The organism is Priestia sp. ABM2_011, from assembly GCF_056158845.1.
The window spans coordinates 4,027,114-4,142,456 of the sequence record NZ_JBSWUB010000001.1 but is presented as its reverse complement, the minus strand read 5'-3'; the positions used below and the strand labels follow the sequence as shown (position 1 = coordinate 4,142,456).

Annotated in this window: 117 protein-coding genes and 5 riboswitches (2 of these 122 only partly in view); of the genes, 78 read left to right on the top strand and 39 right to left on the bottom strand. The window is 38.6% G+C overall.

Going from position 1 to position 115,343, the window contains the following annotated elements:
* A protein-coding gene (gene corA / locus ACXAE4_RS21995; protein ID WP_013055874.1) for a magnesium/cobalt transporter CorA crosses the window boundary here: on the top strand, positions 1-332 show its final stretch. 640 nt of this gene lie to the left of the window's left edge; only the last 332 of its 972 coding nucleotides appear in the window; the start codon falls outside the window, past its left edge; its stop codon occupies positions 330-332.
* 42 nt (positions 333-374) lie between these two features.
* Here the strand turns inward: corA and ACXAE4_RS21990 are convergent, their stop codons facing one another.
* Positions 375-3,566 (bottom strand): S8 family peptidase, encoded by a 3,192-nt coding sequence (locus tag ACXAE4_RS21990; RefSeq protein ID WP_289578802.1) that lies wholly within the window; start codon positions 3,564-3,566, stop codon positions 375-377.
* Positions 3,567-4,020: 454 nt separating this feature from the next.
* Here ACXAE4_RS21990 and ACXAE4_RS21985 point away from each other — a divergent pair, with 454 nt between their 5' ends.
* The 3 genes from ACXAE4_RS21985 to ACXAE4_RS21975 all read left to right on the top strand — a co-directional run bounded on the left by ACXAE4_RS21985 (position 4,021) and on the right by ACXAE4_RS21975 (position 5,413).
* Positions 4,021-4,530 carry an SUKH-4 family immunity protein gene (locus tag ACXAE4_RS21985; RefSeq protein WP_231503827.1) on the top strand — a complete coding sequence of 170 codons (510 nt, stop codon included), beginning with the start codon at positions 4,021-4,023 and terminating at the stop codon, positions 4,528-4,530.
* A 144-nt stretch (positions 4,531-4,674) separates the two neighbouring features.
* Entirely contained in the window at positions 4,675-4,953 is a 279-nt protein-coding gene (locus ACXAE4_RS21980; protein ID WP_014461152.1) for a YesK-like family protein, read from the top strand.
* Position 4,954: 1 nt separating this feature from the next.
* Positions 4,955-5,413, top strand: a complete 459-nt coding sequence (locus ACXAE4_RS21975) for a GNAT family N-acetyltransferase (protein WP_028414227.1) — start codon at positions 4,955-4,957, stop codon at positions 5,411-5,413.
* 729 nt (positions 5,414-6,142) lie between these two features.
* Here the strand turns inward: ACXAE4_RS21975 and ACXAE4_RS21970 are convergent.
* The 4 genes from ACXAE4_RS21970 to nagA are packed head-to-tail and all read right to left on the bottom strand — an operon-like array spanning position 6,143 to position 9,594.
* Positions 6,143-6,868 carry an SIS domain-containing protein gene (locus ACXAE4_RS21970; RefSeq protein WP_028414226.1) on the bottom strand — a complete coding sequence of 242 codons (726 nt, stop codon included), beginning with the start codon at positions 6,866-6,868 and terminating at the stop codon, positions 6,143-6,145.
* 18 nt (positions 6,869-6,886) lie between these two features.
* A complete protein-coding gene (locus ACXAE4_RS21965; RefSeq protein ID WP_028414225.1) occupies positions 6,887-7,612 on the bottom strand; it encodes a GntR family transcriptional regulator in 726 nt (241 codons plus the stop codon).
* Positions 7,613-7,669: 57 nt separating this feature from the next.
* Positions 7,670-8,407: a glucosamine-6-phosphate deaminase gene (gene nagB / locus ACXAE4_RS21960; protein WP_028414224.1), complete on the bottom strand. Its 738-nt coding sequence runs from the start codon at positions 8,405-8,407 to the stop codon at positions 7,670-7,672.
* A gap of 2 nt (positions 8,408-8,409) precedes the next feature.
* Positions 8,410-9,594 (bottom strand): N-acetylglucosamine-6-phosphate deacetylase, encoded by a 1,185-nt coding sequence (nagA, locus tag ACXAE4_RS21955; protein ID WP_028414223.1) that lies wholly within the window; start codon positions 9,592-9,594, stop codon positions 8,410-8,412.
* 328 nt (positions 9,595-9,922) lie between these two features.
* Here nagA and nagE point away from each other — a divergent pair, with 328 nt between their 5' ends.
* The 5 genes from nagE to ACXAE4_RS21930 all read left to right on the top strand — a co-directional run bounded on the left by nagE (position 9,923) and on the right by ACXAE4_RS21930 (position 13,871).
* Entirely contained in the window at positions 9,923-11,800 is a 1,878-nt protein-coding gene (gene nagE / locus ACXAE4_RS21950) for an N-acetylglucosamine-specific PTS transporter subunit IIBC (RefSeq protein WP_028414222.1), read from the top strand.
* Positions 11,801-11,917: 117 nt separating this feature from the next.
* Positions 11,918-12,100: a hypothetical protein gene (locus ACXAE4_RS21945; protein WP_080754389.1), complete on the top strand. Its 183-nt coding sequence runs from the start codon at positions 11,918-11,920 to the stop codon at positions 12,098-12,100.
* A gap of 150 nt (positions 12,101-12,250) precedes the next feature.
* The gene (locus ACXAE4_RS21940; protein WP_028414221.1) at positions 12,251-12,970 is read left to right on the top strand and encodes a DUF554 domain-containing protein; all 720 of its coding nucleotides are present in this window, start codon (positions 12,251-12,253) and stop codon (positions 12,968-12,970) included.
* Between the two features lie 129 nt (positions 12,971-13,099).
* Positions 13,100-13,474: a VOC family protein gene (locus tag ACXAE4_RS21935; protein WP_028414220.1), complete on the top strand. Its 375-nt coding sequence runs from the start codon at positions 13,100-13,102 to the stop codon at positions 13,472-13,474.
* A gap of 79 nt (positions 13,475-13,553) precedes the next feature.
* Positions 13,554-13,871, top strand: a complete 318-nt coding sequence (locus tag ACXAE4_RS21930; protein WP_013082157.1) for a hypothetical protein — start codon at positions 13,554-13,556, stop codon at positions 13,869-13,871.
* Between the two features lie 43 nt (positions 13,872-13,914).
* Here ACXAE4_RS21930 and ACXAE4_RS21925 read toward each other — a convergent pair whose 3' ends face one another.
* Positions 13,915-14,232 (bottom strand): iron-sulfur cluster biosynthesis family protein, encoded by a 318-nt coding sequence (locus tag ACXAE4_RS21925; RefSeq protein WP_028414219.1) that lies wholly within the window; start codon positions 14,230-14,232, stop codon positions 13,915-13,917.
* A gap of 506 nt (positions 14,233-14,738) precedes the next feature.
* On the opposite strand from ACXAE4_RS21925, the gene ACXAE4_RS21920 reads away from it, so the two are divergent.
* Genes ACXAE4_RS21920 through ACXAE4_RS21905 form a run of 4 tightly spaced genes read left to right on the top strand, consistent with a single transcriptional unit; the run spans position 14,739 to position 19,520 of the window.
* Positions 14,739-16,433: a DUF6583 family protein gene (locus tag ACXAE4_RS21920; protein WP_289578803.1), complete on the top strand. Its 1,695-nt coding sequence runs from the start codon at positions 14,739-14,741 to the stop codon at positions 16,431-16,433.
* Positions 16,434-16,447: 14 nt separating this feature from the next.
* Positions 16,448-17,671 (top strand): ABC transporter permease, encoded by a 1,224-nt coding sequence (locus ACXAE4_RS21915; protein WP_155010307.1) that lies wholly within the window; start codon positions 16,448-16,450, stop codon positions 17,669-17,671.
* Entirely contained in the window at positions 17,668-18,813 is a 1,146-nt protein-coding gene (locus tag ACXAE4_RS21910) for an ABC transporter permease (RefSeq protein WP_098112685.1), read from the top strand. Before ACXAE4_RS21915 ends, ACXAE4_RS21910 begins: the two co-directional genes overlap by 4 nt.
* Complete coding sequence (locus tag ACXAE4_RS21905) at positions 18,810-19,520, top strand: ABC transporter ATP-binding protein (RefSeq protein WP_033578337.1); 711 nt, start codon at positions 18,810-18,812, stop codon at positions 19,518-19,520. The genes ACXAE4_RS21910 and ACXAE4_RS21905 overlap by 4 nt, the downstream gene beginning before the upstream one ends.
* 52 nt (positions 19,521-19,572) lie before the next feature.
* On the opposite strand, the gene ACXAE4_RS21900 is transcribed toward ACXAE4_RS21905, so the two are convergent.
* The 3 genes from ACXAE4_RS21900 to ACXAE4_RS21890 all read right to left on the bottom strand — a co-directional run bounded on the left by ACXAE4_RS21900 (position 19,573) and on the right by ACXAE4_RS21890 (position 21,783).
* Positions 19,573-20,928, bottom strand: a complete 1,356-nt coding sequence (locus ACXAE4_RS21900; RefSeq protein ID WP_033578338.1) for a hemolysin family protein — start codon at positions 20,926-20,928, stop codon at positions 19,573-19,575.
* A gap of 59 nt (positions 20,929-20,987) precedes the next feature.
* Positions 20,988-21,353, bottom strand: coding sequence for a MerR family transcriptional regulator (locus ACXAE4_RS21895; RefSeq protein WP_033578339.1), 366 nt, complete (start codon positions 21,351-21,353; stop codon positions 20,988-20,990).
* Positions 21,354-21,582: 229 nt separating this feature from the next.
* Positions 21,583-21,783: a hypothetical protein gene (locus ACXAE4_RS21890; RefSeq protein WP_289578804.1), complete on the bottom strand. Its 201-nt coding sequence runs from the start codon at positions 21,781-21,783 to the stop codon at positions 21,583-21,585.
* A 147-nt stretch (positions 21,784-21,930) separates the two neighbouring features.
* Between ACXAE4_RS21890 and gloA2 the strand changes: the two genes are divergently transcribed.
* Positions 21,931-22,329, top strand: coding sequence for an SMU1112c/YaeR family gloxylase I-like metalloprotein (gene gloA2, locus ACXAE4_RS21885; RefSeq protein ID WP_013055896.1), 399 nt, complete (start codon positions 21,931-21,933; stop codon positions 22,327-22,329).
* Between the two features lie 5 nt (positions 22,330-22,334).
* A complete protein-coding gene (locus ACXAE4_RS21880) occupies positions 22,335-23,201 on the top strand; it encodes a gamma-glutamylcyclotransferase family protein (RefSeq protein WP_014461133.1) in 867 nt (288 codons plus the stop codon).
* 154 nt (positions 23,202-23,355) lie between these two features.
* Here ACXAE4_RS21880 and ACXAE4_RS21875 read toward each other — a convergent pair whose 3' ends face one another.
* Positions 23,356-24,231: an aldose 1-epimerase family protein gene (locus ACXAE4_RS21875; RefSeq protein WP_289578805.1), complete on the bottom strand. Its 876-nt coding sequence runs from the start codon at positions 24,229-24,231 to the stop codon at positions 23,356-23,358.
* 141 nt (positions 24,232-24,372) lie between these two features.
* Here ACXAE4_RS21875 and ACXAE4_RS21870 point away from each other — a divergent pair, with 141 nt between their 5' ends.
* Positions 24,373-24,819, top strand: coding sequence for a YndM family protein (locus ACXAE4_RS21870; protein ID WP_016763336.1), 447 nt, complete (start codon positions 24,373-24,375; stop codon positions 24,817-24,819).
* A 35-nt stretch (positions 24,820-24,854) separates the two neighbouring features.
* On the opposite strand, the gene lepB is transcribed toward ACXAE4_RS21870, so the two are convergent.
* The 3 genes from lepB to ACXAE4_RS21855 all read right to left on the bottom strand — a co-directional run bounded on the left by lepB (position 24,855) and on the right by ACXAE4_RS21855 (position 26,975).
* Positions 24,855-25,406, bottom strand: coding sequence for a signal peptidase I (gene lepB, locus ACXAE4_RS21865; protein ID WP_048020272.1), 552 nt, complete (start codon positions 25,404-25,406; stop codon positions 24,855-24,857).
* 190 nt (positions 25,407-25,596) lie between these two features.
* A complete protein-coding gene (locus ACXAE4_RS21860) occupies positions 25,597-25,932 on the bottom strand; it encodes a LapA family protein (RefSeq protein WP_033578342.1) in 336 nt (111 codons plus the stop codon).
* 290 nt (positions 25,933-26,222) lie between these two features.
* A complete protein-coding gene (locus tag ACXAE4_RS21855) occupies positions 26,223-26,975 on the bottom strand; it encodes a M48 family metallopeptidase (protein WP_028414208.1) in 753 nt (250 codons plus the stop codon).
* Between the two features lie 261 nt (positions 26,976-27,236).
* On the opposite strand from ACXAE4_RS21855, the gene ACXAE4_RS21850 reads away from it, so the two are divergent.
* The 5 genes from ACXAE4_RS21850 to ACXAE4_RS21830 all read left to right on the top strand — a co-directional run bounded on the left by ACXAE4_RS21850 (position 27,237) and on the right by ACXAE4_RS21830 (position 32,931).
* Positions 27,237-28,460 carry a methyl-accepting chemotaxis protein gene (locus ACXAE4_RS21850; protein WP_475236897.1) on the top strand — a complete coding sequence of 408 codons (1,224 nt, stop codon included), beginning with the start codon at positions 27,237-27,239 and terminating at the stop codon, positions 28,458-28,460.
* A gap of 206 nt (positions 28,461-28,666) precedes the next feature.
* Positions 28,667-29,173 (top strand): GNAT family N-acetyltransferase, encoded by a 507-nt coding sequence (locus ACXAE4_RS21845; protein ID WP_274863463.1) that lies wholly within the window; start codon positions 28,667-28,669, stop codon positions 29,171-29,173.
* Positions 29,174-29,220: 47 nt separating this feature from the next.
* Entirely contained in the window at positions 29,221-30,375 is a 1,155-nt protein-coding gene (locus ACXAE4_RS21840) for an amidohydrolase (RefSeq protein WP_289578807.1), read from the top strand.
* A 63-nt stretch (positions 30,376-30,438) separates the two neighbouring features.
* Positions 30,439-30,540, top strand: a riboswitch (SAM riboswitch).
* A 68-nt stretch (positions 30,541-30,608) separates the two neighbouring features.
* A complete protein-coding gene (locus tag ACXAE4_RS21835; RefSeq protein ID WP_028414204.1) occupies positions 30,609-30,851 on the top strand; it encodes a hypothetical protein in 243 nt (80 codons plus the stop codon).
* Between the two features lie 466 nt (positions 30,852-31,317).
* Positions 31,318-32,931, top strand: coding sequence for a M20/M25/M40 family metallo-hydrolase (locus ACXAE4_RS21830; protein ID WP_289578808.1), 1,614 nt, complete (start codon positions 31,318-31,320; stop codon positions 32,929-32,931).
* An 18-nt stretch (positions 32,932-32,949) separates the two neighbouring features.
* On the opposite strand, the gene ACXAE4_RS21825 is transcribed toward ACXAE4_RS21830, so the two are convergent.
* Together ACXAE4_RS21825 and ACXAE4_RS21820 are read right to left on the bottom strand one after the other, a co-directional pair.
* Positions 32,950-33,747: a VOC family protein gene (locus ACXAE4_RS21825; RefSeq protein WP_289578809.1), complete on the bottom strand. Its 798-nt coding sequence runs from the start codon at positions 33,745-33,747 to the stop codon at positions 32,950-32,952.
* Positions 33,748-33,907: 160 nt separating this feature from the next.
* Entirely contained in the window at positions 33,908-34,327 is a 420-nt protein-coding gene (locus tag ACXAE4_RS21820) for a CotG/ExsB N-terminal domain-containing protein (protein ID WP_475236893.1), read from the bottom strand.
* Between the two features lie 113 nt (positions 34,328-34,440).
* On the opposite strand from ACXAE4_RS21820, the gene ACXAE4_RS21815 reads away from it, so the two are divergent.
* A complete protein-coding gene (locus ACXAE4_RS21815; protein WP_033578349.1) occupies positions 34,441-34,887 on the top strand; it encodes a GNAT family N-acetyltransferase in 447 nt (148 codons plus the stop codon).
* A 256-nt stretch (positions 34,888-35,143) separates the two neighbouring features.
* Here ACXAE4_RS21815 and ACXAE4_RS21810 read toward each other — a convergent pair whose 3' ends face one another.
* Positions 35,144-36,313 (bottom strand): MFS transporter, encoded by a 1,170-nt coding sequence (locus ACXAE4_RS21810; RefSeq protein ID WP_475236891.1) that lies wholly within the window; start codon positions 36,311-36,313, stop codon positions 35,144-35,146.
* 175 nt (positions 36,314-36,488) lie between these two features.
* Here ACXAE4_RS21810 and ACXAE4_RS21805 point away from each other — a divergent pair, with 175 nt between their 5' ends.
* Positions 36,489-36,683 carry a hypothetical protein gene (locus ACXAE4_RS21805; protein ID WP_013082184.1) on the top strand — a complete coding sequence of 65 codons (195 nt, stop codon included), beginning with the start codon at positions 36,489-36,491 and terminating at the stop codon, positions 36,681-36,683.
* Positions 36,684-36,714: 31 nt separating this feature from the next.
* Here the strand turns inward: ACXAE4_RS21805 and ACXAE4_RS21800 are convergent, their stop codons facing one another.
* From ACXAE4_RS21800 to ACXAE4_RS21790, 3 genes are all read right to left on the bottom strand, one after another.
* Positions 36,715-38,016: an NCS2 family permease gene (locus ACXAE4_RS21800; RefSeq protein ID WP_098590977.1), complete on the bottom strand. Its 1,302-nt coding sequence runs from the start codon at positions 38,014-38,016 to the stop codon at positions 36,715-36,717.
* Positions 38,017-38,234: 218 nt separating this feature from the next.
* On the bottom strand, positions 38,235-39,185 hold the full coding sequence (locus ACXAE4_RS21795; RefSeq protein WP_205664458.1) for a sensor histidine kinase: 951 nt from the start codon (positions 39,183-39,185) through the stop codon (positions 38,235-38,237).
* A gap of 17 nt (positions 39,186-39,202) precedes the next feature.
* A complete protein-coding gene (locus ACXAE4_RS21790; RefSeq protein WP_289578812.1) occupies positions 39,203-39,901 on the bottom strand; it encodes a LytR/AlgR family response regulator transcription factor in 699 nt (232 codons plus the stop codon).
* Positions 39,902-40,076: 175 nt separating this feature from the next.
* Between ACXAE4_RS21790 and ACXAE4_RS21785 the strand changes: the two genes are divergently transcribed.
* The 6 genes from ACXAE4_RS21785 (at position 40,077) to msrA (ending at position 45,321) form a co-directional block, all read left to right on the top strand.
* Positions 40,077-40,814, top strand: coding sequence for an ABC transporter ATP-binding protein (locus tag ACXAE4_RS21785; RefSeq protein ID WP_289578813.1), 738 nt, complete (start codon positions 40,077-40,079; stop codon positions 40,812-40,814).
* Position 40,815: 1 nt separating this feature from the next.
* Positions 40,816-41,982, top strand: coding sequence for an ABC transporter permease (locus ACXAE4_RS21780; protein ID WP_289578814.1), 1,167 nt, complete (start codon positions 40,816-40,818; stop codon positions 41,980-41,982).
* 172 nt (positions 41,983-42,154) lie between these two features.
* On the top strand, positions 42,155-42,937 hold the full coding sequence (locus tag ACXAE4_RS21775) for a phosphotransferase family protein (protein WP_475236887.1): 783 nt from the start codon (positions 42,155-42,157) through the stop codon (positions 42,935-42,937).
* A 136-nt stretch (positions 42,938-43,073) separates the two neighbouring features.
* Positions 43,074-43,574 carry a MerR family transcriptional regulator gene (locus ACXAE4_RS21770; RefSeq protein ID WP_033578357.1) on the top strand — a complete coding sequence of 167 codons (501 nt, stop codon included), beginning with the start codon at positions 43,074-43,076 and terminating at the stop codon, positions 43,572-43,574.
* 202 nt (positions 43,575-43,776) lie between these two features.
* Positions 43,777-44,205, top strand: coding sequence for a MarR family winged helix-turn-helix transcriptional regulator (locus ACXAE4_RS21765; RefSeq protein ID WP_028414193.1), 429 nt, complete (start codon positions 43,777-43,779; stop codon positions 44,203-44,205).
* Between the two features lie 153 nt (positions 44,206-44,358).
* Positions 44,359-45,321: a peptide-methionine (S)-S-oxide reductase MsrA gene (msrA, locus tag ACXAE4_RS21760; protein WP_080754393.1), complete on the top strand. Its 963-nt coding sequence runs from the start codon at positions 44,359-44,361 to the stop codon at positions 45,319-45,321.
* 25 nt (positions 45,322-45,346) lie between these two features.
* Here msrA and ACXAE4_RS21755 read toward each other — a convergent pair whose 3' ends face one another.
* The 3 genes from ACXAE4_RS21755 to ACXAE4_RS21745 are packed head-to-tail and all read right to left on the bottom strand — an operon-like array spanning position 45,347 to position 49,092.
* A complete protein-coding gene (locus tag ACXAE4_RS21755) occupies positions 45,347-46,468 on the bottom strand; it encodes a GerAB/ArcD/ProY family transporter (RefSeq protein ID WP_475236883.1) in 1,122 nt (373 codons plus the stop codon).
* Between the two features lie 12 nt (positions 46,469-46,480).
* Positions 46,481-47,566 carry a Ger(x)C family spore germination protein gene (locus tag ACXAE4_RS21750; protein WP_099330742.1) on the bottom strand — a complete coding sequence of 362 codons (1,086 nt, stop codon included), beginning with the start codon at positions 47,564-47,566 and terminating at the stop codon, positions 46,481-46,483.
* Positions 47,567-47,580: 14 nt separating this feature from the next.
* A complete protein-coding gene (locus tag ACXAE4_RS21745) occupies positions 47,581-49,092 on the bottom strand; it encodes a spore germination protein (RefSeq protein ID WP_475236881.1) in 1,512 nt (503 codons plus the stop codon).
* A gap of 202 nt (positions 49,093-49,294) precedes the next feature.
* On the opposite strand from ACXAE4_RS21745, the gene ACXAE4_RS21740 reads away from it, so the two are divergent.
* From ACXAE4_RS21740 to sigI, 5 genes are all read left to right on the top strand, one after another.
* Positions 49,295-50,950: an alkaline phosphatase gene (locus ACXAE4_RS21740; protein WP_289578816.1), complete on the top strand. Its 1,656-nt coding sequence runs from the start codon at positions 49,295-49,297 to the stop codon at positions 50,948-50,950.
* A gap of 750 nt (positions 50,951-51,700) precedes the next feature.
* Positions 51,701-52,444, top strand: coding sequence for a LytR/AlgR family response regulator transcription factor (locus tag ACXAE4_RS21735; protein ID WP_289578817.1), 744 nt, complete (start codon positions 51,701-51,703; stop codon positions 52,442-52,444).
* 159 nt (positions 52,445-52,603) lie between these two features.
* The gene (locus ACXAE4_RS21730; RefSeq protein ID WP_289578818.1) at positions 52,604-55,627 is read left to right on the top strand and encodes a PAS domain S-box protein; all 3,024 of its coding nucleotides are present in this window, start codon (positions 52,604-52,606) and stop codon (positions 55,625-55,627) included.
* Between the two features lie 76 nt (positions 55,628-55,703).
* Positions 55,704-55,799: riboswitch (yybP-ykoY riboswitch) on the top strand.
* A 96-nt stretch (positions 55,800-55,895) separates the two neighbouring features.
* Complete coding sequence (locus tag ACXAE4_RS21725; protein ID WP_289578819.1) at positions 55,896-56,711, top strand: TerC family protein; 816 nt, start codon at positions 55,896-55,898, stop codon at positions 56,709-56,711.
* A 364-nt stretch (positions 56,712-57,075) separates the two neighbouring features.
* On the top strand, positions 57,076-57,786 hold the full coding sequence (gene sigI / locus ACXAE4_RS21720) for an RNA polymerase sigma factor SigI (RefSeq protein ID WP_033578364.1): 711 nt from the start codon (positions 57,076-57,078) through the stop codon (positions 57,784-57,786).
* A gap of 52 nt (positions 57,787-57,838) precedes the next feature.
* Here sigI and ACXAE4_RS21715 read toward each other — a convergent pair whose 3' ends face one another.
* From ACXAE4_RS21715 to phaQ, 3 genes are all read right to left on the bottom strand, one after another.
* Complete coding sequence (locus ACXAE4_RS21715) at positions 57,839-58,036, bottom strand: alpha/beta-type small acid-soluble spore protein (protein ID WP_013055933.1); 198 nt, start codon at positions 58,034-58,036, stop codon at positions 57,839-57,841.
* Between the two features lie 143 nt (positions 58,037-58,179).
* Complete coding sequence (gene phaP / locus ACXAE4_RS21710; RefSeq protein ID WP_475236879.1) at positions 58,180-58,692, bottom strand: polyhydroxyalkanoic acid inclusion protein PhaP; 513 nt, start codon at positions 58,690-58,692, stop codon at positions 58,180-58,182.
* 172 nt (positions 58,693-58,864) lie between these two features.
* The gene (gene phaQ, locus ACXAE4_RS21705; protein WP_013055935.1) at positions 58,865-59,305 is read right to left on the bottom strand and encodes a poly-beta-hydroxybutyrate-responsive repressor; all 441 of its coding nucleotides are present in this window, start codon (positions 59,303-59,305) and stop codon (positions 58,865-58,867) included.
* Between the two features lie 392 nt (positions 59,306-59,697).
* On the opposite strand from phaQ, the gene phaR reads away from it, so the two are divergent.
* The 7 genes from phaR (at position 59,698) to ACXAE4_RS21670 (ending at position 64,895) form a co-directional block, all read left to right on the top strand.
* A complete protein-coding gene (gene phaR, locus ACXAE4_RS21700; protein ID WP_028414183.1) occupies positions 59,698-60,297 on the top strand; it encodes a polyhydroxyalkanoic acid synthase subunit PhaR in 600 nt (199 codons plus the stop codon).
* An 81-nt stretch (positions 60,298-60,378) separates the two neighbouring features.
* Positions 60,379-61,122 carry an acetoacetyl-CoA reductase gene (gene phbB / locus ACXAE4_RS21695; protein ID WP_014461095.1) on the top strand — a complete coding sequence of 248 codons (744 nt, stop codon included), beginning with the start codon at positions 60,379-60,381 and terminating at the stop codon, positions 61,120-61,122.
* 76 nt (positions 61,123-61,198) lie between these two features.
* Entirely contained in the window at positions 61,199-62,287 is a 1,089-nt protein-coding gene (locus tag ACXAE4_RS21690; protein WP_013055939.1) for a class III poly(R)-hydroxyalkanoic acid synthase subunit PhaC, read from the top strand.
* A gap of 121 nt (positions 62,288-62,408) precedes the next feature.
* The gene (locus tag ACXAE4_RS21685) at positions 62,409-62,597 is read left to right on the top strand and encodes a hypothetical protein (protein ID WP_176344400.1); all 189 of its coding nucleotides are present in this window, start codon (positions 62,409-62,411) and stop codon (positions 62,595-62,597) included.
* A 244-nt stretch (positions 62,598-62,841) separates the two neighbouring features.
* Positions 62,842-64,197: a TrkH family potassium uptake protein gene (locus ACXAE4_RS21680; RefSeq protein WP_165635658.1), complete on the top strand. Its 1,356-nt coding sequence runs from the start codon at positions 62,842-62,844 to the stop codon at positions 64,195-64,197.
* A 363-nt stretch (positions 64,198-64,560) separates the two neighbouring features.
* On the top strand, positions 64,561-64,719 hold the full coding sequence (locus ACXAE4_RS21675; protein WP_025749458.1) for a hypothetical protein: 159 nt from the start codon (positions 64,561-64,563) through the stop codon (positions 64,717-64,719).
* Between the two features lie 2 nt (positions 64,720-64,721).
* Positions 64,722-64,895, top strand: a complete 174-nt coding sequence (locus ACXAE4_RS21670) for a thiamine pyrophosphate-dependent enzyme (RefSeq protein WP_014461091.1) — start codon at positions 64,722-64,724, stop codon at positions 64,893-64,895.
* A gap of 27 nt (positions 64,896-64,922) precedes the next feature.
* Here ACXAE4_RS21670 and ACXAE4_RS21665 read toward each other — a convergent pair whose 3' ends face one another.
* Positions 64,923-66,692, bottom strand: a complete 1,770-nt coding sequence (locus ACXAE4_RS21665) for a B12-binding domain-containing radical SAM protein (RefSeq protein WP_028414181.1) — start codon at positions 66,690-66,692, stop codon at positions 64,923-64,925.
* A 193-nt stretch (positions 66,693-66,885) separates the two neighbouring features.
* On the opposite strand from ACXAE4_RS21665, the gene ACXAE4_RS21660 reads away from it, so the two are divergent.
* The 8 genes from ACXAE4_RS21660 to ACXAE4_RS21625 all read left to right on the top strand — a co-directional run bounded on the left by ACXAE4_RS21660 (position 66,886) and on the right by ACXAE4_RS21625 (position 76,244).
* Positions 66,886-67,605 carry a FadR/GntR family transcriptional regulator gene (locus ACXAE4_RS21660; RefSeq protein ID WP_028414180.1) on the top strand — a complete coding sequence of 240 codons (720 nt, stop codon included), beginning with the start codon at positions 66,886-66,888 and terminating at the stop codon, positions 67,603-67,605.
* Positions 67,606-67,743: 138 nt separating this feature from the next.
* On the top strand, positions 67,744-69,264 hold the full coding sequence (locus ACXAE4_RS21655; RefSeq protein ID WP_154973303.1) for a nicotinate phosphoribosyltransferase: 1,521 nt from the start codon (positions 67,744-67,746) through the stop codon (positions 69,262-69,264).
* A 35-nt stretch (positions 69,265-69,299) separates the two neighbouring features.
* Positions 69,300-70,130 (top strand): ammonia-dependent NAD(+) synthetase, encoded by an 831-nt coding sequence (gene nadE / locus ACXAE4_RS21650; protein WP_028414178.1) that lies wholly within the window; start codon positions 69,300-69,302, stop codon positions 70,128-70,130.
* 281 nt (positions 70,131-70,411) lie between these two features.
* Complete coding sequence (locus ACXAE4_RS21645; protein WP_028414177.1) at positions 70,412-71,131, top strand: (Fe-S)-binding protein; 720 nt, start codon at positions 70,412-70,414, stop codon at positions 71,129-71,131.
* 17 nt (positions 71,132-71,148) lie between these two features.
* On the top strand, positions 71,149-72,588 hold the full coding sequence (locus ACXAE4_RS21640) for a LutB/LldF family L-lactate oxidation iron-sulfur protein (RefSeq protein ID WP_028414176.1): 1,440 nt from the start codon (positions 71,149-71,151) through the stop codon (positions 72,586-72,588).
* The gene (locus tag ACXAE4_RS21635; RefSeq protein ID WP_289578820.1) at positions 72,566-73,279 is read left to right on the top strand and encodes a LutC/YkgG family protein; all 714 of its coding nucleotides are present in this window, start codon (positions 72,566-72,568) and stop codon (positions 73,277-73,279) included. The genes ACXAE4_RS21640 and ACXAE4_RS21635 overlap by 23 nt, the downstream gene beginning before the upstream one ends.
* Positions 73,280-73,564: 285 nt before the next feature.
* Positions 73,565-75,721 carry a PAS domain S-box protein gene (locus ACXAE4_RS21630; protein WP_231099213.1) on the top strand — a complete coding sequence of 719 codons (2,157 nt, stop codon included), beginning with the start codon at positions 73,565-73,567 and terminating at the stop codon, positions 75,719-75,721.
* 19 nt (positions 75,722-75,740) lie between these two features.
* The gene (locus tag ACXAE4_RS21625; protein WP_028414173.1) at positions 75,741-76,244 is read left to right on the top strand and encodes a methylated-DNA--[protein]-cysteine S-methyltransferase; all 504 of its coding nucleotides are present in this window, start codon (positions 75,741-75,743) and stop codon (positions 76,242-76,244) included.
* Here ACXAE4_RS21625 and ACXAE4_RS21620 read toward each other — a convergent pair whose 3' ends face one another.
* From ACXAE4_RS21620 to ACXAE4_RS21600, 5 genes are all read right to left on the bottom strand, one after another.
* Positions 76,245-76,409, bottom strand: a complete 165-nt coding sequence (locus tag ACXAE4_RS21620; RefSeq protein ID WP_014461081.1) for a hypothetical protein — start codon at positions 76,407-76,409, stop codon at positions 76,245-76,247.
* A 74-nt stretch (positions 76,410-76,483) separates the two neighbouring features.
* A complete protein-coding gene (locus ACXAE4_RS21615) occupies positions 76,484-76,723 on the bottom strand; it encodes a hypothetical protein (RefSeq protein WP_289578821.1) in 240 nt (79 codons plus the stop codon).
* Between the two features lie 124 nt (positions 76,724-76,847).
* Complete coding sequence (gene mtnA, locus ACXAE4_RS21610) at positions 76,848-77,906, bottom strand: S-methyl-5-thioribose-1-phosphate isomerase (RefSeq protein WP_028414172.1); 1,059 nt, start codon at positions 77,904-77,906, stop codon at positions 76,848-76,850.
* A gap of 35 nt (positions 77,907-77,941) precedes the next feature.
* Positions 77,942-79,114: an S-methyl-5-thioribose kinase gene (mtnK, locus tag ACXAE4_RS21605; RefSeq protein ID WP_028414171.1), complete on the bottom strand. Its 1,173-nt coding sequence runs from the start codon at positions 79,112-79,114 to the stop codon at positions 77,942-77,944.
* A 135-nt stretch (positions 79,115-79,249) separates the two neighbouring features.
* Positions 79,250-79,401: riboswitch (SAM riboswitch) on the bottom strand.
* A 91-nt stretch (positions 79,402-79,492) separates the two neighbouring features.
* The gene (locus ACXAE4_RS21600; protein WP_028414170.1) at positions 79,493-80,275 is read right to left on the bottom strand and encodes a carbon-nitrogen family hydrolase; all 783 of its coding nucleotides are present in this window, start codon (positions 80,273-80,275) and stop codon (positions 79,493-79,495) included.
* 112 nt (positions 80,276-80,387) lie between these two features.
* Between ACXAE4_RS21600 and ACXAE4_RS21595 the strand changes: the two genes are divergently transcribed.
* The 10 genes from ACXAE4_RS21595 to ACXAE4_RS21550 all read left to right on the top strand — a co-directional run bounded on the left by ACXAE4_RS21595 (position 80,388) and on the right by ACXAE4_RS21550 (position 90,911).
* Complete coding sequence (locus tag ACXAE4_RS21595) at positions 80,388-81,560, top strand: pyridoxal phosphate-dependent aminotransferase (RefSeq protein WP_028414169.1); 1,173 nt, start codon at positions 80,388-80,390, stop codon at positions 81,558-81,560.
* Positions 81,561-81,690: 130 nt separating this feature from the next.
* Positions 81,691-81,797: riboswitch (SAM riboswitch) on the top strand.
* 80 nt (positions 81,798-81,877) lie between these two features.
* Positions 81,878-83,122 carry a 2,3-diketo-5-methylthiopentyl-1-phosphate enolase gene (mtnW, locus tag ACXAE4_RS21590; protein ID WP_289578822.1) on the top strand — a complete coding sequence of 415 codons (1,245 nt, stop codon included), beginning with the start codon at positions 81,878-81,880 and terminating at the stop codon, positions 83,120-83,122.
* Entirely contained in the window at positions 83,119-83,784 is a 666-nt protein-coding gene (locus ACXAE4_RS21585; RefSeq protein WP_048020344.1) for a 2-hydroxy-3-keto-5-methylthiopentenyl-1-phosphate phosphatase, read from the top strand. Before mtnW ends, ACXAE4_RS21585 begins: the two co-directional genes overlap by 4 nt.
* Positions 83,781-84,419: a methylthioribulose 1-phosphate dehydratase gene (locus tag ACXAE4_RS21580; protein WP_098112864.1), complete on the top strand. Its 639-nt coding sequence runs from the start codon at positions 83,781-83,783 to the stop codon at positions 84,417-84,419. The genes ACXAE4_RS21585 and ACXAE4_RS21580 overlap by 4 nt, the downstream gene beginning before the upstream one ends.
* A gap of 15 nt (positions 84,420-84,434) precedes the next feature.
* Positions 84,435-84,950, top strand: a complete 516-nt coding sequence (locus tag ACXAE4_RS21575) for a cupin domain-containing protein (RefSeq protein WP_098112865.1) — start codon at positions 84,435-84,437, stop codon at positions 84,948-84,950.
* Positions 84,951-85,072: 122 nt separating this feature from the next.
* Positions 85,073-86,149, top strand: a complete 1,077-nt coding sequence (locus ACXAE4_RS21570; RefSeq protein ID WP_028414165.1) for a sugar ABC transporter substrate-binding protein — start codon at positions 85,073-85,075, stop codon at positions 86,147-86,149.
* A gap of 16 nt (positions 86,150-86,165) precedes the next feature.
* On the top strand, positions 86,166-87,671 hold the full coding sequence (locus ACXAE4_RS21565) for a sugar ABC transporter ATP-binding protein (protein WP_028414164.1): 1,506 nt from the start codon (positions 86,166-86,168) through the stop codon (positions 87,669-87,671).
* The gene (locus ACXAE4_RS21560; RefSeq protein WP_028414163.1) at positions 87,668-88,702 is read left to right on the top strand and encodes an ABC transporter permease; all 1,035 of its coding nucleotides are present in this window, start codon (positions 87,668-87,670) and stop codon (positions 88,700-88,702) included. Before ACXAE4_RS21565 ends, ACXAE4_RS21560 begins: the two co-directional genes overlap by 4 nt.
* A gap of 86 nt (positions 88,703-88,788) precedes the next feature.
* Complete coding sequence (locus tag ACXAE4_RS21555; RefSeq protein ID WP_098112866.1) at positions 88,789-90,129, top strand: CoA-disulfide reductase; 1,341 nt, start codon at positions 88,789-88,791, stop codon at positions 90,127-90,129.
* 542 nt (positions 90,130-90,671) lie between these two features.
* Positions 90,672-90,911: an aspartyl-phosphate phosphatase Spo0E family protein gene (locus ACXAE4_RS21550; RefSeq protein ID WP_013082228.1), complete on the top strand. Its 240-nt coding sequence runs from the start codon at positions 90,672-90,674 to the stop codon at positions 90,909-90,911.
* A 64-nt stretch (positions 90,912-90,975) separates the two neighbouring features.
* Here the strand turns inward: ACXAE4_RS21550 and ACXAE4_RS21545 are convergent, their stop codons facing one another.
* Together ACXAE4_RS21545 and ACXAE4_RS21540 are read right to left on the bottom strand one after the other, a co-directional pair.
* On the bottom strand, positions 90,976-91,707 hold the full coding sequence (locus tag ACXAE4_RS21545) for a ZIP family metal transporter (protein WP_028414161.1): 732 nt from the start codon (positions 91,705-91,707) through the stop codon (positions 90,976-90,978).
* Positions 91,708-91,863: 156 nt separating this feature from the next.
* Entirely contained in the window at positions 91,864-92,631 is a 768-nt protein-coding gene (locus ACXAE4_RS21540) for a DUF4931 domain-containing protein (protein ID WP_028414160.1), read from the bottom strand.
* A gap of 199 nt (positions 92,632-92,830) precedes the next feature.
* On the opposite strand from ACXAE4_RS21540, the gene ACXAE4_RS21535 reads away from it, so the two are divergent.
* Together ACXAE4_RS21535 and ACXAE4_RS21530 are read left to right on the top strand one after the other, a co-directional pair.
* Positions 92,831-93,301 (top strand): MarR family winged helix-turn-helix transcriptional regulator, encoded by a 471-nt coding sequence (locus ACXAE4_RS21535; RefSeq protein WP_475236866.1) that lies wholly within the window; start codon positions 92,831-92,833, stop codon positions 93,299-93,301.
* A 171-nt stretch (positions 93,302-93,472) separates the two neighbouring features.
* Positions 93,473-95,167, top strand: coding sequence for a M3 family oligoendopeptidase (locus ACXAE4_RS21530; protein WP_034268228.1), 1,695 nt, complete (start codon positions 93,473-93,475; stop codon positions 95,165-95,167).
* 80 nt (positions 95,168-95,247) lie between these two features.
* On the opposite strand, the gene ACXAE4_RS21525 is transcribed toward ACXAE4_RS21530, so the two are convergent.
* Both ACXAE4_RS21525 and ACXAE4_RS21520 read right to left on the bottom strand, forming a co-directional pair.
* Complete coding sequence (locus ACXAE4_RS21525; protein WP_014461068.1) at positions 95,248-95,382, bottom strand: hypothetical protein; 135 nt, start codon at positions 95,380-95,382, stop codon at positions 95,248-95,250.
* 133 nt (positions 95,383-95,515) lie between these two features.
* The gene (locus ACXAE4_RS21520) at positions 95,516-97,099 is read right to left on the bottom strand and encodes a PAS domain S-box protein (protein WP_098112867.1); all 1,584 of its coding nucleotides are present in this window, start codon (positions 97,097-97,099) and stop codon (positions 95,516-95,518) included.
* Between the two features lie 340 nt (positions 97,100-97,439).
* On the opposite strand from ACXAE4_RS21520, the gene ACXAE4_RS21515 reads away from it, so the two are divergent.
* Positions 97,440-97,718: a hypothetical protein gene (locus tag ACXAE4_RS21515; protein ID WP_033578378.1), complete on the top strand. Its 279-nt coding sequence runs from the start codon at positions 97,440-97,442 to the stop codon at positions 97,716-97,718.
* A 50-nt stretch (positions 97,719-97,768) separates the two neighbouring features.
* On the opposite strand, the gene ACXAE4_RS21510 is transcribed toward ACXAE4_RS21515, so the two are convergent.
* Positions 97,769-99,883 carry an ATP-dependent Clp protease ATP-binding subunit gene (locus ACXAE4_RS21510; protein WP_098112868.1) on the bottom strand — a complete coding sequence of 705 codons (2,115 nt, stop codon included), beginning with the start codon at positions 99,881-99,883 and terminating at the stop codon, positions 97,769-97,771.
* A gap of 455 nt (positions 99,884-100,338) precedes the next feature.
* Between ACXAE4_RS21510 and nhaC the strand changes: the two genes are divergently transcribed.
* From nhaC to ACXAE4_RS21495, 3 genes are all read left to right on the top strand, one after another.
* A complete protein-coding gene (gene nhaC, locus ACXAE4_RS21505; protein WP_114894553.1) occupies positions 100,339-101,721 on the top strand; it encodes a Na+/H+ antiporter NhaC in 1,383 nt (460 codons plus the stop codon).
* A gap of 290 nt (positions 101,722-102,011) precedes the next feature.
* Complete coding sequence (locus ACXAE4_RS21500) at positions 102,012-102,893, top strand: alpha/beta hydrolase family protein (protein WP_014461062.1); 882 nt, start codon at positions 102,012-102,014, stop codon at positions 102,891-102,893.
* 87 nt (positions 102,894-102,980) lie between these two features.
* Entirely contained in the window at positions 102,981-103,106 is a 126-nt protein-coding gene (locus ACXAE4_RS21495) for a DUF6254 family protein (RefSeq protein WP_013082238.1), read from the top strand.
* Between the two features lie 65 nt (positions 103,107-103,171).
* Here ACXAE4_RS21495 and ACXAE4_RS21490 read toward each other — a convergent pair whose 3' ends face one another.
* Positions 103,172-103,891 (bottom strand): 3-ketoacyl-ACP reductase, encoded by a 720-nt coding sequence (locus ACXAE4_RS21490; protein WP_475236861.1) that lies wholly within the window; start codon positions 103,889-103,891, stop codon positions 103,172-103,174.
* A 207-nt stretch (positions 103,892-104,098) separates the two neighbouring features.
* On the opposite strand from ACXAE4_RS21490, the gene ACXAE4_RS21485 reads away from it, so the two are divergent.
* The 9 genes from ACXAE4_RS21485 (at position 104,099) to ACXAE4_RS21445 (ending at position 111,857) form a co-directional block, all read left to right on the top strand.
* Positions 104,099-105,697, top strand: coding sequence for a spore germination protein (locus tag ACXAE4_RS21485; RefSeq protein WP_028414152.1), 1,599 nt, complete (start codon positions 104,099-104,101; stop codon positions 105,695-105,697).
* A 24-nt stretch (positions 105,698-105,721) separates the two neighbouring features.
* A complete protein-coding gene (locus ACXAE4_RS21480; RefSeq protein WP_114894555.1) occupies positions 105,722-106,921 on the top strand; it encodes a Ger(x)C family spore germination protein in 1,200 nt (399 codons plus the stop codon).
* Positions 106,922-106,931: 10 nt separating this feature from the next.
* The gene (locus ACXAE4_RS21475) at positions 106,932-107,168 is read left to right on the top strand and encodes a hypothetical protein (RefSeq protein ID WP_045292798.1); all 237 of its coding nucleotides are present in this window, start codon (positions 106,932-106,934) and stop codon (positions 107,166-107,168) included.
* A gap of 26 nt (positions 107,169-107,194) precedes the next feature.
* Positions 107,195-108,316 carry a GerAB/ArcD/ProY family transporter gene (locus ACXAE4_RS21470; protein WP_114894556.1) on the top strand — a complete coding sequence of 374 codons (1,122 nt, stop codon included), beginning with the start codon at positions 107,195-107,197 and terminating at the stop codon, positions 108,314-108,316.
* Positions 108,317-108,388: 72 nt separating this feature from the next.
* Positions 108,389-108,432, top strand: a riboswitch (PreQ1 riboswitch).
* Between the two features lie 229 nt (positions 108,433-108,661).
* Complete coding sequence (gene queC, locus ACXAE4_RS21465) at positions 108,662-109,327, top strand: 7-cyano-7-deazaguanine synthase QueC (RefSeq protein WP_045292848.1); 666 nt, start codon at positions 108,662-108,664, stop codon at positions 109,325-109,327.
* On the top strand, positions 109,327-109,767 hold the full coding sequence (gene queD, locus ACXAE4_RS21460) for a 6-carboxytetrahydropterin synthase QueD (RefSeq protein ID WP_045292794.1): 441 nt from the start codon (positions 109,327-109,329) through the stop codon (positions 109,765-109,767). Before queC ends, queD begins: the two co-directional genes overlap by 1 nt.
* Positions 109,760-110,491, top strand: coding sequence for a 7-carboxy-7-deazaguanine synthase QueE (gene queE, locus ACXAE4_RS21455; RefSeq protein ID WP_221778635.1), 732 nt, complete (start codon positions 109,760-109,762; stop codon positions 110,489-110,491). Before queD ends, queE begins: the two co-directional genes overlap by 8 nt.
* A gap of 98 nt (positions 110,492-110,589) precedes the next feature.
* Positions 110,590-111,087 (top strand): preQ(1) synthase, encoded by a 498-nt coding sequence (gene queF / locus ACXAE4_RS21450; protein ID WP_013055985.1) that lies wholly within the window; start codon positions 110,590-110,592, stop codon positions 111,085-111,087.
* A gap of 68 nt (positions 111,088-111,155) precedes the next feature.
* The gene (locus ACXAE4_RS21445) at positions 111,156-111,857 is read left to right on the top strand and encodes an NAD(P)H-binding protein (protein WP_045292792.1); all 702 of its coding nucleotides are present in this window, start codon (positions 111,156-111,158) and stop codon (positions 111,855-111,857) included.
* Between the two features lie 32 nt (positions 111,858-111,889).
* Here ACXAE4_RS21445 and ACXAE4_RS21440 read toward each other — a convergent pair whose 3' ends face one another.
* Together ACXAE4_RS21440 and ACXAE4_RS21435 are read right to left on the bottom strand one after the other, a co-directional pair.
* Complete coding sequence (locus tag ACXAE4_RS21440; RefSeq protein ID WP_034268205.1) at positions 111,890-112,117, bottom strand: hypothetical protein; 228 nt, start codon at positions 112,115-112,117, stop codon at positions 111,890-111,892.
* Positions 112,118-112,433: 316 nt separating this feature from the next.
* Positions 112,434-112,619 carry a YkvS family protein gene (locus ACXAE4_RS21435; protein ID WP_013055988.1) on the bottom strand — a complete coding sequence of 62 codons (186 nt, stop codon included), beginning with the start codon at positions 112,617-112,619 and terminating at the stop codon, positions 112,434-112,436.
* A 307-nt stretch (positions 112,620-112,926) separates the two neighbouring features.
* On the opposite strand from ACXAE4_RS21435, the gene ACXAE4_RS21430 reads away from it, so the two are divergent.
* The 4 genes from ACXAE4_RS21430 to ACXAE4_RS21415 form a co-directional block, all read left to right on the top strand.
* The gene (locus tag ACXAE4_RS21430; RefSeq protein ID WP_013082246.1) at positions 112,927-113,772 is read left to right on the top strand and encodes a patatin-like phospholipase family protein; all 846 of its coding nucleotides are present in this window, start codon (positions 112,927-112,929) and stop codon (positions 113,770-113,772) included.
* 16 nt (positions 113,773-113,788) lie between these two features.
* Positions 113,789-113,983, top strand: a complete 195-nt coding sequence (locus ACXAE4_RS21425) for a hypothetical protein (RefSeq protein ID WP_013055990.1) — start codon at positions 113,789-113,791, stop codon at positions 113,981-113,983.
* Between the two features lie 147 nt (positions 113,984-114,130).
* Positions 114,131-114,457, top strand: a complete 327-nt coding sequence (locus ACXAE4_RS21420) for a hypothetical protein (protein ID WP_013082248.1) — start codon at positions 114,131-114,133, stop codon at positions 114,455-114,457.
* A gap of 312 nt (positions 114,458-114,769) precedes the next feature.
* On the top strand, positions 114,770-115,343 hold the 5' portion of the coding sequence (locus ACXAE4_RS21415) for a cell wall hydrolase (protein WP_165635670.1). It continues 140 nt past the right edge of the window; only the first 574 of its 714 coding nucleotides appear in the window; its start codon is at positions 114,770-114,772; its stop codon lies beyond the right edge, outside the window.

Sequence of the window (115,343 nt, the reverse complement as noted above, 5' to 3'; positions counted from 1 at the left end):
TCGACATACGAGAAGAAAATGTTCCTTTCTACATTGACTTGCTTGACCACTTAGAGCGTATTGTAGACTCTGCCGAAACGTTTAGAGACCTCGTAAACAGTGCGCTTGATACGTATTATTCTATTACCAATGCAACTTCATCTGAAAAGCTGAATGTCTTAACGTTAATTTCAACGATTATGCTTCCGCTAACGTTCGTAACCGGATTTTTTGGAATGAACGTACCGATTCCATATCAAAATTCCCACTGGGCTACTGCTGTTATTATTGTTATGTTAATTGTGTTAACGTGGGGAATGTGGAAATACTTTAAAAACAAACAGCTGTTATAAGAAAAAGGCACTTGGCTATAAGCCAAGTGCCTTTTTCTTTCTTTATTTTGTCACCGTTTTTGTTGTTGTCTTACTCGTATTGTTCGCTTTGTCTTTTGCCGTTACGCTTAAAACTGTTTTTTCTTTTTGCTTTTTAATTTTTACTGAGTATTGTCCTTTGCTGTTAGCAGCAGCAGAGCCAATGCTTTTTTTGTTTACGGTTACTGTTACGGTAGCATTTGCTTCTGCTTTACCCGTTACAGCCGTGCTTTTTGTTGTGACAGCATTTACGCTTGGTGCAGCAGGAGGAGTTTTATCGCTCACTTTTACAGTCGTAGCTTTACTTGTGTTGTTAGCTGCGTCTGCTGCTGTTACGCTGATTGCTGTACCCGCTTTTTGTTTTTTAATCGTTATGCTGTACTGACCTTTTGCGTTAGCTTTTGCTTTGCCGATTTCTTTGTTGTTCACTTTCGCTACAACAGAGGCATTTGCTTCTGTTGTTCCTTTAATAGCTGTATCCGCGTCGCTGACTGGATTTACTTTAGGTGCATTTGGAGCAATAACGTCACGCACCGTTACTTTTACTTCTTCACTTTCTTGTTTTTGGCTGTTTGTAGCCGTGATATACAAGACTGTGTTTTCTTTTTGTTTTGGAATTTTTACTTTGAACGCGCCTTTTGCGTCAGCTTTTGCCGAAGCAATCACTTTTTTTGCGCTGTTTTTAACATTTACCGTAAAATTCGCTTTAGACGTTCCTGTTACGTATTCATCTTTATTCGTTACGGCTTTTACCGCTGGTTTGGCAGGTGCTTTTTGAACAACTGCACGAATGCTTGTACTTGCTTTTCCGTTTGTTACAACCACTTGTAAAACGGTATCTGCTTTTTGAGCTGGAATGTTCACAGAGAACGTATTTTTTGTATCAGCTTTGGCAGTGCCAAGTGTTTTTGAACCGTTCATCACTTTAACAGTTGAACCGCTTTGAGCTTTACCTGTAACCATTTTTTGCGTGCTGACAAATGTATTTACCTGCGCTTGCAGCTGCTGTGCACTTACCGCGCTGTACGCATTTAAACGTCCCCATCCTGATACGTAATCGTAGCCTGGAGCAGGGGGAGCTGCTGGACTTTCTTCGTCATCATATACAGGAGCATCTTTCTCGTCAAACTTAATATCTTTAGCTGTGTCCGTTAGGCGTTTTTCAACGTCTTTTGGCTTTAAGCCTGGATTTTGGGATAGTAATAATCCCGCAACGGCTGCCACATGAGGTGTTGCCATTGATGTTCCGCTTAAGTAAGTAACGTTTCCGTCTGGAACAAGACTTGGAATATCAGAGCCTGGAGCTGTAATATCTAATCCTTTTCCATAGTTTGAGTAGTCAGATACGATATCTAAACGGTTTGATGCGCCTACTGAAATCGCATAGGCAGATGAAGCTGGGTACGAGAGCTCTTCCATACCGTCGTTTCCGCTTGCTGCTACAACCGTTACGTTATGGTCGTATGCATATTTTAATGAATATTCAAGCACGCGGCTGTAAGATCCGCCAAGGCTTAAGTTAATAACTTTTGCACCGTGATCAACCGCGTATTTAATACCGTACGCAATTTGTTCTGTATCTCCGCTTCCAGATGCGTCTAGAATTTTAACCGGTAAAATTTTAGCGTGAGAATTAATGCCGGCCATTGAATAGTTATTGTTTGCAGAGGCTGCGATAATACCAGCTACGTGAGTTCCGTGTCCGTTGTCATCAGTTGCATTTGACGAACGATCCACGTAGTTATAGCCTGTCTTTGTATCCACTACGCCTTTTAAATCAGCTAGTGATGAATCGACGCCCGTATCGGCAACGGCAATAACCGTATCTTTTAATTTTTGACCGTTTAGTAATTTTTCAAGCGATTCGTATTGAATATCGGCATGCTGAGTACCGTCATTTTTACCCGTGTTGTTTAATGACCATTGATACGGATATTGTGAATCCATCGAAAGAGCGTGATACTCTTGAACCGGCTCGATAAATTCAGTTTCAGGAAGTGCCTGAATTTGTTTTGCCGTCATTTTACCTTGAGCAGATGACGTGCTGAAGCTTTTTCCATTGCTGTCATCTAATTGAATAACAAACATATTATCAAAAGAAGCAGCTGATTGTTTTAATGGATTAATAGATTCAATGCTTGCTGATTTTGACTGTGCTTTTGTTTTAAATGATTTAGCATTTGCACCATCTTTTAATTTAACAATATAGCGAGTTTCAGCTTTTGTTGAAACGCTGTTTGCGCTGACTAATTTAGCTCTTACTAATACAGACGATACATTTAAGTCCGTAACGTCTTTTAATTTTGTCTGCGCTGCTACTTTTTCTAAATCTTTCTTTAAAGCAGCTGGAACAGATTTGTATGCGATGCTGTATAAATCATTGATTGCTTTTTGATCAGCACTTGTGATCATGTAGGTGCTTGATGCGCCGTTTTTCGCCACATCTGTAAATAGACCCTTTAGCTGAACTAAATCTTTGTATACTTGTTCACGCATCGATTTATCAATAATCATTTTAGAACTGATAAACGGAGCGGCTTTGTAGTAAAGAGAAGAAAGGTCCTTTCCGCTTGCTGTTTTTGAAAGCACAGCGTCACGAATCGTACGCAAATCTTTTAAAATACCTTTTCCGTTTTCTTTTTGGCTTGTACTTAATTCAGCCGGGCATTCTTCTTCCATCATTTGAGAAGGAGGAAGTGATGCGCCTTCATAGCTGATTGTGTAAGGAACTTCTGTTTTTAATTCCGGTTGAGGTTCAGAAGGTTTTTTTCCATCTTCTTCTGTATCGTCTTCGATGATGATATCTTCATCTCCGTAATATTCAACCTTTACATAATAAGGACCTGTCCAAGCGATTGGAAAATCTAGCTGAGCAGGCTCATCTTTGTAAGAGTATCCCATATAACGGTCAAATGCCACGTTGTTTTTGGCATCTTCAAGACTAGAGTAAATCGTGATATTTACTTCATCATCACTTTGAAGCTTAATTCGGTAGTGTGAAAACTTTGCTACCTCTTGCTTAGAAGGATTAATTTTGTACCAATGTGTTTGTTCTGGTTCTGTAAATGTTCCTTTTGCTGCTTTACCAATGCTTAATGTTTTTTCATTAGCAGGAGGATTGCCTGCCGCTTGTGTTTTCAGTAAGCCTAATTGGCTAAAACACAAGGTGAACATTAAAGCAAAAGCAATAAAACGATAAATTGACCCTTTTTTCATGTTAAACCTCCAAAAAAATATAGTAAAAAACAGGAATTACATACCTATTAAACCATAAAGTTTAAAAACTTGTAAATAATTACTGTTGCTTATTTTAGTATTTTGTCAAGTTATTAATCTCGTATAAGAAATGGTGAGATAAGTCCTGGTTGCAAAAAGTAGAAAAAATTGGAATAATAAAGATTGAGCCTATTTGTAAGAGGCGAAAGTACGCTGAAAAGGGAAGAAGGGAATGAGAATTATTTTTAAAAGCAGAATCTGTTGGAGAAAATCTGATCGGTTTCTTTTTACCTGTGTTTATAAAGAGGAAATCGGGCTATATAAATAAAGATTGGAAAAATTTTCAGTCTAATTAAGTTCATTTGTAGCATATAATACGAGCTGGATTTCTTTTATAATAAACAAAAGCAAAGAAAGAGCAAATGGTGAAAAGGAGTGAAAGAAGTTGTCAAATGTGATGCAACGACAGGAAAAACGAATGAAGTTTGATGCCGAACAGCTTGCACCCCTTGATATTGATAAAGAGACAAAGAAGTTGCTAACAGAAAAAGGATTGCCCAAAGAAGCTTCACCATTTCTAGAGTTCGTTTCATCCAAAGGAAAGCTAACAACATTATGCGAAACATTTGAGTTATCATCTCGCTACCAGCACTATTGGTTTTTAGGAACAACTGGCGCTGGAGATCCAATTTGTCTTCATCAAAAAAACGGTTCGGTTGTGCTGCTCGATACGTCCAACGATGACTGCGAGCGCTTTGTTAATACAACTTTTCCGCAGTTTTTAGCATGCTTAGATGTGTTTGAAGAGCTAGTAGAAGAAACGATTCAAGCTAACGGAGAATCTGCATACTTAGAGAGACACATTCCTGCTGAGGTGCTGCAGCGATGCAAAAAACGTATGAATGAAATTGATGAAGCCTGCTTAGCCCTTTATTCTTTTTGGTTCAAAGAACTTTCTTTTTAATAATATAGTAGAAAAATAGACATGGCCGCTTTGGTCATGTCTATTTAGTTGTGGCTGCAGGGCTATTAATATAGATAGAATAAATAAAAATGATAGTATATAATGGATATAAATTCCTTTTTTTGAAGAGGGAGGAGGGTGTAAATGATTTCTTTATTTGGATTAATGGGTGCTTTCTTTGTGCTGCTTTTTGGTGCGTCGTATTTCTTCTATAGAAAGAACTCGCCCGTGCAGTATGGAATTTCACTTAGCAGCATGCTAATAAGCATATTTCTATTTCTATATAGCATATTTGGAGTTGGCGGCTTTGAAGGAATGGGTCTTGGTGCTTTAGCGGTCGCTTTGTTCTTGGCGTCGATTCTGAGCTTGTTCGTCAGTGTTCTTTTTAATATCATAAATAGACATGGGAAAGGTGCTGTGTGAAATGGGAGAAATAACCTTTAGAGAAGCAGTGCGGGAAGATTTAGATCAAATTGTTGAAATGCTCGCTGATGATATGCTCGGAAGCAAACGAGAACGCTACGAATTACCGCTTCCAGACTGTTATGTTCAAGCATTTCAGGCAATTGATGCGGATCCAAACAATGAACTGATTGTCGCATGTAAAGATAGTGAAGTAATAGGTGTTCAACAAATAACCTTTACGCCCCACATTGCACGACAAGGCGGGTGGAGAGCCACGATTGAAGGAGTTCGAACCGCTTCGTCACAGCGCGGAAAAGGGGTTGGATATCAGCTGATTACATGGGCGATTGAACGAGCGAAAGAACGTAATTGTCAGTTAGTACAATTAACAACCGACAAGGAACGGTCAGAGGCTTTGCGTTTTTATCAAAAGCTTGGATTCACAGCTTCTCATGAAGGATTAAAGCTCCATTTGTAATTGGCTGTTAATGGTTGTATCCCCGTGGTAAGAATTTTTTAGTTTAGTTCAATTGAAACGTGGTATACAGATAGTACAGAGCCGATAGAAATTTTTCTAAGGCTACTGTGAAAGGTAAATAGTTAGCTTCATGAAGGGACTGGTTTAGTTTTGGAATACTTAACAGCAACTTCAGCAAACGTATTACCTCACATGAAAAGCAGATATTCTGATCTGACAATTGGCACTCTCGTTATGAACCGATATACGTAGCGAAAGGGCCCCACAAGGGCAAATGAACATGAAATAATTAGCATGATATGAAGGGAAGAACCTGCATCAGTTTTGATGCAGGTTCTTTTTTGTGAGATGCGGCAAGAAATCTTATACAAAACTTTGGCAGGAATTTATATGTAAAATCTATAAGTTAAGTATGGTAAATTATTTTAACATTACGGATGAAATCATACATACGATAATTATGAAAGAAGCTAAAAGCCAGCTAGAACATTACTGAAAAAAAATCTTTAAATGAATGCACTACGAAATTTCTTATAACTTATTTGACACCTAAGGTATAAAAGAGTATACTTATGTTAAACATAGTAATTATGTCGGATAAGTAGGTTATGGTGCTGTGAACAAGACTTCTACTGATAAAGAGGAGATCTAGTCCAAATCGTACAGTCCGACTTTGATGAGATGCTTTAAGCATCTTTTTTTTGTGCAAAAAAACAGCCGTAGGGGCTGTTATAGGGCAGTAATTCTTCCTTTGTAAGCATCAATCAACCGCTGGTTATGTTCATCTGAACCTTCCATGTTTCCGCTTAAAAAGACAGGAGGCGTGATGCCGCGGCTGAGCAGTTTTTGAATGGTTATAGATAAAATATCGTTTAAGATAGCGCCTCCAATTACAGTAGAACCAGAAGCGAAGGAAATGTCTTGCTGATGAAGAAGAACGTCTCCTTTTGGAATATGATTATTAATAACAAGATCCACGACATCATGAAGGTATTTTCCGGTTTTATGTCGCGAAGCCCGGCTCGTGGCATAAGAAGGAGAGGTAAGCCCGATAACAAAGGCGCCTTTTTCTTTTGCAATTAAAGCTACATCAATCGGAACGGGATTTACGCCCGATGTAGAAATGACAATCATGATATCGCCTGGTACGATATCTTCTTTTTCCATAAAGGTGGAGGCATAGTCGTTTTTACGCTCTAGCTGTGAAGAGCGCGAAGCTCCTTTATGAAGCATCAGTTCTTCCACAAAAATAGGATGAATCGGTGCAAGCCCTCCAGAACGGTAAAACACTTCTTCCGTTAAAATATGAGAATGACCGCACCCAAATAAATGAATGAGGTGATGAGAAGCCAATTGCTGTGAGATTTTCTCGGCTGCGGATTCTATTGCCTGCTGTTCATGCGCCTCCACTTTAGCAAGCAGTTTTGTTAGTTCCTGTAGATATAAACTAGACATAAAAAAAACTCCTTAGTTTTAAGATCGTGTCATGTTAATCGTAAACTTATAGCGGTCTGCTCGGTACGAAGATTTCACCACTTCAAGCGGCGTGCCGTCTTGCAAATACGTATTTCGTTGAATCAGTAGAACGGGTGAATATGAGTTGATTCCAAGATGCTTCACTTCGGTTTCAGAAGCTAAAATGGATTCTAACGTTTGATTGGCTTCGCCAATTTTCAGGCCCAACTCTTCTTCTATATAGCGGTAAAGAGAGTCGTTAACAATGGATTCTGTTAACCCTTTGACTAAGTTAGCGGATACATATACGCTTTCGAGCGCCATTGGCACGTCGTCAGCTAAACGAATACGCTTGATTTCATAAACAGGTGCATGAAGAGAAATGTGCAGCTGCTCGGCAATTTTTTCTGAAGCCGCAATGATTTCAAAGCTCAGCAATTTACTGCTTGGCACCATTCCGCGCGCTTTCATATCTTCTGTAAAACTCGTTAATCCAACGAGCTGCTGCTCCAGTTTTTTTTCAGATACAAAGGTGCCGCGGCCTTTTTGACGATATAAATAACCGTCGTTTACTAAATTGTTAATCGCTTGGCGAACGGTCATTCTGCTGATTTCAAATCGTTCTGCAAACTCTCGTTCAGAAGGAAGCGAATCATTTGGTTTTAACTCTCCGTTTTCAATTTGTTTTTTCAACTGTTCTTCAATTTGATAATAAATCGGAAGAGGTGAGCTTTTATCAATCACTTAAGTTCTCTCCTTTATGTAAACCTCCTCATCTAAAAAAGACGAGGAGGCTATAAATTAAACCGTAGTCGATACTTTAGCTAAAGCTTCTTGGTCCGCAATAATTGTAACACAGTGATGCTTCTTTAAAATAGAAGCAGGGAAGTCTTCTGTGATTTCTCCGTTAAGCAGCTGATACATCGCTTCTGCTTTGGCTTCCCCGGAGATAAGCAGTAAAATTTCTTTACTTTTCATAATCGATTCAATTCCCATTGTAATAGCCTGAGTAGGCACTTCGTCAAGAGAATTAAAGTAGCGCGCATTGGCTTTTCGCGTTGACTCTTCTAACGTCACAATATGAGTAGGAGAGTTGAATGACGTACCAGGTTCGTTAAAGCCAATGTGTCCGTTTTGACCGATTCCAAGAATCTGAAGGTCAATGCCTCCGTGATTTTGAATCATTTCATCGTAGCGGCGGCATTCTTCTTCAGGCGTATCAGCCAGCCCGTTAGGAACGTGCGTGTTGCTTACGTCAATATCAATGTGATTAAATAACGCATCTGCCATATAGTAGTGATAGCTGTTTGGATCTTGCGGCTTCATTCCCACATATTCATCTAAGTTAAAGGAAGTAACGTGTTTGTAAGACGTGCCGTGCTCTTTATGATCTTGAATTAAACGATTATATAATCCTTTCGGCGTGCCTCCCGTTGCAAGTCCCAGATTCATATTTGGCTTTTCATGAAGTTTGCTAATCAGCATATCAGCTGCTTTTGCACTCATTTCACTGTAGTTTTTCACTTGGATGATATTCATTGTTAGTCCTCCTTTTGAAAGCTCAATGTGCCTCGGCAAAATGTCATTTCAACATCTAAGTTTTCATTTAACACCACGATATCCGCATCTTTTCCAATTTTAAGGCTTCCTTTTGTATCAAACAGGTTAAGCTGTTTTGCTGGGTTTTCAGCGGTCATCTTTACGATGTCTTCTAATGAGCAGTTCGTAAAGCTCATCGTGTTTTTAATCGCATCGTTCATCTTTAAGATGCTTCCTGCTAACGTTCCATCTGCAAGGGTAGCCGTTGTGTCGTTTACGTGAACAGGCTGTCCGCCTAAATCATACGTACCGTTTTTTAGCCATTTGGCACGAAGAGAATCCGTGATAAGAATCATGCGTTCACTTGTAATTTGATCGTACGCAAGCTTGACCATTTCAGGTCGGCAGTGGATGCCGTCTGTAATCAGCTCTACAAATAATTCATTTCTCAAATAAGCGGCGCCTAATACGCCGGGCTCTCTATGGTGAAGACCGCGCATGCCGTTATATAAATGCGTAATATGAGAAGCTCCTGCTTCGATGGCTTCACCAACTTGATCATATGTGCTGTCGGAGTGGCCAATAGAAGCGACGACGTTTGTTTCTTTTAAATAAGAAGTAAGAGATAAGCCGTTTGGCTGCTCTGGAGCTAACGTAACAAGTTTAATATGTCCTCCGGCTGCTTTTTGCCACTCTTGAAACAGTGCCACATTCGGATCTTGAATGTGAGTAGGGGGCTGCGCGCCCGCACGTTTTGGTGAAATAAACGGACCTTCTAAGTGAATACCAACTACTTCAGCATCCGCATCTGTTTGCTCTTCGATATAAGCGCCCGCGTTGCGAAGTGCTTTTTCAACCGCTTCATTCGACTGCGTCATAGTAGTTGCTAAAAAGCTTGTTGTACCTTCTTTTGGAAGCGTGCGCGCCATTGTTTTTAATGCTTCTGCTGTACCGTCCATAGCGTCCGCATTGTTAACGCCATGAATATGCACGTCAATGGCACCAGGAATCACTTTATAGGAAGGAGAAAGTTCAATTACATGGTCTTTCGGCTGACGTACGTATTGATGGATCTCTCCGATTTCAGTAATTTTCTTGTTCGTTAGTTTGATATACCCGTTTTTTAATGTCTGATTTTCACTATAAACGGTTACATTATAAATAATGATGGATGAATGTGTATCCATACATACACTCCTTTGCTCGTTGTATTGATTTAAGTGTAACGCTTTTTGGAATAGTTGTCTATACCAGTTGATTCTTTTTTGTGAATTAGAAAGTTTTGTAAGGGCTTTTAACATTGATATAGAAAGGTTTTTGAAAAGAAAATTGGTATAGACAACTATATATTTTGTGTGCTAGTATGAGTCCATGCAGTAAAACCGCCGTCATTTCAGCTGATGATGTAATCATAGGACAGGGATGAATGCGGTAACTTGTCATCCGATAAATATTGTTACGAAAATCCTTGCTCGTAACATCGGGTTAAATACGTTATACAAAGGGGATAGAAACATGCTGAATTTTTTACAACGTATTGGTAAATCGCTTATGCTGCCAATCGCAGTATTACCTGCTGCAGCATTGCTTCTTCGTTTGGGTCAAAAGGACTTATTAGATATTCCATTTATGGCTCAAGCTGGAGATGCGATTTTTGCGAATTTAGCACTACTGTTTGCACTCGGAATTGCTGTAGGGCTTTCAAAAGATGGAAGCGGCGCAGCAGCACTTGCCGGAGTCGTCGGTTATTTTGTGTTAACAAAAGGAACTGTAGCTATTGATAAAGATATTAATATGGGTGTACTCGGCGGGATCGTCTCGGGAGTAACGGCTGGTTTACTATACAATCGTTTCTCAGCGATTAAGCTGCCCGAGTGGCTCGGCTTCTTTGCAGGAAAGCGGTTTGTACCGATTATTACTTCAGTCGTTATGCTTGCGCTTGCAGGAATTTTCGGGGTTATTTGGCCGCCGATTCAAGATCAAATTAACAACTTAGGAACGTGGATTACAGGAGCAGGAGCGCTTGGTGCAGGTATATACGGATTTTTAAACCGTCTGTTGATTCCAATTGGACTGCATCACGTGTTAAACAGCTTAGTATGGTTTGTATTCGGAGACTATCACGGCGTAACGGGAGATTTGAATCGCTTCTTTAAAGGAGATCCAACGGCAGGAACGTTCATGTCTGGATTCTTCCCGGTTATGATGTTTGGTTTACCGGCAGCAGCGCTTGCGATGATTGCAGCAGCTAAAAAAGAAAAGCGCAAACAAGTCAGCGGTATGTTAATCGGACTTGCGGTTACTTCTTTTTTAACAGGAATTACGGAACCAATTGAATTTCTATTTATGTTCGTAGCACCGCTATTATACGTTATTCATGCCGTTTTAACGGGAATTTCGATGGCTTTAGCCGTTGCTCTTGGCATTCACGCTGGATTTGGATTTTCAGCAGGGGCCATTGATTTCTTCTTAAACTACGGAATTTCACAAAAACCGCTGCTGTTAGCGGGAATTGGAATTGTATATGCGGTCATTTACTTTGTCATTTTCTACACGCTGATCAAAGCATTAAATTTAAAAACACCGGGACGTGAAGATGATGAAGAAGTAGACACATCAAACGAAACGGTTGTAGCAACAGGCGATAAATATGTGGATATGGCATCGTATTTTATTGAAGATTTAGGCGGAAAAGAAAACTTAACCGTAATTGATAACTGTGCGACTCGTCTTCGCTTACAAGTAGCTGATGCTAGCAATATTAATGAAGCTGCCTTAAAGCGCCACGGAGCGAGAGGAATCATGAAGCTCAATAAAACAAATGTTCAAGTCATTGTCGGAACAGAAGTAGAGTTTGTTGCAGACGCAATGAATCAATTAGTTAAATACGGCACAGCGTCAACCGCTGCGCCTGTTGAACAACAGGCTGTTCAAGCAGATGCACACACAGAGTTTGTGTTACCGTTTGAAGGCGTTGTAAAGCCGCTTAGTGAAGTGGAAGATCAAGTGTTTTCACAAAAGATGATGGGTGACGGCTTTGCGATTGAACCGATTGAAGGAACGCTCGTATCACCGATTAACGGTGAAGTCATGACCGTGTTCCCAACAAAACATGCGATTGGCTTAAAAACAGTAGAAGGAATTGAAATCCTGATTCACGTTGGGTTAGATACTGTGAATTTAAAAGGAGAAGGATTTCAAGCGCTTGTTCAAGAAGGTGACAGCGTTCAACAAGGAACACCTCTTTTACAGGTGGATTTAGAGTATGTTAAAAAGCATGCACCGTCTATTGTGACACCAGTTGTATTTACCAACTTGCCAGCGGATAAAGAAGTGAAGCTGTTAAAAACAGGCTACCAAAAGCAAGGTACAAAAGACGTTATTACATTTTAATAAAAAGAGGCTGGAACAAACCTGTTCTAGTTAAAAGAAGATCCGAACGATGAAGCGTTCGGGTCTTTTTATTGTGATGGTGAACGTAGATTTAATCTATTTAGTTGCTTCTGGCTGTTGATTGGAGGGCAAGGCGAAGACTCCTGCGGGAAAAGCGGAACAGGTGAGACCCCGCAGGAGCATAAGCGACGAGGAGGCTTACCGGCCGCCCGCGGAAAGCGAAGCCTTGCACGGAAATCAACAGCGTTGTTGCAAGCAATCAGCTCATGTATCCTATTTGTTCGTTTTTATATGGGGTAATCTAGTTACGTTTCAATCTCTTTTTCTTTTCTTCATAATTGAGAGAATTTTGTGTTAAAATTTAGGGTGTTTGATACAGCTAGTGCGCAGCAGAGAGGGAGTAGAACAAGTGAAAAAAGAAACGGCATTATTCAGAGTAAAGGTGACAGCATGTTTATTATAGGAGCATTAGTCAATGGATTAGCAATTGTTGTAGGAACATTAATGGGCAAGCTTGCTCACCGCATTCCTGAAAAAGTAAGCGTGACGGTGATGCAAGTGATGGGTTTATCCGTTATCACCCTCGGTTTGCAAATGGGCTTTAAAAGTCATCAGTTTTTAATTGTAATTTTGAGTTTAGCCATTGGAGCGGTTATTGGTGAGTTCATTGATTTAGATGAAAAGCTAAATCTTTTAGGCAATATGATTGAACGAAAATTTCAATCTCAGCAAAACGACAAGCAAACATTTAGTATGTCACAGGGCTTTGTGACAGGAACGCTGATCTTTGTTATTGGAGCGATGGCGATTGTCGGGGCATTAGACAGCGGAATACGCGGCGATCACAGCGTATTGTTTACAAAAGCGGTGATGGATGGATTTATCTCATTATTATTAACGACTACGCTTGGAATAGGCGTCATTTTCTCAGCGGTGCCCGTATTTTTGTACGAAGGCATCATTGCGCTATTTGCTACGCAAATCAATGCGGTTGTGCCGCAAGATTTAATGAATAGTATCATTGCCGAAGTCACAGGAGTAGGCGGCGTGTTAATTTTAGCAATTGGAATTAATTTATTAGAAATTATTAAAATTAAAGTTGCCAATTTACTGCCTTCGATTTTAATTGCGGTTGTGATTGTAGTTGTACAGCATACATATTTTTCATGAAGAAAAAGCTTGTGAATAGTATTCGCAAGCCTTTCTGTATCTATGAGCAAAAGTTAAGGAAGTAGCAGGTATAAAGTGATACGTGGATAATGGTATAGAATGAATCGAAAAACAAAAAGGAGGGTAAAAATGCCAAGTCCTGTTTTCAACAAAATGAATACGGTATTTATCCACGTCTCCAATTTAAAGTCTTCAGTAAAATGGTATAGCGAGCTACTGAGTCAAGAATACAAGATGAGCGAGGTGAAGAACCCCGTTTATAATCTTAAAATTGATGGAGAAACAGGGTTAACGCTGGATGCTGGCCCAGAAGGAACAGAAAAACAAATAGTGGCTAGTCTCCATCCAATTTTTAATTTCCATACGGAAGATATTAAAGAAGCCTATGAATTTGTTAAAGGGATGGACTATACGATTGATTCTCCGATTACTTCTTTTGAGGCTTTTTCGTTTTTTACGATAAAAGATCCGGATGGACATGTGGTCATGATTTGTACAGGATAAGTCGTTAGCTCCAGAAGTTTAAGGTATAGTATACTAATAATAAAACCCTAATGATATGAAGTAAGGAGAAATACTGCTTATGAAAGACAATCAACAGATTACAGCTCTTATTGCTGCACAAGTGGAGAAGTTAGCACGTCAATTTGGCTATGACTTTTTATCTGAAAAACAAGGGAATCAAACGCTTTGTCAAATTCTTCAGCGAGATGAAGACGGATCTATTTTGGCAACGCCGCTTAGTTTTCATTTACATATGAATGAAGACAAAGGAACGGGAGATATTATTTACTACCATGAACAAGGAGAATTTAAGCGCCAGCAGGTGAATGTATATGAAGAAAATAGCCTTGTGAACGTGTTGTTGTTTATCCAAGAGCGGTTGAAAGTCAATCGATAAAAGACATATGCAAGAAAAAAAGCAGGGAGCTCCCTGCTTTTTTCTATGAATTGATATAGCGTAGTCCTACGCGATTATTAAAAATTTGGTTGTGATTTTTGAAGATAAAAGCACCTGCTGCGTGATCAATCACCAGCTCATTGTCGTACACTTCTTCCATGTCATCATCAACAATAAATTCTAGGTCTTCAACCGTTACAACTTTTTCATAGGGTTGAAGGCTGCGCTTTGAAATGATCTTCATTTCATAAATTGTATTAACAATATCGCAGCTTCCCCGATCAAAAGAAAGCTGAATCATTTGGTTTTGTTCCACGTTCTGCAACGCTTCTTTTGCAGAAGGAGTGACGCGTATATTCATAATGATATCCTCCTTTTTCTATCCTCAAATTAAATTGTGTGAAATGTATTTAGGAATACTTTAGTTGATTTTTATGTCACGGGCAAGAAAAAAGCTTTCTTACTATTAGTATTTCCCTTTCAAAACGGAATAAAACGCTGATGTTTTTATCATGTTTTCATAAAGACGTACATAGATATCACCTGTATGTGATGAAAGGAAAGAGGAAAAAACTGCGCTTTGTAATTCTTAGGTGTAAATACTTAATTACAGGAATATATTGTAAAAATACAAGAAGATAAGTCATTTACCTATTTTGATAGTTATTGAGATAGTTTTGAATAATTGGTTTTATTTTCAATATATTGGGTACTTAAGTAGAGTACTTTGCACACGATATTGCACCGAAAGACATCGGTTTATCGGACTAATTATTGTCTTATTTTGTCGAAGTAGTAGAATTTATGGAAACCATTCCTTATCATGTACAAAGTGACTAACAAAATACATAGGAGGTTCTGGTGTAGATGAGTGAGAAAGATCAAAACAGAACAACAGACGAAACAGCGGCTTCGCTAGAAACAGCGCCCGCTCCCAAAAAAGCGCCAGCTAAATGGATTATCATTTTGGCAGCTTTAATTGTGATTATTGGAGGAGCAATTACATTTGCTACGGTATTTAAAAAATCTCCTAAGCAGTTATACTTAATTTCTGAAGTAAATACGTATCAAAAAGCAGCAGATGAATTAGAAACGAAGTACAGTGAAACGATGGCTTATCAGGAAAAAGCGATGAAGCAGCCTTCTACCACAAATGCTACTGTCAAAGGCGGCTTTAACATGGATTCACTTTCGTATGATCCAAGCTTTAAAATGATTCAAGATCTTATCAGTAAAGCTGAAATTAAAATTAAAGCGGAACAAGATCCGAAAAAAAGTGAAGCATACGGTTCACTGGTTCTTAATATCGGCGGTTCAAAAGCGCTTGACCTAGAAGGTTTTCAAACGAAAGAAAGAATAGGCTTTAAAGCTCCGATTTTAGCAAATGAATATTTCTATTTAAACTTAGACGAATATGGACAGGTAGCGCGTAAGTTCGATCCTTCTTATTCGGGTCCTGAAACGCTTGATATTAACACGAGTAACGTAAGTTTAGAAGACTTAAAGTTAACGGAAAAAGAAAAAACCTACATTGCAAAAGAATACGGAACGTTCATTTATGATCAGTTAGACAGCGATTATTTTACAAAAGAAAAAAATGTAGATTATAAAACAAATGGCAAAACGCTTCAGTTAACAAGCGTGACGCTTAACATGTCTGACAAAGAAACAAAACAATTTATGGATAAGCTTATTGCAAAGGTAGCAAAAGATGACAAGCTTCATACTATCTATGCAAATCACGTGTCTAAGCTGTTTAAATCTTCAGCAGCGACAAATCCAGAATTAAAAGGTATGGCAGATCCAAAAGAATTGAAAAAATCAGTAAAAGAAAGTCTTCAAGACTTCCAAAAAGAAGCAAAAGATACGACTTACCCTGGCGGTGTTAAATCAACTGTGTACGTTCAAGATGATGTTGTTGTAGCTCGCGATATGAACATGGGCGTAAAAAATGCTTCTAACGATAAAGGAAAACTTAACGTCGTAACTAAAAATATTCCGTATGAAGATAACAAAACGGCTAAGCAGTTCAAAGCAGTCCTAACCGATAGCACTACCGATGATGCATTTACGTTTGATATGAAAAATGACGTAACAACGGAAAGTGAAAAGAGAAAAGAAAACATGTCTATTCATTTGTTAACAAAAGATTCAAAAGATGAAGACACGAATATGACGTTTAAAATGAATTCAGTAATCAACGGTAAAACCGATGCAAAACAGACGGCTGACCGTACTTTCTCTTTAGACTTAGGTGATCAAGAAGATCTAGTAGTAAACGGAGAAGTAAAGCAGAATCAAGCAATAAGTGCTTCAAAAGGAAAAGCAGATTATTCGTTTGATATTCGTACAAAAATAGGACCAAAAGCAGATCCTGCAAACGTTACGTTAAAAATTGACTCTGCTTCTCAATTAAAAAAATCAGCCTCTATTCCAGAGCTTGACGCATCTAATGCGACAAACGTAAAAGATGTGACGCCTGAAGATATGCTGTCGATTCAAGAAAATTTTGCTAAAAATGTTCAAGGTCTCATGATGAATATGGGAACCGCTGGTTACTAAAAGGTGCAAAGCAGATGAAGATATATTTCTCTTTGACTCTTTTTACATGTAAAGCTCTATTGAAAAATATAAAATCTCTCATACTGCTAATAATGATCCCTGCTCTGTTTTTACTTGGAGCAGGGATCATTATTAGTCAGACCATGCAAGGTGAGGAGAAAGTAAATCGGTTCCCCGTGGCCATTGTGGATAAAGATGATACTGCACAAACGAAGTACGTCATCGAACAGCTGACCGAAGGTAAGCTTCGCAAGATCATGAAGCCGCTTTACACGAATGAAGAGAAAGCTAAACAGCTGCTGCAGCAAAATAAAGTGGCAGCCATTGTAACGCTGCCAAAAGGTTTTAGTCACGATATTGCTCATGGGAAAAATCAGCCTTTACACGTCATTGGAAACAACAATAAGCCGCTTCAGTCACAGCTGTTTCGCTACGTGATGGAAAGTGCAGCCGACTACACGTCAGCTGCTCAAAGCGGTATTAATACGGTTGATGCCTTTTTAGAAAAAGAAAATGTTTCCGATGAAAAGAGACGCGCAGAATTTAAGAAGAGCTTAGTAACGTTTGGGCTTCATGTATTAGATAGAGGAAGTTTATTTGATGAACAAGTAGAAACGAGTTTCTTTCAGCAGGATATGAAGCAATATTATGTGCTGTCTTTTGCTGCTTTGCTGCTTATGATTTGGAGCTACGGCGGATGGCTGCTTGCTAGTGAAACGCAGACTTCTCCCGTGCTGGATCGAATGAAAACAAGAGGTGTATCGTTTCTTCGCATTTATTTAGCGCAGCTGACGGCTCTGTTTGTTCTTTTGCTACCGGTATCTGTCGTTTTGTTTGGAAGCCTCATTAAAGGACTGAAACTGCCTGTAACCGGTACGTGCGGAGAGCTTTTTCTAGGGATAAGCGGAAGCTTGTTTGCTTTTTTATGTTTGTTTTTACTTCTTCGGGTTCTTTTTTTATCACAAAAAGCTTATCAACTAACCGGCATGCTGTTTATTTTGCTGAGTGCGATTTTAAGCGGACATGTTGTGCCGGTCGTCTATTTACCAGACTGGGCGAGTGGTTTTCAGAAATGGTCACTCAACACCCGCGTCTTGGAGCTGTTATTTTATGAATTTGATGGATATAACACAAACGAAGCTTTTCTTTACCTTAAGCCTATTCTCATTACGGCAGCAGGAAGTTTTGTTTTTGCTGTTGGCTACGTGATGACTTTGCAAAGGCGGTGGAGAAAATGATCAGTGAAAAAATAAAGCAGCTGCTGAAGCGTCCTATGCTTATTGTCATGATCTTCTTTTTACCTTTAATAGGAACGGTCATCAGCAGCTCATTTTTAGCAAAAGTACAAAGTGATTCAAAAATACCCGTTGCTCTTGTCGATCAAGACCACAGCAACATGTCTAAACAAGTGATGGATCGACTGCGGAAAACAACAGAAATTCAGTTTCTTTCTATGAATGAAGAACAAGCAAGAAAGCAGCTGGCAAAAAATAAAATTGACAGCATTTTTGTGTTTCCTAACGGATTTCAGCAAGAAGTAGAAGCGGGGAATTATCAAGGAGTCATTGATTTGCTTACGTTGCCTTCTTCCGTTGCGACAGAAGCGGTTCGAGAAGTCGTGGCCAGTGAAGTGACACGGTTAACGACAAATGTTAAAGCCGCAAATGAAGTGCTTTTTTTATATAAAGTCTATCACATTCATGCAGGACCGGATTTATGGAAAGAAGCGTATCACTATACCGATAACCAGTGGAAACCAAAGCCGCTGATGACAATTGATTACGAGGCGCAAGGAACGAAGAAGCATAAGAAGCAAGGGAGCGTTCAAATGACCGGATACGTGCCGCTATGGGGATTTTTTACGCTTTTACTTTGCTGCATCACATCAGATTGGATGATTAAAGAGCGGAGTCATCTTTTTAAACGAATGAAGACGATGCAAAAAGGACTTTATGGTTATATTCGAAGCGTCAGCGCCGCTTATGCTGTGCTATACGTGCTTCAAGCTCTCATCAGCTTTGCTCTATTTAAATGGCTGTATGGAGCAGAGTCTTACGGTGTGCTGCTGTATATGTGTATCTATGTGATCACATGCGTTGCTTTTAGCACGTGGCTTGCAAGTGAAAGTCAGCGAGTTGGCTCTTATTATATGATCAGCGTCGTCATGGTCACAGGACTCAGCATAATAGGAGGGAGCTTTTTCCCGGTAGGAGAGCTTTCTGCAACGATTGAAAGAATAAGTCAGTGGCTTCCGCAGCATCTGCTTCTGTATCAGAATACACTGCCGCTTACGTTCATTTGGAAAGAGATAGCTGTTTCCATTGGATGCATATGTTTGTGCACGTTTAAAATAGTGTGGAATGTGAGGAGCATTAAATGATTGAAATTAACAATGTTAGCAAAACATACGGAAAAAAACAATCGTTAGCAAATGTTACGCTGACCGTAGAAAGTGGAGAAGTCATTGGTCTTTTAGGACCAAACGGCGCTGGTAAGTCAACGCTTCTGTCTATTTTGTCTACCATTACGGCTCCTTCAAGCGGGAATGTCACGATTGGAGGCTTATCGCTTAAGAAAAATCAAAAAGCGATACGAGAAGTCATTGGCTACGTTCCACAAGACATAGCGCTGTGGGAAGAGCTTAGCGTAAAAGAAAACATGAAAATGTGGAGCAAAATGACTTCACGCTCTTTGTCGAATGAACAGCTTCAGTCTCTTTGCTCAGCTGTACAGCTCGAAGGAAGATGGAAGGAAAAAGTGAAAAATTTATCAGGAGGCATGAAGCGAAAGCTGAATATAGCCGTTTCACTTATTCATGAACCGTCCGTTTTGTTAATGGACGAGCCGACAGTCGGAATTGATTTGCAGTCCAAGCTTGAGATCATTCGTTATATTAAACAGCTGGCGGCAAAAGGAAAGACGATTATCTATATCACCCATGATTTGAATGAAATTTTAGGCGTGTGTGATCGGTTTGCCGTCTTAAAGGAAGGAAAGCTGGAGTTTGTCGGCACAATGGACCAAGCGAAGGAAAAGACTGGGGAAGACGCAGAAGAGAACGTTGTGTATAAGCTGCTGCATGATTAAGAGTAAGCACTCATAAAAAAAGAGCCGCTTCGTGAAGAAGTGGCTCTTTCTATTATGCTTGTGTAACTTCTTGTTCTGGTGAATGGCTTTCAGGCTGCACGCGTTCTTCCTCAGGAAGGGCACGTACTTCCACTTCTTTCATTTGGTGACCGTCCATTTCTTTTGCAATAAACTCGTATCCAAAAAGTTTGAACGATTCGCCTTCTTGAATATCGATATTTTGCATCAGCATCCAGCCGCCGATTGTATCGATATCATCGTTTTCAATTTCGATATGAAGCACTTCGTTGACTTCTTCAAGCAGTACTTTTGAGTTAAAGACAAAGTGCTGATCGCTGATTTTTTGAACAAGCGGCTTTTCATCTGTATCAAACTCATCTCGAATTTCTCCAACGATTTCTTCTAAAATATCTTCAACAGTAACGATACCTGCCGTACCCCCGTACTCGTCAATCAACACGGCCATATGAGTCCGTTTCTTTTGCATCGAGCGCAGTAGGTCTTGGATCGCTACAGTTTCAATTACTTGAATAATAGGATTCATATAAAGCTTCACGCTTTGCTTTTTTAACGCATCGTTAATTACGACATCGTTTAGGATCTCTTTGACGTTGACTAAGCCGATAATGTTATCTTTGTCTCCGTCAACGGTAACAGGGTAACGGGTGTAGCGGTCTTCTACAGCAAGCTTTAAGAAATCTTCAATGCTGTCGTCTTCAGAAACAGCTGAAATTTCTGTTCTTGGTACCATGATTTCGCGAGCAACACGGTTATCGAATTCAAAAATGTTGTTCACGTACTTATATTCAGACTGGTTAATTTCTCCGCCTTTAAAACTTTCTGATAAAATAATGCGCAGCTCTTCTTCACTGTGCGCAAGTTCATGCTCTGAAGCTGGCTTTAATCCAAACATGCCAGTTAACAAACGGGCAGAACCATTTAGTAACCAAATGAAAGGGAACATGATTTTATAGAATAAAATTAACGGACGAGCAAACAATAACGTAACTGTTTCAGCTTTTTGAATCGCAAATGTTTTTGGCGCTAATTCACCAACGACTACGTGAACAAAGGTTACAAGCGCAAATGCGATAATGAATGAAAGAATATGTGTTAAAGATGCAGCAACACCAAGTTCTTCAAACAGAGGTTCCAAAATCTTCGCAACAGTCGGTTCTCCTAACCAACCGAGTCCTAAAGCAGTAATCGTAATACCAAGCTGACACGCAGATAAGTACTCATCTAAGTGTGTCGTTACGGTTTTAACCGCATTCGCTCCTTTTTTGCCTTCAGCAACAAGTTGATCTACCCGTGAACTACGAAGCTTCACAATTGCAAACTCTGAAGCAACGAAAAAAGCAGTGAGTACAATTAAAATCGCAAAAATAATTAAGTTAATGGTTATCAATGAATATACTTACTTTATAGTGCTATAAAGTAAGTAAACACCTCCTGTAAATAATAAATTTACGACAGTAGCAGCAGTAAAGAGTGCAAAAGAGTGACGCTTTCTGGTGAAAGCCGATTCATCATTACTTTTCGATCTTCTTCGTTAAGCTTTTCCATAAGCGGTGCAACTTCTTTTAAACTGTCGTTTAGTACGTAAAATTTGGATGCTAATTCGTCTTTGGAGTGGCTATTCTCGGATTGCTCTACAGAAAAGAGAGAAGAAATCTCTTCAAGAGAACGGCCTTCGCTTTTTAATTTTTCAATTAAGTAAAGACGTTTCAACGCTTCTTCGTTATAAAAGCGATAGTTAGAAGCAGAGCGTTCTGCTTTTAACAACCCAATGTTAGTATAATAGTCAACCGTGCGCTTCGTTACATGTGCCATCTCTGCAAGTTCGCCAATTTTGTATGTCGCAACCCCATCAGAATACCACCTCCTTTAACTATGTCAACCATCACGTGATGGTTTTTATCTACGCAACTATTTATCTTTTATCCTATCGTAATTAAGTATACGCGCGTAAGATCAAAAAGTTTCATTTTTTTATTAGCATTCAGTATATCTCAAAATAAGGTAGTTTGACAAAGATTTTATAAAAAAAAACTCGCTTATATTAAGCGAGTTTTTTAGTAGGATGACGTACGATAATGTGCATGCGTTCATACACATATTGAATACGTTCAGTATATTCTATGAACTCAGAGCTCATTGGAGATAGCTGATCAGCAATACGGTGCATAATAGAAGCTTCTTCTTTTAACGAATCTAAATTTTGAGTTCTGTCAATTCTAGATTTAAATGTTAACGAAATCATGTTATTCACCTCGTTGTTATGTTACTTGTTATAAGGAGCTATGTCCGTGATTTTTATCACTCTAGTTGAAGGTGATAACGTAATTATTTGATGTTTGCCGGCATTTTGTGTAGGATGATTAGAAAAGGGTTTTTATGGGAGAATGAAATGAATTTAAAACGAATGCACCACGTAGCCATTATAGGAAGTAATTATGAACGTTCAAAAGCTTTTTATGTAAATGTGTTAGGATGCAAGATTATAGAAGAAACATATAGAAAAGAAAGAGATTCATATAAGCTAGATTTAGAAGTAGCTCCTGGCTATCAAATTGAGTTGTTCTCGTTTCCAAATCCGCCACAGCGTCCTTCAAGACCTGAAGCGTGCGGATTACGCCATTTAGCTTTTGCGGTTGAAAGCGTCGAGAATTCCAAGCGTGAACTAGAGCAGCAAGGGATTGATGTGGAACCTATTAGGGTAGACGAACTAACGGGAAAAAAATTCACATTTTTTGCTGATCCGGACGGGTTACCGCTAGAGCTTTATGAGGAGAAAGAGGGGGAATAAGAAGTATGTGCAATTATTTATTTGTATACGGAACGCTTCTTGAAGGAGAAGGTAATCACGGATTGCTGCATCATGCGCGCCCTATTGCCAAGCAGGCAAAAACGAAAGGGAAATTATATGACACAAAGCAAGGCTACCCTATGCTCGATATCGACAGTGAACATGTTGTATACGGAGAAGTGTATGAAGTGACCGATCAGCTTATGTGGAAGGCGCTTGATGAATTAGAAGGATACATTCATGAAGGTCATAAAGACAATGAATATGATAAAGTTGTGCAAACGGTTGAAACGGACCAAGGTGAATTTGAAGCCGTTGTGTATGTAGCAAGAGACCGTTCCCTGCTGCAGGAATTTATCCCGGGCGGAAACTGGCGCGTGTGGAAAGAAGATCTATTAGAAGGTATGCTGTACTTTGCTTACGGTTCATGTATGGATAACGATCGTTTTATTAAGCACGGAGTGGATCAGCATTTCCAAGACTGTCTCGGCAGAGCTGTTTTTAAAGGCTATACGCTTCGATATAATCACGTTATTCACGACGGAGGACGTGCAGACATGGTTGAAGAAGGCGGAGTCGTTGAAGGCAAACTATACCGCGTGCCGCCTGAAGCAATTACGTACCTGTATGGCAGAGAAGGCGTAGATAATAACGGCTATCGTCCTGCTATTATCTCTGTCGAGCATGAAGGTAAGATGGTGGATCATGTTCTTACTTTTTTTGTGTTAAATAAAGAAAAAGAAGTCGCACCTCCGGATCACTATTCTACTGAAATTATTCGAGGAGCAACAGGTGTACTTAGCGAAGAATACGTTCAGAAGCTAATAGAGCAAGTCCATGCGCTAAAAAATAGTGATGTAGTAAATAATTAATATAAAAGAGGCTGGGACAAAAGTAGTTTAGTTGAAGAAAGCTCCGAACAAGTAATCGTTCGGAGCTTTTCATTGTTATGGTGTAACAAGCAGTACAGATCATTGATCACATTTGGTCGTCTCTTGGATTGATTTTGTTATGTTCTCTGTTGCATTAGCTAAAGGAAACAGAGAACTCTGTTTGAAATACACCGTCTTTTGATAAACGGTTGATGCCTAATTTTTCTTTGAAATTTCCGTTGTGATCATGCGTATCCGCAATTCCAAACCAAGGTTCGATGCAAAGAAATGGAGCGATTGTATGATTTTCTATATCATACTTTGACCAAATACCGACATACGGGAAATCATTAAACTGAACGTTAATTTGATTTTCATTAACCGTTGATTTAATCGTAATTCCGTCAATATGACTAAAAATTAACGCATCATTTGCAAATAAATCTGCGCTTAGCGGCAGCTGGTGTAAATTTTCTGAAGCCCCTTTTTCATGAATAAGAGCGTCTTTTAACACAAATTCCTTCGGCGTAGTTTCAGAAGGCTCCATTTCTAAAAAGTAATCAGAAATCTGCTCGTTTTCACGTAGCGGAATACGAAAAGCAGGGTGGGCTCCAATCGAAAAATACATATCGCCGTTATCTTCATTCACTACTTTCCACTGAAACGTTAATCGGTTGTTTTCCAGACGATAGCTGATTTCAACTGAACATTCAAACGGATATACGTCTTTAAAGCGGCCATTTGTAGCAAATTTCAGCCGTGCTGTTTCGGTTGTTTGCTGAATCACGCTAAAAGCGGAATCACGTAAAAAACCGTGCTGTGGCAAAGAGTATTCGCGCTGATCAACGGTATACTGATCATTTTTTAATCGGCCTATAATCGGAAACAATACGGGCGATACTCGTCCCCAATAAGCGGGGTCTCCGCTCCACATAAACTGCAGGCCTTTTTCTTTATGAAATACTTCTACAACTTCCGCTCCTTTTTCTTCAACGCTGACTTTCATTTCGCTATTTTCTAGTACAATCATTACAACATCTCCCAAATCATTGTTGTACGCTAGAGCTGTCTCAAACGTACTGGCTTTGCTTATATTATACCCTTCTTGGCAAAAAAGGTATTAATTTCCCTATTTTTGTTCAAATTAATATAGAAAAAGGAGGGTTCAAATATGAATCATGCAACATTATTGCTCATTAAATTTGCAGCGGCACTTATTGCGTTTGGTATAGGCCTTGATTTGTTTTTTGATGCAACCATCGGAGACATTATTTCTTTTAGCTTGTTAACGACAGTTGTGACATATCTAGTAGTGGATCGAATTGTACTGCCTCGAGTGGGAAATCGTGATGCCATTATTGTTGAATTTGTTCTAACATATATGAGCGTATGGATTTTTGGCACATTGTTATTAGACAGTTACGTTCAAATTGCTTGGGGAAGTATTATTTCTGCAGCTATTATTACATTTGCTGAAGTTTTTGTTCACCGCTACTTATTCAATCATATTGAAACAAAGCATACAGCGAGAACGCGCCCGGCTTTTAAGCGAAAACTAGCGTATGACACAGAATTTGCAGAAGAACAGCATGTAGAAAATAAGGAAAATCCAAAATAAAAAGAAAGCTCAATTTTGAGCTTTCTTTTTATATGTTAATGCATAAAAGTCATTTCTTTTAAAGGCCAGTATTTCATGTTGACTTCTCCCATGATTGAAGAAATGGGGGTGAGGCCAAAATGTCTTCCGTCACGGCTTATGCGTCTGTTGTCACCTAGCACTAATACGTATCCATCCGGTATCGTGCCGTCTGGAGACAGTTCGTACGTGGAAAAGTTTTCAGTAAATCGCTCGTAAGCGGGCACTTTGGATAAATATTTATGAAGATGCGGCTCTTTTTTGACTTTGTTATTTATATACAGAACATCATCTTTGTATTCGACCGTTTCTCCTGGTAAGCCCACAATCCGCTTTACTAGAAAATCACTGCTATAGGGAGCTTGTAACACGACAATATCAAAGCGCTCCAGCTTGCTGTGTTTGTTAATAATAATTCGATTGCCTTCGTGCAAAATAGGCTTCATAGAATCGCCTTTTACAGTGTAGGGCTGAAACCAATAGTGCTGAACGACAACAGAAAGCAAAACGGTGCCGAGGATGACGCTTGTGTATGTAAGAATTTCACGCTTTATTTTTTTATTGATCATAATGGATGAACACCTTCTTAACGGTAAGACTATCAATTTAGGTTTTTCATAGAGATATAACAGTGTTGATTGTACCATTCAGAACTAAAGTTTTCCATATCTATCTGTTTATGCGTGTATCCCGAAAATATGCTTGGCGGAACAAAAAATGAAAAAAGCCGTTATTCTTTAAAATAACGACTTTTCTTTATTATAACTGAGCGCGCTCAGTTCGAGTAGCTGGTTGATTTGGTTCTTCTTCTATAACAGGCTCAACAGGCTTATGCTGCTTGATTTCTTCTTCTAGTTCAGCAATTCGCTTGTTTTTCTGTTTCACTTGTCCTCTTAGTTGAACAATTTTTACAAAGCTCAATGAAGCAGCAACAACTCCTCCAAACACAGCCGTTGTTAAGATGATTAAAATAAGAGGCCATTTTTGTGAACCAAATACATAGTTAAATTGTACAGGATCGTTGTTAATTACAGCTAAAACAGCAATGATAAGAGCAAATATAAGTCCTAAAATAAAAAAGCTCTGTCCTTTCATAAGCTGCACTTCCTTTCTTTACATGGTCATTACAACTTTTATAGCGTAACTACTCATCTTAAGTGTTTGCTATCTTGCTTATAGGTATACGTATCCACATTTAAACAAAATCAAACATTTTCTTGATTATATATATCTTTCTTTTAAAACACAATATATCGATTGGTGTAGAAAGTTTGACATGTCCAAAGACCTGATAGAGGGGGATTTTTGAGGGAAGGGAGTAGGTATAAGGCTTCATTGTCATAAAAAAAGCACGCGTTCGCCGCGTGCTTTTTTTATGTATAAACTTAAAATGCGTTTAGGGTGTTATCGCTTAACCACTGTTTGCGTTCAGCTGCATCTTCGAATAACTCATCTGCATTTGTAAATTGAGAAGCAATGACATATTCAATTGTTGCAAGAGGAGCTGTTAGCAAACGCCAGTTTAATACAATTGTATTATCTTGAGTCGTAGCGTATTCTTCACCTAACTCGTCCCACTTAACAGATTCAGGAGCATTGTCAGCTGCTTTTTTAACAGATTTCAAAGCTTCTTGGAATTTTTCACCTGCGCGGCCTTGGTACCATTCTGTTAATAGTTGTCCAATACCTTCATTTGTTTGCTGCTCGTTCCAGCTTTCAGGTACTGTAGCAATGAATTTTGCACGGAATGTCATTTCAGCTTTTGCTACATCTCCACGAACGATGTTTAAGCGGTATTGACGTCCTAGGTAAGGGAATTTGTCTCCTTCTTCAAAAGAACCAGTTTTAGCTGCAGAAGCTGCTGCTTTAGGAGCCTCTTTTTTAGCTGTTTCTTTTTTTACTGCTTCTTTCTTTGGAGCAGCTGGCTTTTCCTCAGCTGGTTGTGAACCGTTTAGTTGTTTTAAAATCCATGTTGCTTTGCGTGCGATGATTGAACGCACATTGTTTTCATTAAGACCTCTCGGGATAATAACTTTTACCCCTTCTTTGTCACAAATTTGCACCGTGATATCGGTTCTATTTGGAACGACTTCAATTTTGTAGTCAATTGTTTGATTGCCTGTTTGATACGTATACATAAAATTTTTCGTACTCCTTTCTACAAATCTTCATTTTATAAGCAAAGGTAGAGTTTGGTCAAATGAAAGAATAATCAGACAGTTATCAACTGCTGTTGCAGCGCCTTGCAGGAAGATATGTATTCCAATATTTAGTGGAAAAGCGCCAATAATAATTGTTTCAATTCTTCTTTAGTTTTTACAAAAAAATATAAAAATATGCCGATACTACTAATATAGATTAGACATTCTATGTCTTTAGATTGTATAGGGGATGAAAAAATGAAAAAAGCTTTTCAAAGTTTACGCATGAAAATGCTATGTATGATTGCAGCCATGATGGCCATAACATCTACTGTAATTGAAGTAACCAATTATTATCTTATTGTGAAACAAGAGCAAGCAGCTTCGATTACGCTAGTGATTACATTTCTGTTTGTTTCTTTTACAACTACCGTGTTCTATTTTATCATACGTCGCTACATAATTGCGGTTGAAAATTTGTCAAAAACAATGAAAGGGATTTCAAACGGCGATTTATCTGTAGATGTTGTTCCTTTGAAAGGGAAAAATGAGATTAGTACACTCATATCTTCATTTAATGAAATGATGACTCACATGAGAATGCTGGGTCAGAAAATAAGTAAAACAAAGAGCACGGTCAGTCATTCCTCAGAGCAATTGCTTGTAAGCATGGAGGAAACAAAAACAGCTGTGACAGAAGTTACGATGTCTATTCAAGATATTGCTGCGGGTTCTGATAAGCAGTTGCTAAGTGTGGTTGAAACCGAGCAAGCTATGGTGGATATGGCCAAGCTGCTTCAGAAAATGACTGATCATTCTTCAAAGGTACAACAATCGATGAACAGAGCCTCTGAACATGCTTCTACCGGAAATGTTGCGGTGAAAGATGTGACGAATCAAATGAATAAAATCTATGAAACCGTTAAGATATCGACCAGTGAAGTAAAGGGACTCGAAGATCGTTCCGCAGAGATTGGCCGCATTATTAATACGATTACAAGAATTGCTGAACAAACAAATCTTCTTGCACTTAATGCTGCTATTGAAGCTGCAAGGGCTGGAGAACATGGAAAAGGTTTTGCTGTAGTGGCAGGGGAAGTACGTAAGCTAGCGGAAGAATCTAAAACGTCCGCTATACAAATCAGTCATTTGTTAAAAGAAATTGAAGTACAGGCAAAGCGGGCTTATCGAAACATGGAAGTGAATACGGAAGAAGTCACGCTTGGTATTGCCACTGTCGAAGATGTAACGCAACAGTTTTCCACAATTATGGAAGATGTCTTTGCCGCTCAAGAACAAATGAACAAAATGACAAAGGCAACAGGAGAGATTGATGGGTATTCGTTCAAAGTAATGGAGTCCGTCATGACCCTTTCGGAGGTTGCTAAACAAGTAGCTGCGGCTTCACAAGAGGAGTTAGCATCTATAGAAGAACTTGTGATGTTGGCAGCTAATTTAAAAGCTACGGTAAGTGAGTCCTGAAGTCTATCTTGATATGTACGTAATACGCGCAGTTTTCTGCGTGTATTCGTTTTATTTATATCTTTTATAGAAAACGATAAATAGAATTGACACGTTATCAAAGCAGTTGTATAGTGAGTACGCAAGGCGGCAGTCTGTCTTTTTTAATCCTTAGTAAACTTATAAGTTAAATAAAATATTTAAGTACTATATAAGGAGACAAAGAGATGAAAAATGAATTCCGTTTGGCAACAAATGACGACGCGGATAACTTATTGAACTTAACTCTACAAGCATATAAGCCTATTCGAGAGCTAGGCATTCCTTTCTTAGCAGCTACTGCTGATCTTGCCCTCGTTAAGAAAAATATTTCTCAAAACCTTTGCTATGTATACGAAGAAGATAAAAGAATCGCTGCCACTGTATCTATACGAATGCCTTGGGGAGAACATCCAGGTCCGTTTGCTGTTCCACACTTTTGGTGGTTTGCAGTGGACCCGTCGTTTGCCAGGAAAGGCGTTGGATCTAAGCTGCTGCATCTAGTAGAGGAAGAGGTAATAAAAAATACGTTTAAATCGCCAGGTGTGTCTTTAGGAACAGCAAAAGAACATCCTTGGTTAGTTGAGATGTATGAACGAAAAGGATATGTTCAAGCTAAAGAAAAGCACCTTGCAGAAGGCTATACGACCGTATTTCTTTATAAAAAATTCAATGAGGTACACTCTTTGTCGTAAAAGATAGAGAAGTGGTCTAAATTAAGAAATGTGAAAGAGTGATAAATATGACAGATCAATTACTACTAAATACGCTAATAGACATACGCCGTGAGCTGCACCGGTTTCCAGAGCTTTCAATGAAAGAATATGAAACAACTAAACGTATTAAAAAGTGTTTAAAGCACTACGATATTTCTATAGCGGATGCATTACATTTAGACGTGGGAGCAGTAGCGGAAATTGTGGGAGGAAAGCCGGGACCTACTATCGCTATTCGAGCTGATATTGATGCGCTGCCAATTGAAGAAAAAACCAATCTGCCATTTGCTTCTGAAGTGAACGGTGTTATGCACGCATGCGGCCATGATTTTCATACGGCTTCTATAATCGGAGCAGCCATTCTTCTCAAAGAGCGTCAGCAGGAGCTTTGCGGTACGGTTCGATTCATCTTTCAACCGGCCGAAGAAACGGCTTCTGGGGCAAAAATGCTCGTTGAAAAAGGTGTGCTCGAAGGAGTAGAAGCGATATTTGGAATGCATAACAAACCGAATCTTCCTGTAGGAACCATTGGTGTCAAATCGGGACCTTTAATGGCAAGCGTTGATCGTTTTGAAATTGACGTCAAAGGAGTAGGCGGTCACGCAGGTATTCCAGAAAAAACAGTAGATCCGATTGCTGCTGCTGGTCAAATTGTTACTAGTTTACAAACCATTGTCAGCCGTAATCTCAGCCCATTTCAAAATGTTGTTGTCAGCATAACTCAAATCCACGGAGGGAGCTCGTGGAACGTCATTCCTGACAAAGTAACGCTTGAAGGAACGGTGCGTACCTTTCAAGAAGAAGCGAGAGAAAAAATACCGGCTCTTATGAAACGATTTGCTGAAGGGATTGGAGCAGCTTTCGGGGCTTCAGTAGACGTTAAATGGTATCCGTATCTTCCTGTAGTAAACAATGATGATACGCTGGAAAAATTGGTTATTAACGCTGCAGAGAATCTTAGTTATCAAGTCGTAGAAGCTGAACAATCGCCTGGAGGAGAAGATTTTGCCGTATATCAGCAGCGTGTACCAGGATTTTTTGTATGGATGGGTACGGCTGGAGAATATGAATGGCACCATCCTTCTTTTTCATTAAATGAAGAGGCATTACTTGTAGCAGCTTCTTATTTTGCTAATCTAAGCTTTGACTTTTTGAATTCATTCCATTACCAAAAAAATTAAAATATTTTTATTTTTCTATTTACGCGGATGGAATTGTTTGATAAAATAAATTTTAAATTAAAAAAGTTATCACGAGTGGACGAGAAATCTGGCTCTTTGACTCCACAGCAACCTACGAATGTAAGGTGCTCCTACCAGCAAAGCATGTGCTTTGGGTGATAAAACGGGTGAAAAACTCATTTTGCATCAAAGCAAAATGAGTTTTTTTTATTTTTCTAAAAGGAGAGGGTTTTATGAGTCATACAGCAGTTGCAGCACATACAGGAGAGAAAGCATTAAAGGAAGCCGTAAAATTATTAGGAAAGCATTATCAAGTAGCTTATCGTGAATTAGAAACATTTTATGAAATTGTGGTCGAAAACCATGTTCGTACATATGCTGTAGGCATAGATATTAAAGATGTACAAAAAGCAAATGAACTAGAAATTTATTCATCATGCTGTTCCAAGCTTGAGCGAGTAGGCTGTCTTTTATAGAAGTCTGCTCGCGCCTCTATTTTTAAAGTGTTTTTAAATAGAAAGCATGTTTTTTGACAATTGAAGAATCTGGTGGGTATAATCATTACTCACTAGGTTTTAAAATTAATCATAAATTGTCGAAATTTTTACACAAATTAAAGGTTACATTCGAAATGAATTGTGGTATGTTATAAAACAAGAATATTTTATGAAAGGAGCATTGAAATGGAAATGTCTCTTGAACATGGAAACGATGCAGGAAGCGAACAGCTTATTGATCGTATCCTAGACTTTTTAGAAGATGACGAAAAGTAAAAAAAAGAGTGTGCGGTGCTAGCCCTAGCCGCGCACTCTTTTTTTATCATGTGCGTCAAGGAAGCGCATACTATGATACATAGGGATAGAATGAAAGGGTCTCTGTCAAAGGGATTGACGAATCGTTTTGTTTGATGGAAAATTTAGAAAAAGGAAAGAGATGAAGGGTATGTCGAACAAAACATCTTTGTATCAAACAAAAGAACAGTTAAAGAAGCTTGTAAGCGAATTGGTTTCTATACCTAGCGTGACAGGAACGATGGCAGAAGTGGAAATGGCTGAATCGATGGCGTCGTATTTATTGAAGCTGCCTTACTTTCAAAAAAACGAGCAAGTTGAGCTTCATTCAACAGGAGACGGGCGATCGATTGTCACAGCTTTTGTTGAAGGAAAAAATACGAATAAAACAGTTGTATTAGTCAGTCATTACGATGTAGTGGATGTACAAGATTATGGACAGTGGAAAAAGGATGCTTTTCACGCTGATACGTTAACGAGTACTTTTTATAATGATATGGAACAAGTTCCGGCGCACGTACAAAAAGATATGGTAAAAGGAGACTGGCTTTTTGGCCGAGGAACGATGGACATGAAAGCAGGTATTGCTCTGCATATCAGTATGATTGAACGAGCATGCAACGGAGAGTTTGACGGAAACATCCTGCTTCTGTCGGTACCGGATGAAGAAGTAAATTCGCTCGGAATGAGAAAAGCAGTGCCTGTTCTTTTAGAACTTGCGTGCAAACATCAGCTGGATTTTTCTCTCATGCTAAATGCAGAACCAGTGTTCAGCCGCTATCCTGGTGATCAAACGAACTATGTGTACTCAGGATCGATTGGCAAGATCATGCCAAGCTTTTTGTGTTATGGAAAAGAAACTCATGTAGGGGAACCGCTAGCTGGTTTGAATGCTAATTTACTAGCTTCTTATTTAACAACAGAAATAGAACTAAACGTTGATTTTTGCGAAAAAGTAAGAGATGAAACGAGTCCACCTCCTACTGTGCTGATACAAAAAGATTTAAAAGAAGAGTATTCCGTTCAAGTTCCGCACTCTGCCGTTGTATTATTTAATTTATTTATGTTAAACCGCTCTCTTAAAGAAGTAACAGATCTGCTGTTGAAATCGGCTGACAAAGCGGCTTTGAATGTGAAAAAACATTATAATAAAGCTGCTCGGCAGTACGCTGTGGGAATGGAGGGTTCATCCCTTGACGTGAACGTATGGACGTATGAAGAACTTTATACTCATGCAGTCAAACAGCACGGTGAAAAATATGTGCAAGAAATGGAAGCGGCACTTTTGGCACAAGAAGATGATGACAGAAATAAAACCATTAAATTAGTAAACTCTTTAGCTGGTTTATGTAAAGAAGCAGCTCCGATGATAGTCTTATTTTTTACGCCGCCTTTTTACCCGGCCGTTTGTTCACATGATGATCTCTTTGTGCAAAGGATTTTGTCAAACGTACAGGCAGCTGCCAAAGAGCAATTCCAAGTGGAGCTAGTTGAACAAAGTTATTTTGGCGGAATTTCGGATTTAAGCTATGCCAGCCTGCAGCACCCGCTTCATACATTTAACACGTTAGTAGCCAATATGCCTCTATGGAATAAAGGATATCATATCCCGCTAGAAGAGCTAGAGGAGCTGAAGATGCCGGTGCTGAACATTGGACCGCTGGGAAGAGATGCGCATCAATGGACCGAAAGATTAGACGTTCAGTATTCCTTTGAGATTTTGCCTCACTTCATTTATCAAGCTATAAAAGAAGCACAGAAATAAACATCCGCCCGCGGATGTTTATTTGTTGAATTTAAAAGAAGCTCCTTGTACGGTAATTTGTTGCGGTGTTAGAGCGTGATCCAATTCAACCAAAAATGGACGCTCTCCAACTTTTTTTAATGTATCATGGACAACACCTTGTGTTCCGCTGCAAAAAATAAGGTTTCCTTCATTGACATATAGTTTTTGACAACGTGCATCAAGGAAAGAGTCTTTGTAGCTTTCGCCAGCCTGAACGTCCAGCAGTTTTGTCCATTTGCTGATGGATTCTTCAAGGTTATGTACAGCACAGTAAATGTTTTTTAGCTGCAGCTGACCGGCTTGATGGGAAGAAAGAGCAGCTAGCTTTGGCTTGCGTTTTTCTTCTGGTTCACCCCACTCAATAAAGAAAGGAAAAGGGAGGGCATCATGGTCATCTTCAATAAAACACATTTGCCATTGAAGTCTTTCTCCATCATTAGTTTGACGAGACCCCGCTACAGGGCCTTTTACAGTGTAGCCCTTGTCTTTCAGCTCGGTTATGAGCAAATCCATATCATCTGTACGAAGGGCAAATCGCCCAAAATGACCAAACGGCGTATGTTCGTTAACAAGCTGCTGAATAAGGTCATTATCTGTAACTGTTTGAGCTAATGCGATATCTGTAAGCCCAAGCCACTCAATATAGCTCAGGTGAAAATAAGCCAACGTGTTAAAAGTGCCCCATTTTTCATGGGTACCGCCTTTAATAACGTTGATTCCGTATTCGTTTAGTTCTTTCTGAGCTTTAATAGGATCAGGTGAAAAATGAACAAGGTGATCAAAAGATAGGCGCATGGATAGTCCTCCTTTTAAGAGAGAGTCTTTCCTATTATTATACTTTGTTTTCTCCTTCAAGAAGAATGAAACGAATAATTATGTAAAATAAAATAAAAAACAGAAATCGTTAAAAAAAGCAAGCCGCGTATGTTTTAGACTCGGCTTGCTTTAGAGTTAGTTAGCGACGGCAGCCATGCCCTTTAAAGCAGCAGCCAAATGATTTATTAAACCATGGATATGAGCAGCAAGGTGAACCGCAGCGACAGCGGCGACGGCTAGAACGGCGAGTAGTGCAGCGAGTAGAACGGCGAGTAGTGCGACGAGTAGAACGGCGAGTAGTGCGACGAGTAGTGCGGCGAGTAGTGCGACGAGTAGAACGGCGAGTAGTGCGACGAGTAGTGCGGCGAGTAGTGCGGCGAGTAGAACGGCGAGTAGTGCGGCGAGTAGAACGGCGAGTAGTGCGGCGAGTAGAACGACGAGTAGAACGACGACGAGAGCGTCTGTGAAGAGCAGTTGGCTCTTGGTACATAAATGTTTCAAGCTCAGTAGAAGCAAGTGCTTCTGTTGCTTCTCTAATTCTTTCAGCAGTGATATGCATATAAACACCTCCTGGCTAATTCGGTACATAATACAATATGTACAAGGAAGGTGTTTGGATATAGTGAAAACATGGAATTTGTCTAAATTTGTGAAAGAAATGGAGTGGTTTTCATGCTTCAAATCCTCGAACATCAAAGAGTGGATATCGCTCTTCAAATAGTAGCTGTGCAAGTAGAAGCTTATCAAGAAGAAGCAAGGCTCATTAGCTTTTCAGATATTCCTCAGCTTACAGAAAGCAAAGAAGATGTTATGAAAAGCAAGGAAGTGTTTATCGGAGAAATAATTGAAGGTAAGCTAGCAGGCGTGCTGTCGTTTGAAAAAGAAAATGAGCGATTAACGATTTGCCGCCTTGTTGTGCGTCCTCGTTACTTTCGAAAAGGAATCGGAAGCCGTCTTTTAACATATGTACTTCAAAGATATTCAGAATGTGAGTGTATGGTTTCCACAGCCGAAAAAAATACACCTGCGATTAAGCTATACGAAGCTCATCGGTTTTCAATTATAAAACACACTGCAGCTGCGGATAATCTTGTGTTAGTAACGATGAAAAGAGATTGAGACATAGCTAGATTAATCCAAAGACTAACAAATTGGCTACATGAGCTAGTAGGAATCGGCTGTTGATTTCCCTACAAGGCTTCGCTTTCCGCAGGAGTCTTCGCCTTGCCCTCCAATCACCAGCTAGAAGTACCTACATACATGAAACTTACGTTTACCATAGCAATAAAAAAATCCGAACGCGTTGGATTCTCCATCAAGAATCTCGATTCATCGTTCGGAATCTCCTTCAGCTAAAATACTTTTGTTTCAGCCTCTATGATGATAGTGTTTGCTCAGAATAATCTAGAGCTGTATGACGCTGAATCAGCAGTAAAGCAGCTAAAGTGACAACTGCTCCGATAATAAAAGGCAGCGTCATATTGAGTTTAAAGGCAAATGCACCAAGCAGAGGGCCAAAAATACGCCCTAAGCTATCCATTGAGGCAGTTAACCCTGAAGCAGAGCCATATCCTACTTTGGTTCTCATCGTAATTAATGAGAGGACACAAGGACGAATAAGGGCATTTCCTGCTGTAAATATGCACAGAAATAAGGTAGCATTAACGGCACTAGAAGATAACAAAATAGACGTAAATCCTATTGCTGAAACCAATAAGCCAATAGCCATCAGTTTTTTTTCATTTCCTTTTTTAAATCGCTGCAGTACACCGCCTTGAATCAGGGCTTGAGTTAAACCGCTCGCCATAAACATCCATCCGATTGTCGTGGGAGTAGCATTGATTTTCGCTATTTGAAAAAATTGAAAAGTAGCTTCTAAACCAGCGAGCGTAAAAGTAGCTAAAAATGAAAGAACATATAAATACTTCATAGCTCCTTGAAAATCTGACGTGAAGTCATGCCATCTGGATGTCTGTATTTTGGCAGCAGGTTCTTTTCGTAACGATTCTTTTAACGTAAAGAATGAGAACGCTGTCATAATCAGTGACAAGATACCAGAGATAACGAAGGGAACAAACAAGCCGAAAGACGAAAGGACACCGCCTAATGCCGGTCCAAAAATAAAGCCTAAGCCAATTGACATCCCTAACAGTCCTATTGCTTTCGTGCGGTTTTCTTCATCTGTACTATCAGAAGCGTATGCAAAAGCACAAGGAATAACAGCTCCTGCAAACAAACCTCCGATGATGCGTGACGTATACATCAGAGTCAGAGAGTTTTCTGCCACCGAAAAAAGAAAAAAGCTTGCGCTAAAGCCAAGTAAGCCCCAAAGTAAGATGGGACGGCGGCCTTTTATATCGGAAAGCTTCCCCCAAAAAGGTGCGGTAATAAAAGATGCGATCGAATAGCTAGCCATTAGTATCCCTAAATTGACCGTGCTTGCACCCGTGGCACTAATAACTTCAGGTACGATGGGGATGATCACTCCAAAGCCGACAAATACCATAAAAATAACAAACATTAACGTTCCAAGCTGTTTGTTCATATGCAATTAAGCCCCTTTCTCTGTAGAACATGCCGTGAGTTTAGTATACCAAATACAAAGACGTTTTTTACGTATATTTGGTAAAAAGCGCTTTATTTATAAGTGAAGAAAACATGTTAATATTTACCTGTTTCGCTGAAGCTGATACAATTAAAAGAAAAGGGACGTGAAGCGATTGCCAATATGGATTGTATTTGCTGGGATTATAGGCGGTCTTTTAGGATTTGGGGCGCTAGTGGATTATATAGCTAAAAAGAGAAGTATCGAGCTAGATCCAGAAGAAGGGATAAAGAACGCTTCTGATGCAGAACAAATCTATGTAGAAAATTATCTTTATCAAACAAAAGAAAATAACAATCACTTTCAATAAAAAAAGCTTGGAGAGAAATCTCCAAGCTTTTTTAATGCGGTAAAAAGATGAGCTGATAGAGAAATAAAACAGCAAAGACATACACAAGCGGATGAACTTGTTTGCCTTTTCCTTTTACCAGCTTCATTAACGGATAAGAAATGAAGCCAAGCGCAATTCCTGTTGCAATACTTGATGTAAGAGGCATTGCTAGAACAACTAAAAAGGCAGGGAACGCTTCATCAAAGTCATTCCAATTAATTTTAGCTACAGCACCCATCATCAAGCTTCCGACAATAATTAATGCAGGTGAAGTAATAGCTGCTACGCCAGAAACCGAGCTTACAACCGGGCTAAAGAACGCTGCCACGATAAATAGAATGGCTACCGTCACGCCCGTTAGACCTGTACGTCCGCCTGCTGCTACACCAGATGAAGATTCAACGTAAGCGGTTGTTGGGCTTGTACCAAATAAAGCTCCAATCGTTGTACCAAATGAGTCAGCAAGCAATGCTTGACGCACGCGAGGCATCTTATTACCTTTCATAAGACCGGCCTGTTGAGCTACGCCTACCATTGTACCTGTTGTATCAAAAATCGTCACAAGTAAGAAAGAAAAAACAACTGTGTACAAATCATGATGAATAACATCTCCAAAAGCAGCAAAAGGATTTGAAATCATTAAGCCATCTGGAAGGTGAGGGGCAGCAAACAAACCTTTATCAAATGAAAGCTGTCCTCTAAAGAAAGCAATTAATCCGGTAATAATCATACCGAAGAATAAAGCGCCGTTTACATTCAGCGTATATAAAATGATTGTAATCGCAAGTCCGATTAGTGTTAAAACTACTTTTTCAGACTGCAAATCACCAAGTCCGATTAAATTTGATTTATTTGCAACAATAATACCAGCTGAACGAAGCCCGATAAAAGCAATAAATAAACCGATACCAGCACTGATTGCGTGCTTTAAATTGTTTGGAATAGCTTCAATTAATTTTTCACGAAACGATGTTAACGATAGGATGATAAAGATAATACCCGCTACAAATACAGCTGAAAAAGCAGTAGCATAGTCGATACTTCCATTTGAACCAACAACTAAAGCAGCAAAGTATGCGTTCATTCCCATACCGGGAGCAATAGCGATTGGATAGTTAGCTGCAAGAGCCATCCATAGCGTAGCTACGACTGCTGAAATAATAGTAGCTGTAAATACTTGATCAAAAGGAACGCCGGCGCTGGACAAAATAACTGGGTTCACAATGACGATATAAATCATGGTTAAAAACGTTGTAATACCAGCTAAAATCTCCGTTTTAGCATCCGTGTTATATTCTTTTAACTTAAACATAAGTAACCTCCAAAAATAACGAACATTAAAAGCAACATGATATATAATATTCGTTTTTTACTTGAAATGCAATAGATTTGCATATAAAAAATCAAAAACTAAAAAAGTGACGATAAAAGAGCTAAAACAAGTGTGAAATATTTCTTTTTTTCGGTGCTTTTTATAGTGTGCGCGTATAGAAGAGGCTCATACGAAAAAAGCCGCTTAGGCTATAGCGGCTATGTTGCTTGTTTTGAGGAAACGACTATCGGAAATTTTATTTTAATGGAAAGAGTTAAATCGTGATAGGTATATTCCAAGCGTCCTTGGTAGTTGGAAACAAGTTCAGAAATGATCCACGTGCCAAGGCCTTCGTGGTGTTCTTTCTTTTCTGTCACATGAAAAGAAGTAAACAAGTGATCTTGACGCTCTCGTGATAAAGGAGCGGTAGAATTGCTGACTTCTAAAATGTAAATGCCACTTCGAATCATACTCGAAACGGTTATCTCTTTTTTCTCAGAAGAATGAGCGGCTTCTAAAGCATTATGCAGTAAATTCATGATGAGATTCATTTGGTCAAGGTGCTTTAAAGGCAGCTGTGATAACGGTGAATCTAATTGAACATTCATATGTATTCCCCACGTATGTGCTTGATTCTTGCTTTGATGTACAACAGAAGCAACGTGCGAATGTTCACCTTGAATATATGAATGGGTATCATTCAAAGCTTCAACGTAATCTTGAATATACTCTTGTGCCTGCTGTCTTTGGTTTGTTTCTAGAAGATAGGATACGGCGCTGACATGTTTAATAAAATCATGTCTTTCAGCTCTTAACGCTTGAAAAAGCTCATTGTTTTTTTGAATTTCACGTGAAGCACTGCTTTCCCGGTTAGCGACGAATATGTATTGTTGATAAGACGAAAACATGTCGGTCATGTAACCAATCATTGCGATAACGGTTAGGACAATACTAAGAGGTGAAGATAGGCTAAATAAAAGCAGAAAAAAAGACGTCAGTACGATTGCTTTTTTTATCGTTAGTGAAGGAGCCGTTTGATATTTCTTTCTCCATATAAAAAATGAACCAATTATAAAAGAACTAAGTAGGAGATGTAAACTAACAGGCAGGTCTTTAAAAAAGAGGAGCACGAAAACAGTTAGTAAAACTAGTGTGTAAAATAGTTTCATTTTAGATAGTCCCTCCTTTAAAAGTACTCTTTTTGCAAGATGTCTAAATTTGTTTTCGTGATTAAAGCTGTTTTTTCGGTGCTTTGAAACATCACGGAGTAGGAGTGCTTAGTATACAGGGAGAAATTTTGAATATAGGAAATGTTGATAATAAAAGCTCGATGCGACCTTAGAAAATGACTCGCTGTTAATTCTTTTTCAATTTCGTTTAATGATTGATAGGTACTAAATTCTCCATTTGTCGTTATGATGGTGGTAGAGCGACCCGTTCGCTCTGCAAATATAATATCTTGTTTGTTCAGCACTTGCATTTCGGTTTTTTGTTTTAAAATAAGCTTATCTCTTGTATCAGTTGATTGTTTTTTTTGATGAAAACGCTGAATGCCTTTTAACAGACGCTCTTTAGAATAAGGCTTCATAATGTAGTCCAAAACGTTGAGTTCAAATGCATGAACGGCAAAGCCGCTGTGCCCAGTGACAAAGATGACTTGAATATCAAGTGCGTAAGCATTGATAAAGTCTGCAAGCTCATAACCTGATAGCTTTGGCATTTCAATATCTGTAATTAATAAATCAATTTTATTTTTTTTAATTTCGTTATAAGCTTCCTCCGCGCTGCTAGTCGAAAAAAGTATGTCTATATCATCTTCTCTTTCTAAAGAAATCCTCAATTTTTCTAAATCATATGAATGATCATCCACTAATCCTACCTTCATAAATAAAAACCCTCTTTGTTTTATTCTATTGGATATTACCACACTATTTTACCATGATTTACAAGATGGAAAGGACGTTTCGCGACATTAAAAACCCTCTTTATGACAAGATGGAAGATGCTGTATAAAAAATAAGCTAAGATAGAGTCAATCACAGTAAAAGGGGAGAGCGGATATGATTGAAATCAAAGGTGTGACGAAATATTTTAAAGAGAAAAAGCAAACAATTGCAGCTGTTCAAGATATTCATGTAACCATCGCACAAGGAGAAATTGTAGGACTATTAGGTGAAAATGGAGCGGGGAAAACAACTCTTTTACGTATGCTGTCGACTGTACTTGAACCATCGGAAGGTAATATGTTCATTCACGGAATTAACATTCATAAACAGCCTGATAAAATAAAACAAAAAATCGGCGTCCTTTTTGGCGGTGAAACAGGTTTATACGACCGTTTGACTGCGCGTGAAAACTTAGCTTATTTTGCTAAGTTTTATGGAATGAGCAAACATGAAACAAAGATAAGGATTGAGGAACTGGCCAAACGTTTTGGAATGAAAGACTACTTGGACCGCCGCGTCGGAGGCTTTTCAAAAGGGATGCGTCAAAAAGTAGCCATTGCACGCACTATTCTTCATAACCCGGACGTTATCCTATTTGATGAACCGACTACAGGATTAGACATTACATCAGCAAACATGTTTCGTGAACTTATTAAAAGTCTGCAAAGAGAAGGAAAAACGATTGTTTTTTCCAGTCACATTATGGAAGAAGTGGAGATGCTGTGTCAATCTATCATTATGATTCATAAAGGAAAAATAATTTATCAAGGAACAAATGAACAGCTGTATAAAGAAGAGGAAAGTACAGACTTAAACTACATCTTTATGTCGCGTATCGTGAGGGGGGCTTAATATGATTTGGCATATTTATAAAAAAGAGTTAATAGATTGTTTGCGAGATCGCAAAACGATTATCTTTAGCGTGTTGATTCCGATTTTATTAAATGTAGGGATTATCTTTTTTGCAGACAAAATGATGGCTAGTGATCAAACAGATTCCATGTCTGTAGCTGTTACAAAAGATTCTGATGCCAGTGTGATCGACTGGTTAAAAAACGATGACAATATTAAAGTAATTGAAAGCAGAAATCCACTCAGTGCTGTAGAACAAGGGAAAGCGTTAGCGGCGTTAAAGCTACCAGACGATTTTTCTTCAGAAGTGCGTAAGATGAAATCGCAAGAAGTTACTGTTTATACGGATTCAGCGAGCATGAACTCAGGTGCTACCGCAGAGTATATACAAAATATACTGAATAAACATCGAGAAGCTATAGTTAGCGAACGCTTAGACCAACTAAATGTGAATAGTCAAACGATAGCTCCGTTTAATGTGGTTGAAAAAGGAGTCTCTAAAGAAGATGACGGCTCTTTAACAATGATTGCGATGTTTGCGCCAATGATTATCATTATGGGCGTTTTTGGGGGGATTCTTCCTTCAGCAAATGATATTTTTGCAGGTGAAAAAGAACGGAAAACAATGGAAGCTTTATTGATGTCTCCTGTAAAACGAACGCAATTACTGGTTGGGAAATGGCTTACTATCTCTACATTCGGTATCGTAAGCGGCCTTTTGTCTACATTGGCATTTGTTTTCTCTGTACGTTATTTAACAACTATATTAAATGATGCACTGCAGCTTAAGGGTCATGTTACAACCTTTATCTTCTCGTTTTTAGTCACCCTTACCCTGCTAGCGCTGCTAGGAGCCATAGTATTGTGTATCCTTAGCCTTTTAGCAAGTTCCGTTAAAGAAGCTCAAAGCTACACATCCCAAATTATGATGGTAGCGATACTTCCATACTTTTTACTGATGGGAAAATCCGTACATGAACTGCAACCAAGCGGATTTTTAATTCCTATTTATAACGTATTTGCACTTATGAAACAGCTTCTCTACGGTGTCTATGACATGCAGAGTCTCGTTTATACAATAGGAAGCTTATCGGTTTGTACGGTTGTTTTATTATCGGTTGGTTATACGATGTTTACCAAAAGCCGCTGGGTGCTTGGTAAAGGGTAAGAGATTGGGCAAAAGTAGTTTAGTTGAAGGAAGGTCCGAACGAGTAATCGTTCGGATTTTTCTATTGGAATGGTGAACGTAGGTTTCAAGTATGCAGTTAGTTGCTTCTAGCTGTGGGTTGGAGGGAAAGAGCAACAAAAAGAGAATGTAGAAAGAAAGGGGAGTGAGACAGTTGCATCCTATTATAATAGAAGAAATTCCTCATTCGATAAAAAAGTATGTAAAGCAAATCGAAAAAGTGACTTTTCCGAAGCAAGGGTGTACCTCAGATGTTGGTATCCTTCATACGGCTAGAGGGAGATATGTTTTAAAACGGACAAAAAGGGAAAAGTACAGAAAATGGTTATATAAGGAATATTATGTATTAAAAAATATACAGGCACTGGCGGACTTTCAAAGCCCGAGCGCTTACAAGTTTGTTCAAACAGCAGAAGAGAGCTGGATGCTGCTAGAATTTTTTGAAGGAAAGACGGTAAGAGAGTATTTAGAGAAGGAAGATAATGAAAAAAAGCGTGAGCACGTTGTCTATGAAATGGGGCATCTTCTTGCTCGTATTCACAATGCTGAGTGTCCAGAACGATTAGTGAGTAAGCAGCCGTGGATCCACCGAATGCTGCAAGAGGCAGAGTACAATTTAACCCACTATGAGGTATACGGAAATCAACGGCTGCTAAAACAACTGCAGAAGCAAAACATGATATGCAAACAAGAGGTACTTATTCACGGAGACTACACGATTGATAATGTACTTGTACACGACGGTCAGATAACAGCTGTTATTGACTGGAGCGGAGGAACTTTAGGAGACGCTCGTTATGATATGGCGCTGGCTGTTCGTTTCGAAGACGGAATCTTTACAGGTAAAGAGCGCGCGTGTTTTTTTAAAGGATACGGCAAGGGGATTTCACAGTACGAATTTTGTTATTTTGCAGAAGGATTGTACGAGTTTTTCTAAGCAATAATGACATCATTTTCTTCATTTGTTGAACGTCCACTTTCTTTGACGAATTCATACTAGTTTTGTCACGTATGAAGGGATTTAAAGATTTCTCTCGAAATGGCTAGTAAATGAAAAAATGGAGGGATGGAACATGACGATGAAAACGGTGGATGTGGCAAAGTCGCTGGGAATACATCCAAGTACGGTATTAAAATGGGTTAAAATGGCGGATATCGAGCTAGAGAGAAATGAATCGGGACACTGTGAGTTTACAGAAGAAAATATTGAAGCACTTAGAGACTTTCAAAAAAACCGCAATCGTCAAGCCGTCGTCAAAGTGGTAGAAAAAGTAGTAGAAAAAGAGGAAGTCGTTATATCTGATGAACGTGCACAAGATATGCAAAAGCAGCTTGATCAGCTTTTTTTAAGACTGATTGAAAATGAAAAGCGTACAGAAGAAAAAGCGGGAGAAGTAGTGACCTTTCAAATTTTAGAGCATCGTTCAGAAATCGATCGGTTAAATAAAGTTATTACGAAATTAGAAAATCGAGTAGCGGAACTTGAAAGTCAGTTGAAAAGTGAAGACAGCTTAAAAGGTAAAAAGCCTGTTCCAAGATGGAGAAGCTTTTTAACCGGTATTTTTAGCTACTAGCAGCGATTTACCATAACGGTAAATCGCTTTTTTTATGGAATTTTATGAAAAATACATCAATTCGTACAGAATTGTGGAAAAAAATCTCAATAATAGTTGACGAAACGCTTAGTAATTTGATAAAACTAATTAAGTTAAGAAAGTGAAATACTTTCGTAAATACATATTCGTTATCATGCGATAGCGTTAAGGAGAGTGACAAGTGAAAAAAAGAGAAGAGCTCGTTCAAGAAATGGAGACGCTGTTTCGCTTTGTGTTCAGACAGCTTCGCCAAGAAATTAATGAAGTATACAATTCAGAGCTATCAACAAATGAATTTATGGTGCTTCGTATGCTGGTTGATTCCGGCAGGCAGCGATCAACTGATTTATCCAAGTATCTTCAAGTGTCAGCAAGCCACATTACGGCGGTAACCGACTTGCTTTTGTCAAAAGGCTACATTGCACGCAAACGGTCTGAAAATGATCGACGTATTATTGATATTGAACTGACCAAAGAAGGGCAAGATATTTTTAATGTGATTCAAGAAAAAAAACGAGCGTATTTCCTTGAGCGGTTTGAGCACTTTACAGATAAAGAAATTGAAACGATGAATAAACTGTTTCACAAAATTAAAGGTGATCAAAAATAAAGCGCTTTAAATGCGGAAGAATAATCAGTGAAGATGAGCTTCACTGATTATTTTTTTGTCTTAAAACGGAAAGAGTACAAGAAGCAAGTTAGTTGGTGAGAACATCAAATCAGCGTATAATAATAGAAAGAATACATGAAGGAGGTCATCTTTTTGACAGAACAATATGAAGTAGCAACTTTTGCCGGCGGCTGTTTTTGGTGTATGGTGAAGCCCTTTGATGAACAGCCAGGCATTATAAAAGTTGTATCTGGCTATACAGGCGGTCACAAAGAGAACCCGACGTACAAAGAAGTATGCTCAGAAACAACGGGTCACTATGAAGCGGTCCAAATTACATTTGACCCAGAAGTTTTTCCATATGAAAAGCTTTTAGAACTATACTGGCCTCAAATTGATCCAACGGATGCAGGCGGACAATTTGCGGATCGAGGCGATTCATATCGAACAGCTATCTTTTATCACAATGAGCACCAAAAGGCACTAGCTGAAGAATCCAAGCAACAATTAGAAGCAAGCGGTCGTTTTTCTGAACCAATTGCCACACAAATTCTACCGGCAAAACCGTTTTACGAAGCGGAAGAATACCATCAAGGTTATTATAAGAAAAATAAATTCCGCTATGCTATGTATCGACGAGGATCTGGACGTGATCGTTTTATTAAAGAAAACTGGAAAGACTTTGGTCGCGACGAGCAGCTAAAAACGACATTAACGCCTATTCAATATGAAGTTACTCAAAATGACGCAACGGAACCTCCGTTTCGCAATGAATTTTGGGATCATACAGAAGATGGTATTTATGTAGATATCGTATCAGGAGAGCCGTTGTTTAGTTCAACTGATAAATATGATGCCGGATGCGGATGGCCGTCTTTCACAAAAGCGATTAATAAAGATGAAGTAAAAGAAAACATGGACGTTAGTCATAATATGGTTCGTACAGAAGTACGAAGCAAAACGGCTAACTCTCATTTAGGTCATTTATTTGATGATGGTCCGCAAGATGCAGGCGGTTTGCGTTACTGCATCAACTCAGCAGCTCTTCGATTTGTTCCGAAGGAAGATTTAGAAAAAGAAGGATACGGGGAATACGCTGTTTTATTTAACAAATAAAATAATATGAGAAAAAGAGCGTGATTCAACTTAAAGTTGGCTCACGCTCTTTTTGTGCTTTCTTTTGTTTTATTTTGGCTCGAATGAGGCTATAGAGAAAAAGGAAAGGAATGTAGCCATAAATAAAGTAAAAGCCGGTCATGGATAATCGTGTATTAAGCTGATTGATCGTTTCTCGATCATCAAAGAAAATAGAAAAACCAAGAAGGGCAATAAGAACTAATATGAGAAAAATCGTAGGCGGTTTATTAAATGTTTTACTAAATCCACGAATTGTACACCATACGCTGACAGCAATAGTAGGAAGAACGACTAAAAGCCACAGAGAAATTAAAATATATTCAAAACGCTGTAAAAATGGAATTTCAATAATTTTAGCCATCGTTAAAGTTGGCCAGATGGTATGGCCTAACTGTCCTTGACTAAAGTAAGCAAATGACACTAATGCCGTGCACAAATATAAAAAAGCACTGAACCAAATCCCAAGCTGACCCCATTTTTGGCTAGTAGCGCCATTTTTTATAAACGGATAGAAAAAAAGCACGGATTCAAATCCCAAATTCTCAAAGGTCATCATTTTAGTTGAAATTAAAAATTCCCATACGGTGTGATCGAATAAAGGAAATAGATTGTCCAGATGAGCATATTTTAACGGATAAATGAGCGCAAATAGGAGAGGTAAAGGCATAATAACTCCAAAAAAAGCAACTCCCGTAATGACACGAAATCCACCTGAAACCGTGTAGTAAATAATAGGCAAGTAAACGATTGATACAATCCATGTAGCTAACTGGGGAAACATCCATATTTGCAAAATTTCTACATACGTTCGGTAAATCGTTAATGCAAAGATAAAATAATAAATGGAAGCGGCAAGAGTTAAAGCTCCTCCAACGTATTTTCCGAAATATAATCGGTGTATATCAATTATATCGCTGTTCTCGCGAATTAAGATATTAAAAATCATCGCTAACAAAATACAGACGCTAATTGCAGCAAAAATGATAGATATCCAGGATTCATACCCAGCACCTTTCATAATATAGCGTTGAAATCCTAGTATCCCAACGCCAATCTGCGTAGAGTGCACTAAGAAAAAAAGAAAAGAGGGGGAAACTTGATTTTCTTCTTTAATTGTATTGTGCATCTTTTCTTCCTCCTAGTTGCTGATACCCGTTTGAATAAGGTGAACATGCGCTTTCACTTTAATGTTCATATTAGGATATTTCGCTTTAAATTCTTGACTGTTAAAATGACGTGTTTTACTTCGAGCATAGTCTGTGAAACAAATCGGATCAATTTTTTCTCGCTGAAGTTTTTTTATGAATGTATTACCGTTTTTTTCAATATCATTTTTCAGCTCCTTTTCTACCAGTTTAATACCTGAAGACGTGGTTAGATCAATCCAGCTAGGAAACTCTTTGACAAGACCATCAATTTTTACATGAGTAATGATTGCTGGATTGTGAGGATCTCCTTTTAGTTCATACGTTGTTTTTGTTCGTAAATTTTGGAGTATGACTTTTCCGCGCTGATTATTTTCTTTGATTTTCACGCCATAGCGTCCATGCTTAGTACCTGTTGTTAAAAGTTTGAATAAAAACGTTTCTTTTATTCCAACGGTGGTGGCCAACTCTTTTCCTTTAAACAAGGCGAGTCCTTTTAATTTAATGGCATCTTTGTCCTGCGTTAAGAGCGGAAGATACGCGTCGCGGTCATCACTGAAAAAACTGAATAAAAATATTTGCAAATTGGTATTTGGCAAATTTTCTGTTCGAATGTTTTGTTCGATTAAATTTGAAATAAACTGATAGTCCTTAATTTTCTTTTTCGTCACAGAGCTTAATAACTCATGGGCTTTACCGTCTACAATGCTTAATTTAATGTTACGGCCAAGGTCTGGGTTACGCGCGAGAATATTGACTAATTCATCCACTCCATGTTGGGCGAAATTTTCTCCAATGACTACGCTTCGCAACTGGCCAAAAGCGATAGGAAGTGAAGATTTGTTATTTAGCTGAAGAGGAACATCAAAGGCTGATTTTGCATTGGCCGCAATAATGCTTGGTTCTTCAGTTGGTCCATATTTATAGATAGGATATAAAATAGTGCCACGTACTTTTTTAGTGTCTGGATTATAGTCGTAGCCTAAAGAATTAACCACTTGAATTTCATCAATAACTTCCCGGTCTGCACAGCCGGCTAAACAAATGAGGCAAGCACATAAAATCATCGTTTTTTTCATGTTAGTTCCTCGCTTTATTCAGTATCTAAATTACTTTTTCTTTTCGCTTTTTTAGGATCATAGCGGAAGCGGTCTAATGGCCGTAAGTAGCTTGGACGCTTCGCGGTATGACTATAAGGCAAGCGAAGAAACGTATCTCTATATTCTTTTGGGCGAAATGGGAATAAAGGAACAAGGTAAGGTGTTCCTAAAGATTTCAATCGCAGCAAGTGAACTAATAAGAAACAAAAACAAAATGTAATTCCTACTAAACCAAATGCCGTAGCAAACAGAATAAAAGGAAAACGCAGTAAGCGGATGGTGTTAGACATTTTAAAAATAGGCGTTGTAAAAGAAGCTAAAGCCGTCAGTGAAACAATAATAAGCAAAATATTGCTTGTTAACGCAGCTTCTACCGTTGCTTGCCCAATAACAATCCCACCTACGATTCCTAGCGTTTGACCTACTTTTGTTGGAAGTCTGGCTCCCGCTTCTCGAAGCAGTTCAATGGTAATTTCTAAAAAAAGTACTTCGATGACGGGTGGAAAAGGAACGTTTGTCCTTGAAAAAATAATAGGTCCCAGAAGATCTTTGGGCAGCATCTCATAATGATATGTAACAATGGCTACATAAAGAGGCGTAGCAAAAATAGAAAAAAAGACGCCAAAAATACGAATGACTCGGAAAAATGAGCCTAGTACCCACGGCAAATAGTAATCTTCGGGTGAAATAAAAAAATCAAGCAGCGTTGACGGTCCCGTAACCGCGTAAGGTGAACCGCTTGAAAAGAAAGCGACTTGTCCGTTTAACAGGGTAAATAATACCCGATCGATTCGCTCTGTTGTTAAAAACAGAGGAAACGGCGTAGAAGAGTTATCCGAAATTAATTGATCAAGCATCGTACTATCAAAAATAACGTCGAAATCTACATCTTCAAGACGCTGGGTCATAGTCTCTACGTGCTGAGGATTCGTTACGCCTTCTAAATAAACAAGCACGACGCGTGTTTTTGATTTATTTCCTACGGTGAGCTCTTTGAAAATAAGATTTTCGGAAATAACCGTTTTTCTCATTAAATAGAGATTGACATCTAAATCCTCTACAAAACCAATTTTAGGACCGACGACGCTAAACTCATTTTCCGTTTCATTTTCCTTTCGAAACCCTGTATCAAAGCTTTGAACTTTAATAAGAGCTACTAGCTTATCGTCTTTATGCAGTTGAAACATCACGTAGCCGCGCAGCATTTTTTCTAAAATTTCTTTTGTATCTTTTGTAATTGAAATATCTTCAATTGGCAGAACATTTTCGACTTCGTGCACACTGCTTAACGTAAAGTCTAGTTTTTGAAAGGGTTCAAGTATTTTATCTTCAACACTTTGCATGTTTACGAGCTGCTTAAAATAAGTAATGATGTATTTTCGATGCTGCGAACCAATAGCTAATGTTGTGAAATCACTTGATTTTTTAAATTGTTTAATCAGTTCATCCAATGTTTTTTTGGGCTGATTGTCTGCATTCTTTTTTTTAAATAAATGTTTAAACATAACCGTGCCCCTCGCATGACTTTCTATTACTGGTAGTTTGTTCATGTACTTCCTTTTTATTCGACTATTTTTTCTCAAGAAGAAAGGAAGAATATAAAAACAAACTTTACACTCTTTTACAATGGATAAACAGTGGGTTTACGTTTAAATGCTAACTTTAGACATGTCAGAGATAATTACATAAAGGAGCGGGTACATTTATATGAAGAAAAAATTAGCAGGTATTACACTGGCAGGAGCGGTAGCATTGGCCTCGTTTGGTGTAGGAAACTCACTTATTCAAACGGAAGCAAAAGTGGAGCATAAGTCAGCTAAGAAACCTCAAAATGTCATTATGATGGTAATGGATGGGACGAGTTCGAATGCTACTACACTCGCAAGATGGTACAAAGGAAAACCGTTACACATGGATCAGCTAATGGCCGGGGGAGTACGGGCGTATTCGGCAGAATCTGCTATTACAGATTCCGCTCCAGCAGCTACTGCTTTAGCAACAGGAAATAAATCAAATTCTGGTTATGTAGGTGTGCTCCCTTCAGTAGTGAATACACCTGGGGTTAAACCCGTAGAAAAAGAAGATCAGTTTCGTCCCGTAGCAAACGTTCTAGAAGGAGCAAAGCTTTCGGGGCGCGCGACAGGAATTGTGGCTACTTCTGAAATCCAGCACGCCACACCAGCTGGTTTTTCAGCCCACAACTACAGCCGTGATGATTTTCAAACGCTAGCGGAGCAGCAAGTGTATCAAAACATCGATGTAGTACTTGGAGGAGGTAAGCAATCTCTTCTTCCAGGAGCAGAAGAAAAAAGCCGAAAAGACGGTGAAAACTTAGTCAATGTATTGAACAAAAGAGGATATGACTTTGTAGAAAATAAAAAGGAATTAGAGCAGTCACGCGCCAAAAAAATCTGGGGGAGCTTCGCTGACCGAGACTTAGCGTATGATATGGATCGACCGCAGACAAAAGCAGAACAGCCAAAGCTGTCCCAGATGACAAATAAAGCAATAACAACACTCTCCAAAGATAAAGACGGTTTCTTCTTATTTGTTGAAGGAAGCAAAACGGATTGGGCAGCTCATGCGAATGATCCAGTAGGCATGATTAGCGATGTATTAGCGTTTGATGAAGCAGTGGGCAAGGCAGTAGAGTTCGCTAAAAAAGATGGAAATACGATGGTTATTGCGATTGCTGATCACGGAAACAGCGGTCTTTCAATCGGTAATGCAAATACAACAAAAGGATATGATACCACACCTGTTTCTGCTTATATTGATCCATTAAAAAAAGCAAAAATGACGTTAGAAGGTGCTACGTCTAACTTAAAAGAAGATTTATCAAATAAAGAAGAAGTAGCTGCTTTGTATGGTTTATCAAACCTAACTTCAGAGGAAAAAGCGCAGCTGACTAAAGCAAGAGATAAAAAAGAAATGAGTGCTACACTATCAAAGCTATTAGCCAACCGAGCAAACCTTGGGTTCACAACGGGCGGTCATACGGGTGAGGATGTATTTCTGTATTCATACGGCGTCAATCGACCAACGGGGCACTTTGATAATACGGATATTGCCAAACATATGGCTAAGTCAATGAATATTAACTTAAACGAGTTAACAAATGAATTATTTATTGAAGCAAATAAAGCTTTTAAAGGCTCAAATGTAGCGGTGGACTCAAAAGATAAAAACAACCCTGTGCTCGTTGTTACAAACAATAAGCGAACGGTACGTTTTCCGGTAAATAAAAATATTGCGATTGTAAATGGAAAAGAGATACGGATGGACAGCGTGGTGGTACAGGATAAAAAGGGTCGCTTCTTTGTATCGAAACAGGCACAGCAAATTGTAAAAAATGCAAAATAAGAAATGAATGTAAAACAGGCCGAAGTATAACTTTAGGCCTGTTTTTTTACAGATAATAGATGGATAATTAGATGTATTAGCCTTTAGAGAGGAATGAATTGATTTATTTTACAAATAAATAGCTTTGAACTCTAAAGGAATGGAAAGTCTTCACCTTTAAATATATGTGATTTATACTATGAAATGGTATAATAATCATAGTTCTAAAAGGAACTAGTTCGGAATACATATGTAAGTTCATAACGTTATATGCTAGAATTTTTATAATAAAATGAATAAAAAATACATAAATTTCTTCAAGTGAAATTACAAATACAGGGTTATTAAGGGTTGTATGTAAGTAATTACCTTGAATAAAAAGTAAAAAAATGAATAAAAGTATGGGTGGAAGAACGTAGAACATGTTTTAATAGTAAGAGAAGACAAAATGATTGAAAATAGCGTGTCGCCTTTATTAAAAATATTAAATAAAGATTCTGGCATGCTGATTTGCAGATTATAAAAAGGGTATTAAATCATTGTTAGGAAAATAAATGATAATAGATAAACGGTTTTATTTCTTCTTCTAGAAAACCTACAATTATTGCAATATTCCCCATGAACAATCGTTGTGCGTTCCATTAACGATTAGCGTCCGTGTAGATCATTCATCTCAACATAAAAACACTATAAAGATGTGTAGACATGCATAAAACAGAATGGGCAATAGTTCGTACTATACTTTAACATTGTATCCTAGGGGGAGTCAGGATGAACAAAATCAACTTAATTATTGCCGATGATAACGAAGATTCGGTTGAAATTTTAGATTATTTTATAGAACAGCTTCCGGAATTTGAAGTGATTGGCATCTGCAAAGACGGAGAGCAGCTTGTACAGGAAGTGATGGCTAAGAGTCCAGACCTTTTGCTCGTAGACATTAATATGCCTACGATTAACGGTGTAGATGCCATAAAAAAGTGCCTGCGCATTAAGCCGAATTTAAACTTCATTTTTATCACCGGTTATGATGAATTTGCTGTGAAGGCATTCGAGTTGTCGGCACTGGATTACATTGTAAAACCAATTGAAAAAACCAGACTTTATATGGCGCTAGAGCGGGCAAAAAACTCCATTGGAGTTGATAAAAATCAGTCAAAAAAGCCAGGTGAGCAATTAAAAAGACTGCCTGTAAAATTTAATGGATCTACTTATTACATTCCAATTGATCAAATTATTTTTATCGAAAAGTCCGGAAAAAAATGCTTAATCTATACTCAATCACGTGTCTATGAGACATATGAAAATATTAGTGATATCTATATGTATTTGAACCCTTCTGTATTCAGTCAAACACATCGGTCTTATATCGTAAATTTGCAGAAAGTTTCGCACATCACGCCAAAAAACGAAACATATCTTGTTTATTTCTTAGAAATTGATGAATATGCTCATATCTCAAAATTAAAAATCCAAGACGTTCAAAAACAGCTGCATCAGTTAATGACAAATTAAGAGATGCTGCTGCTTCTAAAATAGTTATGTTGATGAAAGGACGAAGCTTATGTAAGTTTCGTCTATTTCATGTGTCTGCTTTCGGAATAAATGATCGTAATATAGTTCTTATAAGGAGAGTTAGATAGAAGAAGTAACGTTAAAGTGAAAGGAAAGAAAATGATTTCAATTACTGGTCACTATAATGAATTTACCGTATTTCTTGCTGTCATTGTAGGGATTCTTGCCTCTTATACAGCACTTGATATTATGAGCAAAATGATAAAAAAACAGCGAAACAATTATTTGTGGCTCACACTGTCAGCAACTTCAATGGGGCTTGGAGTGGGGGCGATGCATTATATTGCGATGCTTGCTTATTATGTTCCTGTTAGCTTTCATTTTGATGCTGTACTTTCTGTTCTAGCTTTAATAATAGCAATTAGCGGGTCATTAGTTGCGTTTTGGACATTCTGGAAATGGCGCACGTCGGTATGGTCAGGGCTCATTTTAGGAAGCAGTATTCTGGGTACGCATTACATTGCAATGGCAGCAATCGAAACAGAAGCACACATTCATTATGCGATGCTATCTGTTTTGCTTTCCATCATCATCGCCCTGGTCGTTGCATTTTATGCGATGCACTTGTTTTTTCGTTCGAAAAGCGTGAAAGCTAATCCATTTCTTAAACTTGTTAGCTCCATTTTGCTAGGTATTGGCATTTCAGCTATGCATTTCATTAGTATGTATGGAATGAAGCTGCATATTGCACATTCAGTTGCTAGAAGGTGGGGCCAGTGGCTGCCGTATCAAGCGCCGTTTTCCAATATTATTGCAAGTATCACGATTACGCTACTCATTGTCTTCCTGCTCGTTGCTGCTTTTAAGCGTCAGGAAGAAGTGAGGGAAAGTCAATTAAAAGAAGAGTATTATCAATCTCTTTTTAACTACAATCCCAATATTGTGTGTGCAGTTGATTTATACGGCAATATTCAAACGATTAACCCAAAAGGAATCGAGCTAACAGGATACACGTTAAATAAAATGGAGACAATCCCGTTTCCTTCTATGTTCAGAGAAGCTGAAAGAGCTGAAGAATATATGTGGAAATCCCTGAGCGGAGACTCTGTATATTATGAGGCAACGCTGATTCGAAAAGATAATCAGCCTGTATACGTTGAAGTCACGCAAATGCCCATTATTGTTTATGATCAAATTAAAGGAAGTTACGTTATCGCCAAAGATGTGACAGATCGAAAAAGGGCTCAACAGCAGCTTCTGGATTTACAAAAAGATTTAAAACGCACGCTTTCACAGCAAGATGGTACTATTTTTAAATTTGTGAAGAACAGTAAAGGATATGTCTATACGATGTGCGAAGGCAAAATGATTCGTGAAATGGGATATGAGGAAATAGATGTTGTCGGAAAAACACCTGAGGAATTTTTACCTGAATCCTACGCAAGAGATAATAGGAGTTACTATGATAAAGCATGGGCGGGAGAGAAAGTGTCGTATGAAGTACTTTTGAACGACTTTGCTTACTATACGAAATTAACACCTCATATCTACAAAGGAGAAGTACAAGAAGTTATTGGTTCTATAGTAGATATTACTGATCTTCACGAAGCAAGAGAAAAGCTGGCTAAAAGTGAAAGCATGTATCGATCCGTTCTTTCTACAATGTCAGAAGGCGTGGTGTTTCATGACCTTGAAGGTAACTTAATTGCTGCCAATGCATACGCTGCTAAGATTCTAAACGTGCCTTATGACCAAATGTTATCGGTTAACCCGTTTGGTTTAGACTGGGAAATTATTCATCCTGATGGTACAGCTTTTGCACTCGAAGATATTCCATCTGTCCGCTGTCTTCATACAAAAGAGCCTGTGCGAAATACAGTCATGGGCATTTATTTAAATGAGAAAAAGTTGACTTGGCTTTCGGTGAATGCTGAACCTCTGCAAGAAAGCAAATATTATAAAGGCGTAGTTGTCACATTTTATGATATTACAAAGCAGCAGGAACAAGAACAAGACCTGCTTCATTCCAATCAGCAAATGATTATAGCCAAAGAAGAAGCGGAAAAAGCAAATCAGGCTAAGTCAGAATTTTTATCAAAAGTAAGCCATGAACTTCGAACGCCTTTAAACAGTATTTTAGGCTATGCACAGATATTGGAAGAGCAAGGAGAAAAAGATTTAACAGAAAAACAATTGAATCGTATACGAAAAATTTTAAAAGCAGGTAATCATCTTCTTTATTTAATAAATGAAACGCTTGATTTATCGAAAATTGAATCAGGTCACTTAGCGATTAACCTTGAACCAGTGTCGGTAAAAGAAGCAATTGAAGACGCGCTTAAAATTATGAAACCATTAGCAAAAGATAAGCATAGTATATTTTATACTCGCTTTCACGCATACCAAGAAGTGTTTGTTGAAGTAGATGAACTTCGTTTTCAGCAGATCTTATTAAATCTGCTTACAAACGCCATTAAATATTCGCCCGCTTATCGCGATATCATTATCTATACCAATATTACTCAGCATCACGTAACCATATTGATTGAAGATAGGGGCTTTGGAATTCCAGCTTCAGAATTAAATCGGATTTTTGAGCCTTTCTATCGCGTGAATAGACTAGAAAAAGACGGAACAGGGATTGGGCTGGCGCTTGTAAAGCAGCTTGTTGTCTTAATGAATGGAACGTGCGGAGTGCGAAGTGAAGAAGGAAAAGGCAGTACATTTTGGGTTCGTTTTCCCTTAGTACATCCACCTGTTCCTAAACGCTTATCCAATGAAAGGGAAGCCGAGTCATTTTTAGGTTTTTCCATGCCGATCTCAATTGTGTATATTGAGGATAACGATACAAATATTGAGCTTATGCAATCGATTCTTTCTCCATATAAAAACGTTAAGCTCTTAGTTGCCAAAACAGGAGAAAACGGCATCGGGCTAATCAAGTCTATTTCACCGGATATGATCTTAATTGATATTGATCTGCCTGATATGAATGGTTTTGAGGTATGCACACAGCTTCAGCTGGAAAAAGAGTTGAAGAATATTCCGCGAGTTGCCTTGAGTGCAAGCGCAATGCAAAGCGACATCGATCAAGCTTTTTTAGTCGGTTTTAGTGAATACGTAACAAAGCCTATTCATATTGCCACGTTTTTAAACGTATTAAAACGCTTAACAAAAGCTTAACAAAAGTTTAGAGGGCTTTTCATTGACTTATTAGTGGACCTTTTGTAAAATAAAAACAACTTAATACATTTACTTCTTACGGAGTAAAGGGGAGTAGCGTCAGGGAAACCTGAAACAAAGTCGTCATTACATGGAGTATTCCATCGGCTTTGTTGGCATAATGATTATGCTTAGCAAGACCTTTGCCATATTTGGCAAAGGTCTTTTTGTGTTTTATTCCGGTAATGAGAATAAATCAACTTATACAAAGAAACGAGAGGGGATTTTTATGGATGCATCGCTTTTGTTAGAATATGGATGGGTATTGTTGGTGCTGGTTGCATTAGAAGGAATTTTGGCGGCGGATAATGCTCTTGTAATGGCCATTATGGTCAAACATTTACCGGAAGAAAAACGCAAGAAGGCATTGTTTTACGGATTAGCCGGTGCCTTTATTTTTAGATTCGGTTCATTGTTTTTGATTTCATTTTTGGTAGATGTATGGCAGCTTCAAGCAATAGGAGCTGTTTACTTATTGTTCATTTCCATTAATCATATTGTGAAGCGATATGTGAAAAAAGGTGATCATGAAAAAGTAAAAGAAGCGGACGGAAAAAAGGGCTCAGGTTTCTGGATGACGGTCTTGAAAGTAGAAGTAGCGGACATTGCTTTTGCGGTTGATTCAATTTTGGCTGCTGTGGCTCTTGCCGTTACGTTGCCAACAACCAATCTTCCTAAAATTGGCGGACTCGATGGCGGACAATTCTTGGTGATTTTTGCCGGAGGAATTATGGGACTAATCATTATGCGTTTTGCTGCAACTTGGTTCGTCAAGCTATTAAATACGCGCCCGGGGCTAGAAACGGCGGCTTTTGCTATCGTAGGCTGGGTAGGGGTTAAGTTAGCAGTTTACACTCTTGCTCATCCGGAGTTAGGTATTATTAATGAACACTTCCCTGAATCAAAAGTATGGAAAATTACGTTTTGGGTTGTGTTACTTGGCATAGCAGCTTCAGGCTGGTTTTTATCTAAAAACAAAGAACAAACTGATCTTGAAGGTTCAGAGAAAGAAAAAGACTCATTAAAGAAAATTGAAAATCAATAATACAAAAAAACGCGCTTTTAATGCGCGTTTTTTTGTATATTAAGATAAAATACCTAGTTTAAATTGTTTTGAGAAAGGGTAAAAGAACTAACTGATGTTTAATTACTGTATATCCGAATGTTTTGCTTTTTCGTTCATATTCTGTAAAGAACGGAAGCAGCGTTGGATAATTCAGTTCAATGAAGTTTATTTCAGTTCATAAACATATATTTCAAATGTATGTTAATTGGTAAAATTGAGCTATTATGGGTTATAATAAAGAGAAATTAAAAGGAGCAGAGCGCTTCTTGACCCTGTTCGTCATCAAAAGAATGGATATTAACATGGTATAAAGCAACTGAGTATAGTAAAAGAGGTGAAGCCAATGCTCACAAAAGTTCAAACGCCTCCATCGCTTGAAACGCTTGTACTGACGATTCAGCAAGGGGATAAACAATTACATAACGAAATGATTCAACAATATAAACCGTTTATTGCTAAAGTTGTTTCAGCTGTATGTAAACGTTATATAAGTGAAGCTGACGATGAATTTAGCATTGGTCTGATTGCGTTTAATGAAGCCATTGAAAATTACACAATCCAAAAAGGTCGATCCCTTCTTGCATTTGCGGAACTGATTATTAAAAGAAGAGTCATCGACTATATTCGAAAAGAAAAGCGAAACCAAACGCTGCTCTATAGCCGAATTGAAAATGAAGGTTTTATGCAAGGTAAGGTAGAAAGGGATATATCGCTTTCTAACTATAAAAGGCAAAGTGAAACTTCATATATTCAAGAGGAAATGACTTATTTTTGTCAGACGCTGGAACTGTTTAAATTAACTCTTGAAGACATTATTAACACGTCTCCTAAACATAAGGATGCAAGGGGAAACGCAGTGGAAGTTGCATCTTTTATCGTCAATGAAAAAGAATTAAAAGATAAGCTGTTTTTAAAGCGGCAGCTTCCCATTCGCTTGATTGAAAAACATGTCAAAGTGAGCCGGAAAACAATTGAAAGAAACCGGAAATATATCATCGCAATGGTTATTATATTAGCGGGGGACTACGTGTATTTAAAAGACTATATTATGTAAGAAAAAGGCACACGCAGGTGCCTTTTTTTTAGCCATGTTATGAAGTTATGTTTTATTTTTGTGTGCTGCCGCTTAAGTGAGCTTGAGCTTGTTGCACCAAGCGTTTTGTGATTTCTCCGCCTACTGAACCGTTGCTGCGTGCAGCAGTGTCAGAACCTAGAGTTACCCCAAATTCTTGAGCGATTTCGTATTTATATTGATCTAAAAATTGTTCTACTCCTGGTGTTAATAGTTTATTTGTTCTAGCCATGATTAGTCATCTCCTTTTTTAGTTGTACAGCAGTTCACTGCTGTACCTGTATTATTTGCTGTTTACTATTTTGCATACTGGTAATGGTTTGCAAGAAAGTATAAAAAAGCCCAGCTTTCAAAGAAGCTGGGCTTTTTTATATATTATTTTACAACTGCATATTGCTCAAGAGACTGAGCAAATGATTTTTGAAGAGATTTTACTTGCTCTACGTATGCATCAGATACGTGTTGGAACTCTTGACGCGTTTTCTTTTGCTCTTCTACTAATTGTGTTACTACTTGATGATATTGTTCTTGAGCTTGCTTTACTAAAGAATAGCTTGATTTGCTTTGGTTAAGAGAAAGCTCTTGTAATTTATTTAATGCTTCATGCGTGCGGTTTGTCCATTCTTCATAAGAATCGGCAACAGCGTTACCAGCTGTTTTACGTAAGTTTTCAACTGTTTTTTGTTGAATATTTTCTAATTCAGCTTTCCACTGTTTGTCTGTTGCTTGAAGTTGTTCAACTGCTTTTGTTACAAATTCTTGCTGTTGCTCAAGTGCTTTTAACGTCCATTGCTCAATTTGTTTGTTTCCGTCTGCAATGTTTTGTAACCCCTTTGTCCATTGTTCCCACATTGCATCAATTACTGTATCATACTTTACTGTTGACATAATCAAATTCCTCCTTGAATAATTTGGTCTGGCGAACAGTTATCGTAATGAACAAAACGTTAAAGAAGAAATTCGTAGTTGTGTAATAAACCTAACATTCCGCGCTCGCTGGTTGACCGTGAAATTTATTTAACATTATATTAGGAAACGCAGATGTACTGCGTGAATCCCTTTAATCGTTTTCTTCCTCTTTTGATTCTTTTGACTTTTTAGAAGAAGAAGAGCTAAAAGGGAACAACATGTCGGTATACATGTGAAAAAATGAATCTAACATGTTTTGATACTGTTCAAGTGAATTAGCCCACATGCTTAAATATTGTTCACCGGCATCTGTTAATGAGTAAATCCGGCGTGCAGGTCCTTCAGCTGACGTATCCCATTGCGATGTAATCAAGTTGTCTTTTTCAAGCTGTCTCAGCGTGCGGTAGACATTTCCTTGATCAACTGATGTGAATCCAAAGCTCATTAGTTGCTGAATGAGCTTGTAACCATGTAGATTCCAACCTCTTAAACTTAAAAGAAGAAAAGGAACCATCAAGTTTTTTGGTGCACCGCTAATCGATTTTTCTAAGTTGTTTGAATTAGAGGTGTTATCTTTTTCACTTGATCCCAAGGTAATCACCCCTTCGAAAAAAGAGAATTTGTTTTCTATATGTGTAATTTACACCTAGATGAAAAAATTGTCAACACTTTAAAACAGGTCTTTCAAATACAGGAAAAAAGAACGATTTTTTGAATTTCGACAAAAAGCGTCAAAAAAATTCAAAAATAAACAAAGATTTAGAATTGTTTATTTTGGAAAACGAATTTATAATAGTACATGTAGGTAATTTTTATAACATTTATAATTTGTTGGTAAGTGAATTGTGAAAAGATTTACATTATCCAATAAATAAACGCAAAATTGGTTGCGTTTACTTAGAGCTTCTAATATGTCGCTTGTCACATTAAGTGTCCATATTGAAAGCCATCACTTTTAACGTACACAAGAAAGGAGATGGAGTTTTGGAACAGCAAAAAGTATTTGATCCGTTTCAAGCATGGAAAGACGTATATGACAAAACCGAATCTTACTGGGGTAAAGTTATTGGGGACAATATGAATCGTGAAGAATTTTCCCAGCTCATGGGAAATGTGCTAAATATGAACCTTCAATATCAACAAGCAGTAAATGAAGTAACGGGGCGCTATCTGCACCAAGTAAATGTACCCACAAAAGAAGATGTAGCAAACGTTGCGTCATTAGTCATCAATGTGGAAGAAAAAGTAGAATTATTAGAAGAGCAATTTGATGATCGTTTTGATGAATTAGAAGCACAGCAAGAAAGTGCATCCGCTTTGAAAAAAGATGTAACTAAGCTGAAATCTGATGTCAAATCATTAGACAAAAAACTCGACAAAGTTTTATCTCTTCTTGAAGGGCAGCAAAAAACACAAGACGAGTTAAAAGAAACGATTCAACAACAAATTAAAACTCAAGGTGAGCAGCTTCAGGCTCAGCTGTTAGAAAAACAAGAAAAATTAGCTGAAAAGCCAAAGGCAGAAGCTAAAGCTGAAGCAAAACCATCAAACGCTCAAAAAACTGAGCAACCGGCTCGCAAGTAGGGCATAGGGGATTTTAAAACAACATTAACTGCTGTATTTACAGTAAAAATCATCGCTGAAGAAGCAAGGGGGAAATTTTTCATGACAACATTACAAGGTAAAGTAGCAATCGTAACAGGCGGATCTAAAGGTATCGGGGCAGCAATTACACGTGAGCTTGCTTCTAATGGAGTAAAAGTAGCAGTAAACTATAACAGCAGTAAAGAATCTGCAGAAGCAATTGTAAAAGAAATTAAAGACAACGGCGGCGAAGCTATTGCGGTTCAAGCTGACGTGTCTTATGTAGATCAAGCAAAACACCTAATCGAAGAAACAAAAGCTGCGTTTGGTCAATTGGACATTCTAGTAAACAATGCTGGAATTACGCGTGACCGTTCATTCAAGAAGTTAGGCGAAGAAGATTGGAAAAAAGTAATTGATGTAAACTTACATAGCGTATACAACACAACATCAGCTGCGCTAACGCATCTTTTAGAATCTGAAGGCGGTCGTGTTATCAATATTTCATCAATTATTGGTCAAGCGGGCGGATTTGGTCAAACAAACTACTCAGCTGCTAAAGCAGGTATGCTAGGATTCACTAAATCATTAGCTCTTGAACTAGCTAAGTCAGGCGTAACAGTTAATGCAATTTGCCCAGGATTTATTGAAACGGAAATGGTAATGGCAATGCCGGAAGAAGTACGTGCAAAAGTTGTTGCGAAAATTCCAACTCGTCGCTTAGGCCACGCTGAAGAAATTGCACGCGGAGTTGTTTACTTAGCAAAAGACGGCGCGTACATTACAGGACAACAGTTAAACATTAACGGCGGCTTATACATGTAATAGATGCTGGCCCTGACTTTTGTCGGGGCTGTGCTTGTTAACTAACTACTAATGAAATGAAAGGGTGTGTATATTCGTGGCAATTCCTTACGTGCAAGAGTGGGAAAAATTAATCAAATCAATGCCAAGTGAATATAAAAGTTCTGCAAGACGTTTTAAGCGTGCATATGAAATTATGACAACAGAAGCGGAACCGGAAGTTGGATTAACACCAAAAGAGGTTATTTGGAAAAAGAACAAAGCGAAATTATATCGCTATACGCCAGTAAAAGATAACCTTCATAAAACACCAATTTTACTCGTATATGCACTGATCAATAAACCGTATATTTTGGATTTGACACCTGGGAACAGCCTTGTTGAATACTTATTAAACCGCGGTTTTGACGTGTATTTACTTGACTGGGGAACTCCTGGACTTGAAGACAGCAATATGAAGCTAGATGATTATATTGTGGATTATATTCCAAAAGCGGCGAAAAAGGTGCTGCGCACTTCTAAGTCTCCTGATTTGTCTGTTCTTGGTTACTGCATGGGCGGAACTATGACATCTATTTTTGCTGCATTAAATGAAGACTTGCCGATTAAAAACTTAATTTTTATGACAAGTCCATTTGATTTCTCGGATACAGGTTTATACGGGGCATTCCTAGACGACCGCTACTTTAATTTAGATAAAGCAGTAGATACATTTGGAAACATCCCTCCAGAGATGATTGACTTTGGAAACAAGATGCTAAAGCCAATCACAAATTTTTACGGTCCGTATGTAACGCTGGTGGATCGTTCGGAAAATCAGCGCTTTGTTGAAAGCTGGAAGCTCATGCAAAAGTGGGTTGCTGACGGAATCCCATTTGCTGGTGAAGCTTATCGTCAGTGGATTCGCGACTTCTATCAACAAAACAAATTAATCAATGGTGAACTTGAAGTTCGCGGACGCAAAGTAGATTTGAAAAATATTAAAGCTAATATTTTAAACATTGCTGCTAGCCGTGATCATATTGCGATGCCGCATCAAGTGGCAGCTTTAATGGACGCTGTTTCAAGTGAAGATAAAGAGTACAAATTGCTGCAAACAGGTCACGTATCTGTTGTATTTGGTCCAAAAGCAGTGAAGGAAACATATCCTTCAATCGGCGATTGGCTAGAAAAGCGCTCTAAATAAAATAAAGACGAGGCTGGGACAAAAGTATTTCAGCCGAAGTAAAAAACGAACCATTGATATCAGTGGTTCGTTTTTTTGTTATGGTGAACGCAGGATTCAAGTATGCAGTTGCTTCTAGCTGGTGATTGGAGAGCAAGGCGAAGACTCCTGCGGGGAAAGCGGAACAGGTGAGACCCCGCAGGAGCGTAAGCGACGAGGAGGCTCAGCGGTCGCCCGCGGAAAGCGAAGTCTTGCACGGAAATCAACAGCTGTGTCTCAAGTGTCCATACGAGCTCATGTATCCCATTTATTTGTCTTTAGATTAGATTAATTTAATTATGTCTCGACCTCGTTTTTTTGTATAAACAGACAATATTGAGTGACGGTTCTTGATGCAGGCTGCTTGGATTTATGATATCTAATGACAAGTGAGGTGACTTCTTTTATACTAATGTAGTCACCTTCTTGAACATGGGATTTTTTACATGGATATTGCGATCCATGTAACAATGAGTATGCTTTGGGAAGAAAGAAGAAAACTATTAGTATTATAACAAAAAAAGGAATGTCAGATTATGCCGCAACCATGGAAACGACGAGTAAGGCAGATGTCTTCAGCTCAAATTATTGTTACATTTTACATAGTGGCTGTTACGCTTGGATTTCTATTGCTTAGTATTCCAGAAGCTTTAAAGCCGGGAGTGAAGTTAGCATTTATTGATCGCTTATTTATTGCCGTTAGTGCGGTAAGTGTAACAGGGCTGACACCTGTTTCTACTCCGGATACATTTAGTACGACGGGCTATTTTTTGCTCGCTTTTATCTTTCAAATCGGTGGTATTGGTGTGATGACACTCAGTACATTCATTTGGATGATTTTAGGTAAAAAAATTGGTTTAAAGGAACGTCAGCTCATTATGACAGATCATAACCAATCCCGTTTATCAGGATTAGTTGACTTGATGAGAAATATTTTATTTATTATTTTTGCTATTGAACTAGTTGGTGCCATTATTTTAGGATTACATTTTCTCCGTTACTATTCGAGCTGGACAGATGCGTTTCTGCATGGTTTCTTTGCTTCTGTCAGCGCTACAACAAATGCCGGCTTCGATATTACAGGAACTTCATTTATTCCTTACGCCCACGATTATTTTGTACAAGTGGTAACCGTTATTTTAATTACGCTTGGAGCGATTGGATTCCCTGTATTAATTGAGATTAAGCACTATTTTTTAACGTTTAAAGAGAAGCGTAAATTTCAATTTTCTCTATTTACGAAGCTGACGAGCATTATGTTTTTTCTGCTGTTAGCAGGGGGAACAATTTTAATTCTTGTGCTAGAGCATTCAGGGTTTTTAGCAGATAAGTCTTGGGATGAATCGTTTTTTTATGCGTTTTTCCAATCCGCTGCCACAAGGAGCGGAGGAGTGGCGACCATGAATATTAATGAGTTTTCCCTTCCTACGTTAATTATGATGAGCGCGATGATGTTTATCGGGGCTTCACCGAGCTCAGTAGGGGGAGGAATTCGTACGACGACGTTTGCATTAAATATTCTTTTCCTGTTTTATTACGTAAGAGGAAATAAGACGATTAAAATCTTTCGCCGCGAAATTCATGAAGATGACATTATCAAATCAGTAGCCGTGTCGATGTTAGCCGTGATCATTTGCTCGATTTCTCTTCTTATTTTAAGTGTTACAGAACATTTTTCTCTCATTGAGCTTATTTTTGAAGTGTGTTCAGCTTTTGGGACAACCGGTTTATCAATGGGAATTACAGGAGGGCTTTCTGATATCGGTAAATGCGTTATTATGATTTTAATGTTCATTGGCCGAATTGGCATGTTTTCATTCATTTTAATGCTTCGCCGTCCAACGTCTGGACCGGATTATCACTATCCGAAAGAACGTATTATTATTGGATAAAAGAGGCTGGGACAAAAATATGTTAGTTGGAAATCCGAACGAGTTTGTTTCTTGATTAAGAATCTAACTCGTTCGGATCTTTTTATTATGATGGTGAACGTAGGTTTCATGTAGCTGCTTCTAGCTGTTGATGGGAGGGCGAGGCTTATCGACCGCCCGCGGAAAGCGAAGCCTTGCACGGAAATCAACAGCGGTGTCACAAGCGGTTCAACGCATTTATCCTAGTTGTTCGTATTTAGAGTAAAGTGATTTTGTTATGTTTCAACCGCTTTTTTACAGCTTTTTCTGCTTATATTGCTTAGCAAAAGGCGCATTCTAAGAAAAGGAAGTTCAATGGACTTCCAAGCATAGGAGGGATAGATGATGGCAAAGCGTAAAGTAGGGTACAAATCAGCACTAACTAACAACAATACACCAAAAGAGAGCCTTTCAGATGCAGAATTTGCTGCTGAATATGCTGGCGGTGAGGAGCCGGCTAAAGGCGCGAATCGCAATTCTAAAAAAGGAAAGCAAGGTAAGTAACGATGAGCAAACATAAACAAAATAATAAGCACATCGCGAGCACCGAAGCAAAACAAAAACAATTACTGCAAGAAGAGTTTGGAACGGAAATGGGCGATCCGAACGCAGCTAAAATATATGAATCCCTTGGAAAGACAAAGTCTGATAAAGAGCATGAAAAGAAAAAAGAATGCTAAAGAAAAAAACCTCGGATATCCGAGGTTTTAGCTTACAACTGGAAGACCAAATGCTTCTACAGGTGCTGAATAAAGTTTTGTATCATTTGCTTTTTGATCATAATAAGCAAGAAGAACAGATGGTTGTTCATTGATTTGTCCTGTTTGTTTATAATACATATAATCAAATGGAAGAATCTCTAAAACAGTGTGCTTGTATAATTCTTTTTCAGCAAGCTGTTCAGCTTCAAAAGCCTGTCCCATGATAGAAGGATTAGCAAGCATTTGCTGATAGTAATGAGAGCGGACTTGTTTTTCTACTTTATCGTCCCACCAAGGCTTACGAGGCTTATGCTTTTGGTTTTGTAAATAATCAATTTTCATAAACCCTTCAATTACTTCTTCATTTGAAAAACTTTCTGTTTGAATATACTGTTTAAGGCGTCTGAATAAATCTTCAAGCTGATGACCGATTCGAACCCAGCCCATTTCATCCCAATACGTCCCAAAGTTTTGGAAAAAATCAAAAGGCGTATCATAGCAGTGTTCTACTAAAAACTCGATCGTTTCATCCATTCGGTGGTCATTCCAAAATTTTTCTAAAATATCTTCTACATGCTTGATGCGTACGACATCTGAAAATGGCAAGACGTTATTGCTTAAAATTTCATAAGGCGACTGATCCATGTATTGATAATTATAGCGAGGCGCACTTAAACGTAAGCCAGTGCCGCGAAGCATTTTTAAAAAGCCTAGCTGAAGCTCTTCAGGACGAAGTGCAAATACATCATTAAACGTATTTTTAAATGAGTTGTAATCTTCGTCTGGCAGTCCGGCGATTAAATCTAAATGCTGGTCGATCTTTCCGCCTTCTTTTACCATTGTTACGGTACGCGTTAATTTTTTGAAGTTTTGTTTGCGTTTGACTAGCTCATTAACGGCATCATTTGTAGATTGAACGCCAATTTCAAAGCGGAATAATCCTTTTGGCGCGTTATCGTTTAAGAACTGAATAACTTCTGGGCGCATAATATCGGCAGTAATTTCAAACTGAAATACGGTACCTTCACGATGTTCATCAATTAAAAATTGGAACATTTCCATGGCGTAGCTGCGGCTGATGTTGAACGTGCGGTCTACGAACTTAATTGTGCGGGCTCCGTTATCCATCAAATAGCGAATATCTTCTTTTACTTTTTCTCGGTCGAAATAACGAACGCCTACTTCAATAGAAGAGAGACAGAACTGACAGCTAAACGGACAGCCGCGGCTTGTTTCAATATACACAACGCGTTTTGAAAGTTCTTGGCGGTCTTCTTCAAAACGGAAAGGAGAAGGCATTTCGCGCAGATCAATTTTATTGCGCTGTGGGTTAACAACTGGTTTTCCTTCTTTTCGGAAAGCCACGCCGCTTACGTTTTCAAACTGACGCTCGCCGTGAAGTTCATCTAACAGCTGCTTGAATGTTTCTTCACCTTCACCAATAGCGATAAAGTCAGCTTCAGGAATACGCTCTAACCAGTGAGTTACATCATAGGTTACTTCTGGTCCACCGAATATAATGATGAGCTCAGGATTGATCTTTTTAAGCATTTGTGCGACTTTAATCGTTTCTTCAATATTCCAAATGTAACAGCTGAAACCAATAATATCTGGGTTGCGTTTATATAAATCCGTAACAATGTTCATAGCAGGATCTTTAATCGTATATTCGGCCATATCCACTTTATAGTCAGGCTCGGCATAGGCTTTTAAACATCGAAGGGCTAAAGAAGTATGAATATACTTCGCATTCAATGTACTGACAACAATGTTCATTCAAAAAGCTCCTTTTAACTCGTAATATGAAATCAATTTACTATTTTAGCACATTTGAGAAATAAAGTATAAATACCTTTGCACTTTTGTTGTGGCGGGGAAAAGATTTCGGTAAAATGTAACAGAAACGTAAAAGAAGAAAGAGTCTCGGTTAATGTGAACCTTGGTGAACGAAAAAAATGAGGTGGAAAACGTGGAATATAAGCGAATTAAGCCAAAAAAAATATACGAAGAAGTAGCCGAAACGCTTCTTGAGAATATAAAAGAAGGCAGCTTGAAGCCTGGAGACCGTTTGGATTCAGTGCAGCAGCTGGCGGAAAACTTTCAGGTAGGACGCTCAGCTATTCGTGAAGCTCTTAGCGCTTTGCGGGCGATGGGGCTTCTGGAGATGAAGCAAGGAGAAGGCACATTTGTACGCGAATTTAACTCAGATATGCTGTCTTTGCCTGTAACTAGCGCTGTATTAATGAATAAAAACGATATTGAGCATTTGCTTGAAGTGAGAAAAGTATTAGAAATTGGAGCTGTTCGAGCGGCAGCTCAAAAGAGAACGGATGCGGACCTTAAACAACTGTCTAATAGTCTGGAACAAATGAAAGGAGCGTTTGGCAATGAAGAACTGGGAGAGAAAGCAGATTTTGCTTTTCATTTAGCCATTGCCAAAGCCTCACAAAACCCTCTTTTAGTGAAGCTTATGAATAACGTATCAGAAATGATGATTGAAACGATGAAAGAGACAAGACGCATCTGGCTTTATGCAGAAGAGAAAACGGCTGAACGGATTTATAAAGAGCATCAGCAAATTTATGAAGCTATTCTTTCTCAGCATGCAGAAGATGCTCAGCATTTTATGATGAGTCACCTTGATAATGTTGAACATGTACTAATGAAATACATACCGGAAGAAAAATAACGCCATTTCAGGCAGAAAAGTGCGCTCTAAACAACAGAAAAACTAAAATTCAAGCACCTTCCGATAATTTATGCTTGCTCTATTGTGAAAAGATTTACATAATAGAAACTAGGATTGTCAAATGGAGGGTTACAAAGTATGAAAAAGCAATATAGAGATGATAGTCTAGCTTTGCATACAGATCTATACGAGCTGAATATGGCGCATACGTATTTTCAAGACCAGATTCATAAACGTCGTTCTGTATTTGAAGCTTACTTTCGTCGGATGCCGTTTGAAAGCGGTTATGCGGTGTTTGCCGGGCTAGAAAGAGTAATTGATTTTATTGCTAATTTCAGATTTAGCGAAACGGACTTAGATTATTTATATGAAGAATTACATTATGAAGCGGAGTTTATCGACTATCTAAAACAGGTTCGATTTAGCGGTAATATTCGTTCGGTCGTAGAAGGCGAAATGATTTTTGCTAATGAACCGATGCTGCAAATTGACGCTCCTTTAGCAGAAGCGCAGCTTATTGAAACGCCGCTTTTAAATATTTTAAATTTCCATCCGCTGATTGCCACAAAAGCATCGCGTATTCGCTTAGCCGCGGGAGAAGATAATTTATATGAACATACGGGTACAAATCAGCTTATGGAATTTGGTTCAAGAAGAGCACATGAGCTGGATGCTGCTTTTTACGGGGCAAGAGCTGCTTATATTGGAGGCTTTGACGCAACCAGTAATGTAAGAGCGGGAAAAGTGTTTGGAATTCCCGTGTCCGGCACTCACGCCCACGCGCTTGTTCAAGTCTATCGTGATGAATATAGTGCGTTTAAAAAATATGCCGAATCACACCGTAACTGTATCTTTTTAGTAGATACATATAATACGTTAAAATCAGGTATTCCAAATGCTATTAAAGTAGCAAAAGAAATGGGAGAACAAATTAATTTTATCGGTATTCGATTAGACAGCGGAAGACTTCCATATCTTTCTCAAGAGGCAAGAAAAATGCTTGATGAAGCGGGCTATCATGATGTGAAAATTTTCGCTTCGAATGACCTTGATGAGTACAGCATTCTAGATTTGAAAGCGCAAGGTGCCAAAATTGATGGATGGGGAGTTGGAACAAAGCTCATGACGTCCTTTGATCAGCCAGCGCTAGGAGCGGTGTACAAGCTGGTTTCGATTGAAGATGATCATGGAAACATGGTGGATACGATTAAGCTGTCAGAAAACCCGGAGAAAATTTCAACTCCTGGTCTAAAAGAAGTATATCGAATTGTAAATCAAGTGAATCACAAATGGGAAGGCGATTATATTACGATGCAAGACGAAGTGCCGAATGAAGAGCAGCATTTAAAAATGTTTCATCCTATTCATACGCACGTCAGCAAGTTTGTCACGAACTTTAACGCACGTAAAATTCACCAGCCAATCTTTGCACAGGGAAAGCTTGTGTATGAGCAGCCTACCATTGAAGAAATGAGAGCCTACTGCTTACAAAACTTAAAGCATCTATGGGATGACTACAAAGTTATTACAAAATCGAACGAAGATGTATTTCGTCCTACAGAGTATCCAGTAGACTTAAGTACAAACTGCTGGGATAACAAAATGCAAAATATCGAAGAGACTAGAAGCAAGTTACTATCTGATACCGTACTTGTGTAGATTCCGTCGGCTAGTAATGAGAGGAGAGTTTTTTTATGAAAGAGCTACAAAAGCAAATTATTGAAGAAATGCATGTGCAAAAAGAAATTAATCCCGCGGAAGAAATTCGCCGCAGCGTTGATTTTCTGAAATCCTACATGAACAAATATCCTTTTTTACGTTCGTTTGTACTAGGTATTTCCGGCGGCCAAGATTCTACGTTAACTGGAAAGCTGGCGCAGCTAGCGGTTAATGAGTTGAATGAAGAAGCCGAAGAAGAGCGCTATCAGTTTATTGCTGTTCGTCTTCCATACGGTGTGCAGGCAGATGAAGCAGACTGTCAAGATGCACTTGCTTTTATTCAACCAACAAAATCTATTTCTATTAATGTAAAACCAGCAGTAGATGCGATGCTTTCTGCTGTTGAAGAAGCGGCAGATGATAAAGTTTCCGACTTCAACAAAGGAAATGTAAAAGCACGTGAACGAATGATTGCGCAATATACGGTAGCAGGCATGTACAGTGGAGTCGTACTTGGAACGGATCACTCCGCTGAAGCTGTTACAGGATTTTATACAAAATTTGGTGACGGAGGAGCTGACTTAGTGCCTATCTTCCGTCTAAACAAGCGACAAGGGAAACAAATGCTAAAAGAATTAGGCTGTCCCGAGCATCTATATATGAAAAAACCAACGGCTGATTTGGAAGAAGATCGTCCACAGCTTCCGGATGAAGAAGCGCTTGGCGTAACGTATGAGCAAATCGACGATTATTTAGAAGGCAAAGATGTAGGTGAACATGCAAGTAACGTCATTGAAGGTCACTTCTTAAAAACGCAGCATAAACGCCAATTGCCAATCACAGTGTTTGATGATTTTTGGAAATAAATAAGTAAGAAGCTGAGACAAACGTAGTTTAGTTGAAGGAAATCCGAACGGTTTTGATTCTTGATGGAGAATCAAATTCGTTCGGATTTTTTTAATAATAGGGCAAACGTAGGTTTCACGTGTCTCAATTTCTTATTATTTTGTGGGAAAAATATCAAACAAAGAAATGTATTTTTGAAAAACTAGTGAAATTAGAAAAACATAGGAGTATAATAGCATTAAGTCATCTGATGACCTGTTAACTAAAAGAAGTAAAATGATCAGCTTGGAGGGAGCAAATGATGAAAGTATCTTTATTTGCCACATGTTTGATTGATATGTTTCAAACAAATGTAGGAAAAGCGACGGTAGAATTGTTAGAACGATTAGGATGCGAAGTGGATTTTCCAAAGAGTCAAGTATGCTGCGGGCAGCCTGCGTATAACAGCGGTTACGTAAAAGAATCAAAAGAAGCAATGAAAAACATGATAAAAGCGTTTGAGCATGCAGAGTACGTTGTATCTCCATCAGGCTCGTGTGTGACAATGTTTAAAGAATATCCTCATCTTTTTAAAGGTGATGCTGCATGGCATGAGTCTGCCGTGAAGCTTGCTGATAAAACGTATGAGCTAACGGATTTTATTGTAAACGTTTTAAAAGTAGAAGACGTGGGAGCCAGCTTAAATGGGAAAGCCACTTATCATTCTTCCTGTCATATGACGCGTTTGCTAAACGTAAAAAAAGAACCTTTTACACTATTAAACAATGTAAAGGGTCTTGAAATGGAGAATCTTGAAAACAGTCATAACTGCTGCGGATTTGGCGGGACGTTTTCGGTTAAGATGGGGCAAATCTCTGAACAAATGGTCGATGAAAAAGTGGGCTGTATAGCTAAAACAAACGCGGAGTACTTAATTGGAGCTGACTGCGGCTGTCTTATGAATATTGGAGGAAGAATTGAACGAAAAGGACAGCCTGTAAAAGTGATGCATATCGCTGAAGTGTTAAATAGCAGAATGTAAAGAAAGGAGAATACCGAATGTCTATGAAAATAGGAAACGATCAGTTTAAAAAACGCGTCGATGACGGAGTCAATAATGCGTTTATGCGCTTTGCGGTTTCAGGTGCTCAAGAGCGCTTAAGAAGCCGTAGATTAGATGCGGCGGAAGAATTAGGGAACTGGGAAGAATGGAGAGCGCTTGGCGAAGAAATTCGTCAGCATACGCTTGAAAATTTAGATTACTATTTAGAGCAGCTCACGGATAATGTAGCTAAACGCGGAGGCCACGTTTTTTTCGCTCAAACAGCTGAAGAAGCGAATGAGTACATAAAAAATGTAGCGAGGCAAAAGCAGGCAAAGAAAGTCGTTAAATCCAAGTCAATGGTTACAGAAGAAATTCATATGAACGCTGCTTTAGAAGAACTGGGCTGTGAAGTTATTGAAACGGATTTAGGAGAATATATCCTGCAAGTAGATGATCACGATCCGCCTTCTCATATCGTAGCTCCTGCACTTCATAAAAATAAAGAACAAATTAGAGATGTATTTCAGGAAAAGCTTTCTTATAAAAAAACGGAAAAACCTGAAGAACTAGCTCTTCACGCCCGGGAAATGCTGCGAAAAGAATTTTTATCAGCTGATATTGGCATCACGGGATGTAATTTTGCGATTGCAGAATCTGGGTCTATTTCACTTGTAACCAATGAAGGAAATGCAAGGTTAACAACTGCCCTTCCTAAAACGCAAATTACGGTTATGGGAATGGAACGAATTGTGCCAACGTTTGAAGAGTTTGAAGTGTTGGTAAGCCTGTTAACTAGAAGTGCAGTAGGTCAGCGGCTTACAAGTTACGTAACAGCGCTTACAGGACCTAGACTTCCAGGAGAAGTAGACGGACCGGAAGAGTTTCACCTAGTGATTGTAGATAACGGACGATCTGCGATTTTAGGAACTGAGTTTCAATCTGTTTTACAGTGTATTCGCTGTGCGGCATGTGTGAATGTATGTCCCGTGTATCGCCATATTGGAGGGCATTCATATGGATCTATTTATTCAGGTCCGATTGGAGCTGTATTATCCCCTTTGCTTGGAGGCTATGAAGATTACAAAGAGCTTCCATATGCTTCAACTCTATGCGCAGCCTGTACGGATGCCTGTCCGGTCAAAATTCCGCTGCATGAGCTATTACACAAGCATCGTCAGCGAATTGTCGAAAAAGAAGGAAAAGCACCTATTTCGGAAAAGCTGGCGATGAAAGCATTTGGCTTGGGAGCAGCTTCTTCTTCTCTATATACAGTGGGCGCTAAAGTAGCACCGGCAGCTCTTACTCCTTTTATGTCAGGAAGCAGTATTTCAAAAGGACCTGGTCCATTAAAAGCGTGGACGGAAAGCAGAGAGTTTCCGGCGCCTACAAAAGAGCGCTTACGAGATTGGTTTGATAAAAGGAGTGATGATGATGAACGGAAGCATTCAAAATAGAGACAGTTTTTTAGATAATATTGCAGCTAATCTTAAGCGAAGCAGGCGAACAAGCGGCGTAGTAAAGCCCCAATGGAAGCATGCTCCTCAGCATGAGGTCTACCGCAGCTATTCGCCGGATCAACTAAAGAAAGAGCTTGAAAACCATTGCGAACGCACTCATACTCGCTATGTAGAAACATCATCACAACACTTGCCAGCTGCGCTTGAAGAAGCCGTAGCGAACTATGGAAATGGTCTTGTGAGCACGTGGGATGATCCTAGGTTTTCCGAATATGGATTGAATCTGCTGATGGAGAAATGGGAAACAAGCAGTAGCCTTCATGTATGGAATTCTGCAAAAGGCGATGAGAATATTAAACTAGCTGAACAAGCAAATGTAGGCATCACATTCAGTGATTTGACGCTAGCGGAATCCGGCACAGTTGTTTTGTTCAGCAGCGGTGCAAAAGGACGATCGGTCAGTTTGCTGCCGGCCACTTATATTGCGATCATTCCTCAAAGCTCCATTGTCCCTCGCATGACACAAGCTGCTGAAATGATTCATGAAAAAGTAGAGCGAGGAGAAACGATTGCTTCTTGCATTAACTTTATTACGGGACCGAGCAATTCAGCTGATATTGAAATGAATCTAGTCGTTGGCGTGCATGGACCTATTCAAGCCACTTATATTGTAGTGAATGATCGATAGAGGCTGGGGAAAACGTATTTTAGCCGAAGTGAAAAACGAACCGTGAATCAAACATGTTGATTCACGGTTCGTTTTCTTTGTTATGTTGAGCATAGGTTTCATTTTGTTATGTCCCAGCCTCTTTTATTCATGCTCCTTTTTTAAATAACGGGAGAATGTGAAGAAATGTCGCATTTTGAATAAACGTGACTAATTTTAAAAAGGTAAAAAGCAAATCTTGTAGAATACTAAGTCTATAGATAAAAGGTGGGGAAATGGGAAGTGCAAAAGAAAGGAGCAATGAGCATGTCACCACACAGAGAATTAACATCTGAAGCTGCGCAAAAGCAGCAAGGTGAATTAGAGCAGCTACGAGCTATTTTTAATGACGTATTAGATGCCATTGTCGTATTTGATGAGTATTTTCAAGTTATAAATGCCAATGAATCAGCCTGCGGGCTGTTTGAAAAAACAAAGGATGAGCTATTAACGTATCAAATGAAAGATTTTCTCATGTATTTTCCGTATGACATGATTGAAGCGTACTATCCAGCGCTTTTAGAAGAAAGCTATTTCAAATATGAAGGCGCGATGACGCTTCAAAGCGGCATGATGAAACATGTTGAATTTACTTCACACAAACATAGTCACATGTCGGGCATTATTGTGTGTACATTTCGAGATATTACACAGCACAAGGTGATGGAAAACGAACGGTTTATTAGTCATCATATGTTTATGGATGTATTTAATGAAGCGGTAGATGGAATTGTTATTTTTGATCGAACTGGTCAGCTTATCGACGCGAACCCTTCATTTTGCGAGCGATTAAATTATACAAGAGCACAGCTTTTAACCAAAACGTTAGAGGAGCTTGTAGAACCTACTTATCATTATAAAGTGAAAAAATTATGGAGAACTCTGCATCAAGAAGGAAAGACAAGCGGCGAGCTGCCGATTAAGCTCGAAAATGGAGACGTTACTTTTTTTGAATTTACCACAACGGCTAATATATACAGTCAATACTATATGTCCATTATGAGAGACGTGACGGAAAAACGGCTGATGGAGCAGCAGCTGTTGAGAAGCGAAAAAAATTTCAGGGCTATTTTTGAAAATGCGATTGAAGCCATTTTGATTTGGAAAGACGATGGGGAAATCTTAAACGCTAATCTTGCTTCGTCCCGTACTTTCGAGCTGCCGTTGAACAAATTGATTGGAAGTAATTTGTATACGTTTATCGATAAGCAAAGCTTTAGTGCATTAAAAATGCTGCAAACATTTCAAAAAGAAGGAGAAATTCGCAATCAGCTTCCTTTTTACATGCCAAATGGAGAAATCAAACAGTTGGAATTCACAGGGAAAAAAGGCATTATAGAAGGAGACCATTTAACCATTTTTCGAAACATTAGTGAACGTACAAAAATCGAACAAGAGCTTCGGAATAACGAAGAGAAATTCAGACAGATTTTTAATGGTTCGATCGATGGGTTAGTTTTATGGGACGGCAAGCGAAATATTATTGATGTGAATTCTTCTCTTTGTGATATTCTCGAACTCAGCAAAGAGGAGATTTGTGCGCATTCCATGGAGGATTTTATTTCTTCAGCGAATTTAGATGCGGTCATTGAGCATAAAGAAACAATTGAGCAAAAAGGGGAAGCTGAAGGAGAGATTACGTACGTTACGGGGAACGAAAAAGTTAAAAACATCGAATTCTCTACGAAAAAAGATATCTTGCCAGGTCTATATATGACGCTTTTAAGAGACGTAACGGAACGAAATCAAATGCAGGAGCAGATTCGGAAATCGGATACGCTTCAAGTAGTCGGACAGTTAGCAGCTGGGATTGCGCATGAAATCCGCAACCCGATGACGGCTTTAAAAGGGTTTGTTCAGCTGCTAGAAAGCAGCATTCAAGAAGATCACTCTCTTTATTTTGATATTATTAAATCCGAATTAAAAAGAATCGAAACCATTATTACAGAGTTTCTAGTACTCGCTAAGCCACAGGCCGTAAAGTTCGAAAAGAAAAATCTAGCTGCGGTTGTTAAAGAAACGATTGATTTATTAAATGCTCAAGCGCTTTTAGAAAATATTCAGTTTGAACTAAGTGTGTCCCCTCAGCTGCCAATGGTATACTGCGAGCCGAACCAAATTAAACAAGTACTAATAAATGTAATTAAAAACGCAATTGAAGTTACGTCAAACGGGGGAAGAATTTTTGTTGAGGTCTATTCTACAGAGCCGCACTACGTGACGGTCTCCATTCGAGATCAAGGAGACGGAATGCCCGAAGAGCGCATCAAGCGCTTAGGAGAACCATTTTATACGACAAAAGAAAAAGGAACGGGGCTCGGTTTGATGGTCTCATATAAAATTATCGAAGAACATAAAGGGCGAATTGAAGTGGAAAGCAAAATAGGAGAAGGAACAGCTTTTCGTGTTATTCTTCCAGCCTAAACAGAAAGGATAAGCGAGTATGTACTATGGAGAAATGAACTTATTTTCTGATTTGAAAATTTATATTGTAGCCTCGGAAAAAGGGGTTCAACATATTTGGTTTGATAGCGATGATCACAACGAGCAGCTTAAAAAACTTGTCCATGACGAGAATTATCACCTTGTGAAAGAAGCGAAGCGGCAGCTTCAGGATTATGCTGAAGGGCGCACGCTAACATTTGATGTGCCTTTGGATATAAAAGGAACAGACTTTCAAAAAGAAGTGTGGTTAACGCTTAAAGGTATACCTTATGGACAAACGTGGTCTTATAGTGATGTAGCGGAGTCTGTTAATCGCTCTAAAGCCGTAAGGGCTGTGGGACAAGCGAATCGTCGAAATCCACTGCCTATTATTTTACCTTGTCACCGTGTTATTGGTAAAAATGGAGCTTTAACAGGTTATGCAGGTTCCCAAACTCATATAAAAGAAAAACTATTAATGCTTGAAAGAAATGTAGCAAAAGGCGCTCTGGAGTTAAAATAACTATTCACCGTCTAATTTCCAGCCTTCTCCCTGCACAAAAACACCGTCAATTTGCTGAGGAGAAGGGAGGGAATTTAGTTCTTCATCTTTGGATAAATCGAATAGCTGATATTGCTGCTTGCGATTCAACGCTTTGTTTTTATCCGTTTTTTGCTCTGCACTCATTTTTACTCCTCCTTATTCAAAAAGAATCCCCTATAATATATGTAGAAAAATCAGAGAGTACTGTTACAATTGTGTTACAAATGCAGCCAAAAAGCGCTGTTTAATAAAAAAGGTTGAGACATAACAAAATCAATGTCATCTAAAGATGAACAACTCGTATAGATGAACTGAACCGCTTGTGACACCGCAGTTGATTTCCGTGCAAGACTTCGCTTTCCGCGGGCGGCCGCTGAGCCTCCTCGTCGCTTGCGCTCCTGCGGGGTCTCACCCCTTCCGTTTTCCCCGCAGGAGTCTTCGCCTTGCCCTCCAATCAACTGCTAGAGGGAACGAAACAGATAAAACGATATTTACCATCACAAAAAAACGAACCACTAATCAACATGTTGATTAGTGGTTCGTTTTGCAGTGGGGCTAAAATACTTTTGTCCCAGCCTCTTGTTATTGAGCAGATTGCAGCAAAACTTTTTGAATGGATTCAAAAGACGGGGAATGGATAACTCCATGCTCTGTAATAATGGCCGTAATCAGTTCGCTTGGCGTCACATCAAAAGCTGGATTGTACACAGAGATTCCGTCTGGAGCAATTTGCGTATCTCCAATGTGCGTTACTTCTTTAGGTGAACGTTCTTCAATAGGGATGCTGCTTCCGTCTTGAATAGATAAATCAAATGTGGACTGCGGCGCTGCTACGTAAAATGGAATACCGAATGCTTTCGCTAAAAGAGCAAGTCCATACGTTCCAATTTTGTTAGCCGTATCGCCATTTGCTGCAATGCGGTCAGCACCTACAATGATCCCATTAATTCCTTTTGTTTTAATGGTATGAGCAGCCATATTATCCGTAATCAGCGTAACGTCTACTCCCGACTGCTGAAGTTCCCATGCTGTTAAGCGAGAACCTTGAAGAACGGGTCTTGTTTCACAAGCAAATACTTCAAGCGGAATATCGCGCTGCTTAGACAAGTGAAAAGGTGCTAATGCTGTTCCATAATAAGCTGTAGCAATTGAACCAGCATTACATATTGTCATGATTTTATCTTTCTTTTTAAATAAAGAAAGGGCATGATCTCCAATTCGGTAGCACGTTTCTTCATCTTCTACTTGAATTTGAATCGCTTCATGAACAACTTTTGTTTTAGCTTCATTAACGGACGAAGCGGATTCAGCGCTTTTCGCTACGCGGTCCAATGCCCAAAATAAATTGACGGCAGTCGGGCGTGAACTAGCTAAATACTGTTGATCTAGAGCTAGCTTTTTGTTAAATTCCTTGACTGAATCCGTGTCATAGCTAAGCGCAGAAAGAGCAAGACCAAAAGCCGCCGTAATGCCAATTGCAGGGGCTCCGCGTACTTTCAAGGTAGTGATAGCATCCCATACGTCTTTAATGGTTTGCAGCTTAATATATTCAACTTTGCCAGGAAGCTGCTGCTGATCTAATAAAGTAATATATGATTCATTCCATTCCACTGAGCGCGGAAGTGATAGTGTATTTGTCATGCTGATACCGATCCTTTCATTGTGTACATTATTCGTTATCGAAGTAAATGTTCAAATTCATTTGGTGAAACGTCTTGTTGGTGCAGAAGTAAATAGCGTCCAATTTTTAACGCAGTACGTTTAGCGTTAATTTTTCTTTCCTCTGAAGAAATTTCGTCTAAGTCCGCCACGTGAGCTAAGCCAATCGTACGTCGAATGATTTCACACCCTGCATATCCAACAGCATCTTGCCACGTTTGCGTTAAAATTTCATGTAACAAGCGCTCATCTTTAGCGAAAGGTTCAGTGTTTTCAGAATGCCAAAGCGCAGTAAAGGTATCTTTAAATACGTTCCATGTGTTCGTAATGTGTGCAAATAACGGTTCGCGATCTGTTTTTCGAGAAAGAGCATTTAAAAATAAATTTGCAACAAATTGGCCTAAATCGAATCCAAACGGACCGTAAAAAGCAAACTCTGGATCAATCACTTTCGTTTCTTGACTGCTAGCAAATATGCTTCCTGTATGTAAATCACCGTGAATTAGCGTTTGGGCATTTGTTAAAAATTTATATTTTAATTTTGCTGCTTGTAACTTTACATCTCCATCGTTCCACAATTCTTCTACATCAGGACGCAGCGCTTCTTCAAATTCATTTGTATCGATATCAAAAAAAGGATCTGTAAAAACTAAATCTTCCGTAATATTGCATAAGTCCGGATTGCTGTACTTGACGACTTCTTCTTTTTTATCCTGAGGCTTTAAGGCAAAATCCGACGTTTTGAACGCAATATGTCCTAGAAAAGAACCGATATGCTGTGAAAGCAGGGGATAACTTTCTCCTTGAATAAGTCCGGCGCGGGAAATCGTTAAATGAGACAGATCTTCCATGACCGTAACAGCAAGCGTTTCATCGTGGTAATACACAGCTGGTACGAGTTCAGGGGTAAATGCACCGAATTGCTTGAGCGCATTGCTTTCAATCGTGGCACGGTTCAAGGATAGAGGCCAGCTCTCGCCTACAACTTTTGCATAAGGAAGTGCTTGTTTGACGATAATGGATTTATTCGTTTGATCATTTATGATGTGAAAGACGAGATTTAAGTTGCCATCACCGATTTCACGGGCAGTCAGTGCTTCTGTGGCATCAAAGAGACCTAGCTTTTTCACAAGTTTGATTGCTGAAATTTCTGTTAAAGGCTGATACTTCTCTGTTTTTGTTGTTGACATTAGAATCCCTCCATAGTTTATTAAACTGATTTGTTTACTAAGTTAATAGGTTTAAGAATGTATGGAGGCTTTTATAATTTTAGAAAATATAAAAGCCTCTTTCGTTGGAAAGAGGCTTGATTGTAGTGTTCAAACCTCTTATCTGCCAGAAAGAATTACTTTCTGTTGGAATTAGCACCGTGCCTTTGTAAAAACATGTTTTACGGGTGTGATCCATCTTAGGATGGAATGACGGTCGGTTGCTGGGCTTCACAGGGCCAAATCCCTCAGCCAACTCTTGATAAGAGTACGATTACTTATTCAATTTTGATTTGTTTGAAAATTTTATGTTATCTGGTGAAAATCGTATCATGCAAAAAAACGGCTGTCAATACATAATTAATAAAATTCTGTGCGGCGATCTGTAAAGACAGGAATTTGTTTACGAATTTCTTTTACAAGTTCCAGGTTAACGTCGGCACTTAAAAGTTCTTCGCTATCGCCAGCTTCAGCGATTATTTCTCCCCACGGATCGATGACTAAGGAATGTCCGGCAAATGTGTTATTAGGATCTTGGCCTACACGATTACACGCGATTACATAGCATTGATTTTCGATTGCGCGGCTAATGAGCAGTGCTTTCCAATGGGCAAGTCTTGGAGCCGGCCACTGAGCAACAACAAATAAGACTTCTGCTCCGCTGCTAGTATGCACGCGAATCCATTCTGGAAAACGAATATCGTAACAAATAACTCCTGCGCATAAAGACTGTTCAAGTGTAAAAAGATTTTTTGCTGTTCCTGCTTCTAGATAGAGGTGCTCATCCATTAATTTAAATAAGTGCAGCTTACTGTATTGTGATACTTCACGACCTTTTCGGTCAAAAATATACATCGTATTTGTGACGCCTTGCTCTGTTTTTTTCGCGATCGAACCTGCCACAATATTTACTTCGTTCGTTTTAGCAAATTGAGAGATTAATTGCTTGGCCTGCTGTCCTTCATCATCGGCAATTTCGTCTAGCCGCGTCAAATCATAAGCTGTATCCCATAGCTCAGGAAGCACAAGGATGTCAGGGTTTTCTTTTAGAGCTTCCGTCATTTTTTGTTGAATATATTTTCGGTTTTTAGTTGGGTTTCCAAACGCAATATCAAGCTGCAAACACGTGATTTTTACACTCACTTTATCATCCGTCCTTTTTTTAGTAGTTGAAAAAAATGACTTTACAAGTTGAGTATTACAATATATTATTTGTGACTAGAATTTCAAGAATTTTTTGAGAAGGTGTGCGATGATGAAACAATTTGAGCAATCGGAACTATTAAAAAGTTTACCAAAACAATTTTTTGCATCACTTGTAGGCAAGGTAGGAAAAGTAATGGCCCAAGGGCACGACGTTATTAACTTAGGGCAGGGAAATCCTGATCAGCCTACTCCTTCACATATTGTAGAAACACTCCAAAAAGCAAGTGCTAATCCTATGCATCATAAATATTCTCCATTTCGGGGGCACCAGTTTTTAAAAGAGGCCGTTGCGACTTTTTATAAACGAGAATATGGCGTTGATGTGGATCCTGAAAAAGAAGTAGCTATTTTGTTTGGCGGGAAGGGTGGACTTGTAGAAATTCCGCAGTGCTTATTAAACCCTGGAGATACGGTGCTGGTTCCGGATCCTGGATATCCTGATTACTGGTCTGGAGTAGAGCTTGCAAAAGCAAAGATGGAAGTGATGCCGCTCACGGCTGAAAATCATTTTCTGCCCGTATACGAAGAGATAGGTGAACGTGCTAAAGAACAGGCAAAGCTCATGTTTTTAAACTATCCGAATAATCCTACCGGTGCAGTGGCAACGGCAGAATTTTTTGAAGACACCGTGGCGTTTGCTGCCAAGCACGATATTTGTGTGGTACACGACTTTGCCTACGGAGCCATTGGATTTGATGGTAAAAAGCCAATCAGCTTTTTACAGACTCCTGGTGCAAAAGAGACGGGAATTGAAATTTATACTCTTTCTAAAACGTATAACATGGCGGGATGGCGAGTTGGATTTGCTGTAGGAAATGAAAGTGTAGTAGAAGCTATTAATCTTCTTCAAGATCATATGTATGTCAGCCTCTTTGGAGCGGTTCAAGAGGCAGCAGCGGCAGCTCTGTTAGAATCTCAACAATGTGTGAATGATTTAGTTAAGCGCTATGAATCTAGACGCAATACCTTTATTCAAGGGCTTCAAGAAATTGGTTGGGACGTTACATCTCCAGCGGGTTCCTTTTTTGCATGGCTAAAAGTTCCTAAAGGATATACTTCTGAACAATTTTCAGATTTACTTCTTGAAAAAGCCCACGTTGTAGTGGCACCTGGAGTAGGCTTCGGAACATATGGTGAAGGCTATGTGCGCGTAGGACTGCTGACGGATGAAGAGCGCATGAGAGAAGCTGTATCTCGAATAAAAAAATTAAATTTATTTTAAAAACGCATTGACAATCCTTTTTGAGTTGGCTTAATATGTAAGAAGTTAACGAGATTAATAACCGATAAATCCTAGCGGTATTTTTTATTTAGTATATAATCTACGAATTCAATTTAAATAAATAGCAACTTTCTTATTAAGAGTAGGTGGAGGGACTAGCCCGATGAAGCCCGGCAACCGACTTAACGCATGTTAAGCACGGTGCTAATTCTTGCAGCAGCAGCTGAGAGATAAGAAGAGCAACGAAAGCCTCTTCTTAATCACAGAAGAGGTTTTTTTTATTAACGATATTAAACAGCAAGGGAGTTTTTAGCATAATGAGTGAAATCGTTGCAAGCTACTTACTACATGACAATAAAGGAAATTTTCATAAAAAAGCGGAAGGAATCGCTTTAGGACTAACCGTCGGCTCATGGACAGATCTGCCGCTTTTAGATCAACAGCAGCTTCAAAAGCATAAAGGGCGCGTCGTATCCGTAACTGAGCTTCAAGACTGCGAACGTGTTAACGGATATTTAGGCGGAGAGGTTAAGCAGGCTATTGTCAAAATTGCTTATCCTACTGCCAACTTTTCAAGAGATTTACCGGCTATTTTAGTTACGGTTTTCGGAAAACTATCACTTGATGGAAAAGTGAAATTATTAGACTTGGATTTTCCTGATGAATTATTAGCTGAATTCCCAGGACCGCGCTTTGGAATAGAAGGTATACGAGAGAAACTAGGCGTTTATGACCGTCCGCTTGTGATGAGTATTTTTAAAGGCGTGATTGGAAGAGACATGACGTACTTAACAACTCAGCTGCGTGAGCAAGCGCTTGGCGGAGTGGATTTGGTTAAAGACGACGAGATTTTGTTTGATAGTGAACGAACACCTTTTGAAACTCGCGTTACAGAAGGAAAAAAAGTACTGAATGACGTATACGAAAAAACGGGACACCGCACGCTGTATGCTGTTAATTTAACGGGACGAACGTTTGAATTAAAAGAAAAAGCGAGAAAAGCAGCTGAGCTAGGAGCCGATGCTCTTTTATTCAACGTATTTGCTTACGGGTTAGACGTACTGCAGGCACTTCGAGAAGATGATGAAATTAACTTGCCGATTATGGCACACCCAGCTGTTAGCGGAGCGCTTACGCCATCAGAGTTTTACGGTTTTTCAAATTCATTACTGCTTGGAAAACTATTGCGCTTAGCCGGAGCAGATTTCTCACTGTTTCCATCACCATACGGAAGCGTAGCGCTTTCTCTTGAAGATACGACAGGCATTGCCTACGAATTAACGCGTCCTGTGTACAAATATAAGCAGACTTTCCCGGTTCCTTCAGCAGGAATTCATCCTGGAATGGTACCGCAGCTTGTGAAAGACTTTGGAATCGACAGCATTATTAATGCAGGAGGCGGAGTTCACGGTCATCCAGACGGCGCTATCGGAGGAGGAAAAGCATTCCGTTCGGCGATAGATGCAGTACTCTCTCATCAAACACTAGCCGAAAAAGCGGAAGAATCAAAAGAGTTGCAAAAAGCTTTGCAACTATGGGGAACAGTAGAGGTGAAAGCATGACATCGTTAAAAATCTTTTGTGACTTTGATGGAACAATCACAAATAGCGATAACATTATTGCTATTATGAAACAATTTGCTCCTCCGGAGTGGGAAAGTATTAAAGACGACGTGCTAGCACAGCGCGTCTCCATTCAAGAAGGAGTAGGGCAAATGTTTGCCTTGCTTCCCGTGGAATTAAAGGAAGATATTATTTCTTATATTTTAGAGACGTCTGCTATTCGAGATGGATTTGATGATTTTATTGCCTATACAAAAGAGCATCATATTCCGCTTTATATTGTAAGCGGAGGAATTGACTTTTTTGTAAAACCGCTTTTGGGAAATCGAGTTGCAGAGGAAATGCTCTACTGCAACGGATCTGATTTTTCCGGTGAGCATATTTCCATTACGTGGCCTCATACATGTGATAAACAGTGTACAAATGACTGCGGCTGCTGTAAGCCAACGATTATTCGCCATCTTGCAGATGAAAGAGATCATACGGTTGTTATTGGCGATTCCATTACAGATTTGCAGGCTGCCAAATTAGCTGACACTGTCATTGCGCGTGACTTTTTAATTAAAAAATGCGAAGAGCTATCTCTACCGTATCGTCCTTTTTCTACTTTTTATGATGTGATTCACCATTTACAAGAATTAACAGAAGAGGTGAAAGCATGAGTATTATGGCTCAGCAAAGATTACACGAGCTTGCAGATATAAAAGATGAGTTGGCAGAGCGCGATTGGTTCTTCGGTACAAGCGGAAACTTAGCGATTAAAGTGGATCAAAATCCGACAACTTTCTTTGTATCAGCAAGTGGAAAAGATAAAAGAAAACGCACAAATGAAGACTTTTTGTTAGTTGATCAATACGGGAAGCCTGCAGAAGAAACGCATTTAAAGCCTTCTGCTGAAACGCTTTTACACGTTAAGATTTACGAGTCAACGAATGCTGGGTGCAGCCTTCATGTACATACAATCGACAACAACGTGATCTCTGAACTGTACGGAGGTGAAGGGTTTATTTCATTCAAAGGCCAAGAAATTATTAAGGCACTGGGTATTTGGGAGGAAGATGCGGAAATTACTGTTCCGATTATTCCGAATTACGCGGATATTCCGACACTAGCAGAAGAATTTTCTCACCATATAAAAGGCGATCAAGGCGCGATTTTAATTCGTAACCACGGGATTACGGTATGGGGGAAAAATGCGTTTGAAACAAAAAAAGCGCTAGAAGCCTATGAATTTCTATTTAGCTACCATGTGAAATTACTATCACTTAAAGGCATTAAGCCAAAGGTGCATTTATAAAAGGAGGAAATAAAAATGGCGCAAATTCGCTTACATGTAAATAATAAAAGGATTGAAACTCAAGAGGAAGTATCAGTTTTTCTGGCAAACAATGAAGTTATTTATGAAAACTGGGATATTACAAAACTTCCAGAAAATCTTCGTGAAAAATATGATTTAACTGATGAAGAAAAAACAGAAATTTTAAACGCTTTTGGTGAGGATATTAAAGATATTTCTGAACGCCGCGGCTATAAAGCTCAAGATGTTATCTCGTTATCGGAATCTACACCAAACATTGATGAATTGTTAAAAAACTTTCAGCGCAAGCATATTCATACAGATGACGAAGTTCGCTTTATCGTAAGCGGTCATGGAATCTTTGTTATTCAAGGAAAAGACGGTGAATTTTTTGATGTTGAATTAGAGCCGGGCGATTTAATTTCAGTACCAGAAAACATTCTTCATTACTTTACACTAATGGAAGATCGTAAAGTAGTCGCTGTGCGAATTTTCGTGACAACTGAAGGATGGGTACCTATTTACGCATAACAACTACTTGTAAAGCATAGGTCATGATCACCCCACTTTTACATCTAAAAGCGGGGTATTCTTTGGATTATTATAAAACTAACTATTTTTATATGAATAATAAGTTTAATAGGAGGAACACCATGAAAAAGAGTAAAAAAATGCTGTGGCCACTTACTTTGCTCGTGCTTCTAGTTTTTGCGCTGGCTGCCTGCACGAAAGAACAGCCAAGTCTAAACGAGAAAGCACAGGCAGCTCCAGCGCAGCAAGCGGCTTCTGCTAAGCCTGTACAGCAAGAAGGAAAAAAGATTACGAAAGATACAAAAATTGCTCTTATTTCTGAATTTACGTCAGGCACTCACGCTGCTCAGTACATAACAGGTGTGACAAAAGCGGCTAAAAAAGCAGGAGTACAGCTATCCGTTTCTGATTCTAATAATGATCAATCTAAAATGGCGGCGTATTTAGACACGGCTATTAACCAAAATGTTGACGGTATTATGATTGACCACGGCCGGGCTGAAACCCTTGAACCTGGCGTGAAGCGCGCGATTGCAAAAGGGATTCCCGTTATTGCAACAGACGTAGAATTAAAAGTAGAAGGCGTTACAACGATTGACCAAGATGATTATATGCTTGCGCTCCAGGGGCTGAAGCAAATGATGCAGGACATTAACGGAAAAGGAAATATTGTATATGCGTTTGTTGGAGGCTTTGCACCGATGGAAAAACGCGACAGCATTTATAAAATTATGATGAATCGCTATCCAGATGTAAAACAAATTGCCACGTTTGGAAGCGCAACAGACAACACCTCTCTAGACACTCAAAATAAAATGGCGGCTGTATTAAAGCAGTATCCAAATAAAGGAGACATTGCAGCCGTTTGGGCACCTTGGGACGAATTTGCAAAAGGAGTCACAAGAGCGATTAAAGAAGCAGGACGAGATGAGATTAAGGTATATGGAGTGGACTTATCTGATGAAGACCTGCAAATGATGCAGGCAAAAAACAGCCCGTGGAAAGCGTCAGCTGCTGTAAACCCAGCTTCAGTAGGAGAAAAGCAGGTTGATCTGCTTCTTAAAAAGATTTCCGGTCAAGAGATCCCTCGTTATTATTCCTTTGATCCGGTTTTAGTCAAACAAACTGACTTGCCTAATCAAACGATTAATATGGACCAGCTTAGTCAGTACGTAGAAGAATGGGGTAAAAAAGAGTAGAAGTGGAGGGACAGACATGACGAACGAGCTTTCAATGAAGAACATTACAAAAAACTTTGGTTCTTTTCAAGCGCTGAACAAAGTTGATTTTACTGTTCAAAAAGGGGAAATTCATGCTTTATTGGGAGCCAATGGTGCCGGTAAAAGTACGTTGATGAAAATATTGTGCGGAGCTTACGACGAGTACGAAGGAAAGATTTACAAAGACGGAGGAGAAATCTCTATTTCTTCTCCTAAAGAAGCGAAGAGCCACGGCATCGGCATTGTACACCAAGAAGTCGATGTAGCGCTGATTCCTTCGCTATCAGTAGCTGAAAACATTGTGTTAGACGTGCAGGTTTCTAAGAAAAGTAAGACATTTGTAAACTGGAAATCTATTTATAAGAAAGCGGAAGAAGCTCTTTCTTTACTTGGTTCTTCTTTATCCGTTAAAAAAAATGTTGTTGATCTAACTCTATCAGAAAAACAGCAGGTGCTTATTGCACGTGCAATTGTACAGAATGTTGATTATTTAATTTTGGATGAACCAACCGCACCTCTTAGTGTGGAAGAGACGAAACAATTGTTTTCTGTGATGAGAGAGCTGAAGAAAAGCGGAGTAGGCATTATTTATATTTCACATCGCCTTCAAGAAGTGGTTGATATTTGCGACCGCTTAACGGTTTTAAAGGACGGACGCTATGTAGCTACAAAAGAAACTTCACATACATCAATTGAAGACGTGATTACGCTCATGTTAGGAACGTCTTCTGTAAAACAGTGGGTCAAAAAATCAGTAGAAGTTGGAAACGAACTTTTACATGTAGAAGCATTATCCCTTCCAGGGCGCCTTTCGAATATCTCTTTTCATGTAAAAGAAGGAGAGGTAGTCGGTATTGCAGGGCTTGTAGGAGCAGGGAAAACGGAGCTTTGCCGAAGTCTATTTGGTTTAGAGCAATATGTCAGCGGCAGCGTTCGGTTAAAAGGCAAGAAACTAAAGTTGAATAAGCAGCCGTATTATTATATTGCACAAGGTCTTTCTCTTGTTCCTGAAGAACGAAGAAAAGAAGGAATTTTTGTTCATGAATCGATTGCCGATAACTTAGTTTTGCCAAGTCTGTCCCGCTTTACAAATTATTCGTTTCTAAAGCGAGGAAAGATCAAAGAAAAAGCGCAGAAAACGACTGGGCAAGTTGGCGTAAAGTCTCATTCTATCGAGCAGTCAGTTGGAACGTTAAGCGGTGGAAATCAGCAGAAAGTAGCAATCGGAAAATGGCTTGTTACGGATTCTGACGTACTGTTGTTCGATGAGCCAACTAAAGGGGTTGATGTGGGCTCTAAGCGAGAGATATTCGACTTAATTACAGGGCTTGTGTCACAGCAAAAAGGCGTTGTTTATGCAACCTGTGAATTCGAGGAGCTGCTAGGGGTAGCGGATCGAATTTATGTTATGTACAACGGGAAAATCGTGAAAGAATTATCCAAAGAAGAAGCAACTAGTGAAAAATTATTTTATTATACAGCAGGAGGAGTAAAAGGATGAGTGCGGAGTATGTAACAGAACCTGTAGCGAAACCAAAGAGAAAAATAAGCGTTTTCGACTTTTTTTACAAATATGGGACAGTCTTAATGATTTTTGTTATTATGATTATTTTTTCCATTGCCACACCTAACTTTTTAACAGGAGAAAACATTAGTGATATTCTGCGCTCTATTTCCATTGTTACCTTAATTGCGCTTGGTGTAACGATATCGTTAACGGTCAACGGACTCGACTTATCTGTAGGATCTACGGCTGGTTTAGCCACTATTTTATCAGCTTCTATGCTCGTTTTACACAGACAAGAAATTGCAGTTGCGATCATTGTTCCGATTATTGCATCGCTTCTCATCGGGTTAGTGAATGCTTTTTTAGTAGTGAAAGTAAAGATTCCTGATATTTTAGCCACGCTTTCAATGATGTTTATCGTACAGGGGATTTTATTAACGTATACAAAAGGCTCAGCTATTTATACCAATATGCCTTTACCAAGCGGAGAAAGAGCTCCGGGAATTTTCATTCCTTCTTTCCTTGCGCTGGGGCAAGGTCACTTTCTAGGTATTCCCGTCCCTGTGATCATTATGCTGCTGACTGTGCTGCTTGTTCATATCGTTTTTTCCTATACAAAGTTTGGTCGTTTTTTCTACGTAACAGGAGGTAACATAGAAGCAGCAAGACTTTCGGGTGTACCGGTTAATCGTTATCGTATGTATGCCTATATGTTTTCAGGTTTGCTTGCTGGAATTGGAGGAGTCGTTTTAGCTGCCCGTATTGGAGTAGGAGAAGTGAACGCAGGCTCACCATTTTTAATGGATGCCGTAGCTGCGACATACATTGGCTTTTCCGTATTTGGAGCAGGGAAACCGAATGTATTCGGGACGCTGATTGGCTCTATTTTAATTGGTGTGCTGTTAAATGGATTAACGATGCTAAATGTTCCGTATTATATGCAAGATATTATTAAAGGAGCTGTATTAGCAGGAGCCTTGGCTTTAACGTATTACCGCTCGAAACAAACATCTACGGCTGTGTAAACAGCCGTTTTTTTTCGTTTGAAATCGGGAAGAATAAGGAAAAACAATAGTATAATCTATTATTTATGTAGAAAGAGGGAGTATAGATGAAACGTGTCGTCATTATAGGAGGAGTAGCCGCCGGAATGAGCGCAGCTTCACAGCTTCGCCGGATGAAAGAAAAAGAAGAAGTGGAAATCCTTGTGTTTGAAAAAGGTGGAGATATTTCTTACAGCGCATGTGGCATGCCTTACTATCTGTCAGGTGTTGTAAAAGAAAAAGACGATTTGATTGCTCGTACGAAACAAGAGTTTGAAGAGCGAAATATCTCCGTCCATCTTTTTCACGAAGTTAAAGAAGTAAACCATACAAAGAAATACATAGTAGCACAAGATGTCAAAACGCACGCTGAAAAAGAGATAACATATGATGAACTCATCATTGCAACTGGAACAACGGCTGTTAAACCTAATTTTATGAGTGATAACATGCCGAATGTATGCACATTAAAGTCATTAGAAGACAGCGAAAGAATCTATACATATCTACAGGCTCACTCCGTAGAAAAAGTCACTATTATTGGTGGAGGATATGTCGGAATGGAAGTAGCTGAAGCAATGAAGGCTTTGGGAAAAGAAGTACGGGTCATTGAACAGGGAAAGCAGATTCTATCTATTTTAGATCAAGACATGGCAGAGCATTTACAAAAGCAGCTAGATGACGATATTCTATTTCATTTCGAAGAAGAAGTGGAAGCATTGCTGCATTCAGATGGTTCCGTCACTCACGTTCAAACAAACCGTCAAACGTACCAAACGGATTTAGTGATTGTAAATGTAGGAGTTCGTCCGAATACGCAATTCTTAGAAAGAAACGGACTAAGAATGCTTGAAAATGGAGCTATTTTAGTAAACGAGAAGTTGGAAACCAACGTGCCTCATATCTACGCAGCGGGAGATTGTGCAACGAGCTATCACCGCGTATTAAAAAAAGACGTTCATATTGCTCTTGGAACCATTGCCAATAAGCAGGGAAGGGTTCTTGGTTACCGATTAGGGGGAGAAAATAGAGAATTTCCGGGTGTTTTAGGTACAAGCATTGTCAAAGTGATGGACTATGAAATCGGAAAAACCGGCATTTCAGAAAGAGAAGCAAGAGAAAATTCTCTTTTATACAAAGCCATCACAGCCGAGGCTCCGAGTCATGCTTCTTACTATCCAGGAGCTGAGAAGATGGTCATAAAACTTGTTTATCATCCTGAAACAAAAGAGATTTTAGGAGTTCAAATGATTGGGAAAGAAGGAGTTGCAAAACGAATCGATGTATTTGCGACAGCTATTACTTGCCGCCTCACAACAGATGAAATAACCATGCTAGATCTTTCATATGCCCCTCCTTTTGCTACGGTATGGGATGCTGTACAAATCGCTGCTCAAAAAGCTGAATAAAAAAGAGCCTGGGACAAAAGTAGTTGAGTCCAAGTAAAAAAAGAACCATTCATCAACCTGTTTGATGAGTGGTTCTTTTTTTTTGTGATGGTGCACATCGTTTTATTTGTTTCGTTCCTTCTAGCAATTGATTGGAGGGCAAGGAGAAGACTCCTGCGGGAAAAGCGGAACAGGTGAGACCCCGCAGGAGCGAAAGCGACGAGGAGGCTCAGCGGCCGCCCGCTGAAAGCGAAGCCTTGCACGGAAATCAATTGCGGTGTCATAAGCAGTCCAGCTCATGTATCTCATTTGTTCGTCTTTCGATTGGATTTATTTCGTTATGTCTCAACCTCTTTTTTATTCGACAAGCAGCATCTTTTGTCGAAAAACAACTTGTAAAAAAAAGATAAACGGTATTCCTATAGTAATGTAAGCGTTTGTAAATTCCGACAAAATAATTTTTTTGCGAAAAAAATGTCTATTATTGCGACTCTATTTACATATTTAGTAGAATTTGTAATAATGCGTTATAAGCTAATTTCTTTGTCATAGGAGAGGATTTTGTGTTTGGAGTGAGAAATAGAACGAAATCAGAGAGATTATTAGTGGAAATCGTCCAAAAAAGACAAAAGATGGTGCAGCTCGGAGAAGAAAAAGGTCTGACTAATGAAGAAACCGTTACCTGTAGTCAAGAGCTTGATCAGCTCTTACTCGTTTATCAAAAGCAGCGTTTAAAAGAAGAGGAAGAAAAGACATCGTTTGCCACACTGATTAGCCGCTTTTTATCTTTTTCAAAGCTGTAATGCAGGACAAGCATTCGGGATCGGGCAGTGAAACAATTACGCTGCCCGTGGCCTCTCTTCAGCTTTAAAAAATGTTAATTAAAAAAATCATAAACAAAATACCAAAAATAAACGAATAAGTAGCAAATCTTTCGTTTCCATCGCCGTGACTTTCCGGAATTAACTCTTTATAAATAATAAAAAGCATGGCTCCAGCAGCAAACGCTAATCCATATGAAACGAGAGACTCCACAAAATTAGTTAAATAAAACCCGAGTAAAGACGTTACAATTTCAACTGATCCTGTAAGGGTAGCAATTAAAAATGCTTTTATTTTACTGATATTTTGCTGAGCTAAAAATAGCGCGACCAACAGTCCTTCAGGTGCATTTTGAAGACCGATTGCAAGGGCAATTAAGTTCCCTGTATTTTCAACATTTGAAGCGTAGCTCACACCAACAGACAGTCCTTCAGGAAGGTTGTGCAACGTAATAGCGGAAACAATTAAAAGTGCTTTTTCATCAAACTGTATGCCGGTTTTAGAATGCTCAAGATCAATGTGAGGAATATTTTGCTCCAAGAGTGTTAATGTTACCACGCCAAGCAGTAAGCCAATCGCTAAGGAAAAAAAACCGCCGCTTTGAAGAGATTCTGGAATTAAGCTCATAGTAGAAGCTGCTGTCATAATGCCTGCAGTGAGCGCAAGAAGTATATCTTTCCAGCGATGAGTGAGTTCTTGATTCAAAAATAGAATAGGCAAAGCGCCTACTCCAGTCGATAGCGCAGAAAGAATGCTTCCAATTAGTACCTCAGTCATAAACCGTCTCCTTTTACGTATTCTTCTTTTTATCCTCAATTCACATCGTTCTTTTAGTGTATGTTTTTTTGTTTTCTATGAGCATGACTATTTTAAAAATGAACAGCTTTATGCAATAATTTTACAAAAAAGTTGAACCAGTGAAGGTTCAACTTTTTAGGTGAAGTACAGCTCCTGAACTTGGTTAGCAATGTGCTCAAGCTTATTGGAAACTTGAGGAATGCCATATCCTACATACAAAGGAGATGTGGCAAAGCGAGGAATGATTTTCGCTGCAATTTTGCCGTTTTTAAGATTATAAAAAAACAAGTTGTAGCTCGTGCAGCTACGATGAAAATGATTTAATAAATAGTGAGCAGCCGTTTGAAGATAATCTGCAAACGTGTGCAGCTCTTTGTCAAGCTGATCTGTTATCACGTTAAATTCAAAAAAGCCCATTCGAGGTTTTACAGATAAATTAAATGTGACGTGTTCATTTTTGGCAATTGTGACTCCTTCAAACTGCTCTAGCTTCACATTTTCATTTACATCCATCTCATTTAAACCAATAATTTGCATATGAGGATGTCGTAATGATCCTCCGGACATGGGGCCGTGGTTTTTAAAGAAAAGAACAGAAGCATATTCTCCGCTGTTCATCATCGATATCCATCGTTCAGTAGCAAAACTCAGCAAGGTATACAGATGTTCTTTTGGATAAATAGATAGTTCTGACGAACACTCATCGGTCTCAATAATAACCGTCTGATAAGCATCTTGCAGAACGGGAAACTTATTTTTTAGCCAAATGATAGGTCCTTGTTTTTCAATGATGCCTGTAAGAGATTCTACGTCGCAAAAGGGACAGGGGTTTTGCCGGTTAACGATTGTTTCAGGCTTTTGCGAACCAATCGCGGAATTAAATAATAAATGGGTTGGTTTCATAATCATTCACCTTTTTATGTAATGTTCATATGTTTATTGTATTAAAAGCATATGTATAAATCCACTTATATACATTTTTTATCAAAAAAATTGTACAAGCAGAGAGAATAACCGATGAAATAAGCCTGCTTTGATTGACTTTGAAGGGAAATTTTAGTATTATCTTGATATCAAGATAATATCAAAGGAACTGATTAAAATGACGAATGATGTAACTAGAGAAGAGTTAGACCAATCTCTTAAATTATTTATTGTACTATCTCGTGCCAATCGTTCAATTAATGATCATGTGCATAAATTTATTCAACAGCATGGAATGAATCCAACCGAATTTGCTGTCCTAGAGTTATTGTACCACAAAGGCCAGCAGCCTCTTCAGCAAATTGGCGGAAAAATTCTGTTGGCAAGCGGCAGTATTACGTATGTAGTAGACAAGCTTGAGAAAAAAGGCTTCTTGGAGCGTGTTGCTTGTCCGAACAATCGTCGCGTAACCTATGCAGCTATCACCAAGCAAGGCAAGGAAATGATTGAAAGCATGTTTCCGAGTCACGAAAAAAGAATTCATGAAATTTTATCCGTTTTATCTAGCGAAGAAAAGGAAGTTGCCATTTCGATGCTTAAGAAACTAGGGCACTATGCAGATGAATTTTTGCCGGAATCGACTAATTAAGTAAGGAAAGCTCGTTTGTTTCTGTTGAACAAACGAGTTTTTTCTATGACTTCTTTCATGACCAATCGACATAAAAAATAAAAAGTGACAAAAAATTGAAATTAACAGGAATACAGCTGGATAAAAACGAATTAGGTTACATACAGACATATAGAGGAAGGGGAATAAATGATGAAATTTGAGAATTATACATATACGCGACCTGATATGAATGAAATTGAAAAGCAGTTTGAAAAGGCCATTACACATTTTACGGAAGCAGGGTCAGTCAGTCAGCAAAATGAGGCAATTCGTCTAGCAAACGATGCGTATTCTCAGTACAGTACAATGGGGAACATCTGCTATATTCGTCATTCTATCGACACAGCCAATGAATTTTATAAAGAAGAACAAGACTATTTTGATGAAACACAGCCGCTTTTAGAAGGATACGTAGAGAAATTTTACAAAGCCTTAATCTCTTCACCTTTTAAACCGGAACTAGAAGAAAAGTGGGGAAAGCAGCTGTTTTCTCTTGCTGAAATGCAGTTAAAAACGTTCTCTCCTGAAATAGTAAAAGAGCTGCAGGAAGAAAATAAGCTATCATCTCAATATACGAAGCTAGTGGCGTCAGCTAAAATTGTATTTGAAGGAGAAGAAAGAACGTTAGCTCAGCTCGATCCGTTTATGGAGTCATCTGATCGAGAAATGAGAAAAAAAGCAGCAGAAGCGAAGTTTCAATTTTTTACTGATCATGAAGAGGAATTTGATGATATTTACGACAAGCTTGTAAAAGTGCGGACTAAGCTTGCTGAAAAATTAGGCTATAAAAATTTCGTAGAAGTGGGCTATGCTCGTATGTCTAGAATAGGGTACGATGCTGAAATGGTTGCCGCTTTTCGCCAACAAGTGAAAGAGTATATTGTTCCCCTTACTGAAAAACTAAAAAAGCGTCAGCAGGAAAGAATTCAAGTAGAGAGCTTAACTTATTATGATGAACCGTTTCAGTTTGAAACAGGAAACGCAGTGCCAAAAGGTGATGAAAAGTGGATTATTGAAAATGGACGGGTTATGTATAAGGAGCTTTCTAAAGAAACGGACGAATTTTTTTCCTTTATGCTTGAAAATAATTTAATGGATTTAGTCGCTAAAAAGGGCAAAGCAGGCGGAGGCTACTGTACGTTTATTGAAGAATACAAAGCGCCGTTTATTTTTTCAAACTTTAATGGAACATCAGGCGATATTGATGTGTTAACGCATGAAGCAGGGCATGCTTTTCAAGTGTATTCCAGCCGAGATATGGAAACCAATGAGTATCACTGGCCTACGCATGAAGGAGCTGAAATTCATTCGATGAGCATGGAGTATTTTACATGGCCTTGGATGGAGTTGTTCTTTAAAGAAGACAAAGATAAATACCAGTTTTCTCATTTAAGCTCAGGCTTAACTTTCTTGCCTTACGGGGTAGCAGTAGATGAATTTCAGCATGCTGTATACGAACGCCCTGAGATGACGCCTTCGGAACGAAAACAAACGTGGCGAGAAATTGAAAAGAAATATATGCCTTCTAAAAACTATGATGGCCATCATTATCTAGAAAGCGGTGGCTTCTGGCAGCGCCAGCTTCATATTTACACGTCTCCGTTTTATTATATTGATTATACGCTCGCTCAAATTTGTGCATTTCAATTTTGGAAAAAGGATCGAGAAAATCATGAACAAGCATGGCAAGATTACGTTCATTTGTGTAAGCTTGGCGGAAGTAAGCCATTTTTAGAATTAGTAGAGGAAGCGAATTTGATCTCTCCATTCGAAGAGGGCTGCGTGCAGTCTGTAGTAGATGAAATTGAAAACTATTTAAATAGTATTGATGATAAAAAGCTATAAAAACAGGGCTTGAGACATAACAAAATCAATCGAATCTAAAGACGAACAAATGTGAGAAACAATCTAGTATGAATCGCTTGTTACACCGCCGTTGATTTCCGTGCAAGGCTTCGCTTTCCGCGGGCGGCTGGTGAGCCTCCTCGGCGCTTATGCTCCTGCGGGGTCTCACCTATTCCGCTTTTCCCGCAGGAGTCTTCGCCTTGCCCTCCAATCAACAGCTAGAAGCACCTAGATTAAACCTACGCTCACCCTCATAATAAAAAAATCCGAATGAGTTTGATTTTTAATTAAAAAATAAACTCGTTCGGATTTCCTTCAACTAACATACTTTTGTTCTAGCCTCTTTTTTTAATGGTTCACTCCTTGTTCCCATAAAGGAATCGTAAGGGTAACGCTGGTTCCTTCGCCCACAGTGCTTTTAATTTCAAATGTTCCTTTATGCTGATACAGAATGTTTTTAATCACAACAAGTCCAAGACCGGTGCCTGATGGCTTCGTGGTAAAAAAGGGCTTTTGAATGTGCGTAAGCAAATTTGAGGGAATACCTACTCCTGTATCTTTAATGAAAATAGTAAGGCCTTTAGTATGCTGAGTAACGTTTAAATGGATTTCTCCTCCGCTAGGCATAGCTTCGAGCGCATTTTTTAATAAATTAATGAGTACTTGCTTAATTTGATTGGCATCACAGCAGATGTATGTATGCGGAGCTTCCACCTGCGTTTTAACTACGACGTTTTTTAATACACATTCTGATTCATACAGAAGAATAACGTCATTTAAAATAGTAGAGAATGCATGTTTTTTCATAACCGTATCATGAGGTTTAGCGAGCAATAAAAATTCTCCAACGATTGAGTTAATACGATTCAGTTCACTCAGCATGATGGTTGTATAAGAATGATAGCGGCTGCTGTCTTCATGAATAAGCTGAATAAATCCATTCAGGGAAGTAAGCGGATTTCGAATTTCATGAGCGATGCCCGCTGCCATTTCGCCGGCTAAAGATAATTTATCGGTTTGGCGAAGAAATTTTTCTGTTTCCTTTTCTTCTGTAAGATCGCGTGAAATACCAAAAAGCGCAACGACTTGCTGATCACGATTAAAAATAGGTGAAACAGTAATTTCTACTTCAATTATTTTTCCGTCTTTTCGCTTATCTTGGGTTTCAAAGGCTACCAGCTTTTCTCCTTTTTTAACCCTTTCTAATCGGTTTTCAGCGTCGCCTTTTAAGCTAGCAGGAATAAATGGGATGGCTTTTCCGACAATTTCTTCCGCTTTCCATCCGTATATTTGCTCAAAAGCATCGTTTACTTTAATCACTTTGCCGTCTAGACTGAACACGGAAATGGCGTCGCGATTGTATGTGAAAAAAGATTGTAAATACTCTTGAGCTGAGTAAAGTTCATCTTCGGTTTTGTTCATTTTGACCGTCGTAATAGCAATCAATTTTTTAGAGAAATGAGCACAATACAACAAAATAATCATTGTGATCAGCGTAAACAAAATGAAATAAACGATATCTAATTTCACGAAAGTCACAGATGTAAAAAGAGTGTTGCTTACATAAAAGTACAAAACAATTATTATGGACATTAATGTAGAAGTTACAATAGCGATATAGCTATAGTAAATAAAGCTAACAATTATTCCAAGAAACAAAAACAAATAATTAATAACAGCAGGTTCAATAGATGTTATGTACGCAATATAGGCATAATAGCATATAAAAAAAGAATACATAATGATAGCAGGATGAAAATGAAAGTAATACATAGCCGTCACTACCAATAATAAAATTCCTCCGCTTATAAAAACAATCGGATGAGGATCAGCTGCAATAAAGTGATATAACACAATGTGGACAAAATACAGCAGCCAAAAAATAAGTAAAAGAATAAAATTACGTTTTTTTATGAGGTTGTGTGATTCCATAAAAAATCCCTTTCTTAAATGGTGAATAATTTTATAGGAGAATAACTTCATAGTCAGCTAGTCGCACGATACAGTAATATATCACTCATATTAGCATAGTTACAACTATGTGAATAGCCGAATTGAGCACTTAGACCAAGGAAGATAGATCTAGAATGTGGCTGGTCATAAACTATTAAGGAAATATGAGGGGAATATGAACGAAATGAAGGAGATGTAAAGCTTTTGTGATAACCTTGTAAAAGTGAACTTTTTTCCAATTGGATAGGCTATACTGCCAGTAGAGCCATATGAATGGTGACTACATAGAGGCTCAGATGATTCGAAAGGAGACGGTAAAATGAACAAAAGTTTATTAGTCAAGTTATTTGGATCACTTCTAGCAATTATGTTAATCACAGCATGCAACTCACAAACGGATGAAAAAGATGCAACAGAACAGCAAACCGAACAGTCGGATGATACTCAATCGGAGGATACAACGACAGATGATTCACAGGAAACAATGAAGCAAGACGAAGCAGATGACTCATCTGGGGATGAAGCAGCTGATGATCAAGAAGAATCAACGGATAGTGCGGACGAAAAAACAGATGAAAAAACAGATGAAAGTAAATAAACGAAAGTATTTCTATAAAAAAAGCGACTCAAGTAGAGTCGCTTTTTCTATTAGTTTTGTACGGTGATTTCGCTCGCTTCATTTAACGTTACGTTCACTGATGATACGTCCGCATCATCTAACAGTAAATCTGTAATTCGATCTTCAAGCTGTTCTTGAATTGCTCGGCGGAGTGGTCTAGCACCGAATGCAGGGTGATAGCCAAGTTCAGCCAGTTTTTCTTTTACCTCATCTGCTACGCTCAGCGTGATGTTTTGTTCTTGTAATGTTTCTTTCAATTCAGCAAGCATAAGGTCAACGATTTTAATCAAGTTATCTTTTTCAAGGTGATTAAATTCAATGATTGTATCAAATCGATTTAAAAACTCTGGTTTGAAATAAGATGAAAGTGAATCTAAAACGGATGCCTGCTTAAGCGCATCATTTTCTGCGTCAAACCCAACCGTAATTTTCTTTTCACCTACACCAGCGTTACTTGTCATAATGATAACCGTGTCTTTGAAGCTTACTGTGCGACCTTGACTATCCGTTAGACGTCCATCTTCTAAAATTTGCAAAAACATATGCTGAACGTCTGGATGAGCTTTTTCAATTTCATCTAGTAAGATGATGGAATAAGGGTTACGGCGTACTTTCTCTGTTAATTGTCCTGCCTCTTCGTGACCTACGTAGCCAGGAGGTGAACCGATTAATTTAGACACCGCGTGTTTTTCCATGTATTCACTCATATCTAGACGAACCATTGCATCTTTTGAGCCGAACAGTTCTTCAGCTAATGTTTTGGTTAACTCTGTTTTACCGACACCTGTTGGACCGACAAATAAGAATGAACCAATTGGGCGATGCTTCGCTTTTAATCCAGCGCGAGAACGTCGAATTGCTTTTGCTACTTTTTCGACAGCTTCCTGCTGTCCGATTACTTTTTGAGCTAAGTGCTCTGCTAAATGCTTCATTTTTGCTGATTCATTTTCTTGAAGTTTACCAACAGGGATACCCGTTTTCTTTTCAATAATGGCTTGAATGTCAGCAATATCCACATTCATTTTTTGCTGTTCTTCGTTTAGTTGTTTTTCAAGAGCAGCTTCTTCATCGCGCAGTTTTGCCGCTACTTCATATTTTTCATCCTTTAGCGCCTGCTCTTTTTCTTTTGTAATTTCTTTTAAGCGAGCGGCTGCGTCGTCTTTATTTGTAATGCCTGCCTGTAAGTTCATTTTTGAACCTGCTTCATCTAGCAAGTCAATTGCTTTATCAGGCAAGAAACGATCTTGAATGTAGCGGTGTGATAAATTTACACAAGCGCGGATCGCTTCATCTGTATAGCTAACGCCGTGATAATCTTCATATTTACTTTGAATTCCTTTTAGAATTTCAACGGCTTCTTCTACAGACGGTTCGTGAACCATAACCGGCTGGAAACGTCGTTCAAGAGCCGCATCTTTTTCAATGGAACGGTACTCTTTTAAAGTTGTAGCTCCGACTACTTGAAGTTCACCTCGTGCAAGAGCAGGTTTTAAAATATTGCTTGCGTCCATTGAACCTTCCGCTGAACCTGCTCCTACAAGAAGGTGGATTTCATCGATAAATAAAATCACGTTTTTTCGCTGTTGAAGCTCGGAAATTAACTGTTTCATACGCTCTTCAAATTGACCTCGCACGCCCGTATTAGCTACGAGTGATGCTACATCTAACAGATATACATCTTTATTTAGCAGCTTTGCAGGAACTTTTCCTTCCGCAATTTTTAAAGCTAACCCTTCGACTACAGCTGTTTTACCAACACCGGGTTCTCCAATTAGTACCGGGTTGTTTTTGTTTCTTCTATTTAAAATTTCAATGACGCGCTCTACTTCTTCTTCGCGGCCAATAACAGGGTCAATTAATCCCGTTTTCGCAATTTGAGTTAAGTTTCGACCAAATTGATCTAAAAAGCCTCCGCCGCCGTTTCCTTGCTGTGGCTGCTCCGGTGCAGCTTGTTCGTGCGCCATTTGCTTGAATAAATCATCGATGTTCATAAAGCCGCCACCTCCAAAGCCTGATGGGATTTTATGTTCTTTCATTAGTGCTTGATAACATGTATGACATAAACGATATTGAGATTTTTGATTATTTGTTTGTACATTTAATTGAATAGATGCTTCACGTTTATTACAGTTTTGACAAATCATTTAATTAGCCTCCCTAAATGATTTTAATCGAAGATCAGCAGGCGTTTGACCTTTCTTGACCTTTCGTAATCTCATTATACTTTGACCTTTCTTGACCTTTCGTAATCTCATTATACTTTGACCTTTTTTGACTTTCAAGTCTTTTGCTTAAAAATTTTTTGAGGGAAGTTCCTCGCTTATGTACAAAAGGTAGTACATTAAAAAAACGTGTGTTTTGTGTGTACCCGTTTTATATATATAAAAACATTAGAAGCATTTTGTACAATGATTTGCTTGGAGAGAGAACTAATATTAATAAGAAGAAAAGGAGAAAAATGAGTGCAGAGCTTACCGTTGGATAAAATAAGTCATTGACAGCAACAAAGATAAAAATTATACTCAAGAAGGTTTGCACTTAACTGCGTAAAAGCATAAAAGCGTTTAAGTGAAAAAGAAAGATAGAAAGGGAATACCTCATGAAAAAAGAAATTTCATTTATACAATCAATAGCGGTGGTTTTGGTGCTATTAGCTATTATTTTTGTCTCATTATTTACGTTAAAGCTGCCGCCTCATATTCCGCTAATATTTGGTGTAGCATTTATTAGTGTGATTGGCTTTTTGTTGAAATATAAGTGGACAGAAATGGAGAAAGGCATTTTAGACGGTGTTAGACTTGGCATTAAGCCTATCCTTATTCTAATGCTGATCGGGATGCTCATTGCTATTTGGATGGTAGGCGGAACAATACCGACGATTTTGTCCTACGGCTTCCATTGGATTTCACCGCAGTATTTTTTAATTAGTGCGCTGGTTATTACCGTATTGGTTTCAACATTCACGGGAAGTTCATTAACAACCGTCAGTACGGTCGGAGTCGCTTTATTTGGTGTAGGTACCGCGATTGGTGTACATCCAGGATTAGCAGCAGGTATGATTGTCTCAGGAGCCGTGTTTGGAGATAAGATGTCTCCGTTATCTGATACAACAAATTTTGCCTCTGGTATCGTTGAAGTACCGCTTCCTAAACATATTCAGCACATTATGTGGACGACGGTTCCAAGTATCGTTATTACTGCCATCGTTGCATTGGTCATTGGAATGAACGGAAATCATGGAAACGTCAATTACGAGGAAATTCAAGAAATTCAAAAAGCATTAAAGCATACGTTTGATTTACACGTAGTAACGTTGCTTTCTCCACTCCTAGTTCTTATTTTTTCAATGAGAAGAGTTGATGTATTGCCAACGTTAGTTTTAGGTATTGTAACGGCAATCATTACAGGAATGATCACACAGCATGAATTTACGCTGAGCCAATTGTTAGGTGTTCTTCAAAGCGGACCGGCAGTAGAGTCGGGAAATAAAGTGGTCGATGCGATTGTGAACAAAGGCGGACTGCAGTCCATGATGTTTTCTATTTCCCTTATCATGATTGCCTTGTCGCTAGGTGGCTTGATGAGAGCAGTTGGAATTATTGATGCTTTATTAGAAGGATTAGCAAAACAAATTCGCCGCAGCGGAGACGTTATTTTTGCTACGCTTCTATCTTCAATTGGGGTGAATGTCATCACAGGAGAACAGTATTTGTCGATTCTCTTGCCTGGACAGACGTTTAAGCCTCTGTATGAAAAATGGAATTTGGATCCTAAAAACTTATCACGAACGCTAGAAGACGGAGGGACGGTTATTAATGCTATTATCCCATGGGGTGTCAGCGGTGCTTTTATTTCAACAGCATTAAATATTCCAGCAGCTGACTATATTCCATTTACATTCTTTAGCATTCTCTGTCCTATCTTTTCAATTATTTTAGCATATACAGGCATTGGTATTGCCAAGAAAAAAGCTCAGTCTTAACTGAGCTTTTTTTTTGAAAAAGGACAGGTAAAAAACGACAAAAAAAGTATCATTTCACTTTTCAAATCTATAATTTAATAATACAATTTACTATACGTCTTTCTTGTTCATGTATTTGTATGAATTCTTATTTCTTTACAGATGAAGAAATTTGAGTTTTGCGGTATGATAAATAAGCTGTATTGGCGATGGGATGAATGCCCTTTTTAGCAAACATTTAAGAAGGGTAAAGGCAAATGAAAACACTCATTATAAAAGAGAAAAGATATTTATTGAGGAGAGGGTTTCTGTTGAAAAAATGGGGCATCATTGCATTAATCACTGTAGCTGTGCTCGGTGTGACAGCGGTTTTTAACCGAGCTGAAAGTGATGATGTAAATAAAGAAAAATTGAATTTATTATCGCCTTATTCAAATAAAGTAGATGTATATAGCATTACGTATCCTAGTGATAATTTAAAGATAAAAGGGTTTTTAGTACAGCCTAAAGACATTGCAGACAAACATTATCCGCTTTTAGTATATAATCGCGGAGGAAATCGCGAACATGGCATGATTCGCGCAAAAACACTTCAGTATTTGTCATACTGGGCAAGTAAAGGCTACGTCGTTGTTGCGACTCAATACAGGGGAAATGGCGGAAGTGAAGGAACAGAGACGTACGGCGGTAAAGATATTGACGACGTATTAAATCTTATTAAATGGGGAGAACAGCTTCCTTATGTAAATCACCAGCAAAAGGTAGCGCTAGGATATTCACGCGGCGGTATGATGACGTATTTAACGATGAAAAACGGCGTTAAATTTGATGCTGTTGTCGTACAATCAGGTATTACAGACATGTTTCAATTCTACGACCAAAGAGGGCCTGAAATGAAACAAGTGCTGCGGACAATTGTAGGAGATCCGGCGCAGTATCCAGAGAGGTATAAAAGTCGTTCTGTTGTCTACTGGAGCGATAAAGTAAATTCACCTCTTTTAATTTTACAGGGTGATCATGATCGTAAAGTTCATCACACTCAGGCTGAAAAGCTTGTGAAACAACTAGATGAGCAGGGAAAAGAATACAAATATGTACTGTATAAAAACGGAGACCATCCGCTAACTGCTTATTATGATCAATATAACGCGGAAATTGATAAATGGTTTAAAATACATTTAGCTAAGCAGTAAAGAAATTGGAAGCAGTTTTGATGAATGGAAAAGAGCAGCTTGTTTTATCCTACTACATGTAAGCATATAAAAAGGGGATGAAGCAAAATGACTCAGTCTAAAAGTCAAAAAGAGCGTCAGTGGAACGTACGAAAGCAATCACAAAACCCATCGCATGGAAAAGTAAAGTCTTTTGAAGAACTATCAGAAGAAATCACGCCTAAACGTAAATAAGCTAACCATCATATAAAAGAAGACACAAAAAAGGAGAGCTGAAGCTCTCCTTTTTCTATGTTTGTTTATGGATTTGTAGACCACATGCCCGCAGATTTGATAAAAATACGCGGATGCAGCTTTAATTGTGCTACCATAATTTCTGCTAGGTCTTCAGGCTGCATCACTTTATCAGGATTGCCATCCGTTAAGTTTTCTTTATATGCTAATTCCGTTGCTACTGTACTTGGTGTTAGAGCTGTTACACGAATATTGTGTTTGCGCACTTCTAGCGCTAAAGATTCAGTTAAGCCAAGCACGCCAAATTTTGAAGCGCTGTAAGCACTTGTAACGGGAGCGCCTTTTTGACCAGCAGTGGATGAAATATTGATGATGTCTCCACCATTTTTTTCGATTAATTGAGGTAGAACGGCGCGCGTTACGTAGTAAACGCCCATTAAATTCACATCAATGATTTGTTTCCACTCAGCTGCGTCTAGCTCTAAAAAGCCTCCGAATTTACCGATTCCCGCATTGTTGATTAAGATATCCGTTGCCCCTAATTTTGTATGTAGATGCTCAACTGCTGCGTTTACTTCTTCCATAGAAGAAACGTCTGCTGTTGCATAAGCAACTTGTACATCAAATGCTTCCAGTTCAGAAGCAACAGCCTTTAAATCTGCCTCTGTACGAGCAATTAAACCGATATTTACGCCTTCTTTTGCTAATTCAATTGCAGTTGAACGACCGATGCCTTTTCCTGCTCCTGTAATAAGAGCTACTTTGCCTTTAAGTGATTGTGCCATGTATAGACTCCTTTCAATGTTCCGTATAAACATTCTTTATAATAACGAAGAATTATCCATTACTATCCTATAGAAATGCACAAATGATGTCAAAAATAAAGATTATTAAAATGGCTTCAAGTATAAATTTCCTTTTCATACAAAAACTATAGAGACTAAAAAGAAGAAATTCCGTTTCTTTTCGTTCAATGTAGTGGAGGATGAACAATGCGTATTAAAAAACTATCGGAGTTAACGAATAAATCCAAACAGCGGAAAGAAAAAGCTGGTGAATCGAAGGACTCTAAGGCAACTAGTGCTTCTTCCACTGAGGAAGAGCAGAAATTGTCGGAGAGAGTGGGAGATAATATCTTCCACATGAAAAAAGCATTGGGACAGAGCACGGACTTAGTGACAAGAGAGTTTCGAATTTCAATTGAAGAAAAATTCACTTTAGGTGTTGCTTACATCGACGGATTGGTAAATAAAGATGAAGTTGAACACTATGCGCTGGACTCCATTATGCACTATCACGATGAGCATTTAACTCATGATGACGGTGTCGTTAATATGTACGAGTTGATTAAAAGCTATAGTTTGGCGGCCGGTGAAATTATGGAAGCCAAAACATTGGATGATGCTCTTCTTCATGTTTTATCAGGAGATACCGTGCTGTTTTTAGAAGGGTATCAAACGTGTATTGTGGCAAGTACAAGAGGGTGGAGAGACAGGGCTGTTTCTGAACCACAATCTCAGACCGTTGTAAGAGGACCTCGAGACAGTTTTACAGAAACACTGCGAACGAATACCGCATTGATTCGGCGCCGAATAAAATCTCCAAAACTTTGGATTGAATCTCAGCAAATAGGAGAGTTTACAAAAACGGATATTGCGCTCGTTTATATAGACGGCATTGCGGATGAACAGGTCATTCAAGAGGTAAAAGAGCGTCTTTCTAAAATTGATATAGACGGTATTTTGGAGAGCGGATATATCGAAGAGTTGATTCAAGATGAAGATTATACACCTTTTCCTACTATGCATAACACGGAGCGTCCAGACTCCGTGGCAGCAGGTCTTTTAGAGGGGCGGATAGCCATTTTAGTAGACGGTACACCTTTTGTATTGATGGTTCCTGCCCTATTTATTCAATTTTTTCAGGCGGCCGAAGATTATTACCAGCGCGCAGATATTAGTACATTGATTCGCTTAATGCGCTACATGGCATTTTTCTTAGCCCTTTTAACACCTTCTGCTTATATTGCTTTAACTACTTTTCATCAAGAGATGCTTCCTTTTGCTTTGTTAATTAGTATTGCAGCTCAAAGGGAAGGTGTGCCTTTTCCAGCTATTATTGAAGCGTTTATTATGGAAATCACGTTTGAAATTTTGCGAGAAGCGGGAGTCCGATTGCCTCGAGCAGTAGGTTCAGCTATTTCAATCGTGGGAGCACTCGTTTTAGGAGAAGCCGCCGTACAAGCTGGATTAGTATCGCCTGCAATGGTTATCGTTGTATCCATCACCGCTATTAGTAACTTTGTTTCACCGGTGTATGATATGGCCATTGCAGTAAGGATGCTGCGCTTTATTTTAATGGTTTTAGCAGCTACTTTTGGCTTGTTCGGTATTATCCTCGGGCTAATTTTAATGATTTTACATTTATGCAGCTTAAGGTCATTTGGAGTCCCTTATATGACACCTATGGCTCCCTTTGTGAAGCGTGATCAAAAGGATGTTCTAATTAGACGTTCGATCAAAAAAATGAAAACAAGGCCAAAGCTTATTAACGAGAAGAATATTTCACGTCAAAAGACGCAAAAAAACTAAACTGTGCAAAGGTGGCCGGTTACTATGAAAGCATTTCTGATGTTATGTATCTGTTCATTGCTATTAAGCGGCTGCTGGAGCAGTCGAGAGTTGAATGAGCTAGCCATTACGGTTGCTGTCGGAATCGATAAAGCAGAAGATGGCATTATTGTTACAGTTCAGCTGATTAACCCTGGTGATATTCAGGCCAAAACCCCTACAAACGGGCCTTCTGTTACCACCTTCTCTATTAAGGCTTCGTCTGTAATGGAAGGGTTAAGAAAAATAACGACAAAATCCCCGCGGAAAATTTATCTTTCTCATTTACGAATGCTAGTCATTAGCGAAAGCATGGCGAAAGACGGTATCGCTGAAGTTCTTGATTTCTTTGCGCGGGATCATGAAGTGCGTACCGATTATTTTGTTGTTGTTGCTAAAAACACGAAAGCATCGAGCGTGCTGAACGTATTGACAACAATCGAAAAAATACCGGCTAATCATATGTTTGCCTCATTAGATGTGTCACAGCGTATTTGGGCACCTACTAGAGGAGTGAAGTTAAATGAACTGATCAGTAATTTAACTAGTGAAGGAAAACAGGCGGTGTTATCAGGAGTATTGGTGAAAGGGGACGTGAAAAAGGCAGGAGATATGTCTAGCATTTCCCGCACCAATCTTTCCACCTTGCTCAATTTCAAAGGGTTAGGTGTCTTTCAAAATGATAAGCTTCTCGGCTGGTTCAATGAAGATGAAAGTAAAGGATATAACTATATTACAGGAAATGTAAAAAGTACATTAATTGTTATTCCATGTGAAAAGAAAGAAAAACAGCACGATATCGTCGGAGTAGAGATGCTTCGAACGAATGTGAAGGTGACAGCTACTATGAAAAACCATAAACCTCATATTCACGTTGATTTAAAAGGTGAAGCGAACGTGGCTGATGTAGAGTGTCAAGTGAATTTACAGGACCCGGCTGTAATCAATATGCTGGAACGAAAAACAGCAGCAGACGTAAAAGAAAAAATGAATGATGCGGTGGAAAAAGCTCAAAAAACCTACAAAAGCGATATCTTTGGTTTTGGCGAAGCGTTTTACAGACAAGATGTAAAGAGATGGTACAAAATGAAAAGAGACTGGAACAGAATTTATGCAGAAGATTTAACCGTCGATTTAGATGCAAAAGTTCAAATCCGCCGCTTAGGCACATTAAATAACTCATATATGAAGCAAATGAAGCATTAAGGAGAAAAAAATGGAGGGATTCATCGCCTTACTTGTACTGCTTGCTTATTTGACTAAAAAAATCATCATTAATTTCCGAAAGAAAAAGTATTACCGTGAAATAGTCGTCTATTTTTGCCTCATAGGCTTGGGTCTATTCTTTTGGGGAGCGATTACCCTTCGTAAAGAAGTTCCTACGCCTCTGTACTTTTTAGAGGCCTTAATTAAGCCTCTTACTAAAACCGTTCATCATCTGTTTTTCCCGTGAGCAAGCATGTAAGAGAGAAGGTGCGTATGATGCAAATAAAAGAATTTATTAGTCCAAAACAATTTCTTTTTCTAATTTATGTTTTTTGTATCGGAAGCGCTATTTTGGCAGTTCCTGCTACGTTATTAGAAACCAATAGACAAAATGCGTGGTTTTGCGGTGTGCTGACTATGGGCTTTGCACTTTTAATTGTTGCTGTGCTTTTATGGCTGATTCAGCGTTACCCTCAGCAAACATTCATTCAAATAGCTAAAAAGGCGCTAGGTCCTTATGCCGGAACGTGTATTTCTCTTATCTACATTTTCTTTATGTTCATTCAATCTACATTCTCGCTTCGAGATATCAGTACATTTATGACGACTCAAATTGTTCCTGAAACGCTTCCTACGTGGATTCACGCTCTTGTTCTATTAGCTGTCATATACGGAGGCTATCTAGGTATTGAAGTGATAGCGAGAACGGCGGAAATCTTTTTGCCGTGGATTATTGTGCCGTTTTTATTGTTAATTGTTTTAAATATTCCTCAGATGAAAATAGATCGTCTTTATCCTTTGTTTGAATTCCGCATGGATGATTTAGTGTTAGGAACCACTTATTTTTTAGGAAATCCATTTATGGAGTTAGTTTTCGTTCTAATGATTACGCCTCATATAAAAGATGGGAAAAAGGTGAAAAGAATGTTTGTAATGGGTACTGTCGCATCAGGCTTGACGATTATAATTGCAGTTGCGGCTTGTATATTAGCGCTTGGCGCGAATATTGCATCGATGCACAGCTACCCAGTTTATTTATTAGGAAAAATGATTTCGTTAGGTGCGACGATTCAGCATGTTGAAGTCTTAGTAGCTATTATTTGGATGTTATCTATCTTTTTTAAAGTTGTCATTGTGTTCTATGCTATTCAGTTAAGTATCGTCCAGTTGTGTAATTTACGAGTGCGTAATTTTTTAAGCTTTCCTTTAGGCCTAATTATTACAGGCGTAGCGTATTATATTATTCCGAATACAGCATACTTTAATTATTTTGAAAAATATTACTGGCCGTTTTATTTATTCGTACTAAGCCTCTGTTTTCCCTTATTATTTATTGCTCTTTCTTATATAAAGAAAAATAAGGCAGCCAAAGGCGATAAAAACCAACAAATATAGCATTATTTATACGCATGTGGTATAGTATACGATGACAATTCAAGAAGAAACGCCGTACACGATTGTATATGTACGGGAGAGGTTCGAAAACTCCCTCTATAAAAAACTAAGATCATCGTTGATGACAAAAGACACGGTTTTAGCGTGTCTTCTTTCGCGTGCTTTTCTACAAACACGTCTTTTTGACGTGTATGCTGGCGAGGACGTGTATCTTAGTTGCTTTTTAGGGAGATTGCTGGAAAAGAGCAGTCTCTTTTTTGTGTTATAAATTAGTCACAAAGGGAACGAACGGTTCAATAAAGTTTCTTCTTCTTTTGATTTCAATCAAAAAGGAGACGAACAATGATGATGAAAAATGAAAAAGCTATTGTTGTATTTAGCGGGGGTCAAGATAGTACAACATGTTTATTTTGGGCTTTAAAAAACTTTAAAGAAGTAGAAACGGTTACTTTTCAATACGGTCAGCGTCATAGTCAAGAAATAGAGGTAGCAAAGGCTATTGCAGCTGATTTGGGTGTGAAGCATACCGTATTAGATATGTCACTTTTAAATCAATTAGCACCAAATGCATTAACGCGAGATGATATTGCTATCGAGCAAAAAGAAGGAGAATTGCCTACCACGTTTGTGGATGGCCGCAATCTGTTATTTTTGTCATTTGCAGCCGTACTGGCTAAGAACAGCGGAGGCCGCCATATCGTAACAGGCGTTTGTGAAACTGATTTTTCAGGATATCCAGACTGCCGAGATGTATTTGTGAAATCGTTAAACGTTACGCTTAACTTATCAATGGACTTTGAGTTTGTGATTCATACACCGCTCATGTGGATTGATAAAGCAGAAACGTGGGCTTTAGCTGATGAGTTAGGAGCGCTTGAGTATGTGCGCGAAAAAACGTTAACGTGCTACAACGGTATTGTTGCTGATGGATGCGGCGAATGTCCCGCATGTCAATTGCGAAAACGCGGGTTAGATCAATACTTGCAAACAAAAGAAGGAGGAGAGAAATAATGCTGCAACAAATGTATCCTCAAGTATTTCATGACTATGAATATGAACTGAACAAAGATATGCAGTTTGCTGCGGCACATTTTGTTCCTCACCCGGAAGCAGGAAAATGCCGTCAAGTCCATGGACATACGTATTTTGTAAATCTAACTGTTGCCGGAGATACATTAGACGAAGCGGGTTTTTTAGTAAACTTTGCGCTATTGAAAAAAATTGTTTCTGGTCAATTTGATCATACATTATTGAACGATCATTCTATCTTTAACGAAGAAAATCCAAATGATTTTCCTACAACTGAAGTTGTTGCTCGTAAAATTTATGAGTTGGTTCAAGAATATCTAGACACACTACCAAATAAGCCTTCTTGCGTACAAGTATTCGTGCGGGAAACGCCGACAAGTTACGTAGTTTACCGCCCAAAGAAGGTGAAAAAACGTGGCTAATACAATTCCAGTACTTGAAATATTCGGACCAACGATTCAAGGGGAAGGAATGGTTGTAGGACGTAAGACGATGTTTGTTCGTACCGCGGGCTGTGATTATTCCTGCAGCTGGTGTGATTCAGCTTTTACATGGGATGGATCAGCTAAAAACGATATTCGTCAGCTAACAGCAGAACAAATTTGGATGGAGTTAAAAGAAATTGGAGGAGAGTGCTTTGATCACGTCACCATTTCTGGGGGAAACCCTGCGCTTATCAAGGCAATTGGTTCACTTGTAGAGCTTTTGCACAGTCATGGGGTAAAAGCAGCACTTGAAACCCAGGGAAGCCGTTATCAGGATTGGTTCCTAAAGATCGATGATTTAACGATTTCTCCTAAGCCTCCAAGCTCATTAATGAAAACAAATTTCTCCGTATTAGACGATATTATAGAGACATTAATAAAGGAAAAACGCATGGAGCACATAAGCATAAAAGTCGTTATATTTAATGATGAGGACTTTGAGTATGCAGCGTCTGTTCATGAACGTTATCCTGAGGTTCCATTTTTTGTTCAAGTAGGCAACGAGGACTTAACGACAATCGATAATGCGTCGTTAACACAAGAATTGCTTAAAAAGTATGAGTGGTTAATCGACAAGGCAGTGGCAGCTAAAAATATGAACGATGTAAGAGTTCTGCCGCAGGTTCACGCCCTGGTTTGGGGAAATAAACGAGGCGTGTAAGCGCATAGCAAAAAATTTACAAAGAAAAATAAAAACAGATATATACAAAATAAAAAAACGCTGTTAGAATGACAATCGTAGAAAGAGAGGAAATGCAAATGAGCGGTCGAAAAGATGAAGAATTAGAAGGTGTATCACTCCTTGGAAATCAAGGAACAAACTATTTGTTTGAATATTCACCAGAGATTCTAGAAGCATTTGATAACAAACATCCAAATCGTGATTATTTTGTGAAATTCAACTGTCCTGAATTTACGAGCTTATGTCCAAAAACGGGTCAGCCGGATTTCGCAACCATTTATATTAGTTACATTCCAGATGAAAAAATGGTGGAAAGCAAGTCGTTAAAGCTTTATTTGTTCAGCTTCCGTAACCATGGAGATTTCCATGAAGACTGTATGAATATTATTATGAATGACTTAATTAAACTGATGAATCCAAGGTATATTGAAGTATGGGGGAAATTCACACCACGCGGCGGAATTTCAATTGATCCATATACAAACTATGGCCGCCCTGGTACGAAGTATGAAGAAATGGCTAATTATCGCCTAATGAATCATGATTTATACCCAGAAACAATTGATAATCGTTAATTCGAACAAACAGGTTGTGTATGCAACCTGTTTTCCATTGCAAAAACAACAGATGAGAAGGTGAAAGAATGTCACAGAGATCAGCATTAGTATTAGGTGCAAGCGGACTTGTTGGTCAAGAACTTTTAAAAATGTTATTAAGCAACAGCTTATATAACGATGTGACAGTGTTTGTTCGAAAAAAGCTACCAATCGAACACACAAAGCTACGTCAGCTCGAAATTGATTTTTCAGAGCTTGATAAGCACGAAGAATGCTTTGCAGTTGATGATGTATATTGCTGTTTAGGCACGACAATGAAAAAAGCAAAAACAAAAGCGAAATTCATTAAAGTTGACTACGAATTTCCTTTAAAAGCGGCTAAATGTGCAGAAAAATATCGCTGCAAAAACTTTTTAACGATTACAGCAATTGGTGCTGATCTTCGTTCGCCATTCTTTTACAGTAAAGTAAAGGGGCAAGTAGAAGAAGATATCGCAAGCTTGTATATCCGTTCTACTCACTTTTTCCGCCCATCGTTATTATTAGGCAAGCGCCAAGAGTTTCGCCTATTTGAAAAGCTTGGGGGATACACGTTAAAGTCGTGTTCATTTTGCCTTGTAGGAAAGTGGAGAAAGTATCGTCCAATTAAAGCGTACAACGTAGCCAAATCCATGATGAAAGCTGCACTTGAAGATAAATGCGGTGTTCATGTACATGAAAGCCAAGATATCTATACAGGTGAATGCTATTATTCGTTTACCAACGGCAAGCGCGTGTTATCAAAATAAAGAAAAGCCTCTTCATATGAAGAGGCTTTTTTCTATCTTCCGTCAGCATCCGCGTTCCCATCGCCATCGCCATCACCATCGTGATCGTGATTAGAAGCAGATTCACTCCAGCTTGTGTAGGAGTTAGAATCTTCTTCGGCATAATTCATGGGTTCAACGGATGTTTTTTTATTTGAAGTTTGCTTGCGTTTAAAAACGAACTGCACGATGAAAAAAAGAATGACAATAAGTGCAACGATAAACAATACAGTATCAAACATGCTAGTAATTCCTTTCGGTAAGTAGGTAGTAGTAGCTTGTTCTTATTGTCACACGAAAATAAGACCCTTTCAAGAAAAAATGGGGCCTGTTTTTGTTTCTTTAAGGAAACTTTTTTTATCTTAGCCATATATTATTGTATGAAGAAACATTTTAGAAAAGAGGGAGTACAGTGAAAAAAAGTTCGAAGGATGTTAAGGTTCAACAGTATATTTACCTCATGTATAAGCTGGGAATTATTACAGAAGAACAAAAGAATCAATTCTTTCAAAACCACTAAAAAAGCAACCGTTTTTGCGTTCCGGTTGCTTTTTCCCTTTACATAGCTGGATTAATAATGGTGTAGTTTTTGTGGTTGACAACAGTTCGCTGTTCTAAGTCTAAATCGCGGTAGTTTGTCATGTAAGTCAAATCAACAATCACGGAGTTTTCATTTACTTTTTCGACAATGCCCTGTAAGCCATTTTTAAATTCTATCAAGTTTCCTACCTCTGCTATTTTCATAATTCATCGCTCCTTTGTTTTAAATTAGTTCATTATTATTTTTTAAATAGTTTTAATTTTAAAAATAGTAAAACTAGTTAGCGTTTTCTTTTTTACAATTTTGCCTTAAAACTGGGAATTAGTAAAGGGTTTTTTGAAAAAAATATAAAATAAAATTGAAAAAATAAGTAAAATGTGCTTTGAAATAAAAGGAATTGGTACCTTTAACGAAAGAGAGAAGCAGGACAGTTCCATCTTTGTTCATCTTTCGTTATAATAAACGAGGTATAATCTTGTCATAAATTATAAGAATTAGAAGGTGTAGAAATTGAAAGATACTGGACTCGTGCTCGAAGGAGGCGGTATGAGAGGCCTTTATACAACTGGAGTTTTAGATTACTTTATGGAAAGAAATCTGTACCTTCCGTATGTAATTGGCGTTTCAGCCGGCGCTTGTCATGCCACTTCTTATTTATCTAGACAAATAGGAAGAAGTCGCAAAGCTAATTTAGATTTTTTAGAGGATCCTCGCTACTTGTCGTGGAAAAATTATTTTAAAACAAAAGAGATATTTGGAATGGATTTCGTTTTTGATGAAATTCCTAATCAGCTTCTTCCATTTGACTTTGAGGCATTTGCTGAGCGTACAGAGAAGCTTGTAGTAGGAGCAACGGACTGCGTAACGGGAGAACCCGTTTATTTTGATGAGTATGACCGGGACATTTTGACAGCGGTTCGCGCTTCTAGTTCCCTTCCATTTTTAGCACCTGTCGTTACATATAAAGGAAAAGAGCTGTTAGACGGAGGAATCAGTGATCCGATTCCAATTAAAAAAGCAGTGCAGGATGGATATAGAAAAAATATTGTTGTGCTAACGCGAAACGAAGGATATCGAAAAAAGAAATCAAATATGCTTTGGTTATTGAAGCGCAAATATCGTCATTATGATGGGCTGACTCGTGCGCTTGAGAACCGCTATAAATTGTATAATGAAACATTGTCATATATTGAAGAGCAGGAAAGACAGGGAAATATCTTTGTGATTCGTCCGCAAACCCCTCTTGTAGTAGGGCGAATTGAGAAGAATCGTGAGCGTCTCGACGCTCTTTACAACCAAGGATATAAAGAAGCTGAAGCTCAATTTGTATCTCTCCAAAATTGGCTGAACAGTTAAAACGAGGTGAAACTGAATGGATGAACAAACAGCAATAAATATGTTAAATGAGTTAAGTGAAGGAAAAGTAACCGAAATTAAAGTTAAAAAAGAAGACTTTCTTGCTTTTCGCCCTTTTTTAGTAAATCGCCCTGATTTCAAACATTTTCGTGGAATAGCCGGACGCGGTGGCGATTTCACCTATACGTATCTAGAAATTCCTAGGAGCTAAACGAAATGATGGCATTATTTGATTATGCCTTATATAATGGATGTATGAGCCTGTACAGTAGAGAATATACTGTTACAAGTGCTTGTGCGTTTATTTAGCAACGTACGGTAAGAGCGAATAAACGTGTTTAGTTATAGGAGGGATATTATGGATGAGTTTCGAAAAAGTACAGCACCTTTTTATTTTGCAGATCATATATGGAAAGATAAAAATGGAATGACGACTTATGGGATGCTGTTAACGAACCGGCCCGAAGATGACGGGGACTATGACCTCCATTCGTTATTAGAAGAAGCATATGTAGATCATAAAAAAATTCTAATTACTACTGTTTACGACAACAGTGAACAGCAGTTGACCGGATACGTGATACATTTATCAGATGATCAAGACGTTTTTACGTTTATGGATGATACGGGTGCTAAACTAGTGATTGATTTCTATGATGTTGTAGAAATTGAGATCGAAGATTAAAAAGAGCTGAATGTTGATTACAACATTCAGCTCTTTTGTGTAAAAGTAGATGAATTTAAATGTTTATCATAAGAATTATAAGGGAAAAACGAATGAAGAAATTTCTGATTAAACTGAAATAAGGCGGGAAAATATACCTGTATTTTAGAAAAATTACCGTGATTATGACAAAAAATAAGGTACAATGTCATATTTGTGTTCCGAACGTAATTTTGTTCATCAAACTTAAAGAAATGTAATTGAATCGTTCGGTGAAACCCCCATATAGCTATGATAGAGTAATACCATACGAAATTTCAGGAGGTATTACCTATGAAACATAGTTATATGAAATCAATGGTAGTAGCTTGTTTAGCTACTCTTTCATTTATAGGTTTTAATGCAACAGCTACGGCTGCAACTAATTATAAAGTAGTCAAAGGCGATAGTCTTTGGAAGTTAGGTAAAAGATATAGTGTAACAATTGACGATATTAAAAAATTAAACAATCGTCAAGGAGATATGATTTATATTGGTGAAACATTAGCTATTCCGAGTAAGACAAAAGTGCTGGCTGCTGAAACAACGGAACCTTCAACGGCAGCACCTGCTAATACGGCTAAGCCAGAACCAAAACCAGAAGCCAAACCTGCGAACCAGGAAACACCTGCAGTTTCGATTTCGGCAAGCGAAAAAGATTTATTAGCTCGCTTAGTAGAAGCCGAAGCAAAAGGCGAATCGTATGAAGGAAAAGTAGGGGTAGCAACAGTAGTGTTAAACCGTGTAGATTCTCCGAAGTTTCCAGATACGGTAACAGGAGTTATTAAACAAGTTGTCGGAAAAGCATACGCTTTTTCACCGGTTCAAAACGGATCAATTAACAAACCTGCTTCAGAAGATTCGAAAA

Bases quoted from the DNA above. Each gene is read 5' to 3' on its own strand.
- ACXAE4_RS21990 (WP_289578802.1), bottom strand. From the start codon at position 3,566: ATGAAAAAAGGGTCAATTTATCGTTTTATTGCTTTTGCTTTAATGTTC.
- ACXAE4_RS21980 (WP_014461152.1), top strand. From the start codon at position 4,675: ATGATTTCTTTATTTGGATTAATGGGTGCTTTCTTTGTGCTGCTTTTT.
- ACXAE4_RS21975 (WP_028414227.1), top strand. From the start codon at position 4,955: ATGGGAGAAATAACCTTTAGAGAAGCAGTGCGGGAAGATTTAGATCAA.
- ACXAE4_RS21970 (WP_028414226.1), bottom strand. From the start codon at position 6,868: ATGTCTAGTTTATATCTACAGGAACTAACAAAACTGCTTGCTAAAGTG.
- nagB (WP_028414224.1), bottom strand. From the start codon at position 8,407: ATGAATATCATCCAAGTGAAAAACTACAGTGAAATGAGTGCAAAAGCA.
- nagA (WP_028414223.1), bottom strand. From the start codon at position 9,594: ATGGATACACATTCATCCATCATTATTTATAATGTAACCGTTTATAGT.
- nagE (WP_028414222.1), top strand. From the start codon at position 9,923: ATGCTGAATTTTTTACAACGTATTGGTAAATCGCTTATGCTGCCAATC.
- ACXAE4_RS21940 (WP_028414221.1), top strand. From the start codon at position 12,251: ATGTTTATTATAGGAGCATTAGTCAATGGATTAGCAATTGTTGTAGGA.
- ACXAE4_RS21935 (WP_028414220.1), top strand. From the start codon at position 13,100: ATGCCAAGTCCTGTTTTCAACAAAATGAATACGGTATTTATCCACGTC.
- ACXAE4_RS21930 (WP_013082157.1), top strand. From the start codon at position 13,554: ATGAAAGACAATCAACAGATTACAGCTCTTATTGCTGCACAAGTGGAG.
- ACXAE4_RS21925 (WP_028414219.1), bottom strand. From the start codon at position 14,232: ATGAATATACGCGTCACTCCTTCTGCAAAAGAAGCGTTGCAGAACGTG.
- ACXAE4_RS21920 (WP_289578803.1), top strand. From the start codon at position 14,739: ATGAGTGAGAAAGATCAAAACAGAACAACAGACGAAACAGCGGCTTCG.
- ACXAE4_RS21915 (WP_155010307.1), top strand. From the start codon at position 16,448: ATGAAGATATATTTCTCTTTGACTCTTTTTACATGTAAAGCTCTATTG.
- ACXAE4_RS21910 (WP_098112685.1), top strand. From the start codon at position 17,668: ATGATCAGTGAAAAAATAAAGCAGCTGCTGAAGCGTCCTATGCTTATT.
- ACXAE4_RS21905 (WP_033578337.1), top strand. From the start codon at position 18,810: ATGATTGAAATTAACAATGTTAGCAAAACATACGGAAAAAAACAATCG.
- ACXAE4_RS21895 (WP_033578339.1), bottom strand. From the start codon at position 21,353: ATGGCACATGTAACGAAGCGCACGGTTGACTATTATACTAACATTGGG.
- ACXAE4_RS21890 (WP_289578804.1), bottom strand. From the start codon at position 21,783: ATGATTTCGTTAACATTTAAATCTAGAATTGACAGAACTCAAAATTTA.
- gloA2 (WP_013055896.1), top strand. From the start codon at position 21,931: ATGAATTTAAAACGAATGCACCACGTAGCCATTATAGGAAGTAATTAT.
- ACXAE4_RS21880 (WP_014461133.1), top strand. From the start codon at position 22,335: ATGTGCAATTATTTATTTGTATACGGAACGCTTCTTGAAGGAGAAGGT.
- ACXAE4_RS21875 (WP_289578805.1), bottom strand. From the start codon at position 24,231: ATGATTGTACTAGAAAATAGCGAAATGAAAGTCAGCGTTGAAGAAAAA.
- ACXAE4_RS21870 (WP_016763336.1), top strand. From the start codon at position 24,373: ATGAATCATGCAACATTATTGCTCATTAAATTTGCAGCGGCACTTATT.
- lepB (WP_048020272.1), bottom strand. From the start codon at position 25,406: ATGATCAATAAAAAAATAAAGCGTGAAATTCTTACATACACAAGCGTC.
- ACXAE4_RS21860 (WP_033578342.1), bottom strand. From the start codon at position 25,932: ATGAAAGGACAGAGCTTTTTTATTTTAGGACTTATATTTGCTCTTATC.
- ACXAE4_RS21855 (WP_028414208.1), bottom strand. From the start codon at position 26,975: ATGTATACGTATCAAACAGGCAATCAAACAATTGACTACAAAATTGAA.
- ACXAE4_RS21850 (WP_475236897.1), top strand. From the start codon at position 27,237: ATGAAAAAAGCTTTTCAAAGTTTACGCATGAAAATGCTATGTATGATT.
- ACXAE4_RS21845 (WP_274863463.1), top strand. From the start codon at position 28,667: ATGAAAAATGAATTCCGTTTGGCAACAAATGACGACGCGGATAACTTA.
- ACXAE4_RS21840 (WP_289578807.1), top strand. From the start codon at position 29,221: ATGACAGATCAATTACTACTAAATACGCTAATAGACATACGCCGTGAG.
- ACXAE4_RS21835 (WP_028414204.1), top strand. From the start codon at position 30,609: ATGAGTCATACAGCAGTTGCAGCACATACAGGAGAGAAAGCATTAAAG.
- ACXAE4_RS21830 (WP_289578808.1), top strand. From the start codon at position 31,318: ATGTCGAACAAAACATCTTTGTATCAAACAAAAGAACAGTTAAAGAAG.
- ACXAE4_RS21825 (WP_289578809.1), bottom strand. From the start codon at position 33,747: ATGCGCCTATCTTTTGATCACCTTGTTCATTTTTCACCTGATCCTATT.
- ACXAE4_RS21820 (WP_475236893.1), bottom strand. From the start codon at position 34,327: ATGCATATCACTGCTGAAAGAATTAGAGAAGCAACAGAAGCACTTGCT.
- ACXAE4_RS21815 (WP_033578349.1), top strand. From the start codon at position 34,441: ATGCTTCAAATCCTCGAACATCAAAGAGTGGATATCGCTCTTCAAATA.
- ACXAE4_RS21810 (WP_475236891.1), bottom strand. From the start codon at position 36,313: ATGAACAAACAGCTTGGAACGTTAATGTTTGTTATTTTTATGGTATTT.
- ACXAE4_RS21800 (WP_098590977.1), bottom strand. From the start codon at position 38,016: ATGTTTAAGTTAAAAGAATATAACACGGATGCTAAAACGGAGATTTTA.
- ACXAE4_RS21795 (WP_205664458.1), bottom strand. From the start codon at position 39,185: ATGAAACTATTTTACACACTAGTTTTACTAACTGTTTTCGTGCTCCTC.
- ACXAE4_RS21790 (WP_289578812.1), bottom strand. From the start codon at position 39,901: ATGAAGGTAGGATTAGTGGATGATCATTCATATGATTTAGAAAAATTG.
- ACXAE4_RS21785 (WP_289578813.1), top strand. From the start codon at position 40,077: ATGATTGAAATCAAAGGTGTGACGAAATATTTTAAAGAGAAAAAGCAA.
- ACXAE4_RS21780 (WP_289578814.1), top strand. From the start codon at position 40,816: ATGATTTGGCATATTTATAAAAAAGAGTTAATAGATTGTTTGCGAGAT.
- ACXAE4_RS21770 (WP_033578357.1), top strand. From the start codon at position 43,074: ATGACGATGAAAACGGTGGATGTGGCAAAGTCGCTGGGAATACATCCA.
- ACXAE4_RS21755 (WP_475236883.1), bottom strand. From the start codon at position 46,468: ATGCACAATACAATTAAAGAAGAAAATCAAGTTTCCCCCTCTTTTCTT.
- ACXAE4_RS21750 (WP_099330742.1), bottom strand. From the start codon at position 47,566: ATGAAAAAAACGATGATTTTATGTGCTTGCCTCATTTGTTTAGCCGGC.
- ACXAE4_RS21745 (WP_475236881.1), bottom strand. From the start codon at position 49,092: ATGTTTAAACATTTATTTAAAAAAAAGAATGCAGACAATCAGCCCAAA.
- ACXAE4_RS21740 (WP_289578816.1), top strand. From the start codon at position 49,295: ATGAAGAAAAAATTAGCAGGTATTACACTGGCAGGAGCGGTAGCATTG.
- ACXAE4_RS21735 (WP_289578817.1), top strand. From the start codon at position 51,701: ATGAACAAAATCAACTTAATTATTGCCGATGATAACGAAGATTCGGTT.
- ACXAE4_RS21730 (WP_289578818.1), top strand. From the start codon at position 52,604: ATGATTTCAATTACTGGTCACTATAATGAATTTACCGTATTTCTTGCT.
- ACXAE4_RS21725 (WP_289578819.1), top strand. From the start codon at position 55,896: ATGGATGCATCGCTTTTGTTAGAATATGGATGGGTATTGTTGGTGCTG.
- sigI (WP_033578364.1), top strand. From the start codon at position 57,076: ATGCTCACAAAAGTTCAAACGCCTCCATCGCTTGAAACGCTTGTACTG.
- ACXAE4_RS21715 (WP_013055933.1), bottom strand. From the start codon at position 58,036: ATGGCTAGAACAAATAAACTATTAACACCAGGAGTAGAACAATTTTTA.
- phaP (WP_475236879.1), bottom strand. From the start codon at position 58,692: ATGTCAACAGTAAAGTATGATACAGTAATTGATGCAATGTGGGAACAA.
- phbB (WP_014461095.1), top strand. From the start codon at position 60,379: ATGACAACATTACAAGGTAAAGTAGCAATCGTAACAGGCGGATCTAAA.
- ACXAE4_RS21680 (WP_165635658.1), top strand. From the start codon at position 62,842: ATGCCGCAACCATGGAAACGACGAGTAAGGCAGATGTCTTCAGCTCAA.
- ACXAE4_RS21675 (WP_025749458.1), top strand. From the start codon at position 64,561: ATGGCAAAGCGTAAAGTAGGGTACAAATCAGCACTAACTAACAACAAT.
- ACXAE4_RS21670 (WP_014461091.1), top strand. From the start codon at position 64,722: ATGAGCAAACATAAACAAAATAATAAGCACATCGCGAGCACCGAAGCA.
- ACXAE4_RS21665 (WP_028414181.1), bottom strand. From the start codon at position 66,692: ATGAACATTGTTGTCAGTACATTGAATGCGAAGTATATTCATACTTCT.
- ACXAE4_RS21655 (WP_154973303.1), top strand. From the start codon at position 67,744: ATGAAAAAGCAATATAGAGATGATAGTCTAGCTTTGCATACAGATCTA.
- nadE (WP_028414178.1), top strand. From the start codon at position 69,300: ATGAAAGAGCTACAAAAGCAAATTATTGAAGAAATGCATGTGCAAAAA.
- ACXAE4_RS21645 (WP_028414177.1), top strand. From the start codon at position 70,412: ATGAAAGTATCTTTATTTGCCACATGTTTGATTGATATGTTTCAAACA.
- ACXAE4_RS21640 (WP_028414176.1), top strand. From the start codon at position 71,149: ATGTCTATGAAAATAGGAAACGATCAGTTTAAAAAACGCGTCGATGAC.
- ACXAE4_RS21635 (WP_289578820.1), top strand. From the start codon at position 72,566: ATGAACGGAAGCATTCAAAATAGAGACAGTTTTTTAGATAATATTGCA.
- ACXAE4_RS21630 (WP_231099213.1), top strand. From the start codon at position 73,565: ATGTCACCACACAGAGAATTAACATCTGAAGCTGCGCAAAAGCAGCAA.
- ACXAE4_RS21625 (WP_028414173.1), top strand. From the start codon at position 75,741: ATGTACTATGGAGAAATGAACTTATTTTCTGATTTGAAAATTTATATT.
- ACXAE4_RS21620 (WP_014461081.1), bottom strand. From the start codon at position 76,409: ATGAGTGCAGAGCAAAAAACGGATAAAAACAAAGCGTTGAATCGCAAG.
- mtnA (WP_028414172.1), bottom strand. From the start codon at position 77,906: ATGACAAATACACTATCACTTCCGCGCTCAGTGGAATGGAATGAATCA.
- mtnK (WP_028414171.1), bottom strand. From the start codon at position 79,114: ATGTCAACAACAAAAACAGAGAAGTATCAGCCTTTAACAGAAATTTCA.
- ACXAE4_RS21595 (WP_028414169.1), top strand. From the start codon at position 80,388: ATGAAACAATTTGAGCAATCGGAACTATTAAAAAGTTTACCAAAACAA.
- mtnW (WP_289578822.1), top strand. From the start codon at position 81,878: ATGAGTGAAATCGTTGCAAGCTACTTACTACATGACAATAAAGGAAAT.
- ACXAE4_RS21585 (WP_048020344.1), top strand. From the start codon at position 83,119: ATGACATCGTTAAAAATCTTTTGTGACTTTGATGGAACAATCACAAAT.
- ACXAE4_RS21580 (WP_098112864.1), top strand. From the start codon at position 83,781: ATGAGTATTATGGCTCAGCAAAGATTACACGAGCTTGCAGATATAAAA.
- ACXAE4_RS21575 (WP_098112865.1), top strand. From the start codon at position 84,435: ATGGCGCAAATTCGCTTACATGTAAATAATAAAAGGATTGAAACTCAA.
- ACXAE4_RS21570 (WP_028414165.1), top strand. From the start codon at position 85,073: ATGAAAAAGAGTAAAAAAATGCTGTGGCCACTTACTTTGCTCGTGCTT.
- ACXAE4_RS21565 (WP_028414164.1), top strand. From the start codon at position 86,166: ATGACGAACGAGCTTTCAATGAAGAACATTACAAAAAACTTTGGTTCT.
- ACXAE4_RS21560 (WP_028414163.1), top strand. From the start codon at position 87,668: ATGAGTGCGGAGTATGTAACAGAACCTGTAGCGAAACCAAAGAGAAAA.
- ACXAE4_RS21555 (WP_098112866.1), top strand. From the start codon at position 88,789: ATGAAACGTGTCGTCATTATAGGAGGAGTAGCCGCCGGAATGAGCGCA.
- ACXAE4_RS21545 (WP_028414161.1), bottom strand. From the start codon at position 91,707: ATGACTGAGGTACTAATTGGAAGCATTCTTTCTGCGCTATCGACTGGA.
- ACXAE4_RS21540 (WP_028414160.1), bottom strand. From the start codon at position 92,631: ATGAAACCAACCCATTTATTATTTAATTCCGCGATTGGTTCGCAAAAG.
- ACXAE4_RS21535 (WP_475236866.1), top strand. From the start codon at position 92,831: ATGACGAATGATGTAACTAGAGAAGAGTTAGACCAATCTCTTAAATTA.
- ACXAE4_RS21530 (WP_034268228.1), top strand. From the start codon at position 93,473: ATGAAATTTGAGAATTATACATATACGCGACCTGATATGAATGAAATT.
- ACXAE4_RS21520 (WP_098112867.1), bottom strand. From the start codon at position 97,099: ATGGAATCACACAACCTCATAAAAAAACGTAATTTTATTCTTTTACTT.
- ACXAE4_RS21515 (WP_033578378.1), top strand. From the start codon at position 97,440: ATGAACAAAAGTTTATTAGTCAAGTTATTTGGATCACTTCTAGCAATT.
- ACXAE4_RS21510 (WP_098112868.1), bottom strand. From the start codon at position 99,883: ATGATTTGTCAAAACTGTAATAAACGTGAAGCATCTATTCAATTAAAT.
- nhaC (WP_114894553.1), top strand. From the start codon at position 100,339: ATGAAAAAAGAAATTTCATTTATACAATCAATAGCGGTGGTTTTGGTG.
- ACXAE4_RS21495 (WP_013082238.1), top strand. From the start codon at position 102,981: ATGACTCAGTCTAAAAGTCAAAAAGAGCGTCAGTGGAACGTACGAAAG.
- ACXAE4_RS21490 (WP_475236861.1), bottom strand. From the start codon at position 103,891: ATGGCACAATCACTTAAAGGCAAAGTAGCTCTTATTACAGGAGCAGGA.
- ACXAE4_RS21485 (WP_028414152.1), top strand. From the start codon at position 104,099: ATGCGTATTAAAAAACTATCGGAGTTAACGAATAAATCCAAACAGCGG.
- ACXAE4_RS21480 (WP_114894555.1), top strand. From the start codon at position 105,722: ATGAAAGCATTTCTGATGTTATGTATCTGTTCATTGCTATTAAGCGGC.
- ACXAE4_RS21475 (WP_045292798.1), top strand. From the start codon at position 106,932: ATGGAGGGATTCATCGCCTTACTTGTACTGCTTGCTTATTTGACTAAA.
- ACXAE4_RS21470 (WP_114894556.1), top strand. From the start codon at position 107,195: ATGATGCAAATAAAAGAATTTATTAGTCCAAAACAATTTCTTTTTCTA.
- queC (WP_045292848.1), top strand. From the start codon at position 108,662: ATGATGAAAAATGAAAAAGCTATTGTTGTATTTAGCGGGGGTCAAGAT.
- queD (WP_045292794.1), top strand. From the start codon at position 109,327: ATGCTGCAACAAATGTATCCTCAAGTATTTCATGACTATGAATATGAA.
- queF (WP_013055985.1), top strand. From the start codon at position 110,590: ATGAGCGGTCGAAAAGATGAAGAATTAGAAGGTGTATCACTCCTTGGA.
- ACXAE4_RS21445 (WP_045292792.1), top strand. From the start codon at position 111,156: ATGTCACAGAGATCAGCATTAGTATTAGGTGCAAGCGGACTTGTTGGT.
- ACXAE4_RS21440 (WP_034268205.1), bottom strand. From the start codon at position 112,117: ATGTTTGATACTGTATTGTTTATCGTTGCACTTATTGTCATTCTTTTT.
- ACXAE4_RS21435 (WP_013055988.1), bottom strand. From the start codon at position 112,619: ATGAAAATAGCAGAGGTAGGAAACTTGATAGAATTTAAAAATGGCTTA.
- ACXAE4_RS21425 (WP_013055990.1), top strand. From the start codon at position 113,789: ATGGATGAACAAACAGCAATAAATATGTTAAATGAGTTAAGTGAAGGA.
- ACXAE4_RS21420 (WP_013082248.1), top strand. From the start codon at position 114,131: ATGGATGAGTTTCGAAAAAGTACAGCACCTTTTTATTTTGCAGATCAT.